95 protein-coding genes, 5 pseudogenes and 1 riboswitch (2 of these 101 cut by a window edge) are annotated in these 113,268 nt (G+C 63.0%); of the genes and pseudogenes, 44 read left to right on the forward strand and 56 right to left on the reverse strand.

The annotated features are described in order from the left end of the window. A pseudogene (gene folP, locus F3Y30_RS14915) lies at positions 1–593 on the reverse strand (dihydropteroate synthase); it reaches 276 nt to the left of the window's first position. A 170-nt stretch (positions 594–763) separates the two neighbouring features. Here folP and F3Y30_RS14920 point away from each other — a divergent pair. After that, on the forward strand, positions 764–1,381 hold the full coding sequence (locus F3Y30_RS14920; protein WP_203423443.1) for a DUF922 domain-containing protein: 618 nt from the start codon (positions 764–766) through the stop codon (positions 1,379–1,381). A gap of 449 nt (positions 1,382–1,830) precedes the next feature. Here F3Y30_RS14920 and F3Y30_RS14925 read toward each other — a convergent pair whose 3' ends face one another. The 3 genes from F3Y30_RS14925 to F3Y30_RS14935 all read right to left on the reverse strand — a co-directional run bounded on the left by F3Y30_RS14925 (position 1,831) and on the right by F3Y30_RS14935 (position 3,462). After that, positions 1,831–2,517, reverse strand: a complete 687-nt coding sequence (locus F3Y30_RS14925) for an NAD(P)/FAD-dependent oxidoreductase (RefSeq protein ID WP_203423444.1) — start codon at positions 2,515–2,517, stop codon at positions 1,831–1,833. Positions 2,518–2,540: 23 nt separating this feature from the next. Continuing rightward, complete coding sequence (locus tag F3Y30_RS14930; RefSeq protein ID WP_203423445.1) at positions 2,541–2,861, reverse strand: 2Fe-2S iron-sulfur cluster-binding protein; 321 nt, start codon at positions 2,859–2,861, stop codon at positions 2,541–2,543. 232 nt (positions 2,862–3,093) lie between these two features. After that, entirely contained in the window at positions 3,094–3,462 is a 369-nt protein-coding gene (locus F3Y30_RS14935; protein WP_203423446.1) for an Hpt domain-containing protein, read from the reverse strand. Positions 3,463–4,016: 554 nt separating this feature from the next. Between F3Y30_RS14935 and F3Y30_RS14940 the strand changes: the two genes are divergently transcribed. Further along, the gene (locus F3Y30_RS14940; RefSeq protein WP_203423447.1) at positions 4,017–10,160 is read left to right on the forward strand and encodes a kinesin; all 6,144 of its coding nucleotides are present in this window, start codon (positions 4,017–4,019) and stop codon (positions 10,158–10,160) included. 251 nt (positions 10,161–10,411) lie between these two features. On the opposite strand, the gene F3Y30_RS14945 is transcribed toward F3Y30_RS14940, so the two are convergent. The 4 genes from F3Y30_RS14945 to F3Y30_RS14960 form a co-directional block, all read right to left on the reverse strand. After that, positions 10,412–11,029 (reverse strand): ABC-type transport auxiliary lipoprotein family protein, encoded by a 618-nt coding sequence (locus F3Y30_RS14945; protein ID WP_203423448.1) that lies wholly within the window; start codon positions 11,027–11,029, stop codon positions 10,412–10,414. A gap of 229 nt (positions 11,030–11,258) precedes the next feature. Next, the gene (locus F3Y30_RS14950) at positions 11,259–12,629 is read right to left on the reverse strand and encodes an MlaD family protein (RefSeq protein WP_203423449.1); all 1,371 of its coding nucleotides are present in this window, start codon (positions 12,627–12,629) and stop codon (positions 11,259–11,261) included. A gap of 46 nt (positions 12,630–12,675) precedes the next feature. After that, positions 12,676–13,464 (reverse strand): ABC transporter ATP-binding protein, encoded by a 789-nt coding sequence (locus F3Y30_RS14955; protein WP_203423450.1) that lies wholly within the window; start codon positions 13,462–13,464, stop codon positions 12,676–12,678. A 14-nt stretch (positions 13,465–13,478) separates the two neighbouring features. Next, a complete protein-coding gene (locus F3Y30_RS14960) occupies positions 13,479–14,630 on the reverse strand; it encodes an MlaE family lipid ABC transporter permease subunit (RefSeq protein ID WP_203423451.1) in 1,152 nt (383 codons plus the stop codon). A 132-nt stretch (positions 14,631–14,762) separates the two neighbouring features. On the opposite strand from F3Y30_RS14960, the gene dgcA reads away from it, so the two are divergent. After that, positions 14,763–15,746, forward strand: a complete 984-nt coding sequence (dgcA, locus tag F3Y30_RS14965; protein WP_203423452.1) for an N-acetyl-D-Glu racemase DgcA — start codon at positions 14,763–14,765, stop codon at positions 15,744–15,746. On the opposite strand, the gene F3Y30_RS14970 is transcribed toward dgcA, so the two are convergent. Both F3Y30_RS14970 and F3Y30_RS14975 read right to left on the reverse strand, forming a co-directional pair. Further along, on the reverse strand, positions 15,698–16,918 hold the full coding sequence (locus tag F3Y30_RS14970; RefSeq protein WP_203423453.1) for an MFS transporter: 1,221 nt from the start codon (positions 16,916–16,918) through the stop codon (positions 15,698–15,700). The two genes, dgcA and F3Y30_RS14970, sit on opposite strands and share 49 nt — an antisense overlap. A 208-nt stretch (positions 16,919–17,126) precedes the next feature. Continuing rightward, positions 17,127–17,879, reverse strand: a pseudogene (locus F3Y30_RS14975) (UDP-2,3-diacylglucosamine diphosphatase); the annotation flags it as partial. A gap of 235 nt (positions 17,880–18,114) precedes the next feature. Between F3Y30_RS14975 and F3Y30_RS14980 the strand changes: the two are divergent. Beyond that, complete coding sequence (locus F3Y30_RS14980; protein WP_203423456.1) at positions 18,115–20,424, forward strand: NADP-dependent malic enzyme; 2,310 nt, start codon at positions 18,115–18,117, stop codon at positions 20,422–20,424. Positions 20,425–20,575: 151 nt separating this feature from the next. Here the strand turns inward: F3Y30_RS14980 and F3Y30_RS14985 are convergent, their stop codons facing one another. Continuing rightward, complete coding sequence (locus tag F3Y30_RS14985) at positions 20,576–21,631, reverse strand: phytanoyl-CoA dioxygenase family protein (protein ID WP_203423457.1); 1,056 nt, start codon at positions 21,629–21,631, stop codon at positions 20,576–20,578. Between the two features lie 308 nt (positions 21,632–21,939). Here F3Y30_RS14985 and F3Y30_RS14990 point away from each other — a divergent pair, with 308 nt between their 5' ends. Then, on the forward strand, positions 21,940–23,067 hold the full coding sequence (locus F3Y30_RS14990; protein ID WP_246752985.1) for a DUF2865 domain-containing protein: 1,128 nt from the start codon (positions 21,940–21,942) through the stop codon (positions 23,065–23,067). A 21-nt stretch (positions 23,068–23,088) separates the two neighbouring features. Here the strand turns inward: F3Y30_RS14990 and bluB are convergent, their stop codons facing one another. The 4 genes from bluB to F3Y30_RS15010 all read right to left on the reverse strand — a co-directional run bounded on the left by bluB (position 23,089) and on the right by F3Y30_RS15010 (position 28,402). After that, the gene (gene bluB, locus F3Y30_RS14995; protein ID WP_203423459.1) at positions 23,089–23,769 is read right to left on the reverse strand and encodes a 5,6-dimethylbenzimidazole synthase; all 681 of its coding nucleotides are present in this window, start codon (positions 23,767–23,769) and stop codon (positions 23,089–23,091) included. Between the two features lie 43 nt (positions 23,770–23,812). Then, positions 23,813–24,036, reverse strand: a riboswitch (cobalamin riboswitch). A gap of 168 nt (positions 24,037–24,204) precedes the next feature. Continuing rightward, complete coding sequence (locus tag F3Y30_RS15000; protein WP_203423462.1) at positions 24,205–25,707, reverse strand: diguanylate cyclase; 1,503 nt, start codon at positions 25,705–25,707, stop codon at positions 24,205–24,207. Between the two features lie 144 nt (positions 25,708–25,851). Beyond that, the gene (locus tag F3Y30_RS15005; RefSeq protein WP_203423463.1) at positions 25,852–26,679 is read right to left on the reverse strand and encodes a PD40 domain-containing protein; all 828 of its coding nucleotides are present in this window, start codon (positions 26,677–26,679) and stop codon (positions 25,852–25,854) included. A gap of 13 nt (positions 26,680–26,692) precedes the next feature. Continuing rightward, on the reverse strand, positions 26,693–28,402 hold the full coding sequence (locus F3Y30_RS15010) for an NAD+ synthase (protein ID WP_203423464.1): 1,710 nt from the start codon (positions 28,400–28,402) through the stop codon (positions 26,693–26,695). Between the two features lie 291 nt (positions 28,403–28,693). Between F3Y30_RS15010 and F3Y30_RS15015 the strand changes: the two genes are divergently transcribed. After that, a complete protein-coding gene (locus F3Y30_RS15015; RefSeq protein WP_246752986.1) occupies positions 28,694–30,598 on the forward strand; it encodes an LTA synthase family protein in 1,905 nt (634 codons plus the stop codon). Between the two features lie 116 nt (positions 30,599–30,714). Here the strand turns inward: F3Y30_RS15015 and F3Y30_RS15020 are convergent, their stop codons facing one another. The 5 genes from F3Y30_RS15020 to rpiA all read right to left on the reverse strand — a co-directional run bounded on the left by F3Y30_RS15020 (position 30,715) and on the right by rpiA (position 35,685). Continuing rightward, the gene (locus F3Y30_RS15020) at positions 30,715–31,116 is read right to left on the reverse strand and encodes a GFA family protein (RefSeq protein ID WP_203423466.1); all 402 of its coding nucleotides are present in this window, start codon (positions 31,114–31,116) and stop codon (positions 30,715–30,717) included. Between the two features lie 116 nt (positions 31,117–31,232). Continuing rightward, positions 31,233–32,606, reverse strand: a complete 1,374-nt coding sequence (locus tag F3Y30_RS15025; protein ID WP_203423468.1) for a 3-deoxy-7-phosphoheptulonate synthase class II — start codon at positions 32,604–32,606, stop codon at positions 31,233–31,235. Positions 32,607–32,896: 290 nt separating this feature from the next. Further along, entirely contained in the window at positions 32,897–34,285 is a 1,389-nt protein-coding gene (gene gor / locus F3Y30_RS15030) for a glutathione-disulfide reductase (RefSeq protein WP_203423469.1), read from the reverse strand. A gap of 147 nt (positions 34,286–34,432) precedes the next feature. Continuing rightward, entirely contained in the window at positions 34,433–34,969 is a 537-nt protein-coding gene (locus F3Y30_RS15035; RefSeq protein ID WP_203423470.1) for a DUF2059 domain-containing protein, read from the reverse strand. Then, positions 34,966–35,685 carry a ribose-5-phosphate isomerase RpiA gene (gene rpiA / locus F3Y30_RS15040; RefSeq protein WP_203423471.1) on the reverse strand — a complete coding sequence of 240 codons (720 nt, stop codon included), beginning with the start codon at positions 35,683–35,685 and terminating at the stop codon, positions 34,966–34,968. Before rpiA ends, F3Y30_RS15035 begins: the two co-directional genes overlap by 4 nt. A gap of 222 nt (positions 35,686–35,907) precedes the next feature. Between rpiA and F3Y30_RS15045 the strand changes: the two genes are divergently transcribed. After that, the gene (locus F3Y30_RS15045; RefSeq protein WP_203423473.1) at positions 35,908–36,600 is read left to right on the forward strand and encodes an HAD family hydrolase; all 693 of its coding nucleotides are present in this window, start codon (positions 35,908–35,910) and stop codon (positions 36,598–36,600) included. 43 nt (positions 36,601–36,643) lie between these two features. Here the strand turns inward: F3Y30_RS15045 and F3Y30_RS15050 are convergent, their stop codons facing one another. Continuing rightward, positions 36,644–38,536 carry a murein L,D-transpeptidase gene (locus tag F3Y30_RS15050; RefSeq protein ID WP_203423474.1) on the reverse strand — a complete coding sequence of 631 codons (1,893 nt, stop codon included), beginning with the start codon at positions 38,534–38,536 and terminating at the stop codon, positions 36,644–36,646. 579 nt (positions 38,537–39,115) lie between these two features. Here F3Y30_RS15050 and fumC point away from each other — a divergent pair. From fumC to F3Y30_RS15065, 3 genes are all read left to right on the forward strand, one after another. Further along, on the forward strand, positions 39,116–40,528 hold the full coding sequence (fumC, locus tag F3Y30_RS15055; RefSeq protein ID WP_246752754.1) for a class II fumarate hydratase: 1,413 nt from the start codon (positions 39,116–39,118) through the stop codon (positions 40,526–40,528). 162 nt (positions 40,529–40,690) lie between these two features. Next, complete coding sequence (locus tag F3Y30_RS15060) at positions 40,691–41,761, forward strand: GGDEF domain-containing protein (RefSeq protein WP_203423477.1); 1,071 nt, start codon at positions 40,691–40,693, stop codon at positions 41,759–41,761. A gap of 277 nt (positions 41,762–42,038) precedes the next feature. Further along, positions 42,039–42,686: a L,D-transpeptidase gene (locus F3Y30_RS15065; protein WP_203423478.1), complete on the forward strand. Its 648-nt coding sequence runs from the start codon at positions 42,039–42,041 to the stop codon at positions 42,684–42,686. Positions 42,687–42,786: 100 nt separating this feature from the next. Here F3Y30_RS15065 and F3Y30_RS15070 read toward each other — a convergent pair whose 3' ends face one another. From F3Y30_RS15070 to F3Y30_RS15080, 3 genes are all read right to left on the reverse strand, one after another. Further along, positions 42,787–43,395, reverse strand: a complete 609-nt coding sequence (locus tag F3Y30_RS15070) for a pyridoxamine 5'-phosphate oxidase family protein (RefSeq protein ID WP_203423480.1) — start codon at positions 43,393–43,395, stop codon at positions 42,787–42,789. Between the two features lie 357 nt (positions 43,396–43,752). Beyond that, positions 43,753–45,576, reverse strand: a complete 1,824-nt coding sequence (locus tag F3Y30_RS15075; RefSeq protein ID WP_203423481.1) for a monovalent cation:proton antiporter-2 (CPA2) family protein — start codon at positions 45,574–45,576, stop codon at positions 43,753–43,755. Between the two features lie 34 nt (positions 45,577–45,610). Further along, complete coding sequence (locus F3Y30_RS15080) at positions 45,611–45,985, reverse strand: DUF971 domain-containing protein (protein WP_203423482.1); 375 nt, start codon at positions 45,983–45,985, stop codon at positions 45,611–45,613. Between the two features lie 298 nt (positions 45,986–46,283). Between F3Y30_RS15080 and moaA the strand changes: the two genes are divergently transcribed. Further along, positions 46,284–47,270, forward strand: a complete 987-nt coding sequence (gene moaA / locus F3Y30_RS15085; RefSeq protein WP_246752987.1) for a GTP 3',8-cyclase MoaA — start codon at positions 46,284–46,286, stop codon at positions 47,268–47,270. 74 nt (positions 47,271–47,344) lie between these two features. Here moaA and F3Y30_RS15090 read toward each other — a convergent pair whose 3' ends face one another. Further along, positions 47,345–49,888, reverse strand: a complete 2,544-nt coding sequence (locus F3Y30_RS15090; protein WP_203423484.1) for a methyl-accepting chemotaxis protein — start codon at positions 49,886–49,888, stop codon at positions 47,345–47,347. A gap of 482 nt (positions 49,889–50,370) precedes the next feature. Between F3Y30_RS15090 and F3Y30_RS15095 the strand changes: the two genes are divergently transcribed. The 3 genes and pseudogenes from F3Y30_RS15095 (at position 50,371) to mobB (ending at position 52,548) form a co-directional block, all read left to right on the forward strand. Continuing rightward, on the forward strand, positions 50,371–51,276 hold the full coding sequence (locus F3Y30_RS15095; protein WP_203423485.1) for a DMT family transporter: 906 nt from the start codon (positions 50,371–50,373) through the stop codon (positions 51,274–51,276). An 89-nt stretch (positions 51,277–51,365) separates the two neighbouring features. After that, positions 51,366–52,018, forward strand: a pseudogene (gene mobA, locus F3Y30_RS15100) (molybdenum cofactor guanylyltransferase MobA). Continuing rightward, positions 52,015–52,548 (forward strand): molybdopterin-guanine dinucleotide biosynthesis protein B, encoded by a 534-nt coding sequence (gene mobB, locus F3Y30_RS15105; protein ID WP_203423486.1) that lies wholly within the window; start codon positions 52,015–52,017, stop codon positions 52,546–52,548. Before mobA ends, mobB begins: the two are co-directional and overlap by 4 nt. Positions 52,549–52,730: 182 nt before the next feature. On the opposite strand, the gene F3Y30_RS15110 is transcribed toward mobB, so the two are convergent. Beyond that, positions 52,731–54,713, reverse strand: coding sequence for an OmpA family protein (locus F3Y30_RS15110; RefSeq protein ID WP_203423487.1), 1,983 nt, complete (start codon positions 54,711–54,713; stop codon positions 52,731–52,733). A gap of 356 nt (positions 54,714–55,069) precedes the next feature. Between F3Y30_RS15110 and F3Y30_RS15115 the strand changes: the two genes are divergently transcribed. The 4 genes from F3Y30_RS15115 (at position 55,070) to F3Y30_RS15130 (ending at position 58,099) form a co-directional block, all read left to right on the forward strand. Next, entirely contained in the window at positions 55,070–55,858 is a 789-nt protein-coding gene (locus tag F3Y30_RS15115; RefSeq protein ID WP_203423488.1) for an ABC transporter substrate-binding protein, read from the forward strand. Between the two features lie 161 nt (positions 55,859–56,019). Continuing rightward, positions 56,020–56,823, forward strand: a complete 804-nt coding sequence (locus F3Y30_RS15120; protein WP_203423489.1) for an ABC transporter permease — start codon at positions 56,020–56,022, stop codon at positions 56,821–56,823. Continuing rightward, positions 56,820–57,650 (forward strand): ABC transporter permease, encoded by an 831-nt coding sequence (locus tag F3Y30_RS15125; protein ID WP_203423490.1) that lies wholly within the window; start codon positions 56,820–56,822, stop codon positions 57,648–57,650. The genes F3Y30_RS15120 and F3Y30_RS15125 overlap by 4 nt, the downstream gene beginning before the upstream one ends. Before the next feature lie 182 nt (positions 57,651–57,832). Beyond that, positions 57,833–58,099, forward strand: coding sequence for an usg protein (locus tag F3Y30_RS15130; RefSeq protein ID WP_203423491.1), 267 nt, complete (start codon positions 57,833–57,835; stop codon positions 58,097–58,099). A 10-nt stretch (positions 58,100–58,109) separates the two neighbouring features. Here the strand turns inward: F3Y30_RS15130 and F3Y30_RS15135 are convergent, their stop codons facing one another. Beyond that, complete coding sequence (locus tag F3Y30_RS15135; RefSeq protein WP_246752988.1) at positions 58,110–58,802, reverse strand: DUF2270 domain-containing protein; 693 nt, start codon at positions 58,800–58,802, stop codon at positions 58,110–58,112. 182 nt (positions 58,803–58,984) lie between these two features. Between F3Y30_RS15135 and F3Y30_RS15140 the strand changes: the two genes are divergently transcribed. Together F3Y30_RS15140 and F3Y30_RS15145 are read left to right on the forward strand one after the other, a co-directional pair. Continuing rightward, positions 58,985–59,797, forward strand: a complete 813-nt coding sequence (locus F3Y30_RS15140; RefSeq protein WP_203423493.1) for a methyltransferase — start codon at positions 58,985–58,987, stop codon at positions 59,795–59,797. A 183-nt stretch (positions 59,798–59,980) separates the two neighbouring features. Then, the gene (locus F3Y30_RS15145; RefSeq protein WP_203423495.1) at positions 59,981–61,780 is read left to right on the forward strand and encodes a hypothetical protein; all 1,800 of its coding nucleotides are present in this window, start codon (positions 59,981–59,983) and stop codon (positions 61,778–61,780) included. Here F3Y30_RS15145 and F3Y30_RS15150 read toward each other — a convergent pair. Genes F3Y30_RS15150 through F3Y30_RS15170 form a run of 5 tightly spaced genes read right to left on the reverse strand, consistent with a single transcriptional unit; the run spans position 61,761 to position 66,678 of the window. Beyond that, the gene (locus F3Y30_RS15150; protein ID WP_203423496.1) at positions 61,761–62,594 is read right to left on the reverse strand and encodes an ATP-binding cassette domain-containing protein; all 834 of its coding nucleotides are present in this window, start codon (positions 62,592–62,594) and stop codon (positions 61,761–61,763) included. The two genes, F3Y30_RS15145 and F3Y30_RS15150, sit on opposite strands and share 20 nt — an antisense overlap. 10 nt (positions 62,595–62,604) lie before the next feature. Further along, positions 62,605–63,438 carry an ABC transporter permease subunit gene (locus tag F3Y30_RS15155; RefSeq protein ID WP_203423498.1) on the reverse strand — a complete coding sequence of 278 codons (834 nt, stop codon included), beginning with the start codon at positions 63,436–63,438 and terminating at the stop codon, positions 62,605–62,607. A 57-nt stretch (positions 63,439–63,495) separates the two neighbouring features. Then, positions 63,496–64,671, reverse strand: a complete 1,176-nt coding sequence (gene ssuD / locus F3Y30_RS15160) for an FMNH2-dependent alkanesulfonate monooxygenase (RefSeq protein WP_203423499.1) — start codon at positions 64,669–64,671, stop codon at positions 63,496–63,498. A 25-nt stretch (positions 64,672–64,696) separates the two neighbouring features. Beyond that, a complete protein-coding gene (locus tag F3Y30_RS15165; protein ID WP_203423500.1) occupies positions 64,697–65,665 on the reverse strand; it encodes an aliphatic sulfonate ABC transporter substrate-binding protein in 969 nt (322 codons plus the stop codon). A gap of 38 nt (positions 65,666–65,703) precedes the next feature. Beyond that, positions 65,704–66,678, reverse strand: a complete 975-nt coding sequence (locus F3Y30_RS15170; protein WP_203423501.1) for an aliphatic sulfonate ABC transporter substrate-binding protein — start codon at positions 66,676–66,678, stop codon at positions 65,704–65,706. A gap of 567 nt (positions 66,679–67,245) precedes the next feature. Between F3Y30_RS15170 and F3Y30_RS15175 the strand changes: the two genes are divergently transcribed. Together F3Y30_RS15175 and F3Y30_RS15180 are read left to right on the forward strand one after the other, a co-directional pair. Continuing rightward, a complete protein-coding gene (locus F3Y30_RS15175) occupies positions 67,246–68,118 on the forward strand; it encodes an NAD(P)-dependent oxidoreductase (RefSeq protein WP_203423502.1) in 873 nt (290 codons plus the stop codon). After that, positions 68,115–68,816: a DNA alkylation repair protein gene (locus tag F3Y30_RS15180; RefSeq protein WP_203423503.1), complete on the forward strand. Its 702-nt coding sequence runs from the start codon at positions 68,115–68,117 to the stop codon at positions 68,814–68,816. Before F3Y30_RS15175 ends, F3Y30_RS15180 begins: the two co-directional genes overlap by 4 nt. A gap of 19 nt (positions 68,817–68,835) precedes the next feature. Here the strand turns inward: F3Y30_RS15180 and F3Y30_RS15185 are convergent, their stop codons facing one another. The 3 genes from F3Y30_RS15185 to F3Y30_RS26405 all read right to left on the reverse strand — a co-directional run bounded on the left by F3Y30_RS15185 (position 68,836) and on the right by F3Y30_RS26405 (position 70,615). Further along, positions 68,836–69,324 (reverse strand): Lrp/AsnC family transcriptional regulator, encoded by a 489-nt coding sequence (locus F3Y30_RS15185; RefSeq protein ID WP_203423504.1) that lies wholly within the window; start codon positions 69,322–69,324, stop codon positions 68,836–68,838. A 66-nt stretch (positions 69,325–69,390) separates the two neighbouring features. Continuing rightward, positions 69,391–70,038, reverse strand: coding sequence for a uracil-DNA glycosylase family protein (locus F3Y30_RS15190; RefSeq protein ID WP_246752755.1), 648 nt, complete (start codon positions 70,036–70,038; stop codon positions 69,391–69,393). Positions 70,039–70,045: 7 nt separating this feature from the next. Further along, positions 70,046–70,615, reverse strand: coding sequence for a thermonuclease family protein (locus F3Y30_RS26405; RefSeq protein WP_246752756.1), 570 nt, complete (start codon positions 70,613–70,615; stop codon positions 70,046–70,048). Positions 70,616–70,752: 137 nt separating this feature from the next. Between F3Y30_RS26405 and F3Y30_RS15195 the strand changes: the two genes are divergently transcribed. Further along, on the forward strand, positions 70,753–72,288 hold the full coding sequence (locus tag F3Y30_RS15195) for a HAMP domain-containing sensor histidine kinase (RefSeq protein WP_203426634.1): 1,536 nt from the start codon (positions 70,753–70,755) through the stop codon (positions 72,286–72,288). A 19-nt stretch (positions 72,289–72,307) separates the two neighbouring features. Here the strand turns inward: F3Y30_RS15195 and F3Y30_RS15200 are convergent, their stop codons facing one another. Both F3Y30_RS15200 and cobT read right to left on the reverse strand, forming a co-directional pair. Then, the gene (locus F3Y30_RS15200) at positions 72,308–72,691 is read right to left on the reverse strand and encodes a diacylglycerol kinase (protein WP_203423506.1); all 384 of its coding nucleotides are present in this window, start codon (positions 72,689–72,691) and stop codon (positions 72,308–72,310) included. 216 nt (positions 72,692–72,907) lie between these two features. Continuing rightward, a complete protein-coding gene (gene cobT, locus F3Y30_RS15205; RefSeq protein ID WP_203423507.1) occupies positions 72,908–73,927 on the reverse strand; it encodes a nicotinate-nucleotide--dimethylbenzimidazole phosphoribosyltransferase in 1,020 nt (339 codons plus the stop codon). Positions 73,928–74,092: 165 nt separating this feature from the next. Here cobT and F3Y30_RS15210 point away from each other — a divergent pair, with 165 nt between their 5' ends. The 6 genes from F3Y30_RS15210 (at position 74,093) to F3Y30_RS15235 (ending at position 77,514) form a co-directional block, all read left to right on the forward strand. Beyond that, positions 74,093–74,878: an adenosylcobinamide-GDP ribazoletransferase gene (locus F3Y30_RS15210; RefSeq protein ID WP_203423508.1), complete on the forward strand. Its 786-nt coding sequence runs from the start codon at positions 74,093–74,095 to the stop codon at positions 74,876–74,878. Between the two features lie 43 nt (positions 74,879–74,921). After that, a complete protein-coding gene (locus F3Y30_RS15215; protein ID WP_203423509.1) occupies positions 74,922–75,143 on the forward strand; it encodes a DUF1289 domain-containing protein in 222 nt (73 codons plus the stop codon). Then, a complete protein-coding gene (locus F3Y30_RS15220) occupies positions 75,140–75,841 on the forward strand; it encodes a TIGR02281 family clan AA aspartic protease (RefSeq protein ID WP_203423511.1) in 702 nt (233 codons plus the stop codon). The genes F3Y30_RS15215 and F3Y30_RS15220 overlap by 4 nt, the downstream gene beginning before the upstream one ends. Positions 75,842–76,061: 220 nt before the next feature. Then, on the forward strand, positions 76,062–76,766 hold the full coding sequence (locus tag F3Y30_RS15225) for an EF-hand domain-containing protein (protein ID WP_203423512.1): 705 nt from the start codon (positions 76,062–76,064) through the stop codon (positions 76,764–76,766). Positions 76,767–76,897: 131 nt separating this feature from the next. Then, a complete protein-coding gene (locus tag F3Y30_RS15230) occupies positions 76,898–77,176 on the forward strand; it encodes a ribbon-helix-helix protein, CopG family (RefSeq protein ID WP_203423514.1) in 279 nt (92 codons plus the stop codon). Continuing rightward, the gene (locus F3Y30_RS15235; RefSeq protein ID WP_203423516.1) at positions 77,176–77,514 is read left to right on the forward strand and encodes a type II toxin-antitoxin system RelE/ParE family toxin; all 339 of its coding nucleotides are present in this window, start codon (positions 77,176–77,178) and stop codon (positions 77,512–77,514) included. Before F3Y30_RS15230 ends, F3Y30_RS15235 begins: the two co-directional genes overlap by 1 nt. A gap of 63 nt (positions 77,515–77,577) precedes the next feature. On the opposite strand, the pseudogene F3Y30_RS15240 reads toward F3Y30_RS15235, so the two are convergent. Next, positions 77,578–78,440 (reverse strand): annotated as a pseudogene (locus tag F3Y30_RS15240) (DMT family transporter). Between the two features lie 114 nt (positions 78,441–78,554). On the opposite strand from F3Y30_RS15240, the pseudogene F3Y30_RS15245 reads away from it, so the two are divergent. Then, a pseudogene (locus F3Y30_RS15245) lies at positions 78,555–79,999 on the forward strand (PLP-dependent aminotransferase family protein). On the opposite strand, the gene F3Y30_RS15250 reads toward F3Y30_RS15245, so the two are convergent. The 6 genes from F3Y30_RS15250 to F3Y30_RS15275 all read right to left on the reverse strand — a co-directional run bounded on the left by F3Y30_RS15250 (position 79,989) and on the right by F3Y30_RS15275 (position 88,604). Continuing rightward, positions 79,989–80,750, reverse strand: coding sequence for an ABC transporter permease (locus F3Y30_RS15250; protein WP_203423518.1), 762 nt, complete (start codon positions 80,748–80,750; stop codon positions 79,989–79,991). The pseudogene F3Y30_RS15245 and the gene F3Y30_RS15250 sit on opposite strands and share 11 nt — an antisense overlap. Continuing rightward, on the reverse strand, positions 80,747–81,673 hold the full coding sequence (locus F3Y30_RS15255; protein ID WP_203423519.1) for an ABC transporter ATP-binding protein: 927 nt from the start codon (positions 81,671–81,673) through the stop codon (positions 80,747–80,749). The genes F3Y30_RS15250 and F3Y30_RS15255 overlap by 4 nt, the downstream gene beginning before the upstream one ends. A 142-nt stretch (positions 81,674–81,815) precedes the next feature. Further along, entirely contained in the window at positions 81,816–82,637 is an 822-nt protein-coding gene (locus F3Y30_RS15260) for a sulfite exporter TauE/SafE family protein (RefSeq protein WP_203423520.1), read from the reverse strand. Positions 82,638–83,020: 383 nt separating this feature from the next. After that, complete coding sequence (locus F3Y30_RS15265) at positions 83,021–84,289, reverse strand: extensin family protein (RefSeq protein ID WP_203423522.1); 1,269 nt, start codon at positions 84,287–84,289, stop codon at positions 83,021–83,023. A gap of 322 nt (positions 84,290–84,611) precedes the next feature. Continuing rightward, positions 84,612–86,426 carry a methyl-accepting chemotaxis protein gene (locus F3Y30_RS15270; RefSeq protein ID WP_203423523.1) on the reverse strand — a complete coding sequence of 605 codons (1,815 nt, stop codon included), beginning with the start codon at positions 86,424–86,426 and terminating at the stop codon, positions 84,612–84,614. A 315-nt stretch (positions 86,427–86,741) separates the two neighbouring features. Then, positions 86,742–88,604, reverse strand: coding sequence for an adenylate/guanylate cyclase domain-containing protein (locus F3Y30_RS15275; protein WP_203423524.1), 1,863 nt, complete (start codon positions 88,602–88,604; stop codon positions 86,742–86,744). A 300-nt stretch (positions 88,605–88,904) separates the two neighbouring features. Between F3Y30_RS15275 and F3Y30_RS15280 the strand changes: the two genes are divergently transcribed. Next, positions 88,905–89,291, forward strand: coding sequence for an acyl-CoA thioesterase (locus F3Y30_RS15280; protein ID WP_203423526.1), 387 nt, complete (start codon positions 88,905–88,907; stop codon positions 89,289–89,291). A gap of 11 nt (positions 89,292–89,302) precedes the next feature. Continuing rightward, positions 89,303–89,893, forward strand: coding sequence for a hypothetical protein (locus F3Y30_RS15285; RefSeq protein ID WP_203423528.1), 591 nt, complete (start codon positions 89,303–89,305; stop codon positions 89,891–89,893). Between the two features lie 37 nt (positions 89,894–89,930). On the opposite strand, the gene F3Y30_RS15290 is transcribed toward F3Y30_RS15285, so the two are convergent. Next, positions 89,931–90,284, reverse strand: coding sequence for a DMT family protein (locus F3Y30_RS15290; protein ID WP_203423530.1), 354 nt, complete (start codon positions 90,282–90,284; stop codon positions 89,931–89,933). A gap of 339 nt (positions 90,285–90,623) precedes the next feature. Between F3Y30_RS15290 and F3Y30_RS15295 the strand changes: the two genes are divergently transcribed. The 8 genes from F3Y30_RS15295 to F3Y30_RS15330 all read left to right on the forward strand — a co-directional run bounded on the left by F3Y30_RS15295 (position 90,624) and on the right by F3Y30_RS15330 (position 100,669). Beyond that, the gene (locus tag F3Y30_RS15295) at positions 90,624–90,956 is read left to right on the forward strand and encodes a hypothetical protein (protein ID WP_203423531.1); all 333 of its coding nucleotides are present in this window, start codon (positions 90,624–90,626) and stop codon (positions 90,954–90,956) included. 15 nt (positions 90,957–90,971) lie between these two features. Then, positions 90,972–93,413, forward strand: a complete 2,442-nt coding sequence (locus F3Y30_RS15300; protein WP_203423533.1) for a hypothetical protein — start codon at positions 90,972–90,974, stop codon at positions 93,411–93,413. Positions 93,414–93,477: 64 nt separating this feature from the next. Beyond that, positions 93,478–93,681: a hypothetical protein gene (locus F3Y30_RS15305; protein ID WP_203423534.1), complete on the forward strand. Its 204-nt coding sequence runs from the start codon at positions 93,478–93,480 to the stop codon at positions 93,679–93,681. 277 nt (positions 93,682–93,958) lie between these two features. Further along, positions 93,959–96,880, forward strand: a complete 2,922-nt coding sequence (gene uvrB / locus F3Y30_RS15310; protein WP_203423536.1) for an excinuclease ABC subunit UvrB — start codon at positions 93,959–93,961, stop codon at positions 96,878–96,880. Positions 96,881–97,070: 190 nt separating this feature from the next. Beyond that, positions 97,071–98,069 (forward strand): AAA family ATPase, encoded by a 999-nt coding sequence (locus F3Y30_RS15315; RefSeq protein WP_203423537.1) that lies wholly within the window; start codon positions 97,071–97,073, stop codon positions 98,067–98,069. Further along, positions 98,066–98,923 (forward strand): SIR2 family protein, encoded by an 858-nt coding sequence (locus F3Y30_RS15320; protein ID WP_203423539.1) that lies wholly within the window; start codon positions 98,066–98,068, stop codon positions 98,921–98,923. Before F3Y30_RS15315 ends, F3Y30_RS15320 begins: the two co-directional genes overlap by 4 nt. Positions 98,924–99,230: 307 nt before the next feature. Then, a complete protein-coding gene (locus F3Y30_RS15325) occupies positions 99,231–99,434 on the forward strand; it encodes a hypothetical protein (protein WP_203423542.1) in 204 nt (67 codons plus the stop codon). Positions 99,435–100,231: 797 nt separating this feature from the next. After that, the gene (locus F3Y30_RS15330) at positions 100,232–100,669 is read left to right on the forward strand and encodes a hypothetical protein (RefSeq protein WP_203423545.1); all 438 of its coding nucleotides are present in this window, start codon (positions 100,232–100,234) and stop codon (positions 100,667–100,669) included. A 22-nt stretch (positions 100,670–100,691) separates the two neighbouring features. On the opposite strand, the gene F3Y30_RS15335 is transcribed toward F3Y30_RS15330, so the two are convergent. The 3 genes from F3Y30_RS15335 to F3Y30_RS15345 form a co-directional block, all read right to left on the reverse strand. After that, a complete protein-coding gene (locus tag F3Y30_RS15335) occupies positions 100,692–101,063 on the reverse strand; it encodes a hypothetical protein (RefSeq protein ID WP_203423548.1) in 372 nt (123 codons plus the stop codon). A gap of 11 nt (positions 101,064–101,074) precedes the next feature. Then, on the reverse strand, positions 101,075–102,148 hold the full coding sequence (locus tag F3Y30_RS15340) for a hypothetical protein (RefSeq protein ID WP_203423550.1): 1,074 nt from the start codon (positions 102,146–102,148) through the stop codon (positions 101,075–101,077). 643 nt (positions 102,149–102,791) lie between these two features. Beyond that, positions 102,792–103,376: a hypothetical protein gene (locus F3Y30_RS15345; RefSeq protein ID WP_203423552.1), complete on the reverse strand. Its 585-nt coding sequence runs from the start codon at positions 103,374–103,376 to the stop codon at positions 102,792–102,794. A gap of 132 nt (positions 103,377–103,508) precedes the next feature. Here F3Y30_RS15345 and F3Y30_RS15350 point away from each other — a divergent pair, with 132 nt between their 5' ends. Next, positions 103,509–104,060, forward strand: a complete 552-nt coding sequence (locus F3Y30_RS15350) for an isochorismatase family protein (protein WP_203423554.1) — start codon at positions 103,509–103,511, stop codon at positions 104,058–104,060. Positions 104,061–104,069: 9 nt separating this feature from the next. On the opposite strand, the gene F3Y30_RS15355 is transcribed toward F3Y30_RS15350, so the two are convergent. Both F3Y30_RS15355 and dusA read right to left on the reverse strand, forming a co-directional pair. After that, on the reverse strand, positions 104,070–104,639 hold the full coding sequence (locus F3Y30_RS15355; protein WP_203426635.1) for a J domain-containing protein: 570 nt from the start codon (positions 104,637–104,639) through the stop codon (positions 104,070–104,072). A gap of 472 nt (positions 104,640–105,111) precedes the next feature. Continuing rightward, the gene (dusA, locus tag F3Y30_RS15360) at positions 105,112–106,245 is read right to left on the reverse strand and encodes a tRNA dihydrouridine(20/20a) synthase DusA (protein WP_203423556.1); all 1,134 of its coding nucleotides are present in this window, start codon (positions 106,243–106,245) and stop codon (positions 105,112–105,114) included. Positions 106,246–106,595: 350 nt separating this feature from the next. Here dusA and F3Y30_RS26620 point away from each other — a divergent pair, with 350 nt between their 5' ends. Beyond that, positions 106,596–106,724: a hypothetical protein gene (locus F3Y30_RS26620; protein ID WP_281435386.1), complete on the forward strand. Its 129-nt coding sequence runs from the start codon at positions 106,596–106,598 to the stop codon at positions 106,722–106,724. Positions 106,725–107,044: 320 nt separating this feature from the next. Continuing rightward, positions 107,045–107,575 carry a gamma carbonic anhydrase family protein gene (locus F3Y30_RS15365; protein ID WP_203423558.1) on the forward strand — a complete coding sequence of 177 codons (531 nt, stop codon included), beginning with the start codon at positions 107,045–107,047 and terminating at the stop codon, positions 107,573–107,575. A gap of 28 nt (positions 107,576–107,603) precedes the next feature. Here the strand turns inward: F3Y30_RS15365 and F3Y30_RS15370 are convergent, their stop codons facing one another. Genes F3Y30_RS15370 through F3Y30_RS15380 form a run of 3 tightly spaced genes read right to left on the reverse strand, consistent with a single transcriptional unit; the run spans position 107,604 to position 109,778 of the window. After that, positions 107,604–108,005: a Fur family transcriptional regulator gene (locus F3Y30_RS15370; RefSeq protein WP_281435464.1), complete on the reverse strand. Its 402-nt coding sequence runs from the start codon at positions 108,003–108,005 to the stop codon at positions 107,604–107,606. Then, on the reverse strand, positions 108,005–108,838 hold the full coding sequence (locus tag F3Y30_RS15375; protein ID WP_203423561.1) for a metal ABC transporter permease: 834 nt from the start codon (positions 108,836–108,838) through the stop codon (positions 108,005–108,007). Before F3Y30_RS15375 ends, F3Y30_RS15370 begins: the two co-directional genes overlap by 1 nt. Beyond that, a complete protein-coding gene (locus F3Y30_RS15380; RefSeq protein ID WP_203423563.1) occupies positions 108,831–109,778 on the reverse strand; it encodes a metal ABC transporter ATP-binding protein in 948 nt (315 codons plus the stop codon). The genes F3Y30_RS15375 and F3Y30_RS15380 overlap by 8 nt, the downstream gene beginning before the upstream one ends. A 101-nt stretch (positions 109,779–109,879) precedes the next feature. Between F3Y30_RS15380 and znuA the strand changes: the two genes are divergently transcribed. Next, a complete protein-coding gene (gene znuA, locus F3Y30_RS15385) occupies positions 109,880–110,866 on the forward strand; it encodes a zinc ABC transporter substrate-binding protein ZnuA (protein ID WP_203423564.1) in 987 nt (328 codons plus the stop codon). A 76-nt stretch (positions 110,867–110,942) separates the two neighbouring features. On the opposite strand, the gene F3Y30_RS15390 is transcribed toward znuA, so the two are convergent. The 3 genes from F3Y30_RS15390 to mgrA form a co-directional block, all read right to left on the reverse strand. Further along, positions 110,943–111,284: an RcnB family protein gene (locus tag F3Y30_RS15390; RefSeq protein ID WP_246752757.1), complete on the reverse strand. Its 342-nt coding sequence runs from the start codon at positions 111,282–111,284 to the stop codon at positions 110,943–110,945. Positions 111,285–111,400: 116 nt separating this feature from the next. Continuing rightward, positions 111,401–113,020, reverse strand: a complete 1,620-nt coding sequence (locus F3Y30_RS15395; protein WP_203423566.1) for a glycoside hydrolase family 43 protein — start codon at positions 113,018–113,020, stop codon at positions 111,401–111,403. A 90-nt stretch (positions 113,021–113,110) separates the two neighbouring features. Beyond that, positions 113,111–113,268, reverse strand: partial view of an L-glyceraldehyde 3-phosphate reductase gene (gene mgrA, locus F3Y30_RS15400; protein WP_203423568.1) — the final stretch only. Its footprint extends 874 nt past the window's final position; 158 of the gene's 1,032 nt are visible here — the last part of the coding sequence; the start codon falls outside the window, past its right edge; it ends in the stop codon at positions 113,111–113,113.

The following is a 113,268-nucleotide window of genomic DNA, read 5'->3' on the forward strand; positions in this document are numbered from 1 at the left end:
GGTGTTCTTGGCAAAGCCGAATCCCGGATCGAGAACGATCTTGTCCGCGGCGATCCCGGCATCGCGCGCAATCTCGAGCGAGCGCTCAAGAAAGGCGTACTGGTCCTCCACGACATCAGGAAGCTTCTCGCGATCCCTGCCCGTATGCATAATGCAGAGCCCGGCGCCGCTCGTGGCGGCAACGGTAGCCATTTCGAGATCGCGCTGCAGCCCGTAGACGTCGTTGACAATGTGCGCGCCGGCCTCGACCGCGAGCCGTGCCGTGGGCGCGCGATATGTATCGACCGAGATGATCACATCGCTCGCTTTGGCAATCGCCTCGATCACGGGCAGGATGCGATCCTGCTCCTCTTGCAGCGTGACCTGCGCGGCGCCCGGCCTGGTGGATTCCCCCCGATATCGATGATCTCGGCGCCGAGTTCGACGCATTTCAGCGCCTGTTTCACGGCCTGATCCGCACTCGCGTAGCGCCCGCCATCCGAGAAGGAATCCGGCGTCACGTTGACGATCGCCATGATCATTCCGCGCGGTCCGAGCTCCAGGCTGCGTCCGTGAGCAAGCGACCAACGGAAAGTTTCGAAGGGAGAAAACATGGGACCATCCGACGACTTCACGAACGAAGCCGGAAAATAGTGTTGCGCTTGACGTGGCTATGCCTCAAGCTTTGATCGAGTTCAACCTGTGCGACCGCGCAGGTCGAAAGAAGGCCAATATACCGCAGGCGAGTACGCCGGTACTCTCAAAAAGGAATAGAAAATCGCTGATGCAGGCGCACGCCAGTTTTGTTCGTACCATCGTGATCGCCGCCGCCCTCAGTCTTCCGGCATGGCCTTCCGCCGGTGAAACCATAACCTCCAAGAGCTTTTCCTACTTCGCCATCGGCGGCCGCACGGCCACGGAGCTCGATGAGGAATTGGCGATCCGCGGACCGACGATGAAGGGCGGCACGCGCCATCCGGGCGCGACCAAGATCAAGTGGGGCGGTTCCGTCACCTACGTAAAGCGCGGCAACAAGTGCGCGGTCGGCGAGGCCAAGGTCACGCTTTCCACCCGAATCATTCTGCCGCGCTGGAAGCACCGGCGCACGGCCACACCGTCTCTTGCCCTGATTTGGGACACCCTTTCTGCCGATATCAAGCGCCATGAGGAACGCCACGCGGAGATCGCCCGCAACCATGCCAAGGGCCTGGAAAAGACCCTGATGGCGCTGAGACCCGAGTCTGATTGCGAGCGCATGCAGGCTCGCGTCGACCGCGTCACGGCAGATGCAGTGGCAGCGCATGATCGTGATCAGGCCCGCTTCGACCTCGTGGAATCGCGCAACTTTAACGAACGGATGATCAGGCTTCTGTCTTACCGCCTGAAAAGCGGCCAGCAGTAGCCCGCCCCCGATACTCAGGCGTTGCGGCGAGTCGCGGCTGAGTCGGCGTGCCGTACGGTCTCGCCCAAAAGTTGAAATGGAATTTCCAGCAACGCGGTTCCGTTACGTTAGGTGCAGCTAGCTGATTCGGGGTATTGCAGAACAACCGCAACGCGCCTCAATGTATTTCCTTCAATCCAGTTAATATAAGCCTTGCGGGATGCCAAATCGGCCGCTTGGCCCCACTAAATCACTGGTGAATTCTAGCGATAGCGCGCGGGCGCAATTCAGACTATTTTTAGTGCAACACTGATTGATGAAGAGGGTGTAGTTGCCTCATCACAGGTCAATAGTACGATTTTTCAGGTTCTCCTGGCGCGTCTAAATTTGCAGCAGGTGTTCTCCTCCCTCTCCTGCTTGCGATGCGCCCTCCTGGCCTCGCTCGTCCAAGAGACAAGCGAGGCTTTTTTTTATTCTTTGATCACCGACTGATTCACGATCTTATTCTTCGTTACCGAAGATGAAGTCGTATAGTTGAGACCCGTTCTGCCGCCCGGCGTGCAAAGACGGCGGACCGCTTGCGTCATCAGCGCCGCCTCATGGAACGCGGAGAGGATGAGCCGCACCTTGCCGGGATAGAAGCAGGCATCCCCGATCGCGAAGATACCCGGTCTCGACGTCTCGAACCGTTCCGTATCCACCGACAGACCGCCGCTCTGGCGTTGAAGCGGCCACTCGCCCGCCGGCCCTGCAGTAAGACTCGGCTCCCCTCCGTCGGCGGGAACGAAGGTACCAAGTCCGGTCGCGATCACCACGACGCGCGAGGCGATCGTCGCACCGTCTCGCATGGTGGTGACAAAGCCCTCATCACCGCATGGATCGATCGAGGTGACTGTCTTCGAAAAGAGAAAGGCTGGATCGAACGGTGCCGCCTGTGCCAATAGGCGGGCAGTCAGCTCGAGACCGTCTACGGCGGGAAGTGCGGGGATGTCATAAATCGGCTTGTCCGGATAGAGAACGGCGCACTGCCCCCCTGCTCGATCGAGGCTGTCGATCAGCGTGCAGCGCAACCCGTAGAGACCAAGCTGAAAAACGGCAAAGAGGGCCGCGGGCCCCGCGCCGACGATGACGACGTCCGTGCGCGCCTCGGCTTTCATGCCGCGCGCCCCCTTTCCCGGTTTCAGGCCTGCCGCTCGGGCACGTGCACGACGAGCCCGTCGAGCGCGTCGGACATCTTGATTTGACAGGAAAGACGGGAGGTCGGGCGGACTTCGAAGGCGAAGTCCAGCATGTCCTCTTCCATGGCTTCCGGCGGGCCGACGGTTTCGCTCCAGGCGTCGTCGACATAGACATGACAGGTGGCACAGGCACAGGCCCCGCCACATTCCGCCTCGATACCGGGCACGGAGTTGCGCACGGCATTTTCCATGACCGTGGAGCCGTTTGCGACGTCCAGTTCGTGGGGCGTGCCGTCGAAGGCAACAATCGTAAGCTTTGTCATTTTGTGTCCCGCATCGCTTGGGGCGGCCTCGTGGAAAAAGGAAACCGCCGAAATCCCGGCGGTTTCTTCCAACAAATCCCGGATGCAGTCAACATGGCGCAACGCCGAGGGACGGGCGTGGCCGCGTACGCCACCGGCATTTCCGGCTGCGTCATGGCACGAGAGGCGTGAACGCATGCGTCAAAGCCCATGCGCCAGGCTCGGATAGCGCTCCCTGGGATCGCCGCCCCTTTTAGCGCGTCAGCTTCAATATGAAGTTTTCGGCCTCGACCACGGCTTCGATGATAGCCGCAACCGCGCTGGCGTTCGTGGCATCACCTTCGAGCACTTCGGCTGCATGGGCGACGCCGGTCGCGCCAACCGCCTGCGCGGCCCCCTTCAGCCGGTGGGCGACGGCGAGACGCCCCTGCGCATCGGCTTCGGCGATTTCCTTCATGCTCTGCCGGGCCTGGCGAGCGAAGATGTGGAGCACTTCCTGTTCGAGCGCCTTGTCGCCCATCGTCTGTCTGGCAAGTTGCACCAGGTCTATCGGACGCGTCTTGGAGGGGCAGACGCTGCCTGTATTGTCCGGCGCCTCGAAAGCGATACTGAGAGCTGCCATTGCCAAATTCCCTTTATACTCTAGTTTGTTAGTTGGCGGCGGCCGGCACGCGCCGATCCTCCGCTGATGCTTGCCATCTTGCTTCGTCCGCATGGCGCCCGTAAGGCAATCTTGGACGCAGACGACACGGACGACCTGAATCGGCACCCAGCCCGGCCGGATTTCGCAAACTATGGTTAACGACTGCTAAACCTCGTTGTTTTCTCGGTTTTCCATTATGATACAACGCTCCAAGCGCTTAAGTTTCTGTTAAGATTCAAGCGAAGGGAGATGGCAATCAATTGTGCGATACGGGCTAATGTGTCACTACGATACGGTTCGGATCTGTCTAGGCCCCAAAGGTCGGGACAGTCCTGGTGGATAACCGCTTTCTCGGGGTACCCGCCTTGCGGAATTGCGAATATCCAGCGAATTTGGAATGAAGAGTGGTAAAGGGTTTGGCAGGCCATGAGGGCTTGTCGTCTGACCCGTCACTACCGGGATCCCGGGCATTTCCCCGTGCTGGCGGCAGGGAAAAACCGGAACTCCCGCGGAATGTAGCGAGGCGTATCCGCATGGCGACGAACAAGACCAACGAGTCGATTGACGACAAGGCCTTCCAGGCGTTGGAGGAGGCCCTGAAGATCGACTTTGACGATCTCGTAGCGGAAACCCCGCCTTCTCCCAAGAAGGAAACCGCGGAAGCCCGTGTGCCCGAACCTGCGAACCGCGCAGCAAAGCCTGCACAGGAAAAGGTTTCGACGGCAAAGGCCGAACAGCCTGCGAAAGCGTTGAACCCCGAACCGGCCCCCAAGGCTCCGGTCTTCGCGCCCGCAAACGACGCTTCCCGCAAATCGCCGGCCGCGATTCTCAAGTCGCTGGACATGCGCTCCAACCGCGCTTCCATCCGGATGGCGATTCTCGTCTCGGTCCTTTGGGTGATCGGGGCGCTCGGCGTCGCCAACCTGCTTTATGCACCGCAGATCTGGCAGATCAACTCGGTCGCCGATCTCCTCGCCCTCCCCGGCGCCATCGGCATGATCGTCGCAACCGTGATGCCGATCATGCTCTTCTTCGCATTTGCGATCATGATCTCCCGCGCTCACGAATTGCGCAGCGCCGCCCGCTCGATGGCCGAAGTCGCCCTGCGCCTGTCGGATCCGGAAACCGTGGCCTCGGATCGCATCATGTCCGTCGGTCAGGCCGTACGCCGTGAAGTCTCGGCAATGAACGAGGGTATCGAGCGCACGATCGCAAGGGCGACCGAACTCGAGACGCTCGTCCACTCCGAAGTCAATGCGCTGGAACGCAGCTACGCCGACAACGAGATGCGCGTGCGCACCCTCGTTCAGGAACTCGGCGCCGAACGCGAGGCGATCGTCAGCCACTCCGAGCGCTTGCGCTCGTCGATCTCCGGCGCGCACGAGCATCTGAAGGACGAACTGTCCACGGCGCTTGAAAACATCACGCAGCGGATCGGCACCTCCGGCGAGGCGTTTGCCTCGATGATCGACACCCGTGCGGCCATGCTGATGGAAAAGTCCGACAGCGCGACCCAGACCATCGGCGCGATGCTCTCGGCCCGCACCGATACATTGCTGTCGACGCTCAGCTCCTCGGGCGTGGCGCTCACCAACGAATTCGATTCGCGCATCGAGCAGCTGGCCGAGTCGCTTGAGCGGCAGGGCCAGGTGCTGCTCCACCAGTTCGAGACCCGCGCGTCTTCGCTCGACGCGAACACGGAAAAACTCAACGCGGCACTCAACGAGCGGGCGCGCCAGCTCAATGAGACGCTGATCGCCCGCACCCGCGAAATCAACGAAAGCCTGACGATCGGGCAGCAGGCGGTGACGTCCGGCCTCGACGACGTCATCCAGTCGATGAACGCCACGCTCGACGACAAGGGCGCCCAGTTCCGCCAGAGCCTCAAGAACGCCGCCGACGACACGATCATGGATCTCGATCTGCGCTCCGGCTTCTTCGACGAGAAGATGCAGGCGACGGTGGGGCATATCGCCAGCGCCTTCGACAACCGCGTGGCCGATTTTGCCGCAGCCTTCGATTCGCGCGCCGGCTCGCTCGATTCCAAGCTCATGGAGAGCCTCGCCCGCATCAACGAAACCATCGCGGGCGGCTCCGATTCGCTCGAGGGCCTGCTTTCCAGCAGCATCGATCGCCTCGGCTCGACGCTGACCGATCAGTCCTTCGCACTGGCGACCGCACTTGCAACGGGCCAGGAAGTATTCGAGAGCGCTATCGGCGACCACGCTGACCGTATCGGCGCGGCCGTAAGCGGCGCACACGAGAAGATGGGCGCCGTGCTCACCGACCGCTCAACGATCCTCCTTTCGGGGCTCGCGGACGCGCAGGCACGGATCGAGAACGGCTTCGGCGCCCGTGCCGACACCCTTGCCGACGTCATCGCCGGCAGCGAGAAGCGTCTGAGCCAGGCGCTTGATTCGCGCGGCTCGACGCTTGCCTCCGATATCCAGGCCGCGCAGGAACGCATGGAAGAAGCGCTCGGCGCCCGCGCCGACGAGATCACGTCCTCCATTGCTGCAAGCCACAATCGAATCGACCACGCGCTGTCAGAACGCACCGCCGCGCTTTCCAGCATGCTGAACGAAAGCGGCGGAGCGCTCGAAACTGCCGTCACCGGGGCAGCAAATCGCGTCGAAAACGCACTTTCCGGCGCTGCCGGCCAGATCGATGATGTCCTTGCCGGCCGCACCTCTACCCTCTCCGGCGTACTGACCCGGACCACTGACACCATGCAGGCGGCAATCGACGCCGCGGCCTCGCGCGTCGAGACGGTTCTCTCCGAGGGCAGTCAGCAGATCGGTGGCGTCCTCTCGGGCCAGGCGAGCGAGTTCGCAAACGCCTTCTCCGGTCGCGCAGCCGAAATCGCCGAAACCCTTTCGGGCCGCGCCGCGGAACTCGCCGGCTCCCTCGTTTCAACTCACGAGCAGATCCGTGCCACGCTCGATGACCGCGTCAACGCGATCAACGTCGTGATCTCCGAAGGCCGCAACCAGCTCGCCGAAACGCTTAACGATCAGGTGACCGCGCTCGGGACCTCGATTGCCACCAGCACCGGCATGCTCGAAATGACGCTCGAGCAACACGAGGAGAACATCCGCCGCACCATCGACAACAGCGCGAGCGTTCTCGACGAGCGCGTTCGCGGCAGTGCCGGCGCCATCGCCACCCGCCTCGGTGAAACTTCACAGCAGATTTCGCAGGCGGCCGAAGCTTTCGGCAACCGCATGGAGTCCACCCTCGACAATGTCACGACCCGCTTCACAGACGTCGAAGGCCGCATGGAGAGCAATCTCGGTGCCCTCGAATCCCGTCTCCAGAGCAGCGTCGAAAGCGTTTCCGGCCTGGTCGACACGGTCGGCAACCGGATTTCGGACACGCTTGCGGGTCAGGTCAGCGATCTCGACCGGATCAGCTCCGAGGCTGCCGCTCGCATTTCCGAGACGCTTTCCGGCAGTTCTGCCGAACTCGACCGCGTCGCCTCCACCGTCACCACCCGCCTTGCTGAGAGCCTGACGGGCGGAACTGCGGAAATCGATCGTGTGAGCTCCACGGCCGCGGCCCGCATCACCGATGCCCTGTCCGGCACCTCCTCGGAACTCGACCGCCTCAGCACGACAGTTGCCTCGCGGATTTCCGAGAGCCTCGCCGGCGGAACTTCGGAACTCGACCGGGCGAGTGAAACTGCGGCAGCGCGGATCGCCGAGACGCTGGCCAATAGTTCCTCCGAATTCGATCGCGTGACGTCTACCGTCGCCAGCCGGATTACCGAGAGCCTCACTGCAGGGACGTCCGAGCTCGATCGCGTGACCTCTACCGTGGCCACCCGTATCGCCGATAGCCTCACCGCGGGGACGTCCGAGCTCGACCGCGCGAGTGCTGCGGCCTCTGCCCGGATCGGCGAGACGCTGTCCACCGGCGCTTCCGAGCTGGATCGCATCAGCACAGCCGCCGTTACGCGCGTCTCCGAAGGCATCTCCGGCCACGCCGAGGAACTGGAGCGCGTCGGTAACGAGATCTCCGGTCGCCTTGCCGGCGCCCTCTCCGGCCCGATCTCCGAGATCGACCGTATCGCCAGCGAGGCTTCCTTCCGACTTTCCGAGACTCTCGGCGAGAAGATTTCGGACATCGATCGCGTCAGCGACGAAGCCGCCAACCGCATCGGCGGGACGATCGACGAGCGCACCGGGCGCATCGAGGAACGCCTGTCCACCATGGACAAGGCCCTCACGATCGGCCTCGACAACGTCAACCGCACCATCGATGGCAAGGCCGCCGGACTTGCGCAGACCCTGCGCGAAGCCGTGACCAATGCGACCGAGGAGATGGATGCCCAGGCCGTTCGTTCGGCACAGTCCATCGCCAAGACCGGCGAAGAGTTCGTGACCCTTGGCAACTCGCTTCGCGGAGCCATGTCCAGGGCGGCCCAGGAAATGGGCGCCGAAGCATTGCGGGCCACCGAAACGATCGCAAAGAGCGGCGACGAGTTCGCAAGCGCTCTTGCCGCCCGCAGCGAAGCCTTCACGCGCTCTGTCGAGCAGAGCACGGTTGCCGCCGCAGAGCGTTTCGCCGAAACGGAGGGCCGCATCGAGAACCAGAGCAGCGCCATCCGCCAGGGCCTTTCGGACGTCGAGAAGGCACTCGAGGCACGCGGCGCCGCAATCCGCGCCACCCTCGACGACCGTACGCGCGAACTCAACTCCATGCTGGCCAGCCGCTCGGCGGAACTGTCCAAGCTCATCGAGGAACAGGCACGTCCCGTCATTGACCAGTACGCTGCGACCGGTCGCGAGGCCGCCGAGCGCCTGTCGGCTGTCGCGCAGGAAAGCGCAGATCGCCTGAAGGCGGAGAACGCGGCCCTCATCAATGCGATCAGCTCGCGCACAGCCGACACGCTGAGCGCCATCACGGCCCGCACGGAGGAAGCAGCCCAGACGCTGAACGCCGCCGAGAACAGCCTGCAGGGCAGCGTGCTCGCACTGATCGGCCGTCTCTCCCAGAGCAACGGCGCGATCTCGGAGCTGATCGAACAGGCGGGCACCACGCTCGCCCAGGTAGACGAACGCCTCGTCGGAACGTCCGAGCGCTTCTCGTCCTCCGCCGAACGGGCAGCAGACATGGTATCCACCACGACTCGCCTGCTCGAGGGCAAGGTCGACCGCCTCTCGAACATTTCGTCCGGCACCCTTTCGCAGATCGGTGGCATCGTGAGCCGCTTCGAGGATCATTCGAAGATCCTCGGTCAGGCATCTGACCTGCTGTCGGCCGCCCAGTCCAACCTCGTCACGACGCTCGAAGAGCGCCAGGATGCGCTGCGTGCCCTCTCCGTCGGTCTCGTTCAGCGGTCCGAGGAAATAGAGCAGACCATGCGTTCGCTCGAAGGCATGGTGGAAGGCGTCTTCTCGCGCGCCGAGGCTCGCTCGGGCGAGATCGCAAACAATCTGAAGACCGGCATCCAGGGCTCGTTCAGCGACGTTGGACGCATTCTCGGAGAAACGGAAAAGCGCGCAGAGAATGCCGCTATTTCGCTGCGCGAGACGCTCGCGCGGGCCGGTGAGGAAGCTGGCCGCTCCGTCGAGGGTGCCTTCTCGGGCGCCGAGGCACGCACCAAGGAAGTTGCCGAGCGTCTGCGCGGCAGCGTCAGCACGACGCTCGCGGACGTCGACCGCCTGCTCGGCGAATCCGGCAAGAAGTCGGATGCCGCCGCAGCCCAGATGCGCGAAGCACTGCGGGGCGCTGTCGAGGAAGCTATGGGCAAGTTCTCCGGCGCAACCGACGAAATCCGCCGCGCTGCCACGGAAATCCGCAAGGAACTGGATCAGACGCGCGGCGAGCTGAAGCGCGGCGCCTTCGACCTTCCCGAGGAAGCCAAGGAGAACGCCGCCCAGATGCGCCGGGCAGTCAGCGAGCAGATCAAGGCGCTGCAGGACCTGTCCGACATCATCGGCAAGTCTGCCAGCACGCTCGAAATCTCGCGGCCCGTCGCCCAGGCGCCAGTCGTCCAGACGCCTGTTGCCCAGCCCGCCGTGGTCGTTCAGGCGCCGCCCGCACAGGTCGTCCAGCAGCCGGCCGTCACCCAGCCGGTCCAGCAGCCCGCTCGCACCGAGCGGCGGGAGGAAACCCCTGCGCTCCGCGGAAGCCTCGGCATCGAGCGTGCAGCTCCCCAGGCGACGCGCAGCGAGCCCGCCCGTTCCCAGCCGGTGGCAAGCCAGAACGGCGAAGGCGGCTGGGTCCGCGATCTCCTGCGTGGGGCATCCCGCGAGGAATCCCAGTTCGGCACGCAGCAGCGCGGCGACAACCAGATGACCCGGGCAGCCGACACGCGCAATCCCCGGCACGTGGTCGAGTCCCTCAACTCGCTCTCGGTCGATATCGCCCGCGCCATAGACCATGACGCCTCGGTGGACCTCTGGCGCCGCTATCAGCGCGGCGAGCGCGACGTCTTCACGCGTCGCCTCTACACACTGAAGGGCCAGCAGACCTTCGACGAGATCAAGCGCAAGTACGATCGCGAGCAGGAGTTCCGCACGGCGGTCGATCGCTACATCAGCGATTTCGAGAAGCTTCTGGCCGACGTTGCCCGCAACGACCGTGACAAGACGCTGACCCAGACCTACCTGACCTCCGACACCGGCAAGGTCTACACCATGCTCGCTCACGCGGCTGGCCGTCTCAGCTGACGGACACCGCCCGAGAGATCGGGACATCGGAAACGCGATAGAATTGAGAAAAGGCCGCGCGAGCGGCCTTTTTCATGTCGCCGGTTTGCGTCTGGCGTCGTGGCTCCTCGGTGACGGACCGTCGCGATCAGCCGACTGCCGCCGCCGTGCCCGATCCCTATACGCGCGCGAAAAAGACACGGCATTTCATCGCCCTATGGCGAAGCGCTCGTGCAATGGTTGGAAAATGGGTAGAGCGGTCAGGAGCTACGTCAGATGGACGAAAGCGTCCAGGCGACGATTTCCGCGGTGGCCGAAGCCGACGCGGCGTCGAGTGCTGCGACGAAGTCGGGATTGGCGGCGCCCGAGACCGGAGCCGTTGTCCGGAACGACTTCTGAGCGCGGACCGTGCCGTTGCGATCGTTGAGGATCTTGGCATAGATCTCCACGACGGCCGTATCGGCGCCGGACGTCTGGATTTCGAAGGAGCGGATGTTGGTGACGACCTGGTAGTCGATCGCAAGCCCTTCGCCGGGCCTTCCGACCCCGCCGACGCGACCGGAATTCTCGAAGGCCTGAATCAGCTTCGCCTGGACGATTTTCGGCAGGCGGTCGCTCCACTGCGAATTCGCGAGGTTCTGTATCTCCGTGCTCGACGTCCTGACGACGACCTGCTGGCTGTCGAGCGCCTTGAGCGCGGACGGTTCCGGAACGAGGATCTGCCTGTTGCGGGCGGAAGGTCCTTCGACGAGCGGTACGGCAGACAGTCCGTAGGTATCGTTCTTTGCCTTCCCGCTGCCGCAGGCCGTAAGCGTCGCCGCCAGTACGGAAACCAGCGCCAATCTTGCCGCTGCTCCGCCAAGTGGGCGCCCCCTACCCGATACCCTCATCTGCACACGTACCTCTTAGCGCATTGCCGAGCGGCGAAGAGGTGACCGGCAGAAGAAACAACCATCAGTCGTTCCGGCTCTGCACACCAAGGTTGGATTCGCCGCGAATCCAAGCGTTAACAATGTCTAGCAGTCCCCCGGCTGGGTGTCACCGGCAGGCGCGCATACAAATTGGCCGTGTCGTTGCATGCGTTCGCGGGTGTGGAAGTCCCGCCACACCCGCCCGGGTTCAGCGGCGCGTGCGCCCGTCGAACTGCTTCACGGTTTCGCCGCCGAACAGCAGGCGCTGGGGATTGCGATTGAAGTCGGAGATCGTGCTGTCGAGGTTGTCCACGGTGCGGCGCGTATCGCTCACGAGCGTCTGTACGTCCCTGAGGCCGGTGCTGGTGAAGCGTTGCAGGTTGTCGGCAATCGGTCCGATACGGCCGTTCAGCGAATCGGCAACATTCCGGAAGGATTGCAGCGTTTCGCGCGCCTCGGCGAACAGCGATTGCGTGTTCCCCTCGCCCAGCACGCCGTCGAGCTTGGCGAGAATGCCGTCGACGCGCGTCGAAGCGGCATTGAGCTTGCCCGCCATCTCCCTGACGTCGGTGATCGTCTGGTCGATATCCTCCTGGCGCGAGCCGATCTTCTCGGCCACTCCGCTGAACGAAGCGATGGCCTTGCGTGCGTCGGCGCTCGCGGCGGAGACGTCGTTGACGACGTTTCCGACCTTTTGCGGATCGACGCTCAGAACAAGCTTGTCCAGCCGGTCGAGCGAGGCGGTTGCGTTCTGGCCGAGAACCCGGAACGTCTCGGCCGCATTTTTGAAGCTGTCGACCGTTGCCTTGATGTCCCCCGAAGCAGATGCGATGTCGGTCGTCACCTTGTCCACGTTGCTGACGACATGGTCGACCTTCTTGGGATCGACCGCCTTGATCAGTGCGTCGATGGACGCCATCGTCTCGTCGAGCCGACCTGACATGCCCTTGAAGGTCTCGGAAAGCCCGCCGATGCTCTGCAGGAAGGCGTCGATATTGTCCGAGTTGCGGGTGAGCGCGTCGGAGAAGCGTTCCGCATTGCGGATCGTGGTGGTCAGCGGGCCACGGGCGTCGGAAACGAACCCCTGGACATCCGCGATCGCCGAATCGGCGCGTTTCAGGATCTTGTCCGCCGTCGCCAGAAGGTTGGTGACGCTCGACTGCTCGGCCGTCAGGATCGCCGTGCCGTTGTTGTCGAGCGCGTCGCGCAGGATATTGGGATCGTTGACCGCACCACCGCCGAGCTCGATATAGGCGGCGCCTGTCAGGCCCTGCACCTCAAGCACGGCCTTGGTCGACTTCTTGACCGGCGCGGCCGTCTGAACCTCGGTCAGCGCAATGGAGAAGCGCGGATCGTCCGAATCGATTGCGAGGCTGCGCACCGTACCGACGGGAATGCCGTTGAACCGCACCGGTGAGCCGACGCTGAGGCCATTGGCGGACCCCGGAATGCGGATCGCCAGCGGCGCCATCTCGCCGCCCCGGCCGTATTGCGACATCCAGTAGACAAATCCGAAGGCCGCGGCCATGACGAGAACAGTGAATAAGCCGACGAGGGCGTAGTTGGCCTTAGTTTCCATGTATCATGCGTTCCCGTCTTTGGTTGGCATCCGTTCTGCGTCCTGACTACTCGTGCCGGGGAATGGAGCGGGCGCGCTTGCCCCTGAAGTATGATTTCACCCAGGGGTCGTCGCAACCGAGCATATCGTCGACCGTTCCCTCGACGAGCACCCGCTTCTGACCGAGCACCGCGATCCGGTCGCAGACCGAAAAGAGGCTGTCGAGGTCGTGGGTTACCATATACACGGTCAATCCGAGAGTGTCGCGCAGTTTGGCGATCAGGTCGTCGAATTCGGACGCCCCGATCGGGTCGAGCCCCGATGTCGGTTCGTCCAGGAAGACCAGGTCGGGATCGAGGGCGAGCGCGCGGGCAAGTGCCGCGCGCTTGATCATCCCGCCCGAAAGTTCGGAAGGAAACTTGGAGGCAGCTTCCGGGGCGAGGCCCACGAGTTCGATCTTCAGCCGCGCCAGTTCATCCATCATCGGCTGCGGCAGATCGAGATACTCCCGCATCGGCACCTGGATGTTCTCCAGAACCGTGAGTGACGAGAAGAGCGCCCCGTGCTGGAACAGAACCCCAAGCCGCATGTCGAGTGCGATGCGTTCCTCGTCGGTGGCCTTGTCGAAGTCGGCACCCAGGATATGGATCGATCCCCCGCGGCGCGGCAGAAGCCGGAGCACGGTGCGCATCAGCACGGACTTGCCCGCCCCCGATGCGCCGACGAAACCGAGGATCTCGCCCCGGTATATGTCGAGGTTCAGCCGGTCGAGCACGAGATTGTCACCGAAGCCCACCGTCAAATCCTTGACGGAGAGCACCACTTCCGGGGTCTTGAGCGAATGGGCGCTGTTCATCTCACACCTGCCGATCAGAAATCTATGGCGGCGTAGAAAACCGCGAAAAGGCCGTCGACCAGGATGACGACGAAGATCGACTTCACGACGGACGCCGTCACCCTCCGGCCGAGCGATTCGGCGCTTCCGCCGACCTTCAGCCCCTCCACCGATGCGACGATACCGATGATGAGGGCCATGAATGGCGCCTTGATCATACCGGAGACGATGGTGGACAGGTCGATCGCCTCCTTCAGCCGCGACAGGAACGTGTCATAGGTGACGCCGGAATAAAGGTCGGCGACGACGGCCGCGCCGAACAGCGCAGCGAAGTTTGCAATGATTGTCAGAAGCGGCAACGCCACGGTGAGCGCCACAAGCCGCGGAAAAACCAGCACGCCGATGGGGCTGAGGCCCATCACCTTCAGCGCGTCGACTTCCTCGCGCATCTTCATCGAGCCGATTTCGGCGGTGATCGCACTTCCTGAACGTCCAGCGATCATGATCGCGGTCAGGAGCACGCCGATTTCGCGAAGCTGCAGGATACCGACGAGATCGACCACGAAGACTTCCGCGCCGAAGTAGCGTAGCTGGAAGGCCCCCTGCTGGGCGATGATTGCACCGATGAGGAAGGACATCAGCGTGATGATCGGCACCGCCCGTACGCCCATATGGTCGATCTGGTGCACGACGGCAGCGGGCGAGAGGCCGCCCTTGCGTCCGAGCTTCAGTTGCGCTCCCCTGACTGCAGATCCGAGAATGAACAGGGCAGCGACGACATCGCTCCAGATCTCGGCCATCGTCTCGCCGATCGGCGCGAATATGCGCACGAACAGTCGCGTATCCTCCTCCTCGGCCTTGGGTTGCGGGAGTTGCTCCGGCAGTGCCGAGACGAGATCCGCATAGCGCGCGCCGTCGTCAGTCAGCTGGACCTCGATGCCCGCAGCCTGACGGTCGGACATCGCCTTGCGAATCAGCCATGCCCCCGCCGTGTCCAGCCCCTCGACTTCGCTGAGATCGATCTGCAGCCGCCCCCCGCGGTTGGACTTCTCGAGATCGGCAAGCCGTCTTTGCGCGGCCACGGCCGTCTGGTGCGTCCAGTCGCCGGACAGCCGCCAGACTTCGCCGTTGCCATCGGGTAGACTGTCGGTCCTGATTTGTGCGGGGGCGTCCGATGGCGGGTTCAAGTCTCTTGCATCTTCCGGTGCTTAGGGTCAGGAAATATGCGTCACTCATACCGGCTCGGTTGCAATCTGTCACCGACAGAACCTTCGTTCAGTGATGCCGGACGCCGAAATTCCATGCTACGGGAAACAGATATGTCACGCACCCTCACGACCACAAGCGAAAGCTTCCCGATCGCCGGTACATTCACCATTTCCCGCGGTGCCAAGACGACTGCGGAGGTCGTGACATGCCGGATCTCCGCAGGCGCCCATGTGGGTTGGGGCGAGTGCGTTCCCTATGGCCGCTATGGCGAAACGGTCGCTTCGGTGCTGGACCAGATAAGCGCTGTCGCCGCCGAGATCGAGGCAGGCGCAAACCGCGTGGATCTGCAGAGCCTGATTTCCGCCGGTGCCGCCCGAAATGCGCTCGACTGCGCCCTTTGGGACCTCGAGGCCAAGACTGCCGGCCGGCCGGTCTGGTCCATGATCGGCCGGGACGAGCCCTCGCCGCTCGTCACCGCCTATACCATCTCCCTCGGCGAACCGGACGTTATGGCGAAGGCTGCCGCCGAGCATGCCCATCGGCGCCTGCTGAAGGTCAAGTTGGGCACCAGCGACGACGTGAGCCGAATCCGTGCGGTGCGGGCCGCCGCCCCTCAGAGCGACATTATCGTCGATGCGAACGAAGGCTGGACTGCCGACTCTCTCGCCCGCCATTTCAACGCATGCGCCGAGGCAGGCATTGCGCTTGTCGAACAGCCGCTTCCGGCCGGCAAGGACGAAGCGCTTCGGCATATGGCCCGCCCTGTACCCGTTTGCGCAGACGAGAGCGTCCACCTGTCGGGCGATCTTGCAGCACTGTGCGACCGGTACGATGCGATCAACATAAAACTCGACAAGGCCGGAGGCCTCACCGAGGCCCTCGCCATGCGCGACACAGCCCGTGCGCTCGGGCTGAAGGTCATGGTCGGCTGCATGGTCGGCACGTCTCTCGGCATGGCGCCGGGCGTGCTTCTTGCCCAGGGCGCGGAATTCGTCGATCTCGACGGCCCGCTGCTCCTGGCGCGTGACCGCGTACCGGGTTTGCACTATGAAGCCTCGGAGGTCTTCCCGCCCGAAGGCAGGCTCTGGGGCTGACATTTTCGCGCCAGGAGCACGAAGGCGAAGCCGGTCGCGGCCACCACGGACATCAGGTAGAAGGCCTTCACGCCGTACCAGGCGTAGGCATAGCCGGAAACGAACGTCGCGATCGCCATGAATATGCCGTTGTAAAGAAAGTAGACCCCCTGGGCCGAGGCTTCCCGGTCCTCGGAAACCCTCTGCACGATGCGGTTCTGGACACCGATATGGATGCTCGCATAGGTAAAGGCGTGCAGACATTGCAGGGCGAAATAGCCTTCGAGGCCGACGTCCTGCGGGTAGAAGAGCCAGCGCGCAACGGCTACGGCGCAGCCGAAGATGATCATCGACCACAGGCTGAAGCGGCGCCTCAGCTGCACGGCGAATACGAAAACCAGCACTTCGGCGAAGACGCCCGCGCTCCACAGCAGGCCGATCTGCGTCCCGGTGAAGCCGAGCGTTTCCCAGTAGATCACTGAAAACGCGAAGAGCAGTGCGTGGCTGGCATTCACCAGCGCCGCCCCGACAAGCATGAACTGCACGTCCTTCTGGCGCAGTGAGCTCGCCGGGCCGACGGCGAGCGCCGAGATGGGCGACGGTCGGCGCGGCTTGCCGATTCGCGGCGCCATGAGCGCCACAAGCACCATCGAAACGAAACCGGTCGCCATCGACGGCAGAACCATCGCTCCACCGTACAGCCCCGAAAGCCATCCGCCGACCATCGTGGCGGCGATGAAGGCCAAAGACCCCCAGTATCGCATCTTCCCGTAGTCGAAGTTCCAGCGCCGCACGCCGCTGAGCGCAATCGCCTCGGTAATCGGCACGAACGGGGCATAGACAGCACCCTGCAGCGTGTAGATGAGAAGAACCGGCCAGAAGCTGTTGCTGAGGAACAGCGCGCAGGCGGTCATCAGCGACAATACCGCCGACCAGACCAGCACATGCGCGCGCTCGCCGATACGATCGGCAAGGACCCCGGCAAGCGGCGCCGTAAACACCCGGACGACCATCGGCACCGCGAGCACGATGCCGATCTGGAAGTCGTCAAACGCCAGTGAGGAGAGCCACAGGGGAAAAAACGGGAGGCCGATGCCATTGACCAGCATCGGCGCTGAGAAAACGAGCGCGATCCGCTCGGCGAAAAACCGCGGCGCGCCTGACGTTGGCGTCGTACCCTGCTGGGCGTTCATGTGAGGAACCTGAAGCGAGAGAGACTCTCGATCTACCACGACGAGGTACGTACGCCAATCCGTGAATGTGTATTGCTCATCATTGCTGTGATGCGACGCACAGACGCAAGGATCAGGCCGCTTCGGGCTGCCTTCCGGCGGGAAGGTCGATCCCGATCGGCAGGGTGACCTGTTCGGGGGCGGTCAGGCTGCCGGTCGCGCCGAAGTGTCGCCACGTCACGAGTTCCATGCGACCGTCGAAATTCTCGACGATCGCCGTGCAGCTTTCGACCCAGTCTCCGGTGTTGATGTAGCGGATCCCGTCAATGTCCTCGATGGTCGCGTGATGGATGTGCCCGCAGATCACCCCGTCGGCCGCATGCTTGCGCGCCTCTTCCGCCACGACCCGCTGGAATTCGCCGATGAAGTTCACGGCATGCTTCACCTGAAGCTTGGCCCAGGCCGAGAATGACCAGTACGGCAGGCCGATCCGCCGGCGCACCGCAGCAAGCGCGATGTTGATCGCCATGGCCGCGTCGTAGGCCCAGTCGCCGAGATAGGCGAGCATGCGGGCGTTGCGCACGACGACATCGAATTCGTCGCCGTGAAGGACGAGATATCGCCGCCCGTCGGCAGCCTCGTGCAGCATCTGCGGTACCACTTCGATGCCGCCGAAATGTGTTCCCGGAAAATCGCGGAGAAACTCGTCGTGATTGCCCGGAATATAGACGATGCGCGTCCCCTTGCGCGCCTTGCGCAGGAGCTTCTGGACGACGTCGTTGCAGCTCTGCGGCCAGTACCAGTTTCGCTTCAGCCGCCACCCGTCGATGATGTCCCCGACCAGCACGATCGTGGCGGCCTCATGGTGGCGGAGGAAGTCGAGGAGGAAATCGGCCTTTGCCGCCTTGGAACCCAGGTGGATGTCGGACAGGAAGAGGGTACGAACATGCCTGACATGCGGCTCTGCCTTGATGGGGGACATCCTTGATCTCTCCGGGTACTGACTTGGGCGTGAAAGCGCGCCGGCCCTTAGTCCGGGTAAAACCAGACTCGTGTATCAGGAAAATGACAGGCCCTCCGTGACCGGAGCGCCCGCTGATATTGTTTCTTGCAAGCCCGGTCATTTGAGGCTTTATGGCGTCAACGGGATTCACGGCACGCTGGAGACGGCTCCGGACATCTCGCGGCGAAGTGGCGCGGAACTGGAAGAGAGCACGATGACGACGGGTGACAAGACGAAGAAGCCAACACCGGCAAGCGGCGATATCGACCAGCAGGCACTGTTCTTTCACCGTCACCCGCGCCCCGGCAAGCTCGAGATCCAGCCGACCAAGCCTCTCGGCAACCAGCGCGACCTCGCACTCGCCTACTCTCCCGGCGTCGCCGCGCCCTGCCTGGCGATCCGCGACAACGCCGAGACGGCCGCGGAGTACACCGCGCGCGCCAACCTCGTCGCCGTCATTTCCAACGGAACCGCCGTTCTCGGTCTCGGCAACATCGGCCCGCTTGCTTCCAAGCCGGTCATGGAAGGCAAGGCGGTCCTGTTCAAGAAGTTTGCCGGCGTGGACGTCTTCGACATCGAGATCGACGCGCCAACCGTGGACGAGATGGTCAATGTCATCTCCGCGCTGGAGCCGACGTTCGGCGGCATAAACCTTGAGGACATCAAGGCACCCGAATGCTTTGACGTGGAACGTCGCCTGCGCGAGAAGATGGATATTCCGGTCTTCCACGACGACCAGCATGGAACGGCGATCATCGTCGCGGCCGCGATCCTCAACGGCCTCGAGCTCGCAGGCAAGGATATCGCCAAGGCGAAGATCGTGGCCTCCGGCGCGGGCGCTGCCGCGCTTGCCTGTCTGAACCTGCTTGTCACTCTCGGCGCGCAACTGGAAAACATCTGGGTCCACGACCTCGAGGGGCTCGTCTACAAGGGCCGCGAAGTCCTGATGGATCCCTGGAAGTCCGTCTATGCGCAGGAGAGCGACAAGCGCCAGCTTTCCGAGACGATCGACGGTGCGGACGTCTTCCTCGGCCTTTCCGCCGCAGGCGTGCTCAAGCCCGAGCTGCTGGCGCGCATGGCCGAAAAGCCGCTGATCATGGCGCTCGCCAATCCGACGCCGGAAATCATGCCCGAGGAAGCGCGTGCAGCCCGTCCCGATGCGATGATATGCACGGGACGCTCCGATTTCCCGAACCAGGTGAACAACGTTCTGTGCTTCCCCTACATCTTCCGCGGCGCGCTTGATTGCGGCGCCCGCACGATCAACGAGGAGATGAAGATGGCGGCGGTCAGGGCGATTGCCGCGCTTGCCCGCGAGGAGCCCTCCGACGTCGCCGCACGCGCCTATTCCGGTGATACGCCCGTCTTCGGCCCCGACTACCTGATCCCCTCGCCGTTCGACCAGCGGCTCATCCTGCGCATTGCGCCCGCGGTGGCGCGCGCAGCAGCTGAATCGGGCGTCGCTGCGCGTCCGATCACGGATTTCGATGCCTATATGGACCAGCTGAACCGCTTCGTGTTCCGCTCCGGCTTCATCATGAAGCCTATCTTCGCGGCAGCGAAGGCGGCGGAGAAGAAGCGAGTGATCTTCGCCGAGGGCGAGGACGAGCGCGTGCTTCGTGCCGCCCAGGTCCTTCTCGAAGAGGCGACCGCCAAGCCGATCCTCATCGGACGCCCCCAGATCATCGAGACGCGCCTCAGACGCTATGGCCTGCGCATTCGCCCGGGAACCGACTTCGAGGTCGTCAACCCGGAAGACGATCCGCGCTACCGCGACTATGTCGACGAGTACTTCGGCCTCGTCGGCCGCCTGGGAGTGATCCCGGAAGCCGCGCGCACGATCGTGCGTACGAACCAGACCGTCATCGGCGCGCTCGCGGTGCGACGCGGGGATGCGGACGCGCTGATCTGCGGCGTCGAGGGACGCTATAGCCGCCACCTTCGCGATGTCTCGCAGATCATCGGCAAGAAGGCGGGCGTTATCGACTTCTCCGGCCTCAGCCTCCTGATCTCCCAGCGCGGCGCGACCTTCTTCACCGATACCTACGTCACGTTCGACCCGTCGGCCGAGGAAGTCGCCGAGATGACCATAATGGCGGCGCAGGAAATCCGCCGCTTCGGGATCACGCCGCGTGCCGCTCTCGTCTCGCACTCGAACTTCGGCTCACGCGATTCCGTCAGCGCCTCGAAGATGCGCAGGGCTCTCGATATCCTCAGGGAAATGGCTCCGGAACTAGAGGTCGACGGCGAAATGCATGGTGATTCCGCCATCTCGGAGTCGCTTCGCCAGCGCGTCATGCCGAACAGCACCCTTTCAGGCGAGGCCAACCTGCTCGTCTTCCCGAACCTCGATGCCGCCAACATCACGCTGGGTGTCCTCAAGACGATGACCGACGGTCTGCACGTCGGGCCGATCCTGCTCGGCACCGCCATGCCGGCCCATATCCTGTCGCCATCTGTAACCTCGCGCGGCGTGGTCAACATGGCGGCACTTGCCGTGGTCGAGGCTTCGTTCCCCGCCTAGCGCGGGGCGCCGCCGACTGTGTCCGGTAAGTTCGCCAGAGCGCGACCGGGCACACCGGGTTTAGGCAGAGCGAATTTGCCGGTCTGCGGCATCAGAAAATGCAAAAGGCCGGACATCACCTGTCCGGCCTTTCGATTTTGGTGAGCAATCTTCAGAGGTTTCGGAGCCTGTCCGACCACTCTTCCGCCTTGCCGGCGCCGGCGGCCTTCCAGGGCGAACCCTTCAGCCCCAGCCTCTCGCGCAGTCCCATGGCGTTGATGATCAGGCGATTCATGCGCGTCCTGATGGCCGGAAGCGATGCAACATGCATTCCGGTGAACGGCAGGAAGGGATTGCGGCGAAGCGATCCATAGATCTCGATCCGCGTCGTGGTCTTGTAGCTCGGGCAACGGGCATGGAAACCGTGCGTGTCGGCGACGATCAGCGTGTTCGCCTTCACCACCATCCTAACCGGCTGGCCGTAGCCGAGTGCGCCCAGCTCGTCGGGCATGATCCGCAACGAACCGCGCGCCGAATACTTGTTTTCGATCGTATCCGAATTCTCGCTGATACGCCGCTCCCAGGCCATCCGCTGATCGGTGACCTTGTGCGAACCGGGCACATACGAAAACGGGCCGTCCTCGTCGCCAACATCCTTCAGAAACAGCCATGCCTTGGCGGTCGGCTGGAACGTGTCGCTGTGCAGCGCGGTTTGCGGGTCGACGCCCGAGTGCGTGACCGCCGACGGCAGGGCCATCACCACCTGGACAACAAGCAGCGGTTCGCCGGCATGCGAGGAAACGTAGCGCAGCAGGTTCTTGATCCGCGGATCGTTGCGGGCCGCCTTGAAGCCCGGCCGGCTTTCCAGATCCGCGTCGTCGATCAGAGCGCGCCGCGTTACCGTCGAGCCCTGCAACATGTCGAAGCGGTCGAAATCGCTCGTATCGAGTTCCTTCTGGACCTGCGCGAAAACCTCCGGCGACAGAAAGTTCTCGATTTTGACGAAGCCATTCTCTTCGTATTGCCGGCGGTGGTCGGCCGATACACTCCCTGCCAGCGACTTGCGGCGCCAGTCCGCCATCTTCATCGCGATCGAGACGCGCTTTTCGTGCAGTCCCATGCGGTTCAGCCGCTTGCTGCCGATGATGGGATTGTCGGCGAAGGATTTGGCGCCCGATGCAAGCTGCAGCGCGTAGAGCGGGCTCATGAGGACGGAAGAAATTCGCATGCCTACCTGCCAATGGTTCAAATGAATGCCGCGCCACTTCGGGGCGCCTTCTGCCGGATGACGAGGCATCTCGGGCTCGACATTCCTGCTACACTACAGCCCGAAAGAGATCAATTCTGCGGCCATCCATCAACATGAATTGTCAACTCCAGTTTTTCCATTCCTCGATCTCCGCGTTGTTCGTTAATCACAAAATCGGGAGCATATTGCTCTTCACCGCCAAGATCTTATGATCGTCGCCACACGCGGTGGATTGCAGCTTGGGGCCGTCGGACAATCGAAAATCACCGGGATACTTAGCCGTGAACATGCGCTATCGCTTGCTGGTCGTTGTCGCGATGGGTCTGCCGCTTTGCCTTTCTGCCGGCACCGCGGCTGCGTCCCCCGTCTGCGATCGGCTGCTCGCGCACCTCTCGGCTGTTCCGGAAGCCGTTCCCGCCAGTGATGACGTCCGCAGCTATGCCGGTGCCGTTGCCCGCCAGAACATCGAGCTCAGGAAGGTGAAGAGCGACATGCGTCGCCTCGGCTGCAGTTCGGATAGCGTGGCGGTTTACGGCGGTGAGAACGCCGATCAGTGCGATGCGCTGGTCTCGACCGTCGAAAGGATGGAGCGCAACCTCCAGATCCTGGACAAGAAGCGCCGCGAGTATGCGATTTCGGGTGGCACCCAGAATGTGCGCAGGCGGCTTCTCGCGGCACTCGATTCCAACGGCTGCAATGACGCCGGCCGGGATTTCATGCCGACAGCGGCCACGGATGACTTCGGCGATACGGATCCGGAACTCACGCTTTCGATGCCGATGGACGACTCCCTCCCCACGGAGGACATGCCTGAGGGCGCGGCCTTCCCGGGATTGCGGCATTTCGGCGATCCGTCGGTCGAAGGCGGGCTGCGCACTGTCTGTGTCAGGACCTGCGACGGCGGTTTCTTCCCGATTTCCACCGGCGCCTCACCGCTCGATTTCCGTCGCGACCAGAGGGTCTGCGCGATGATGTGCCCCGAAACCGAGACGGAACTCTACTACCACGCGCTTTCCTCACCGGAATCAGGGGATATGGTTTCGACGGTGACCGGCAAGCCCTACTCGACGCTTCCTGCGGCCTTCGCCTACCGGACGCGGGATCTGTCCAAGCCCGGGTCCTGCGGCTGCGACCTGTCTGCCTACTATCGCAAGGTCCTCCAGCAGGAAAACGCCCTTGCCGGCAGGAACCAGGACCAGGCGACAGCCACGGGTCATCTCGTGGAAGAGGGAACGGGGTCCGTCACCACCATCCGCTCGAAACCCGTGCCGAAGCCCGCCGAGGCCAAGAAGGAAATCATCGAGCGCCCCTATGATCCCGCGTCGCGAAAGGTAAGGACCGTCGGTCCGACCTTCCTCCCCGAAAACGAATCGGCCATCGACCTCAGGAATCCCGCCGAGCCGGGCGTACACTGATCTTCCGCAGCGCCGGACGCTCTACCCCTGCCAGCGATCCTCGTAGATGAGTTCATCGAGTTGCAGGCGCTGGCGCCAGCCCTTCACCGCAAGCTCCGGCTCCCGGTAGAGCTCGTTCACATACCCGACGCAAAGCCAGGCGACGATCTCGACGTGCGGCGGGATGCCGAGGAGCGAGCGGATGTCGGCGTCGTTGAAGATACTGACCCATCCGACCCCGATCCCTTCCACACGGGCCGCGAGCCACAGGTTCTGCACCGCACACACGGTGGAATAGACGTCCATGCGCGGATTGTGGGTGCGGCCGAGGATGACCTTGCCGCCGCGCGTCGTATCGCAGGTGACGCAGATGCTGAGCGGTGCTTTCAGGATACCCTCGAGCTTCAATGCCCGATAGCGGTCGCGCTGCTTGCCGGTGAACATCGCGGCCGCCTCGGCGTTGGCGCGCTCGAAGGCGCGGTGGGCCTCGGCAAGCACGTCGCGGCTGCGAACGACAATGAAGTTCCACGGCTGCATGAAGCCCACCGACGGCGCGCTGTGGGCAGCGCCAAGCAGGCGGCGCAAGAGGTCGTCAGGCAGCGGATCGGGCAGGAACTGGTCGCGCACGTCCCGCCGCGTTTCGATCGCGCGATAGACGGCACTTCTGTCGGCAGCCGAAAAGGCTCCCGCACGGACCATCTGGTCCTCCGGATGAGGTCGCATCGTCTTCTCCCCAACAATGCACGACCTCCCACCGTCCGCGTGGGTTCGGTCCATATTGTCCGGCCGGTCTTCTGGCTTCGGATCGACCGACTGAACCTGCCTTCCCGGTCAAAAGACCAGTGGCGTGCCATGAAGGAGCAAGTCCCTTCATGCGGTACAGCCGTCCCCGTCACAGCGCTGGGCGCGCTCCGGACCTGGCACCGAAGCACCGCACCGGATTCCCGATTCTCCCGCCTTTCGGCAGGCACCTGACGGCGGAATATCTACACGGGTCCAATTCCGGCTCAAGCCTCGGAAGCGGCGTCCGGATGTCGTTTCGGCGGGTAAGAAGCGACAATCCGGACGCCGCAGGCGTCGGTTCGTGAGTGTCTCTCGAAAGTCGACACCTGCTTCGGGAGAAGACCCGCGGCAAATCGGGAGAATCGCAACGCGCTTTCAGGCGGCTCTTGCGCTCTTGGCCGCAGCCTGCTCGGCCGCCCCTGCAAGGATCGCCCGATTGCGGCCCGCATTCTTGGCCGCATAGAGCGCAGCATCGGCCGTCACCGCGATTTCGTGGGCGCTCTGCCCGTGCGCCGGATAGCAGGCAATCCCGGCACTACTTCCGACACACAGCATCTGCCCCTCGAAGGCGACCGGCACCTGTGCGTCGCGCACGAGCCCCTCGGCGATTGCCAGCAGCGTCTCGCGCCCGATGTCCCCAGGCAACCACACGGCAAACTCATCGCCGCCAAGGCGCGCGACCGTTCCCATCATTCCGATGCGCTCGCGGAAACGCGCCGAGACCGTCCGCAGCACCTCATCGCCGGCCGCATGGCCGTGGCGGTCGTTGACGGCCTTGAACATGTCGAGGTCCATGGCGAAGATCGCAAAGGGCTTGCCCGGCGTGGTACCGAGCGCCTTCCTGATGGTCTTGTCGAACCCCGCACGGTTCTGGAGCCCCGTCAGTGGGTCGTGGACCGCCAGGTACGAATGGCGCGCCTCGCTTTCCTGCAGCGCCTTCACGAGCTTGGAGAATCCGTGGGCGATGAACGTCATGACAGCGATGAAGGCAAGGACAAGGACGCCGATCAGCGGGGTCGCCAGGCCCCACACATGCGTGCCGGGCCGTGTGGGCCGCCACGAGGCGACCATGGGGTTGTAGTCGTCCCCGCCGACGGCCGTAAGCAACAGTTCGGGGTCGGGATCAACGATCGCGGAGAAGCCCAGTTCGGAGAGCCCGAGCCTGGTCGAGGCGCTTTCGAGCATTTCTCCCGAAATCGGCTTCACGGTCACCATCAGCACGGGTTCGTTCCTGACCGCCGGAATGATCAGCGACCGCGGCACCACTGCCTGCACCACGACGATGCTCATGGCGCCGTCGATCATCCTCAGCCCCGCAACGTGAATGTTGGGAAGGGCCGGCGACAGGAAATTGTGGTGGCTTGCGTCCCGTGCGATCTGCCAGCCGCTTTCGCTGGGGATGAGCGCGGCATAGTAGGCGCTTGTGGCGCGGGCGGTCAGGTCGCTGACCCATTGCAGCAGGTTGCGCGCCTTGCTGTTTCGCTCGACGATGCCCTGATGCATCGACAGGACCGTCTCGCCGTCCGACCGCACGAAAACCATCCACGAGAACCCGAAGTCGGCCCACAGCCAGTCGCGCATGTGGGTGCGGATGAAGTCGTCGGTGAAATAGCCCTTCGACAGTTCCTCGTAGCTCCTGTCCCAGAAGGACATGGAACTCTGATAGAGCACGACCTGCTCCATCTGGTGGCTGAACTCGTTCCTGACGAGCCTCTTCTCGATGTCCCCGGTGAACTGGTTCGTCTTGCGCACGGCATAGTCGAGCACGATGAAGTTCGCGAAGGCGAAAAGCACGACGATGAAGACCGCCGCCATTCCGATAATTCCCTTCATCCTGCCGCTCTGGGCAAGTGCAGCCTTCCCGGTAACCTCGACCATGAAAAACCCCGGTCTCTGCGCGGCGCCGCACCACGCATTCTTCATTCCCAGGGGTATGGAGGGAAAGGCGGGAAAATTCGCTTAAATTCGTTGGTGAGCAAAGACTTAAATTCAGCACCGCTTTTTGAGGCTAGCGCGAATCCTTCAAGCCGGGCGGGCGTAGCGCACGTAGGCGAACGCAGTACCGTCCGGTGACCAGTTCGGCACGTTCACGCTCCCCTGCCCGCCGAAGAGCTCGAACAGGATGCGCGCGTCGTTGCCGTCGGGATCCATCAGGCGGAGCCGCACATCAAGGTCGCGGGGATGATCGAACACGTCACCGTCATACGACAGAACCAGCAGATGCCTGCCGTCGGGCGAAGGATGCGGGAACCAGTCCCCGTAGAGACTGTCGGTGATCCGCGTCACGTCCGATCCGTCCGGGCGGACCCGGAAAATCTGCATGCGCCCGGTGCGGCTCGAATTGAAATAGATCCAGGAACCATCGGCCGACCAGTCGGGACCGTCGTTCCGGCCCTCCCCGTTCGTCATCCGGCGCTCTTCGCCGCCATCGGCAGGGATCGTGTAGATATCGAAGACGTCGTTTCGGATGCCGCAATAGGCGAGCGTCGATCCGTCCGGCGACCAGCCGTGCCAGTAGGAGGGAAGATTTCGGGTGACGAGCCGCGGCGCTCCGCCTTCGGCCCGCAAAACGTAGATGGCGGCCTTGCCGAATTCCGTCTTGTCGGTGATCGCAAGCAGCCCGCCGTCCGGCGACAGACCATGGTCGTTGTTGCAGGTAACGGCAAAGCCGGTGTCGATCCGCTCGAGCTCGCCCCCGGAGACGGGAATGCGGTAGAGAAGGCCATCGCCGTTGACGATCAGGAACTGCCCGTCCCGCGAATAGTTGGGCGCCTCGACCAGCCTGTCCGTCTGCAGCACCACGCGGCTGCTGCCCGTTGTGAGCGAATAGATCTCGACCGAGCTGCGCATGCCACCCCGCCTTCTACCGGTCGCGGAACCGGTTGGTGATCGGATAGCGCCGGTCGCGCCCGAAGTTCTTCTTGGTTATCTTCACCCCCGGCGCCGACTGGCGGCGCTTGTACTCGGCGATGTAGAGCAGGTGCTCGATCCGGTGAACCGTCGCCACGTCATGACCGCGCGCGACAATCTCCTCCGTTCCCATCTCCAGCTCGACCAGGCATTCGAGAATATCGTCGAGCGCGGGGTAAGGCGGCAGCGAATCCTGGTCCGTCTGGTTGGGCCGCAGTTCGGCGGACGGCGCCTTGTCGATGATGTTGACCGGGATCACCTCTCCCGATGGTCCAAGCGCGCCCGCCGGCACATTGGCGTTGCGCCAGCGCGAGAGCGCGTAGACCTGCATCTTGTAGAGGTCCTTGATCGGATTGAAGCCTCCGTTCATGTCGCCGTAGAGGGTGGCATAACCGACCGACATCTCCGACTTGTTGCCTGTCGTCACGACCATGGAGCCGAACTTGTTGGAGATCGCCATCAGGATCGTGCCGCGCGTACGGCTCTGGAGGTTCTCCTCGGTGATACCCTCCTCCGTGCCCTCGAACATTTCCGACAGCGCGGTCATGAAGCCGCGCACCGGATCTTCGATGGGAACGATATCGTAGTGGCAGCCTAGCGCCTTCGCGCAGGCCGCCGCATCGGTCAGCGAATCCTGCGACGTGTACCGGTAGGGCAGCATGACGCACCGGACTCGCTCCTCGCCCAGCGCGTCGACCGCGATTGCCGCGCAGAGCGCCGAATCGATGCCGCCGGAAAGGCCGAGAACGACGTTGCGGAAGCTGTTCTTGTTCACGTAGTCCCGGAAGCCGAGAAGGCATGCGCGGTAGTCCGCTTCCTCCCTCTCCGGAATGAGCGACATCGGCCCGTCGATGCAACGCCAGCCCTCGCCGTCTCCATCCTGTGTCCCCGTGCCGTTCCGGCCGTTCTTCTTCCAGGTGGTGACTGAAACCGCCTCTTCAAACTGGCTCATCTGGAAGGCGAGCGATTTGTCCGCATTGATGGCAAAACTCGCCCCGTCGAACACGAGTTCATCCTGTCCGCCGAGCTGGTTGGCATAAAGAAGCGGAAGACCGGTCTCGATCACCTGCTTGAGTGCCATCTGGTGGCGCACGTCCACCTTCCCGCGATAGTAGGGCGAGCCGTTCGGCGAAAGCAGGATTTCCGCCCCGCTTTCGGCGAGCGTCTCGCAGACGCCGAGATCACCCCAGATATCCTCGCAGATCGGGATTCCGAGCCGGATGCCGCGGAAATTGACCGGACCCGGCATCGCGCCCTGGTCGAACACCCTCTTTTCGTCGAACTCGCCATAGTTCGGCAGGTCCACCTTGTCACGCACGGCCTGGATGGCGCCGCCGTCGAGGACGGCGACCGCGTTATAGCGACCCGTCTCGTCCTGGCGGGGAAAACCGATGATGACACCGGGACCGCCGTCGGCGGTGTCTTGCGCCAGTGCTTCCACAGCGCGCCGGCACGCCTTCAGGAAGGCTGGTTTCAGCACCAGATCCTCGGGAGGATAGCCGGAGATGAAGAGTTCGGTCAGAAGCAGCAGATCGGCGCCCTGGCGGGCAGCGTCTGCCCTCGCCTCGCGCGCCTTGGCAAGATTGCCCGTGACGTCGCCGACGGTAGGATTGAGCTGCGCGACGGCAATTCTCAGAGTGGTCGTGTCGTGTCTGTCGCTCATCTCGGCAGCCTGTTTCCTTCGAATGCACCAGGTCATGCCGCCTCGCTGCACGAGGCGGGGCTTTCGCAAGCTGTTTAGAGCATGCCGGACGATTTTGGAAACAAAAGCTTATCGCATGTCGGCCGGTTCGCTGCCTGCACACGATTGAGAGCCTCAGGCTCCCGGAACAATGCTGTTGAACCGGCGTTGTGGGCAGCGTTCATCCCCTGTTCAACATGACGTCGATATGACAGGTGTGCGAAACTTTTATGAAATGTGGAGATGGCCTTGGTCCTCTTTAATTCCGCTGCCGTGGTGGCACCTGCAGACGACACACTTGTCGTCTCTTCCGGTCTTTCGGGCCGCTATACACGAGCACTGGCCATCCTCCGGTCCGTCGCCGCGACGTCGCTTCTCGCGATCCTGACAGTCGTCGCAGTTGAACTGATCACACGGGAATCCTTCGAGCAGACATTCGGCTTCTTTACGAGTGTTTCCCGCCCGGCATGGACGACCTGCACCCTGTTTCTGCTTGTCTACCTGACCGTCGACGCCCTCATCGGCCGCAAGCACAAGGCCGTTCTCATCGTTGCGCCGCTCACGCTTCTGACAGCCTTCATCTCCCAGCAGAAGCAGATCTACCTGACTGACCCCCTCTATCCGACCGACGTCTTCTTCGGCCGCCAGATCCTCGAACTCATGCCCGTGCTGGTCAAGGATCGCCCCTGGACCGCCGTGTTGCTCGCCGTTGGCGTCATCGTCGCCGTGTGTGCGTTGATTGGGGTGTGGGTCTATGCATGGCGCAGTTTCCCGCGCCTGACGCTGAAGGCGCGTGCTGCGCGCCTCGCCATCGCCCTTCCGCTGCTTGCCGGATTCGGCTCGATCATGGACTACAACCAGTTCTCCACGATCAGGGACCGGCTGCAGGTCATCCCGATCATGTGGGACCAGACGGAGAACTACCTGCACAACGGCTTCGTCATGGCCTTCCTGATCAACCTGCCGATGGCCAACATCCATGCGCCCGCAGGCTACATGACGGATGCAATCGACCGCATCGGCTCCGATCCCCTGCCGGCCGGCACGTCCCACCGCACCAAGCCGGATGTGATCGTGCTCATGAGCGAGTCGCTCTGGGATCCGACGAAGCTGACCAACCTGAAGCTCAATCCCGACCCGATGCCGGTAATCCGCTCCAACCAGTCCGGCTCGGTCTTCTCGCCGGAATTCGGCGGCCTGACCGCAAACATCGAGTTCGAGGCGCTTACCGGCTTCTCCAACGCCTTCCTGCCGACCGGCAGCATTCCCTACCAGCAGTACGTCCGCAATCCGATCCCCTCGCTTGCCACCTTCTTCCGTGGCGAAGGCTATACCTCGCGTGCCATCCATCCTTTCCAGGGCTGGTTCTGGAACCGCACCGCCGTCTACAAGGCATTCGGCTTCGAGACGTTCAAGGCGGAGCCGGACATGCCGGTCATGCCGAAGCGCGGCATCTTCACCGCGGACGAGGCGCTCACCAAGGAGATCATCCGCGAGGCCGACCAGCAGGAGAATCCCTTCTTCTTCTTTACCGTGACGCTGCAGGGCCACGGCCCCTATGAAGCGAACCGCTACGCGAAGAACACGATCGGCATCGACGGCAACCTGCCCTTTGCGGATCGCCAGGTGCTCTCAACCTATGCCCAGGGTGTCAAGGAAGCCGACGACAGCCTGAAGATGCTGATGGACTGGGCAAGCCAGCGCGACCGCGAGACGATCATCGTGATCTTCGGCGACCACCTGCCGCCGCTCAACACCGTCTACACCTCGACCGGCTACATGAACGACATCACCGCGTCGCGCAAAGGCACGACCGAGCAGATGAAGAAGGAGCACGAAACCCCGCTGATGATCTGGTCCAACAAGACCGGCGCAGTGAAGGACATCGGCACCATCAGCCCGGCCTTCCTCTCCTATCATATCCTGAAGGCCTCGGGCTTCGAGCACCCCTACTACACCGGCTTCCTCGGCCGGGTGCATGAGCGCTACGACGTCATCGACCGCTACATGCTGGTCGATGCGAAGGGCAAGGGCCGCCCCGACTGGGCACGCAAGAAGAACATCGATCCCGTGATCCGCGACTACCGGTTCCTGCAGCACGACATCATGTTCGGGAAGCAGTACGGTCTGGAACGCTTCTTCCAGTCCCATGCCGACCTGCTGGCCGCCGGTTCCTGACCGGCCCACCAAGGGCTCGCATACGATCATTCACAAGGGCTTCGCGGATAGCGAGGCCCTTTTGCTTTCAGGCTACCGCGCTTCCTTGCATGTCCGGCGCACGTGGCCGGGCCCAGTCAGCGATAGTTTCCCTCGTACTGGGGTAGCCCGTCGTCGAGATCGTAGTAGTCGCCCTTGTCGGCGCAGTAGATATGGAGGCTGATCTCGAAACCGGTCGGCTTGTCGAAAGCGCCAGCCATGATCGAGGTGGTGTCGCTGCCATCGCCCTTCCAGAACAGGGCTGACCCACAGGTCTTGCAGAAGCCCCGCGCCGCCATCTCGCTTGCCCGGTACCATGTCACGTTGTCGCTTCCCTCCACCTCCAGGTGGTCGTCCCGGGCGTTGGTCGCCGCATAGAAGTGACCGGTCTGCCGCCGGCACTGGCTGCAATGGCAAGCGATGACCTCGCGCAATGGCCCGCGCGTGCGAAAACGGACAGCACCGCAAAGGCAGTGACCGGTGTGGAGGACTTCTTCCATCACAATCTCCAGACATAGAAAAACCGGGCCAGCTTCGGCAGCCGGCCCGGTTCTGTCAATTTCAGAATGTGCAACCTCACGATCAGCGCTGCTGAACGGATGAGGGTGATCCGCGATCAGCCGTTGACGACCAGCCGCTTCTCGTCACGTCCGCCCTTCATCCGCTCGGCGAGCAGGAAGGCAAGCTCGAGCGCCTGGTCGGCGTTGAGCCGCGGATCGCAGTGCGTGTGGTACCGGTCGGCGAGATCGTCGCCGGACAGTGCCCGCGCACCGCCCGTGCACTCTGTCACGTCGTTGCCGGTCATCTCGATATGGATGCCGCCCGGATGCGTGCCCTCGGCGCGGTGGATCTGGAAGAAGCTTTCGACTTCCGACAGGATCCGCTCGAAGGGGCGGGTCTTGTAGTTGTTGAGCGTGATCGTGTTGCCGTGCATCGGATCGCAGGACCAGACGACCTTCTTGCCTTCACGCTCGACGGCACGGATCAGCCGCGGCAGGTTTTCGGCAACCTTGTCGTGGCCGAAGCGGCAGATCAGCGTCAGGCGTCCGGCCTCGTTCTGCGGATTGAGCAAGTCGATCAGTTCGAGCAGGCCGTCGCCGGTCAGCGAAGGACCGCACTTGAGGCCGATCGGGTTCTTGATGCCGCGGCAGTACTCGATGTGCGCATGATCGGCCTGGCGCGTGCGGTCGCCGATCCAGATCATGTGACCGGAGGTGGCGTACCAGTCGCCGGACGTCGAATCCACGCGCGTCAGCGCCTGCTCGTAGCCGAGCAGCAGCGCCTCGTGGCTGGTGAAGAAATCCGTCTCGCGCAGGCTCGGATGGTTTTCCGAGCTGATGCCGATGGCCTTCATGAAGTCCATCGTCTCGGAAATCCGGTCGGCAAGCTTGCGGTAGCGCTCGGCCTGCGGGGAATCCTTGACGAAGCCGAGCATCCACTGGTGCACGTTCTCGAGGTTGGCATAGCCACCCATCGCGAAGGCGCGCAGCAGGTTCAGCGTCGCGGCCGACTGGCGATAGGCCATGATCTGCCGTTCCGGATTGGGAATCCGGGACTCCTCGTTGAACTCGATGCCGTTGATGATGTCGCCGCGGTAGGAAGGCAGCGTCACGTCACCCTGCTTCTCCACGTTGGAGGAGCGCGGCTTGGCGAACTGGCCCGCGATGCGGCCGACCTTGACGACCGGCTGCTGGGCGCCGAACGTCAGCACGACCGCCATCTGCAGGAAGGCACGGAAGAAGTCACGGATCGTATCCGCACCGTGCTCGGCAAAGCTCTCTGCGCAATCACCGCCCTGAAGAAGGAATCCCTTGCCTTCCGACACGCTGGCAAGCGCGCTCTTCAGCCGCCGTGCCTCGCCGGCGAAGACGAGCGGAGGAAATTTCGCAAGACGCTCTTCCGTCTGGGAAAGCGCTTCCTGATCCGGGTAGTCCGGAACCTGCTGGATCGGCTTCTGCCTCCAGCTGCTTGGAGTCCAATTCTGTGCCATCGTACTCACCTGTCGTCCTGCACCCGAATGATGTCGGATGCCCCGTCGTTCTTGTGGTTGCGGGCTTATAAACCGTTAGATGGGTCTTGCATAGCCGCTCTTCCAGCTTCCCGAGAGAACGTTTTTATCGAGCCCCGGGCACTCCCGGCAGGAACGTTCGAACGCGCTGACAAGCACGAACAAGTGATCAGGATAGCAGCCTGGTGTCACAGCTCCCTCAGATCCAACCTGAGGAAACCCTCGCAGCACAATGGAAAACGCTCAAAATCCGCGGACGCGCCGCGCGACTTCTATATGCGCTCGCCGTTTTTGATCCGGTAGCTCGGCTGGTACATGGTCACCAGCTCCTCGGCGGCCGTTGGGTGAACGGCCATCGTGCGGTCGAAATCATCCTTGGTGCTTCCGGCCTTCAGCGAAATGCCGAGAAGCTGCGCCATCTCGCCGGCATCGTGTCCCAGCACGTGGGCACCGACGACCTTTCGGTCCGCGGCGTTGACGACGAGTTTCATGATCATCCTCTCCGCCCGTCCGGAAAGCGTGGCCTTCATCGGTCGGAACTCGGCGCGGTAGACCTCCAGTTCCTCGAAGCGCTTTGCGGCCGCCTCCTCGGTCATGCCAACAGTGCCGATTTCGGGCTGCGAGAACACCGCGGTCGCGATGAGGTCGTGATCCGGGGAGACCGTGCGCCCCTTGTATTCGGTTTCGATGAAGCACATCGCTTCATGGATGGCGACGGGAGTAAGCTGGACGCGATCGGTCACGTCGCCGAGCGCAAAGATGCCAGGCACGTTGGTGCGGGAGTATTCGTCCACGATGATCGCGCCCTTTTCGTCGATGGCGACGCCCGCGGCCTCCAGTCCCAGTCCGGTCGTGTTCGGGACGCGGCCGAGCGCCAGCATCACCTGATCCACAAGGATTGTGCCATGGCTGCGCGTGGAGACCTCCCGACGCCCATCCTCGGCTTGTTTCACCGACTGCATCAGGTCTTCGCAAAGAATCCGGATGCCCTTCGCTTCCATCGCTGCGTGAAGGCCGCGCCTTAGGTCGTTGTCGAAGCGCGACAGGATCTCCTTGCCGCGATAGATCAAGGTGGTCTCGACACCGAGCCCGTGGAAAATGTTGGCGAACTCGACCGCAATATAGCCGCCGCCGGCGATCAGGATCGACTTCGGAAGCTCGGGAAGGTCGAAGGCTTCGTTCGAGGTGATGCAGAGGTCACGTCCGGGAAGGTCTGAATGCGGCGTCGGATGCCCGCCGACGGCAATCACGATGCGCTCCGCGGTCACGACCTTGTCCGTTGCCGTCAGGCGGATCGAATTCGGGCCCACCAGCACGGCGCGGGTCGAAAGCAGTTCGACGCCGGCGTTCTCGAGACCCTTGCGGTAGAGACCTTCCAGCCGGGTGATCTCTTTCTCCTTGGCCTCGACGAGGCTGCGCCAGTCGAATCGGGTCTCGCCGACATGCCAGCCGAAGCCCGCGGCGTCCTCGAAATGCTCGTGGAACTGCGACGCGTAGACATAGAGCTTCTTCGGGACGCATCCCCGGATCACGCAGGTACCGCCGTAACGGAACTCCTCCGCGATTGCGACGCGCTTTCCAAGCGAAGATGCAAGCCGTGCGCTTCGCACGCCTCCTGAACCGCCGCCGATCACGAAGAGATCGTAGTCAAACTGCGGCATGAGAGTATCTCCAGGCTTTGCTGTCATTGCACGGGAATGGTTTTGCGGATTCCTTACGGGATTCATCCCGATATGGGAACACTATCCCCAAAATTCGAGAGCCCGGAACGTGTCCGGGCTCAAGGCATTGCATCGATAAGGAATATCTTACTGCTGGGTCGCGGCTGGCTGCGCGCCGCCTTCAGCCTTGATCTGTTCCTGGAGCTTCTTGTCGCTCTCGACGGCCAGATCGCGCGAGATCCCGGCGCCCCAGATATCGGCGGCCTTGATCAGCTCGCGGGCGGCGATCGGGCCGTCCTTCAGGAGCTTCTTGCCGGCCGGCGAATTGTAGAATTCGGCAATCGCCTTCAGCTCGTCCGTGGTGAACGTCTTGGCATAGATGTTCGCTGCTTCGCGCTCCAGGTCGGCACGGCGCGGGGCCAGAGCCAGCGCCTGGCCGTCGACGATCGAGGCAATCGCGCTCTCGTAGTTCGGCGACGACTGGATGAGCGTCCCCTTCAGTCGCTCGGCGACCGAGGGCAGGATGTTGTCGAAGTTGGCGGTGACGCCGAGCGCGTCGATCGTCGCGCGGGCGGCCTTAACCTGTTCCTCGCTGACTTCCTGCGCCTGGGCGGCGCCCAGAAGCGCTGCCGTCACGACGAGGCTCGAAGCGATGGTCCGGCCGAAACCAGTAAACTTGATCATGAGGTCGATGCTCCTGTCTGTTTTTTCGACTTAAGCGTTCGCGCACCCGCCGGACCGGCAATGATGGCGAGCGACGCCAGATTGATGAAAAGCCCGTGCTCCACGACTCCGGGTATATAGTTCAAGGCGTTGGCGAGCGCATCTGCATCAGGAATGCGGCCAAAAGATGCATCGAGAATGTAATGCCCGCCATCCGTCATGAAGGCGCCGTCGCCCGAATTGCGCACCGCGATTTCGCCGCTGAGACCAAGCCGCGATGCGACCTTTTCCACGGCGATGCGGGTGGCGACGAGACCGAATGGATTGACCTCGATCGGCAGCTTGAAAGCACCCAGCGTTTCGACGACCTTGGTCTCGTCGGCAATGACGATCATCGTCTTCGACGCTGCCGCGACGATCTTTTCGCGAAGCAGCGCGCCGCCGCCGCCCTTGATCAGGCGAAGCTCGCCGTCGACCTCGTCCGCCCCGTCAATGGTCAGATCCAGCTCCGGCAGCTCGTCCAGCGACTTCAGGGGAACGCCGAGTTCGACGCACAGCCTCGCCGTCCTCTCGGAGGTCGGCACGCCTTGAACCCTTAGGCCGGCTGCCACTTTCTCCGCCAGGAGCCGAACGAACTCCTCGGCCGTGGAACCGGTCCCGATCCCCAGCCGCATACCGTCATCGACATGGGCGAGAGCCGCTTCGGCGGCCTTTATCTTCATTTCGCGGGCGTCCATGCGCCACCAGCTCCCCGATATGTCCTCGTCAGCGCATAGCCGCACTTGACGATTTTCCTCGAAAATTCCGGTGAGACACTTACACGCCATCCCGCGCAAACGAAAGTCCAAATCGCCGTTCCACGGCTTTTGCACCGGGCCGTTTTCCCGCCGCGCGATTGCAATTCGGGAGCGCTTCCCTTACGTGGTTAACAAAGCCGTCCCCACTACAAGAGGTTTCGCGTGTCAGCTCCACTCGTCGTATTCGATCTCGATGGTACCCTTGTCGACACCGCACCGGATCTCGTTGCCAGCCTCAACCACACTATCGGCCTCGATGGCCTGGAGCCGGTGGGCTACTCGGATCTGACCTATCTGGTAGGCCATGGCGGCCAGGTGATGATCGAGCGGGCCTTCCTGCTGCGCGGGCGCAAACTCTCTCCCGAGGACCTGAAGCGGATGCTCGCGACCTTTGTCGAGCACTACGCAGCCGGAATGCCGGGCGCATCCGTCCCCTACCCGGGCCTGACAGCAGCCATGGACCGGCTCGCCTCGGCGGGCTACGCGCTCGCCGTCTGCACCAACAAGATGGAAATGCTCGCCAAGCGCCTGATCGATGGCCTTGGCCTGAGGGACCGCTTCGCGGCGATCACCGGCGGCGACACATTTACTGTCAGAAAGCCTGACGCCGCCCACCTTCTCGAGACAGTCCGGCTGGCAGGCGGCAATCCCGAGCGCACCGTCATGGTCGGCGACAGCCTCAACGATGTTCTGGTAGCGCGCAATGCCGGTGTCCCGTCGATCGGGGTTCCCTTCGGCTACTCGGATGTCGCGATCGAGACCCTGGGCCCGACCCAGGTGATCACGCATTTCGACCAGCTGACCCCCGCTCTCGTCGAGCAACTGCTTGCGAAGACGCCGGCTGCGGTAAAATGAAAAGGCGGCTTGCGCCGCCTTCTTCGTTCTCTGAGCCTTCAGGTCAACCCTGCGCGTGCCGCGCCGAGCGCGTGGCGTCGAATGCCTTGCGCATGTAGTCGTCGCGTCCGTAGACGTCGTCGAAGTACTCCACCACTCCGTCCTTGTTCGGCCAGGCCGTGAAGTAGGAGATGTAGATCGGGATCCGCTGCGGCACGGAAACGCCCTTGTTGCGGCCCTGCGCAATCTCTGCGTTCACCTTGTCGATGCTCGTTCCGAGCACGGCGGCCGCCATGCGCTTGGGATCGCTGAGCCGCACGCAACCGTGGCTGAGCGCCCGCATGTCGCGCTTGAAGAAGCTCTTGGACGGCGTGTCGTGCATGTAGATCGCGTGGCTGTTCGGGAACAGGATCTTCAGTTCGCCCAGCGCATTATCGTCGCTTGGCGGCTGGCGCACGACGACCGATTTCGTCGAGCCGTACCAGTTGACCGCGGACGAGGAGACCGTTCTTCCGCCGATTTCGACCTCATAGCCCATCCGGTCGAGATAGGACGGATCGGACCTGAGCTTCGGCAGCATCTCGTTGATGATGATCGACTGCGGCACGCCCCAGTAGGGATTGAACTCGACGGTCTGGATCTCGTCCTGGAAGAAGTAGGTCTGGTTCGACTTCGAGCCGACCACGACCGGCATCGAGAACTTCTCCTCGCCGTTGTCGTGGTAGTAGACCGTGTAGGCAGGCTGGTTGATGAACACATGGCGGCTGCCGAGATCAGCAGGCAGCCAGCGCGCCTGTTCCATCGCGATCTCGACCTTCGCGATCTTCGCCTCGGTGCTGTCGCCCCCGGTCAGGAGACGGATGGAGGCCTTGCCGACGATACCGTCAGGCTTCAGCCCGTGCTCCTTTTGGAACGCCTCCACCAGCGAGACCAGCTCCGGCGTGTAGTCCGGCGTCCCCTGGTAGGCGGCGATCGTTGCCGAATGCTCTGCCTTCAACGTTTCGGAGCCATGCTTGAGGATGCCCTTGACGACATTGGCAAGCTCTGGATTGCTCTGGCCGGGCTTCAGCAGCGTGCCTTCGGGTATCACGATCCTTTCGGACTCTCCGGCCTCGGCCCGCAACTTCTGCAACTCGGCCTGCAGCGCCTGGAACTGGCTGCTCGATGGCGAGCGGCTCTTCAGATAGGCCGCGACATCATTGCTCCTCGACGAATTGTCGAGCACTGCACCCAGGTTGACTTTCTTGCGCGCGAAATCGTGGTAGCCCGAGATCCGGTTCGGATCGATCCGGCCGCGCACGGCGTCCTGCACATAGGTGGCAACGGCTGCCGAGAGACGGATTTCGAAGGTCGCGAGCGCCTTGTAGCGCGAAGCCATGTCCGCGGGGTCATAACTGTCAGATGGCAGTTCGACCGCATAGTCCGCCGGATCCAGTCCGACCGAAGCGGCATCCGCCAGCACGCCGATCGCTGCGCGCGCGCGTTCCGTCAGGCCGCTTTCAGTGACCCAGATCAGCCGTGGATTGCGCCCGTAGTAGTCCTGTACGGCCTTTGCCGCGTCGGTTGGCGCGCTCACGTTCGCCTCGACGAAGTGGGTGCGTATTTCCGTCTCCGGGCTTTCGGCGATCGAAGTCTGCCCAACGCTGGCGATGGCTCCCGTCACGACCGGATCGGCCAGGCCGCCCAGTGCGATGAGCTTCAGCGCGTCCGCCTTGTACGTGTAGTAGCGAGGGCCCGTCACCTTCGGCAACGGCTTCGATTCCGCCTGTTCGGAGGGGAACATTGCACCACCCCTGACACCCGGCATCGTTTCTGCCGGCGGCAGCTGCTTCTTCTTGCCGCCGCGCAAGAGGTCCATCAGGGTGAAACCGGCCGCCTCGGCCGGCTTGGCGTTCAGGGTGGCCATGGCGCAAGAGACCACCAGTGCGGTCATCGCCGCAGTTCTAATAAATTTCATAATGCAATCCCATTCCGCCGCACAGCCGCAGGGCTTGCGGCTCTCTGGTCGCGCCTGCACCAGCAGGCCGGTAAGTTATAAGAAAGGATGGTGAATGAAAAGGAAACGCCATGCCCCCGACCTCACCGACCCGCGTCAAAATTGCGTGAACCGCACCCTACTCACTGATACGGTTGGGAGGCGCTAAAAATTTGAAATTGCGCGGTGAATTTCGCGCGGCGCGGTTGCAGCCCAGGCTGAGGCCGCGGTAGCCCAGCAAAATTTGCCACCTGGTGTGTTGTAAAAACGACAGCCCAGGCGCGTGCCGACGGTCTGGATTTGAGGCACGCGCCGGAGGGATTCGCACGGCCGGCGAAGGTGCGGGAACGGGCGCGCGATACCGCCCGGCGTGATACGTCCGCCATGGCGGGCTAATCGATTTTAGGCGGAAGTCTATAGCCTCCCGCCACTTCCGCACTTTACAAGCGGGCGCCAGTTGGGCCACAGAAAGGCCCGGTTTCAGGCGCGCGGCGCATTCTCATTGTGCACCGGACGCCGGCCGCTCCGTCTCCATGCGACCGGTGCGGCACAAGCTATCGCATGGGCAAAGCGGGAAAGCACATGACATCTACGCGCACGGAAACAGATACCTTCGGCCCCATCGAGGTGGATAACAGCCGCTACTGGGGCGCCCAGGCACAGCGTTCTCTCGGCAATTTCAAGATCGGTTGGGAAAAGCAGCCGCTGTCGGTCGTCCGCGCACTCGGCATCGTCAAGCAGGCCGCCGCCCGTGCCAATATGGCACTCGGCCGCCTCGATCCGAAAGTCGGCGAGACGATCGTCGCAGCCGCCCAGGAAGTGATCGACGGCAAGCTCGACGAACACTTTCCGCTCGTCGTCTGGCAGACGGGCTCCGGCACCCAGTCCAACATGAACGCCAACGAGGTCATCTCCAACCGGGCGATTGAAATGCTCGGCGGCGTGATGGGCTCCAAGAAGCCCGTGCATCCGAACGATCACGTCAACATGAGCCAGTCGTCGAACGACACCTATCCGACGGCCATGCATATCGCCTGCGCCGAGCGGATCGTCCATCACCTGCTGCCCTCGCTGAAGCACCTGCATGCAGCCCTCGAGGTGAAGGTCAAGGAGTTCGACCACATCATCAAGATCGGCCGCACGCACACCCAGGATGCGACCCCGCTGACGCTCGGACAGGAGTTCTCGGGCTATTCCGCGCAGCTCGCCTCGTCCATCAAGCGCATCGAGATGACGCTGCCCGGCCTCTGCGAACTCGCCCAGGGCGGCACCGCCGTCGGTACCGGCCTCAATGCGCCGGTCGGCTTTGCCGAGAAGGTAGCCGAGGAAATCTCGAACATCACCGGCATGGAATTCAAGACCGCGCCGAACAAGTTCGAGGCACTCGCAGCCCACGATTCCATGGTCTTCGCGCACGGCGCGATCAACTCGGCGGCAGCAGCCCTCTTCAAGATCGCAAACGACATACGCCTCCTCGGCTCGGGCCCCCGCTCCGGCCTCGGCGAGCTGTCGCTCCCCGAGAACGAGCCCGGCTCGTCGATCATGCCCGGCAAGGTCAATCCGACCCAGTGCGAGGCGCTGACGCAGGTCTGCATCCAGGTGTTCGGCAACAACACCTCCCTCACCTTCGCCGGCAGCCAGGGTCATTTCGAGCTCAACGTCTACAATCCGCTGATGGCCTACAACTTCCTTCAGTCGGTCCAGCTGCTTGCCGACGCTAGCGTCTCGTTCACGGACAATTGCGTGGTTGGCATCGAAGCCCGCGAGGACAACATCAAGGCCGCTCTCGAGCGCTCGCTGATGCTCGTCACCGCTTTGGCTCCGAAGATCGGCTACGACAACGCTGCCAAGATCGCCAAGACCGCGCACAAGAACGGCACCACGTTGCGCGAGGAGGCAGTGGGTGGCGGCTACGTGACGAACGAGGAGTTCGACGAAGTGGTCCGCCCCGAGAAGATGATCATGCCCGGCTGACGCGGCACTCATACTCTCCTTTTGAAAAGATGCCGCAAAACGTCTGTTTTTGCGGCATTTTTAATTTCCGGAGGACGTTTTCCGACGATGTGTTAATTCTTCCCAAATCTTTTGCCGATAATTTTAGCCAAGGGGAACAAGCGTTCGGATCAGGAGCGACGGATGAACACGGCTGGTGCGCAGAGGGTGCAGGTACCCGATATCGCGGCACAGGTGAGCTACGCGATGCGCATTATGGGTGTCTCCCCCATCCCGCGGAACTACGAGCTCTTCTACGAAGCCTATATCGGCTCCAACCCCAAACTTACCCGTGAACTCGCCGCGCTCGGCAGCAAGGCCTCCCAGGAGGAGCTCGACGCGATCGGCAGCCAGTATTTCGGCCACCACCACCGCACCCAGGCCATCGATGGCGCGCATTCGAAACTTGTGACGCAGCTGGATGGCCTGCTTCGCATCCTGCGACAGGAGCAGACCTCGCTCGAGAGCTACAACAGGCTGCTCGGAGAGACTTTCGCCCGGATCAGCAACAAGCACGCATCGAGCTCGGAGATCATCCAGAGTGCAATCGGCATCCTGACCGAAGCCACCGGCGACACCATCAGCCAGGGCAAGGAGATGGTCGAGAACGTCGTCCAGAAATCGATCGAGATGGACGTGGTCCGGCGTGAGCTGGACGAATACAAACGCATCGCCAACACGGACTCGCTCACCCAGCTGTCCAACCGTCGCGCCTTCGACGACAAGCTCTCCACCGTCTACAGCGACACGATGGGGCGGAACCTCACGGCGCTCGTGCTGGCCGATATCGACCATTTCAAGAAGATCAACGACACCTACGGCCATCCGGTCGGCGACAAGATCCTCGCCTCCGTCGGCAGCGTCATCCGCTCGAACGTGCGCAAGGACATTTTCCTCGCCCGCACGGGTGGCGAGGAGTTCGCGCTCCTCATCGAGGGCAACACGGTCGAAGAGGCCATCATGATCTGCGAGAGGGTCCGGGTCGCCCTCGAGCACACGCCGTTCAAGAACTCCAAGACCGGCGTCAACTATGGCCCGGTCACGATTTCACTTGGCCTGTGCATGGCTTCCGAAGCCGATGGCCCCGGCGAGCTCTACAGCAAGGCGGATATTGCGCTGTACTGCGCGAAGAATGGAGGGCGCAACCGCACGGTGCCCTTCGAGGAAGGCATGAAGAAGGATATCAGCAAGAACTGGCTGATCTATCGCAGATAGCCTCTCCACAACTTAACTCTCTCCCCACCCCCACCACAGCATGAACATGGACGTCGCTTCGCGGCGCCGTCCTTCCGGCACCGCAGGCTTGTTCCCGACGGAACAGCGTTGCGGTTCGCCGTCTTCTACAACCCTTCCATGCAGACGGACACAGCGCCGCAGAACTCAGCCCGGCCCAGAACATCCGGGACGTCCGCGTGAACGCGCCTCGTCCGAAGAAAATCAAACGAACCGGGCCCCGCCACAAGCCGGCGCCCGACAAACGGGGAGACCGAAAATGAAGAAGCTCGTTGCCGCCGTCGTCGCAACGCTCGTTCTGACTACCGGCATTGCACAAGCAGGCCAGAAGCAGCCGCAGGTCGACAACATCACCGTCGCCTCGGTGTCGTCGAGCACGTCGAAGACGGGCTGGCTGCAGGTCCTGTCCGAAGGAAAGCCTGCGAAGCGCGGCAAGAAATCCGTCAGCACCGCGCCGATCGCCCGCGAACTTGTCGCATTCAAGGAGCGCGTCGCGCCGGGCACCATCATCGTCGTGAACTCGGAGCGCCGTCTTTACCACGTACTCGGCAACGGCATCGCCATGAAATACGCCGTCAGCGTCGGCCGCGAGGGCTTCATCTGGACCGGGTCCAACACGGTCAGCCGCAAGGCTGAGTGGCCGACCTGGAACCCGCCGGAGGAAATGCGCGCTCGCGAAGCCAAGAAGGGGCATAACCTGCCGGTGACCATGAAGGGCGGCATCGACAATCCTCTTGGATCCCGCGCCATGTACCTCGGCTCAACCATCTACCGCATCCACGGCACCAACCAGCCTTCATCGCTCGGCAAGGCCATGTCGTCCGGCTGCATCCGCATGGCCAACGAGGATGTCGAGCACCTCTATGCCCAGGTTACGGTCGGCACGAAAGTCATCGTGCGGGACTGACCCGATCTCCCGAGGACGGCGATCACGCTCCGGCTTCGCCGTCCCTTCCAATCGGTCCTGGAAATACAAGTCGCGCCCGGCACTCGCCGGGCGCCGTCGTTTACCACATCGTCTTGGCGGCCCGGCCCGGCCATTCGCGGTCGTAGGCCTCTCCGTCGAAACCGGCCTTTGCCGAAGCGAGCATCTGGCCGACGGTCGGCAGGCAATCCGTATTCCTGAATTTTTCCGGATTCCACAGATCCGCACGCAGCACGGCGCGGGCGCACTGCGAGTAGACCTCCTCGATCGTGATGACGACCACCGACCGCGGGTGCCGGCCATCCATCTCGAAACGCTTCGTCAGTGCCTCGTCTATGCGGACCACCGCCTTCCCGTTGATCCGCATGGTCGTGTTGGATCCCGGGATGAGGAACATGAGCCCTACTCGCGGATCGCGAACGATGTTGCTAAGCGAATCGACGCGGTTGTTGCCGCGCCAGTCGGGCAGCATGAGCGTGCGGTCGTCCTCGATGTGGATCACCCGATCCGCATCGCCCCGCGGCGAGCAGTCGAGGCCCTCCGGTCCGACCGTCGCCAGCGCCATGAACGGCGAGGCCTCGATCATCGCCCGGTACTCCGGAAGAAGGGTGTTCGTGACCTTGACGAGCGAGGCTTCGCCGGGCTCCCCATAGAGCGCATTCAGCTGTTCGACGGACGTGATGACGGTCATGTTGTTCTCCGGAGGGTGATTGCAGCTAGAGCGCGTTGCGGCTAGTCAGCCTTATTCTGCTAGATGAATTTGTGCCAAAAGCCGACGAGAATGGCGCAAATTCATCCGGCTTGAAGGGTTGGTCGAAACCGGGCGCCCGCGGCGTCGAAGGGTTTGGCCGTAGCTAGGGCTACGACCTTCTCCCCTCTTCAGGCGGATCATCCCGGTTTGGACCAGCAGAATCAGGCTGATTAACCGCAACGCGCTCTAGGCCGATGCGCATCGCATCGTTGCATGACAGCCGCGTGACGAAAAGTACACGGTCGTGCCTGCGCCGCCGTCGCTACAGTTCCTGCTTCCTTGCCGCTGGCGCGGGGATCATTCCGCCTCCGCCTCGTCGGCGTGATCGCGCTCCTCCTCTTCGGCGCGCTTGCGGCCGGTCCTGGCGGCCACGATGTCGGCCGGCTGGGCGATGCCCCGGATAAGCTGGCGCCCTGCATAGATACCGCCGACGATCTCCAGCGCGAACCGTTCGTCGTCCAGGTCGCGGAACTCCTCCACCACGCGGGCTGCCGTTTCGAGATCCTCGCCGAGGAAATGCAGGGCCCTTTCCCCGAACGTCAGGGCCGATTCGAAGGTTTCACGGATCTGGTAGTCGACCCCCGTCTTGAGAAGGTCGATGGCGTGACCGCGGTCAAAGGCCCGGGCGAGTACCGGAACGAGCGGGAATTCGTGCTTGACGATTTCGGCGATCTTGATCGCCGCAGGCCGGTCGTCGATGCAGATGAGAATCGCCTTGGCGGTCGCCGCCCCCGCGGCATGCAGGATCTCGATGCGCGAACCATCGCCGTAGTAGACCTTGAAGCCGAACTCGGATGCATCGCGCACGAACTCCGCGTCCCTGTCGATAAGCGAGAGCGTATAGCCGCGCGCAAGCAGCGGCTGGCTGACGATCTGGCCGAAACGTCCGAAGCCGATCATCAGCACCGTGCCCTCGACGTTCTCCGGCAACTCCAGGTCGTCGACTTCCGGCACCTTCTTCGAGGCGAAGCGAGAATGCAGGAAGGTCGCAACCGGCGTCAGGATCATCGAGATGATGATGGTTGCAGTCAGTATGGCGTTGGTTTCTGCCTCGATCAGACCTGCAGAGACGGCAGCGGCATAGAGCACGAAGGCGAACTCGCCGCCCTGCGCCATCAGCACCGCCCGCTCGAGGCTCTCGTTGTGGCAGGTGCCGAGCAGGCGGGCGACGCCGTAGATAAGCGCGCCCTTCACGCACATGTACGTGACGACGCTGATGGCGACGAGGTGCCAGTTCTCGGCGATGACGGCGAGGTCGAGCGCCATGCCCGCGCCAAGGAAGAAAAGCCCGAGCAATATGCCGCGGAACGGCTCGATATCGGCCTCGAGCTGATGGCGGAAGGAAGATTCAGAGAGGAGGACGCCGGCGAGAAAGGCGCCCATCGCCATCGAGAGGCCGCTCATCTCCATGGCGAGCGCCGCCCCCAGGACGACCAGCAGCGCCGCAGCCGTCATCACTTCACGCGCATTCGACCGGGCGAGAATGAGAAACAGCGGGTTGAGCAGGTAGCGCCCCGCGACGATGAGCGCGCCGAGCGCCGCGATCGCGATGCCCACCGAAGCCCAGCGGTCGGCAACGGTCGTTTCGGCTCCGCCTGTGCCGAGCAGCGCGACGATCGCGAGCAACGGCACGATCGCGAGATCCTCGAAGAGCAGGATCGCGATGATGCGTTGCCCCTTCAGTGTCGAGATATCGCCTCGCTCCTCCAGCATCTGCATCACGATCGCAGTCGAGGTGAGCACGAAGCCGGTCCCGGCGACAAAGGAGGGAACCAACGGAAAGCCGAAAGCGACGCCGACCGCCGTCAGCCCGGCAATACAGGCAAGAACCTGCGTCGCGCCCACGCCGAAGATATCCTTCCGCATGCTCCACAGCTTGGTGGGCTGCATCTCCAGCCCGATGATGAACAGGAACATCACCACGCCGAGTTCGGCCACGTGGAGGATCGCCTTCGGGTCGGTGAAGAAGCCGAGCCCGAACGGCCCGATCGCAAGCCCCGCGGCGATGTAGCCGAGCACCGAGCCGAGGCCCGCCCGCTTGAAGAGGGGCACGGCGACGACACCGGCCGTCAGCAGCACGACCACCTGGGTCAGATCATGTGCGTTCTCTTCGAGAGCCAAGGGTCGTCCTCCGGTTCGCGCTGATCATTCGGATTTAGCGAGGTTTTTCCGACTTGTCGCGGCTCATGCCCTTCTCTGCAAGCTCCGCCTCGTATTTCGCGAAGAGTTCACTGCCCTTTTCCCCGAGTTCCTTCAGGTAGGTCCAGGTGTAGATGCCGGTATCGTGAAAATCGTCGAAACCAATTCTGACCGCATAGTTGCCCGTCGGCGTCATGGAGATGATGGCGACGTTACGTTTCCCCGGGACGGTTACCGCCTGTCCGGGCCCGTGCCCCTGCACTTCCGCAGACGGCGAGAGCACCCGCAGAAGCTCGGCGGACAGGTCGTAGCGCTTGCCGTCGTTGAAGGTCACCGAAAGCCGCTGGCGGTCCTTTGATACCCGAAGTTCCGTGGGCCAGGCGTCGGTCATGATCCAATCTCCTTGCTTTGCAGCCGTTTGCACTGCATCGCGCTACGACTACTCCATAAGTCCCGAAACGGGAACGCCTTTTGCACGCCCTCCCCGGACGAAGCGGCCGGATGGCGGAGAGCCTTTTCCATTGATCGTCAGAGGGCATGCGCAGGTGCGGATTTGGTGCGATAATGGCGCCATGGCCTTGACGTCGCGTGACTTGCATCCGACATTCCGGGCCAGTGGAGATTATTACGTGAACACGCGCCCCGGTCCGACATCTGACGCTCAGGCACTCACCGCCTCCGATCACCCCATGATCGATCCTTTCGGTCGTGCGGTCACCTATCTGCGCGTCTCCGTCACGGACCGCTGCGACTTCCGCTGCACCTATTGCATGGCCGAGAACATGACCTTCCTGCCGAAGAAGGACCTGTTGACGCTGGAAGAGCTCGATCGGCTCTGTTCCGCCTTCATTGCCAAGGGTGTCCGTAAGCTTCGGTTGACGGGCGGCGAACCTCTTGTGCGCAAGAACATCATGTTCCTCGTGCGCGCCCTCGGCCGCCACGTCGAGGCCGGGCGGCTGGACGAGCTGACGCTGACGACGAATGGCTCGCAGCTCGCCAAACACGCCGCCGAGCTTGCGGACTGCGGTGTCCGGCGCATCAACGTCTCGCTCGACACCCTCGACCCCGACAAGTTCCGCACCATCACAAGGTGGGGCGACATCGGCAAGGTGATGGAGGGCATCGATGCCGCCCAGGCCGCGGGCATCAAGGTCAAGCTGAATGCCGTGGCGCTCAAGGACTTCAACGATCACGAAGTTCCGGAGATGATCCGCTGGGCGCATGGTCGCGGCATGGACCTGACCCTCATCGAGACCATGCCCATGGGCGAGATCGAGGAAGATCGCACCGACCGCTACATGCCGCTCTCGGAAATGCGAGAGCGTCTCTCCTCTGAATTCACGCTCGTGGACAACGCCTACCGCACCGGTGGCCCGGCCCGTTATGTCACGGTTGCCGAAACGGGCGGCAGGCTCGGCTTCATCACGCCGATGACGCATAATTTCTGCGAGAGCTGCAATCGCGTCCGCCTCACCTGCACCGGCACGCTCTACATGTGCCTCGGCCAGGAGGACGCCGCCGATCTCCGGGCGCCTCTGCGCGCCTCCGACGACGACGCGCTTCTTTCGCGTGCCATCGACGAAGCGATCACCCGCAAGCCCAAGGGGCACGATTTCATCATCGGCCGCAACAACCGGCCCGCCGTCTCACGTCACATGAGCGTAACCGGCGGCTGACCGGTCGCACCAGGAGATAATGAAAACGGCCGGGAAACCCGGCCGTTTCTGTCTGGTAGCTTCAGGCTTACGGTTCAGGCCGCGTAGTTGCGACCCGACCCTTGGTCGGCGGACCGCGCAAACTCGCGGGTCTTGAAGTGGTCGATCTTCTGGTTGAGGACACCGACCCGGTGGCGAAGGCCGTGGATCTCGGCTGTGTTCTCCTCGACCATCGTCGCGTTCTTCTGCGTGATCAGCTCGACCTCGTTCACGGCCCTGTTGACCTCGTTCAATCCCTCGTACTGCGCGACCGCGGAGGCCTCGATCGTGCTCACCAGCTGGTGGATCGAGGAAATGTGGCTGTTGATCACCGTCAGGGCCTCGCCCGTCTCGGTCACCAGCGAAACGCCGTTGCGTACCTGGCTGGAACTGTCCGAGATCAGCCCCTTGATCTCGCGGGCGGCGCCCGCGCATCGCTGGGCAAGCTCGCGCACTTCCTGTGCCACCACTGCGAAGCCGCGGCCGGCCTCCCCTGCGCGCGCCGCCTCGACACCGGCGTTGAGGGCGAGAAGGTTCGTCTGGAAGGCGATCTCGTCGATGACACCGATGATGGTGTTGATCTTCTCCGACGAACGGTTGATCGCCGCCATTGCGTCCACAGCCTTTGCAACCACCTGCTCCGAGCGCTGGGCGTAGCTGTGAGCCTCTTCGACGGAAACCGCCGTCTTCTGGGCGTTCTCCGACGTCGAACGGACGATGTCGGTCAGCTGGCGGAGTGCCCGCGAACTTTCCTCGAGCGCCGAGGCCTGCTGCTCGGTGCGCTGGGCGAGATCGTCGGCCGATGCGGCGAGATTGCCGGCCCCGCCGCTGATTTCGAGCGTGGTCGCGCGGACGTCGGAAAGGGTCGCCCGGAGAGCCTCGACGGCGTTGTTGTAGGTCCGCGCCATCACCACGTACTCGGCGGCAAGCGCTTCCGTCATGCTTTCCTCGAGGTCACCCTCGGCAAGTTTGCCGAGCACGCCCGACAGCGCGTTGAGCGCCTCCATCTGTTCGGCCTCGATGCGGGCCTGTTCGGCCGCCCGACGCTCCTGCTCCTCGGCCGACAGCATGCGTTGCGCCTCGGCCTCCCGTTCGAGCCGCACGTTCTCGACCGCCGCATCGCGGAAGACCGCCACCGATCGGACCATGTCTCCGATCTCGTCCCCGCGGTTGCGTCCCTCGATCACGATGTCGAGCTCGCCGCCGGCGAGCCTGGACATGGTTTCCGTGATCCGCTTCAGCGGAGCCCTCAGCGTTTCCACCAGCATGAGACCGCCGATGATCGCGAGGATCGTTCCGGCGACCATCGCGATGATCGATACGTCGGCGGAGCGCTGGCTGTCCTTCTTGCCGGCTTCCTGTGCGCTGCTGACGAAGCGTTCAAGCGTCTGGCTGGCGTCGGTAACATACGAACGTGCCTCCGCCGTGCTTGCCTGCCACTTCGTGCTGACCGACAGGAGATCCTGCGTTTCCTTCTCGATGGCAGCCAGCGACGGCGAAAGCGTCGTCGAAAGGTCCCGGAGCGCTGCATTTTTCGCGCCGAGCTTCGAGAGTTCGGCTGAGCTCGCGGCGACCGCCTTCAGGTCCGAAAGCACCAGGTCACGGCTCTCCGGATCAAGTTTGCGGTGCAGCTCGCTGATGTGGAGCCGGGCGTTGTCGATCTCATTGAAGGTGTCGCCCATCAATGCAATCAGGTTCTTCAGAAGCGCAATCTCGCCGTCCATGACGACGAACCGCTTGGCGGCGGTGTCGGAGTTCTTGCCTGCTTCCTTCAGGAAGTCGGCCTCGTATTTCGCGAGCTTGCTCAGAACCGGCATGAACTGGCTCTTCTTGGTTTCCAGGTCGTCGTTGCTGGCGACGATCGCCTCCACCTTGGCGATCTCGGCTTTCAGTCCCTCGAACTGCTGGCGCGTCTTCTCGGAGGCAATGGCATCCGATTGCGCAAGCTGCTTCAGAAGATGGGGAAGATAGGTTTCCGTCGCCTTGATCTTGTCCTCTGGCTTGACGGCAAGTGCCACCGGCTTGCGGAACTTGCCGATGCGCTCGGCGAGCCCCTGGTAGGCCGCGGCATCGAAGAGCAGTGTCTTGGCGAATTGTTCCTTCTCGCCCGATTCAGAGCGGATGACGCCGATCTGCTTTTCTGCAAACTCGCCGTCGGCCGCCATCTGGGCCAGCGCCTGCTCGAGCGAGGCCGTCACCTGGTCGCGCTCGGCGTTGATCGCCCAGAGCGTATCGACCTGGCCCCGCATCGTCTCCGAGAGCAGCACCACGGGCGCGATCTTGTCCTTGTCGGCCTGATCCCCCAGAAGGCCGTTGAGCGTTGCGATCCCCGCCGCTTGCTCGTCGATATGCATCGTCAGGGCCGCGCGCCGCGAATTGTCGGGCGCGTCGATGAAGTCCTGCAGGCTCGTCCTCAGGCGCTGGAAATCGGAGAGGCTGTTGATCGTTTCGCGGGTGACGGTCATGTGACCGTTAAGCGTTCTGGCGGTGAAGTATCCGACAAGCCCGATGCCGGCGATCAGCACGACGAGCGGAATGACGAAGAGCAGCACCTTGGTGACGATACGTCGGCGCTGCAGTAGGCGGTCGATGAAAGACATGAAGTTCCCCGGCGTCCATATGTGACGTCATACCCGAGGTGGCGCGATGCAAACGCAGGAATGCCGCGAAGGGCCGTGGTTGGTCCTTTCGCGGGCAAGCGGTTCGCTCGGCGGCTGTCTTCTAGCGGACAGGGCTCTGCCACCCTCGCCTCATGCGAGAGATCATTGGGGTAACGTTACGATAGGCAGCGAAACTTAAGGAATGCTCAAGAGAACGCGGCAGCAAATCGCACTCCGCGCGCCGCAAGCCCTGTGAACCGGGGCCTCCGCTCACCACCTACCCCGGCGTGACACGCCGGAGGAGGTCGCCGGTTTCGGGTCAACGCCCTTTGCGAAAACGGGGAGCCAAGGCATGGACGGCGAGCATCCGGGATCGCGACGTCCATTGCACAGATCGCCCTTTATTCCAGCGGCAGTCATTCCAATTGCGGACCTGCCGCTCTAAACCGGAAGGGTCGAGGGGAATCACGAGAATTCGCGGAATGGATGCCACGGGGAATTTCAGGGGCGCGCTCTACATGGCGATCGCCATGGCCGCCTTTACTTGCAACGACGCACTGGTCAAGTCTCTGGCAAGCGAACTGAACACAGGCCAGATCATGTTCGTGCGAGGGCTGGTGACCACGCTCCTCGTCGCGGCAATCGCCTGGCGGACGCGCGCCATCGGCTCGCTAGGCGTCATGCTGCAGCCGGCGGTCGCCCTGCGGATGGCCGCCGAGATCGGAGCCTCTGTCACCTATATTTCCGCCCTCGGCGCAATGCCCATCGCCAACACCTCGGCGATCCTGCAGGCCCTGCCGCTGGCCGTCACGCTCGGGGCCGCCCTGTTTCTCTCCGAACCCGTCGGCTGGCGCCGATGGCTTGCGATCCTTGCCGGGTTCGTCGGGGTCATGATCGTGATCCGGCCGGGCCCGGAGGGCTTTTCGACCGCCGCGGGCTACGTCGTCGCCTCCGTCGTCTGTGCCGCCATCCGTGACCTGTGCACGCGCCGTATCGACCTCGCCGTTCCCGCCCTCACCATCACGGCAACCACTGCCGCCTCGATCACGGTCGTCGGTGGGCTGCTGATCGTTCCGATGGGTGGCTGGCAGCCGATGGGAGGCTCCCTGATAGTCCAGATCGTTCTTGCCAGTTCGCTCCTTCTCGTCGGCTACCAATGCATCGTGCTGGCCATGCGCACGGGCGAAATCTCCTTCGTCGCCCCCTTCCGCTACACAGGACTGATCTGGGCGATCGCCATCGGCATCTTCGTCTTCGGCGATATTCCCGATGCCTGGATGTGCCTGGGTATTGCCATTATCGTCGGTTCCGGCCTCTATGCATTCTACCGCGAAAGCAACCGCAAGGGTCCCGCCTATGCTAAGGAATCGGTTGCGGAAACGCCCTGAGAAGGGGAAGCTGGAAGCGGACAGTTCCGATCGCCTTGCATCCGTCGCGGATGCCCCGCGATATCGCTGTCCACGAGAAGGAATGGCAGATGTCTCAAGACGTGTCCGACCCGCGGCAGTGCAAGATCCCAGGCGTCGTTCTGGCAGGCGGAATGTCCTCGCGCATGGGACAGGACAAGGCGCGCATCCGGCTCGGCGGCATGAGCCTTCTCGATCGTGCCGTCAGGCGGCTTTCGCCGCAGGTCTCCACCGTTTCGATCAATGCGAACGGGCCGATCCTGATCGACCACGCAGATAATATGCCGGTCTTCGCCGATGCCGGTCCCTCGCGCGTGGGGCCGCTCGGCGGTATCCTCGCCGCGCTCGAGCGGACCCGCAGCGCGGACGCGACCGCGACGCATGTTGCGACCGTTCCGACCGACAGCCCCTTTTTCCCACCGATCTCGTCAGGCGGCTGCATGGCGCGATCGATGATGCCGATAGAATTGTCGTCGCCCGCTCGCAGGCGGGCATGCATCCGGTCTTCGCGCTCTGGCCCGTCGCCCTGGCCGGTGACCTGAAGAGCTGGCTCGATGGCGGCGGTGCCCTGCGCGTGCGCAGCTTCCTCGAGCGGCACCAGGCCCGCGAGGTACTGTTTGCCCCGCTCGATACGCCGCGCGGCCCCTTCGATCCCTTCTTCAACATCAACACGCCCGATGATCTCGACGAAGCCGAGAACTGGTTGTGGACCCTGGAAAGATGACCACAGCACCCGCACCATCAAGGATTTTCGGCATCGCCGGCTGGAAGAACTCCGGAAAGACCGGACTGGCCGTCCGGCTGGTCACCGAACTGACCGCTCGTGGCTACCGCGTGTCCACGATCAAGCACGCCCATCACGATTTCGATATCGACAAGGTCGGAGCCGACAGCTTTCGCCACCGGCAGGCGGGCGCCCATGAGGTCACCATCGTCTCCGGCACGCGTTTCGCCATCATGCACGAGCTGCGCGGCGACCCGGAGCCGACGCTCGCCGAAATCCTCGCCCGCCTTGCTCCTTGCGATCTGGTCCTCATCGAGGGCTACAAGTTCGAGCCCGTCCCGAAGATCGAGGCACGACGGACCGAGGCGGCCAACCGCACGCCGCTTGCTCCACTGGACCCCCACATCGCCGCCATTGCGGCCGACCACCAGGTGGAGGACACAACCCTGCCGGTCTTCGATCTCGACGATACGGACGCCATCGCGGACTTCATCGAAAAAACGGTCGGACTTGAGCGCCCCCGCCCCTGATCGGACCAGCCCAGAATTTGCCAGTCGGCCTATCGCCACTACGCTCGGACGAATGCGCCTCACGCAACATCCCTGCGTCTGCCCCACTGCCGCGGCGAGCGGGACGCGAATTTCCGCAGCCCCAAAACAGAAAAGGCCGCCCGGCATGTCCGGGCGGCCCTTTCTCGTACTTGTGATGCTTCTTACTCGGCCGAAGCGACCGGCTTCACCAGCGGCGTGACACGGCGGATCGTCACGCGGCGGTTGAGCTGCTCCGGACCATCGGTCTCGACCTTCAGGAAGCGCTCGCCGTACCCCTGGGTCGCGAGGTTCTCCGGCTGAATGCCGTAGACGTCCGTCAGGACGTTTGCCACGGCTTCCGCGCGCTCGTCCGAGAGCACGAGGTTCGACTCGTCCGATCCGACGGCATCCGTATGCCCTTCGACCAGGAAGGTCTCGCTCGGATCCTTTTCGAGGATCTCGTTGATCGCATCTGCGACCCTGCGCAGCGACGACGCCTGCGACATCGAGATCTCCGCGCTGCCGGTCGCAAAGGTGATCGTATCGAGATCGATGCGGCGCACCTTGTCGCGAATACGGGCCGAGTACTTCACTTCGTCCAGCGAATAGACCCTTTCGACCGGCTCGACCGGCGGGGCGTCGAGGAAGGCCTCGTAGTCGCGGTTCACATCCGTCGACGTGTCGATGATGTAATCCTCGACGGGGACGCTGAGACGCATCGGCGGCAGGTAGAGGCCCGGATCGCGGAACGGCGGGCGGCTCTCCATGCGATCGATCTCCGGCGCATAGAACATAACGAATTCCTGGCCGTAGTTGTTGATCCTCGAGCGCTGGATGATGTCGCCGTAGCGGTCGCGGATCGTCACGATCCGCTCCCCGTTCGGACGCTCGATCACCTCGCGGACCCGACCGTATTCCAGGCCTTCGTAGTAGACGTGCTGGGAGTTGCGGGCGAGACGAACGCGATCGTCCGAGCGAACGATGACGCGGTTGTCGACGTAGTACACCGTGCGATTGTCGTAGCGGCGTTCGACGCGCATGCCCTCGCGGTCATTGTACTCGGGGCGACGGTCGAAACGGCGGCCCTTTTCACGCTCGGCCGATTCGATCTTCACCGGACGACGGCGATTTCCGTCGCGGTCCACCTGCGAGTCTGCATCCGATTTCGGCACCCGAACCTTCACGTTCTGGCGTTCCTCTGCCCGCTTCTTGCGCTGCTCTGCACGGGAAAGCCCCTTCTGGCGGTCGGCATCCTTGTCGCTGTCGAGCACGGCCGCGCCGCCCTCGATCGGCAGATCGACCGTCTCGGTCGTGCGGGACGGATCGCGCGCGATTTTCTCACGCTCGGGATCCTTCTTGCGCCGCGGACGCTCGCCCGCTGCATCCTGCTTGTCAGACTGCTGGCGCTCGGCGTCCTGCTTCTTGCGGCGGTCGCTCTGCTGCTCTTCTTCCTGGCGGCGCTCTTCGGCCTGCTGGGCCTTCCTGCGCTCTTCCTGACGGGTTTTCCAGGTTTCCTGATTCTGTTCTTCCTGCTGGCGCTCGGCTTCCCTGCTACGCTCCTCGCGCTGCTTCTGGCGGTCGCTCTTCTGCTCTTCCTGCTGGCGCTGCTCGGACTTGCTGCGCTCTTCACGCTGCTTCTGGCGTTCGCCCTGCTGCTGCTCTTCCTGCCGCTGCTGCTTGCGTTCCTGCTGCTGCTGTTCCTCGGCCTGCTGGGACTTTTTGCGGCGCTCTTCCTGCTGCTGCTTGGAGCGCTCGCTCTGCCTCTGCTCTTCCTGCTGGCGCTGCTCGCGCTGCTTCTGGCGTTCGCCCTGCTGCTCCTTCTGCTGCTGGCGCTCTTCCTGCTGCTGCTTCTTGCGGCGTTCTTCCTGCTGCGTCTTCCAGGTGCCCTGATTCTGCTCCTGCTGCTGGGATTCCTTGCGGCGCTCCTCGCGCTGCTTCTGGCGCTCGCCCTGTTGTTCCTTCTGCTGCTGGCGCTCCTGGTTCTGCTGGCGGCGCAGCTTGCGCAACTCCTCCGGCGACATGTCCGGATCGGCCTGGACAGTGATCACCTGCGACGCGACTGCGGGATCCATCGTCACATGCATGGTAGCGGCCTGACTCGGCTGCCACACCAGCGAGACGAGCGGCAGCGCCACCGTGGCCAGGAGTTTCGTTCGATTACCCATGTCTCTTCCCTCGTGTTCCATCGATTCCGTGTTTCGGCGAAGCCTTGACCAGCCGTTCGGGGCCTTTTTGTGTTCGCCGTCACGCACGTACGAACGCTTCGCCGGCCTTTGTCGAAGCAGTATCCATTTCTGCCTTAACTCATGATGAACGAAGCGTTTTCGTTGGGTTCAGGTCGCCATGGCACGAAATGCGCTGCTGCGCAGGATGTTCCTCACATCAACCCGCCGCCATGGATTAGCAGTTGATTTTTTTAGTGGAAGCGGACGAATATCGCGGCAAGTGGACGGGGTCGTCCACTGTCACCCGGCCGCCCGATACAAGAACAAGCCGGGCGCGGCCAACAGAGAGGATCATTATGCAAATTTCAAAACGTCTTGCCGTTCTGGCGTCCGCCGCCGTGTTCAGCCTTTTTGCTGGCGTGGCGATGGCAGATGGCGAGAAACTGGTCATCGGCACCGAGGGCGCCTACCCGCCCTTCAACAATCTCGAGGCGGATGGAACGCTCACTGGCTTCGACGTCGATATCGCCAAGGCCCTGTGCGAAGAGATGAAGGTCGAATGCACCTTCGTGACGCAGGACTGGGACGGCATCATCCCGGCTCTGATCGCCAAGAAGTTCGACGCGATCGTCGCCTCCATGTCGATCACCGCAGAGCGCAAGGAGAAGGTCGACTTCTCCAAGAAGTACTACAACACGCCCCCGGCGATCGTCGTTCCCAAGGATTCGGAAATCACCGAGGCGACGGCCGCGGCACTTGCCGGCAAGTTGCTGGGCGCGCAGTCGTCCACCACCCATTCGAACTATGCCGAAGCCCACATGAAGGACTCGGAGCTCAAGCTCTACCCGACCTCCGACGAGTACAAGCTCGACATCGCCAACGGCCGCATCGATGCCGTCATCGATGACGTCGTGGTCCTCTCCGAATGGCTGAAGTCGGACGACGGCACGTGCTGCAAGCTTCTCGGCACCCTGCCCGTCGATCCCGTCATCAACGGTGAAGGCGCAGGCATCGCGGTGCGCAAGGGCGAGACCGCGCTGGCCGACAGGTTCAGCGCCGCGATCGCCGCGATCCGTGCAAACGGCAAGTACCAGGAAATCAACGCCAAGTATTTCCCCTTCGACGTCTATGGCGATTCCGACTAAGGGCAGTATCCCCTCCTCATTCGCGGATTTTATCATCCCATGAGGATAATGAACGGACGGGAGGGCTTGCTCTCCCGTTCTTTTTGTCTGAGAACATCACAAGAGCGGCGCGCAAAAGTGCCGAGCAATAACAAGCGCGAAGCGCAGGGGGTTCAATTGGCATGAGCGGATTGATTGCCGCCATCGTGGATGCCGTTTCCGCCTTTCTGGGGATGGTCGATCCTTTCTGCGGGCCTATCGGTCTGCTCCGGATATTCGCTGGAGAGACGCTGCTTGCCTGCGGCGACGCGGGCTGGGGAGACGAGATTGCGCTGGGCTTCCTCGTCACGGCGACGCTTGCAATCGCAACCCTTCCCGTCGGCCTGTTCTTCGGCTTCTTCATCGCGCTCGCCAAGCAGTCCGAGGAAAAGTCCCTTCGGCTTGCGGCCAATGTCTACACCACCATCTTCCGTGGCCTGCCCGAACTCTTGACCCTCTTCATCGTCTATTACGGGCTCCAGATCGTCGTTCAGAACTTTCTCACCGCAATCGGCTACGAGCAGGCGATCGAAATCAACGCCTTCTTCGCGGGCATGATCGCGCTCGGTGTCGTCTTCTCGGCCTACTGCTCCGAGGTGCTGCTGTCCGCATTCAAGGCGATTTCGCGCGGCCAGTACGAGGCCGGCTATGCACTCGGCCTGCACCATGGCCGCACCATGCGGCTCATCATCCTGCCGCAACTGGTACGCGTCGCGCTGCCGGGGCTCGGGAACCTGTGGATGGCCCTCCTCAAGGATACCGCGCTCGTCTCCGTCATCGGGCTGCCGGACATCCTGCGCCAGACCGGCGTCGCCGCCCGCGTGACCAAGGAGGCCTTCCTCTTCTACGGGCTTGCCTGTGTGCTCTTCCTGGTCCTCGCCTTCCTGTCCTCGCTCGTGTTCTCGAGCATCGAGGGTTGGGCCAAGCGTTCGGAGGCCGGCCGATGACGCACGTGACAACCCTGATCCCGCCGCAGGCGCCGCCGCCCGCCCCGCCCCCGCGCTATACGGTCTCCCGCTTCGTGGGCACGGTCGCCATGGGTGTGTGGCTGGCCCTCGCCATCGGCATCTTCCTCACCGTCGTTGACGGCTGGGATCCGGAAAAGTTCGCCAAGTACGGGCCGAGCTACCTCTCCGGCCTCGGTGTCACGCTGTCCCTCGTCTTCCTGTCGATCGTGCTTGGCGGCATTCTTTCCCTGCCGCTCGCCTTCGCGCGGATGTCGAAGAACAAGGTCCTGTCCTGGATCGCCTACATCTATGTCTATTTCTTCCGCGGCACGCCGCTCCTGACCCAGCTCTTCCTCGTCTATTACGGCCTCGGAAGTTTCTCCGCGGAACTGAAGGCTGCGGGGCTGTGGTGGTTCTTCCGGGACGCCTGGAACTGTGCCCTGCTCACCTTCACGCTCAACACCGCCGCCTACCAGGCGGAGATCCTCAGGGGCGCCATCGAAAGCGTGCCGCGCGGCCAGCGCGAAGGTGCCTCCGCCCTCGGCCTGCCCTCCAGGATCGCCTTCTTCAAGGTGATCCTTCCCCAGGCGATGATCGTCGCGCTGAGGCCCTACGGCAACGAGATCATCCTGATGATAAAGGGGTCCGCCATCGTGGCGATCGTCACCGTCTTCGACCTGATGGGCGAGACCCGGCGCGCCTTCTCGCGCACCTTCGACTACCAGACCTACCTCTGGGCGGCGCTGATCTATCTGGTCATCGTGGAGCTCTTGAGAAACCTGTGGGCGGTTCTCGATGCAAGGCTGACGCGCCATCTCAAGCGCTGAAGGCGCGGTCGTACCGACGCGGTCGCCAACAGGCGTCCGCTCTGGCAGCACTCACCGGACACTGCTGCTAAGCATCTGTATTTTCAGAATTATCTGTTTTGATCGATAAAAATCAAGGATTGATTTACCGATCAGGTGCTCCAATCATAGGGACCATCATTCACCTGGAAATGAGGTCTCGAATGACGACAGACATGGAAATGCAACTCAAGGGTTACGGGATCACGACCGCGCAGATCCTCTACCGGATGCCCGACCATCCCGCGTTTCTCCAAACCTACATCTGGCAGCAATACGATCTCGCTCCGGAGTTTCCGGAAATGCGCAGCTTCCTGAAGTTCTGGCAGGAGAAGCTGGACGGTCCCCTTCATTCGGTGCGCTACATTCATCGCAAGCTGATCTCTGCCACGGAGTGGCGCGCGCTGAAGGGTGAGTTCATCATCAACTGAGCCGCCTGCATCAGACGTGGACGTCGCCCTCGTCGCCATCCTTCTCAGACCGCCCGACGACGAGCGCGCCATACAGGATGAGAACATAGGCGATCGCGACCGCGCCGATCACCACGCCCCCGTTGATCGGCCCGAGCGTGGCATTTGCGAGCACGCGCTCGATGGAAAGTCCCGCCTCGTCGTTCTGGCCACCCGATTGCATCGTCGAAGAGGAGATCTTGAGCGCCCAGGCGAGAAGCAGGATCAGGTACATCCAGCCGTAGTTGCGTCTCAGCCGGCGACAGGCCGCCGCGCGATAGCTGATATGGAAGGCGGGCCGCCTGAGGCTGGCTGCAATCGTGTTCGCCCATTCCGGATTGACCACGCCGCCGGGACCGAAGAATTCCGCGAAATAGTTGCGCTCCATCTGCCGGACCCGCATGCGGTAGACGTCGAAGAAGCGGTAGCGCCGCGCCTCGATCAACAGCAGCAGGGTGACGAGCAGCATGGCGAAGAGAAGCACGCCGTGGTGAGAATTGGGCGTCGACAGCGAAACGGATAGGAGCGCCGCCACGACGGTGATCGCCCAGTTGCTGGTGCGGTCGATCCGGTCGCGCCACCCGGCCATGCGCGCGAGCTCCCCGCGATAGTAATGCACCATCGCGTTCATTGCCTCGATCGGGCTTGCCGGCAATGCGGGTCCCGATCGCCCGCTCTTATCCATTGCGGATGGGAAGGCAGATATTTCTCCCGACATCGGCGTTTCTCCGGACTTTTTTCTTGTTTTTGCGGCCCTGATGATGCGCCCGTTCTCAAAATTGATAAACTGCAAAAGTGATCGGAAGCGCTCCCCTGGCGTGGCTGCGCCATTGCCAAAGGGTCGGCAGGGACCTATGAAGGCGCCCCATGAAGAAGATCGACGAAGAAGCGCTTGCGCGGGCCTACAATCGCGCGCTGTCCCTGGAGAAGTCCGGGCATTTCGACGCCGCGGCCGATGCCTATGCGGAGGTGCTGGCGCTCGATCCAGAGGACCACGGCGGCGCTGCGGTGCGGCTGGCCTCCATGGGCCGGGGCGACACACCTGAAAAGGCACCCGACGCTTACGTCACGACGCTCTTCGACCAGCACGCCGAAGTGTTCGACGATGTGCTGGTGGACCAGCTCGGCTACTGCGTGCCGCTCTTGGTGCGCCAGCGCCTGCAGGCACTCGAGCTCGGTCCCTTCAAGCGTGTCCTCGATCTCGGATGCGGCACGGGCCTGACGGGCGGCGCACTCAGGGACATGGCCGAGGACTTCACCGGCGTCGATCTCTCGGAGAACATGGTCGAGATAGCCCACGAGAAGGACCTCTACGAGACCCTCTACGTCGCCGAAGCCGTAGACTTTCTCGACGACAACGAGGACGAGCCTTTCGACCTCGTCACCGCGACCGACGTCCTGCCCTACATGGGCGCACTGGAACCGCTGTTCTTCGGCGCCGTGGACAACATGGAGCCGGGCGGATTCCTCGTCTTCTCGTCCGAGACGCTCCCCGACGAAACTTTCGCCGGCCGCAATTTCATGGTCGGCCCGCACCAGCGCTTCGCCCATTCCGAAGCCTATGTGCGTGACAGGCTTGCCGCCACGGGCTTCGAGATTCTCGACTTCTCGGAGATTACGGTGCGCATGGAAGAAGGCGAACCGATCGCCGGCCACCTCGTGGTCGCCCGGCTGAAGTGACCTTGCCTCCCGCCGCCTTCCCGGCGGCGGCCGTTCCCTCCTGACTTTCCATGCTGCGGAAACGTTGCATCCGATCCTATACCTATGCGTGTATTATTGAAATTAATCACGCGTGACGTGCAGATTCATCTTGAAGCAACCATAAGATGGCGTATGCTTTTCGGTTAAACCGGAGGGCGAAGAATGGAACATCTTCACGCCGTATGGGAGGAGCGCGGACTTCTGGGGCTGATGGACCTGGTTCTCCAGCAGTTTGCTGATGCCGACAAGATCGCCCTCGCGATAGCCCTTCTGACCCCCCTGCTCCTCTTGTACGGCCGCCGCGAAACGCGGCACCGCCGGCTTCACCGACTGAAACATCTGATGGTGTCCTATCCGACGATCTACAAGCGATCGAGAAGTTCTGACAGAGACACGAACCCGTCGTTCGAACTGGTGAAGGCGAAATACATCGCGGATCTTCCGCTCGAACTCGAGCCTGAAGATCATGCATTCCTTCGCGAACCCAGACAGGTGGTGGACAGGGCGATCAGTGTTTCACAGACCTTCCGGGCCCTTGTCGAACCGCGATTGCTGGTAGCATCAATCGGCTTCGTCATTGCTACCTACTACGGCTTCAAGAACCTGGACATCATTCTCGCCTCGGGAATATCGCTCCCTGAAGCCACAGCCATTGAACCGAAGTCCCCGGTCAGTTTCGACCAGATCCAGTTGATCGGTGCGCTGGCCTTCGCCGGCGCCTATGTCGTTGCGCTCAGGACATTCATCGGCGGGCTCGCCGTCTTCGATCTGTCTGCCTTCATGTTCCTGCGCCAGACGACCGAGATGATCGCCTCTGTCCTTTTTGCGATCTTTCTCTTCAGGGCATTCCCGGACCCCTGGACGCAGATCACCAATGTGGTGGCGGGCGGCAAGCCATCTTCGACGGTACAGGCCGCGGAGGTCAGCTGGGTGTGGCTGGTGCTGGCGCCCGTATTCGGATTGCTGCCGCAGAGCGCCACCAAGTTCGTTCTGGTGCGCCTGCAGTCGCTCATTGCCTGGGTGAAGATGGACGATGATCGCTTTACTTCCGTGACGCGCGTGGTCACGCTCGACGTCATTGACGGCATCGACTATGGCACGCGCTTCCGCCTGGAGGAGGCCGGCATATTCGACGTCCAGAATCTCGCCACCTACAATCCCATCCTTCTCCACGTGGAGACGCCCTATCTGATCTACGAAACGATCGACTGGGTGGCCCAGGCCCAGCTTTGCCACATGATCGGCATCGAGAAGTTCCTGTTCCTGCGCCACTACAACATCCGAACGATCTTCGACCTGGAGCGCGCAATTGACTACCAGAGCCGGAGAGCCAGGGACAAGTGCGGCCCCAAGGTGGACGGACCTGATGAATTCGACCTGATCTATGCCGCCATCCTCTTCGCGCCCACCGGTTTCCTCGTCGAGGTAGCCCGTCTCGGCAACCTCAAGCCTTTCACCATTACCGACAAGGTCGCGTCGCCCGCGACTGTCGAGGAGTATTGCAAATGGGCGCTCCAGCTGATCACGACCGATATGACGAAAACCAAGGAATGCGTCGAACACATGATGGGGTGGCTTGCCGACGATCTACACGTCCGGCGACTGCGGGCGATCTGGCAGGAGATCTCGGACGATTTGGGCGAGCGCACCACCCGGCTTGACAACGACAAGGACGAGCCCAACGCCCACTGCCGGGAAAGATGTTGCAAGAAGCAGGAAGAGATCAATGGCGCCTGTCCGGAAACAGGCGACGAACAGCAACAGGTCGTTGGGAACGGCAAGGAAGATGAGGCTGGGAAGCTCCCCGCCTCCACCGAGACGGAGGAAGCTGGGAAAACGGGCGCGGAGAATGCAGGCGAAAGCGGTCAGGAGGCAACCGGCGCGGCCGCCGAGGCTGCGGCTGCTGAGCAACCCACTGCCTCCGAACCCGTGCCCGGGACCGTCACCCCTGCCCGAGAATAGCCTCTAGCAACTGACCTTCGAGTTCGGCGAGCTGCGGATTGCCGTGGGCGCGTGGGTGCGGGTGGCTGACGGTCAGGTCGAGCGCGACGCGTCCCTCCTGGAGCACGATCACGCGGTCTGCCAGGTTGACGGCCTCGCTGACGTCGTGGGTGACGAGGACCGCGGTGAAACCGAGCTCCCGCCACACGCGGCTCAAGAGCTTCTGCATGGTGATGCGGGTCAGCGCGTCGAGCGCCCCCAGCGGTTCGTCGAGGACGAGCAGGCCGGGCTTGCTGACAAGGGCTCGGGCAAGCGCCACGCGCTGTCTCTGTCCGCCCGAAAGTTTTGACGGCCACTGGTCCGCCTTGTCCGAAAGCTGCACCTCGCGCAACGCCTGTTGCGCCTCGCGCCGTGCGGTGGTCAGGTCCACGCCTTCGCCGAGACCGACTTCGACATTGGCCTCGACCGTCGCCCAGGGAAGCAGCCGCGGTTCCTGGAACACGATGCGCGCATTCGGCGCCACGTCCTCGCCGTCCTCGTCCGTGAACGCGACGGTGCCGGCCGTTTGCTGGTCCAGCCCGACCAGCGTGCGCAGCAGGGTGCTCTTGCCGCAGCCGCTCTTGCCGACGATGGCGATGAACTGTCCCGCCGGAACGTCGAGGTCGATGCCGCGCAGCACGTGGTTGTCGCCGAATGTCTTCTCCACGCCCCGCAGGCGGAGCGAAACGGGGCCGGCATGCGTCTTCTCCGTCGGCTGGGCATCGCCGCCCGCGCCTTCGGCGAATTCCCTGAGGCGGGCATGTTCGACTTCGATGAAAAGGTGAGACTGGTCCATCTGCCTGTCCTTATCTCTGGTAGACCGGGTTCCAGGCGAGTGCCCGGCGTTCCAGTGCCTTCGCGATCACGTCGGCGAGCTTGCCGAGCGCGGCGTAGATCAGGAGTGCCAGCACCACGACGTCGGTCATCATGAATTCGCGGGCATTGTTGGCCATGTGGCCGATGCCGGACGAAGCGGCAATCGATTCCGAAACGATGAGCGTCAGCCACATGATCCCGAGCGCATAGCGCAGTCCCACGAAGATCGACGGCAAGGCGCCGGGCAGGATGATCTTGCGAAACAGCGTCCACCCGCTCATCCCGTAGACCCGCCCCATCTCGAGAAGGTCGCGGTCGACGTTCCGAACTCCGTGGAAGGTGTTGAGGTAGATCGGGAACAGGACACCGAGCGAGGTCAGGAACAGCTTCGATTCCTCTCCGATCCCGAACCACAGGATGACAAGCGGGATCATCGCGAGATGCGGGATGGTGCGCAGCATTTGCAGCGTCGTGTCCGTCAGCTCTTCGGAAAGCCTGGAAACCCCGTTGGCGATCCCGAGCAGGAAGCCGATCGTTCCGCCGACCAGAAGCCCGGCCACCGCACGCGCGCCGCTGACGAGCACATTGTGAGCCAGTGCACCGGAGAGCGTCTGGTCGATGAAGGCGAGAAACACATCCGCCGGAGAAGGCATGATCCGCCCCGAGATGAACCCCAGGGAGGAAGCCACCTGCCAGAGCGCGATGCCGCCGACAGGGATCAGGTAAGGCAGCAGGGCCCGCCGGCCGGGCAAGGACAGGATCGGTCCTGTTTTCTCCGTTTTCGGCCTGGCCGCAGCGCGACCCTGCGAGACGACGATCGACATGGCGGGTTCCCCTTTCGGTGTTTGACAGGTTGCGAGCGCGACGGCGATGTCCGCCGCCTAGGACGCGGAAACCGCGCGGAAGCCTCCGGAATGCCCGCCACCCGCGAAAACGCGGGAATCGGCGAACTCGCTGCGTTCGTTGTCGTTGCCCGACGCCCCGGCAAGGCCGAGCTTCGGGAAGAGGAGTTCCGCCACCCTGTATGCCTCCTCGAGATGCGGGTAGCCCGAGCCAATCACGGTGTCGATGCCGATCTCCTGGTACTCACGCAGCCGCGCGGCAACCGTCTCCGGCGAGCCGACGAGGGCGGTCCCGGCGCCGGCGCGCACCAGCCCCACGCCCGCCCAGAGGTTGGGTGAAACTTCGAGCTTGTCGCGGCTTCCGTTGTGCAGCTGCGTCATCCGGCGCTGACCGACGGAGTCGGATTCGCGCGCGAAACGGGATTGGGTCTCGCGGATGGTCTCGTCGGAAAGCTTGGAAATGAGCTTGTCCGCTGCAGCCCATGCCTCGTCGTCGGTCTCGCGAACGATGAAGTGGAGACGAATGCCGAAGCTCACCTCCCTCCCCTTGCGGGCTGCCGCCGCGCGCACGGCCTCGACCTTTTCCTTCACCTGTTCGGGCGGCTCGCCCCAGGTCAGATACTTGTCCACGCGTCCTGCCGCGAATTCGATGCCGGCCTCGGAGGATCCTCCGAAATAGAGCGGCATGCGCGGCGCCTGTACCGGCGGGAAGCCGAGACGCGCGCCCTTGGCGCGGATGTGCTTGCCGTCGAGATCAGCCTCACCGGTGGCAAGGAGCTTCTCCCAGACGGTGAAGAACTCCTCTGCATGCTCGTAGCGTTCGTCATGGCTGACGAAGATACCGTCGCCTGCAAGCTCGCTCGGGCTTCCGCCGACCACGATGTTCATGAGCACGCGACCGTTCGACACCCGGTCGAGGGCCGTCGCAAGGCGCGCGTAGTAGGCGGGCGATGCCGTTCCGGGCCGGATGGCGACGAGGAACTTCAGTTTCTCGGTATGGGCGGCAAGCGAGGCCGCAGTCACGAACGACTCCTCGCAGGCAACGCCGGTCGGCAGCAGGACGCCCTGGTAGCCGAGCCGATCGACCGCACTTGCGATCTCGCGGAGATAACGATGATCGGGTGCGCGGGTGAGCTCGTTCGAGCCGAGGTAGGTTCCATCCCCGGCAGTCGGTATGAACCAGAGAAAGTCGATCGGCTTGTCGGTTTTTGTCATATGTCGTTCCTTCCGGAAAATGAGGTCAGCTCGCCTTCGGCCGCCAGACGATGTCGGAAATGGTGAGCTTCTTGGGCAGGATCTTGAGATCGAAGAATTCGTCCGCGAGCGCCTGCTGGTAGGCGAGCGCCTCGTCGGTGATGGGGAAGACCCGGCCGAGATCGCTGCCCTTGCGCGTCAGCACTGTCCGGGTCACCTCGAGCGGCACGCCGGTGATCTCGGAAAGGGCCGGTACGGTCTCGTCGAGGTGCGCCTGGGCCCAGACGCCGACCTTCTTCAGCTCGTCGATCACGTCGGTGATGACCTCGGGGTTGGCGGCGGTGAAGTCGCCATTGCCGAAATAGAAGCTCCAGCTGTCGACAATGCCGTCCGCCGTCGTCAGCACGCGGCTCGCAGGGTCGGCTTCAGCCACGGCGAAATAGGGATCCCAGATCGCCCAGGCGTCGATGCTTCCGGTCTTGAAGGCGGCTGCCGCGTCCGGCGGCGCAAGATCGATCGCCTCGACGTCGTCGGTGGTCAGGCCTGCCTTGCGCAGCGCCTTCACCGTGAAATTGTGGGCGCTCGAGCCGCGCTTGAAGGCGACACGCTTTCCCTTGAGGTCCTCCAGCGACTGGAGCGGCGAGTCCTTGTGGACGAGGATCGCCGATCCGGTCGAAGGTCCGCGGTAGCTGCCCACATAGAGCAGGTTCCCGCCGGCCGCCTGCGCGAAGAGCGGAGGCACGTCCCCCGTGGGGCCGAAGTCGAGCGACCCCGCGCCGAGCGCCTCCAGCAGCGGTGGCCCGGAGGTGAATTCGGCCCAAGTCACGGATACGCCGCGCGGCGCCAGCCGTTTTTCCAGCGCCCCGGTGCGCTTGGCGAGCGCCAACACGCCGTTCTTCTGCCATCCGATGCGAAGCACGGTCGCCGCTTGCGCCCGCGCGGGACGCAAGCCGGGAAGAGCGAGCGCACCTGCGGCCGCGCCGATGAGACCAAGTGTCTGTCTGCGGGTAATCATGCCCTTGCCCTTTCGTGTGGGAGGATCCTTGGAAAGCGTCAGCTCGCCTTGGGGTGCCAGACGATGTCGGAGATGGTGAGCTTCTTCGGCAGCACGCCGAAGGCGAAGAAGTCATCGGCGAGCGCCTGCTGGTAGGCGACCGCCGCCTCCGGCACGGGACCGACGCTGCCGAGATCGGCTCCTGCGCGCGTGAGCGTCACTTTGGTGATGGCCTCGGGAACGCCTGTGATGGCGGCGAGCGCCTTGGTGGTGTCGTCGAGGTTCGCCTGCGCGGCAGCGCCGACCTTGGCGAGCTCGTCCAGGATTTCGCTCACGACCTCGGGATGCGCGGCGGTGAATTCGCCGTTGCCGAGGAAGTAGCCCCAGGCCTCTACGATCCCTTCGGATGTGGTCAGCAGCCGCGCTTCTGCGTCCGCCTCGCCGATCGCGAAATACGGGTCCCAGATCACCCAGGCGTCAATGCTGCCATTCTTGAAGGCGGCCAGTGCATCCGGTGGCGGCAGGTCCACTTCCTGGATATCGCTCGGCTGCAGGCCGGCCTTTGCGAGCGCCTTGAAGGCGAAATTGTGCGCACTTGATCCGCGCTTGTAGGCAAGCTTCACGCCCTTCAGATCCTCGAGCGACTGGATCTTGGAGTCCTTCTTGACGAGGATGCCGTGGAAGGCGGCCGGGGGCCGGTAGGTCCCGACGTAAAGCAGATTGCCGCCGGCAGCCTGGGCGAAGAGCGGGGGCACGTCGCCGGTCGGGCCGAAGTCGAGAGCGCCCGCGCCGAGAGCTTCGAGCAGCGGTGGCCCGGACGTGAATTCCGACCATGCGATGGAGATGCCGCGGTCGGCGAAGCGTTTCTCGAGAACGCCCTGCTGCTTGGCGAGCGCCAGCACGCCGAACTTCTGCCAACCGATGCGGATCGTCGTGGGGTCGGCGGCAGCGGCAAGGCGTGCACCCGGACCGGTCAGGGCGGCGGCGGCTGCCGAAGCACCGATGAGCGAAAGTGTCTGTCTTCTCGAGAGCATGGTCGTGTCCCCTTTTCTGTTTTCTGTAGTGCGGCCTGCTTCATACAGCGGCTATGGGTCGATACTGTCATTATACATGAATTTAATCGACAATATAGATTGTATGGTTTCCGACCCAATTGAAAATCCATTTCAAAAGACACCATCTTCCGGAAACAGAATTCCATTCCTGTCAAAGCCCAACAGGAAGCATCGCCCGAAGAGAGGTCCGGGTGAGCGACGGGACCACCGTCAGCGGGGTCTTCGGACCGCACGACCTTCCATTTCATCTTGCACGAAGCGACCCGGTGCCCGCTTCGGCGATGCGTATTGTCGAAGCAGTCCGGCGCCATGACACGGCACCCGCATTCGGGTTGCCGGTCGGAAGGCCCATGAGGAAGAGACAGTCGGCGTCACCGCCATCGTCGCGGAACCTGTGCCTTCGCCCCACGCCACATCAGCCGTCGTCGGGAAGCTGGCAGTCGCAAAGGATGGTGGCGTGCGACCTGAGCCCCACCCCGGCTTTTCCCTTCCACCCCGCAGGTGTTTTCGATAAACCTCGGCGGATACAGCATCAGGAGACGAAGCATGGCAAAAGTTGCGTTCATCGGCCTCGGTGTCATGGGCTATCCCATGGCCGGTCACCTCAAGGTGAAGGGTGGGCATGACGTCACGGTCTACAACCGTACCTCCGCCAGGGCGGAGAGGTGGGTTGAAACGTTCGGCGGCAAGGCCGCGGCAACGCCCGCCGAAGCGGCAGAAGATGCCGAGTTCGTCTTTACCTGCGTCGGCAACGACGACGACCTGCGCTCGGTCACAACAGGCGCTGGCGGCGTGCTCGAAGGCATGAAGCCCGGCGCGATCCTGATTGACAATACGACCGCCTCGGCAGAGGTCGCACGTGAACTCGCCGACGCGGCCAGGGCCAAGGGCTGCCGCTTCGTCGACGCGCCCGTCTCGGGCGGCCAGGCAGGTGCGGAAAACGGTGTGCTGACCGTGATGTGCGGCGGCGACCCCGATGTCTTCGAACAGGCAAGGCCCATAATCGACGCCTACGCCCGCATGGTCGGGCTCATGGGGCCGGTCGGCAGCGGCCAGCTCACCAAGATGGTCAACCAGATCTGCATCGCCGGCCTCGTGCAGGGGCTCGCCGAAGGCATCCACTTCGGCAAGAAGGCTGGCCTCGACATCGAGAAGGTCATCGAGGTCATCTCCAAGGGCGCCGCCGGTTCCTGGCAAATGGAGAACCGTCACAAGACGATGAACGCCGGCAAGTATGATTTTGGCTTCGCCATCGACTGGATGCGCAAGGACCTGGACATCGTTCTCTCCGAGGCCCGCCGCAACGGCGCGAAATTGCCGGTGACGGCGCTCGTCGACCAGTTCTACGGCGACGTGCAGGACATGGGCGGCAATCGCTGGGATACGTCCTCGCTTCTCGCCAGGCTCGAGCGCAAATGATTGGCCCCTCCTCCGCCGCGGAAGAGATCGTTGCACATCTCAAAGGCCTGCGCTCGGAGGAGAACATCGCCGGCATGGCCCGCTTCGGCATTGTCACGGACGATGCCGTCGGCCTTTCCAATCCCGACCTGCAGAAGATCGCGCGCCTCGTTAAGAAGGACCAGCAGCGGGCGGAAGTCCTCTGGAGGGGTGGTCTTCGCGAGGCACGCATGCTCGCGCTCTACACGGCCGAGCCTCAGCGGCTGACCGCCGACCTTGCGCGCCTCTGGGCTGCGGATTTCAATTCCTGGGAAATCGTCGACACGGCGGCCGATCTCTTCGTCGAGGCGCGCCTGGAAGGAGTACTCGTGCGGGAGTTCGCCGCTGACGAGCGCGAGTTTGTCCGCCGTACGGCGTTCGCGATGATCGCCGGTGCGGCCGTTCATCTCAAGAAGGAGCCGGACGAAACCTTCCTCGCCTGGCTGCCCCTGATCGAGCAACATGCCGGCGACGAACGCAACTTCGTGCGCAAGGCGGTCAACTGGGCGCTGCGCAACATCGGCAAGCGCAATCAGCGCTGCCATGCGGCCGCCCTCGCTCTTGCCGAGCGGCTCGCGGCCGGTTCCCGCAGCAGCGAACGCTGGATCGGCAAGGATGCCGTGCGGGAACTTCAGTCGGAAAAGGTTCGCGAGCGGCTCGAAAGCCGCGCGTCGCGGTGAGACGAGCGCCGTCGGCCGCTCAGTCGTCGCTACTCTTCTGGTTTTCGACGATCATGTAGTCGAGCGGCAGTTCCGTCGTGTACTTGATCTGCTCCATCGCGAACGAGGAGGAAACGTCGCGGATCTCGATGCGGGCGATCATCCGCTTGTAGAAGGCGTCGTAGGCAGCGATGTCGGGAACCACCACGCGCAGCAGATAGTCGATGTCGCCGCTCATGCGGTAGAACTCGACCACTTCAGGAAATTCGACCACGACCTCGGAGAAGCGCTTCAGCCATTCGGTCGAATGCGAACTGGTGCGGATGGAAACGAAGACAGTGACCTTCGTATTGATCTTGACCGGATCGAGAAGAGCCACGCGGCGGCGGATGACGCCTTCCTCTTCCATCTTCTGGATGCGCCGCCAGCACGGCGTGGTCGATAGTCCCACCTTCTTGGCGAGATCTGCCACGGCAAGTGTTGAATCCTCCTGCAGCAGGCGCAGGATTTTGCGGTCCAGACGATCCATAAACTCCCCCTTGGAAACGAATTTTCTTTCTATACCTATATTTGGCAGAGATGGAAGAAAGATATTTCAAGTCACAAGACTTTTCACACGTCTCTGCAATTCAGGCAGCAACTCCTGCGAAAACCATGGATTGCGCTTCAGCCAGCCGGTGTTGCGCCAGCTCGGATGCGGCAGCGGCAGGACGGCAGGCCTTTCGTTCCTGTCGAGGTGGCGGCGCCACTCCCTCACGGTCTCCGTCATACTCGCGCTACGCCGAGAACCGAGATGCCAGGCCTGCGCATACTGGCCGATGGCGAGAACGAGCTCGATCTGCGGCATTGCCTCCAGTACTCTTGCCCGCCAGTGCGGGGCGCACTCCCGCCTTGGCGGCAGGTCGCTCCCCTTCGCGTCGTAGCCCGGAAAGCAGAAGCCCATGGGGATGATGGCGAACTTCGTGCGGTCGTAGAAATCATCGCGCCCGACGTCGAGCCATGCGCGCAGCCGGTCGCCCGAGGCATCGTTGAACGGCAGGCTCGTCTCGTGAACCCGCAGTCCCGGCGCCTGTCCGGCGATCAGCACCCGCGCTGTCGCCGAAAGCACGGCGACCGGGTTCGGTTCGTGCGGAAGCCGCTTCACCAGTCCTCCCGCCGGCTTGTCCCGGCAGATGCGACAGAGCGCGATCGCAGCGCCGAGGCTCTCGATCTGCCGCACCCTGTCCGCAAGGTCTTCGTTCATAGCCCCATCACTCGATCCCGACGACTCCGAGAATGAAACCCAGCCAGCCGCGCTGCGTAATATGAGGATCCTCCTGCGGGCGTCCGTGAAGCTGCCGCCAGGCCTGCGGCTGTTCGAACGTCCCGCTCCAAAGTCCGCGGTGCTCCGCGCGGGCCACGTCCTCCTCCGCTCCATAGTCCCCATAGGAAACGGCGAGCCCCTCGCGCACCATGATCGCGCCGATGTCGCCTTCGCCGGAGGAGCAGGCCCCGAGCGTTCGCCCGTAGCGGTCGGTCCCGCGGGTCTCGCAGGATACCGTGCCGGTTCGCAGCAACTCCGCGAGCCGGGCACGCGCCGAAAGCCCGCACTTCCATTCGCCGTCGCCGCGCGTGCAGATCTGCGCCAGCTCGGGCGCATCGAATCCGGTCAGCCGGATGCGCACGCCGTTCAGCGTGAGCGTGTCGCCATCGGCCGCGCGCGCGGTGCCGGTCACCGACACGGCCTCCTCGCCTCCGACCCGCATGACGATCAAAAGGACGAGACCCAAGATCGCGCCGGCCGTGACTATGTCGCGCCCCCTGCTCCATGCTTTCCCCACGCCCTGCCCTCACCTTGTCCCATCGAACCAAACTGACGAGAAAGCATTGAATGGTTCGTAAATCACTAATGCGCGGCAGCATCTTCTTAAGGTTTCGCCTCTAGACTTCAACGGATTTCACAACACCCGTGCTTGAGATGACGACCGGCGCCAGCACATCGACCGACAAGATTATCGTCGACAAATCGCGCAGCCATCGCAACAAGGCTGTGTCAAAGACCGTGCGCGCCACTCGCGAACGCCTGCAGATCGCAACGGGCGTCCCCACCGGCTTCGAACGCGAAATGCTGCTCCTGCATATTGCCTCGGCTCTCAACAGCGCCATGGCCATGCCTGTGCTGATCGTGCTCGTTACGGGGATCGGCATCTACCTGTCCAAGGAAGCCTCGCTGATCGGATGGGCGATCCTTGCGCTCAGCCTGCACGCACTCGGGCTCATTGTCGTGCGCTGGGCGCGCAACAGGCATATCACCGTCGCCAACACGAGGCGCTGGCAGCGGCGCCTTCTGCTTGTCCAGCTGTTGATGGGGCTTGCCTGGACGGTGTTTGCCTTCCAGCCCTGCGGTGAGTGTGGCGGTTCCTCCTTCGAATTCTACAAGGGCGCGAGCCTCCTCGTTGCGCTGGCGGTCACGGCCATGGGCACGCTGATGCTGCGCAAGGCCGTGATGTATGCCTTCGTGCCGACCGTGGTGGCGCTTGCCATCGCCGCGATCCGCACGCCGGACCCCGTTCTCATCGGCATGACGGCGATCCTGTCGGCGGCACTCGTCTTCATCGTCTTCATCACACACCGCCTGCGCCAGACGAGCGCCCAGCTCCTGTCCTCTCAGTCGGAGAAGGATGATCTCATTGCCGAGCTCGAGGTCGCGAAATCCATGTCCGACGAGGCACGGCGCCGCGCCGAGGAGGCCAACCTCGCCAAGTCCCGCTTCCTCGCTTCGATGTCGCACGAACTGCGCACGCCGCTCAACGCCATCCTCGGCTTCTCGGAAGTCATGTCGACGGAAGTCATGGGCCCGTTGAACAATGCGATCTACAAGGAATACACCTCCGACATCCACCGCTCGGGCCAGCACCTGCTGAACCTCATCAACGAGATCCTCGATCTGTCGCGGATCGAGGCGGGCAAATACGATCTCTCCGAGGAAGCCGTCCACCTGGTCGAGATCACCGAGGACTGCATCGGCATGGTGCAGCTTCGCGCCCGCGCCAAGAAGATCACCATCTCGGAACAGTTCGAAAGCGAGATGCCCGCGCTCTGGGCCGACGAGAAGTCGATGCGCCAGGTCATCCTCAACCTCCTCTCCAATGCCGTGAAGTTCACGCCACAGGGCGGCGAGATCCACGTGAAGTCAGGCTGGACGGCAGGCGGCGGTCAGTATGTGTCGATCAAGGACAACGGCCCCGGCATCCCCGAGGAGGAAATCCCGATCGTGCTCTCCGCCTTCGGCCAGGGTTCGATAGCCATCAAGAGTGCGGAACAGGGAACGGGGCTTGGCCTGCCCATCGTCCAGGCCATTCTCGCCAAGCACAACGGCGAGTTCATCCTGCGCTCGAAGCTGCGCGAGGGAACCGAGGCGATCGCAATTCTCCCCGCCAAGCGCGTGCTTCAGAGCCTGCCCGCTGTTGAGGAGATCCAGGCGATCGCACCCCGCCGCCGGAGCTTCGCCTGACGTCGGGCGCCGCCGGCACTCACAGGAAGTGCGAGAAGAACACCACGTAGAGCGCGTATCCCGCGTTGGCGACGATGAGGCAGAAGCAGGCGAAGGAACCGAGATCCTTGGCGTTCTTGCCCATCTCGGAGATCTCCGGTGAAACCCGGTCGACGATTTCCTCGATCGCCGTGTTGATGGCTTCGAAGGCCATCATCAGCAGGAACAGGATCGCCATCGCGACGTACTGGAAGAAGGTTGCACCCGAGATCGCGAACGCGACCATCGCGACTGCGAACGCCAGCACCTCGTGGCGGAACGCCGCCTCGCCGAGCAGACGCCGGGCTCCGCCATAGGAGTATGTCGCGGCTGCATAGAGATGGCGCAGCCCCTTGTGCTTCTTGATCGGCCCTTGTTTGTCCATTCGCTTCCCGTCACGCCATTGTGGCTTACAAGCCGCCTCGGCATGGCCCGAATGCGTCGGGCGCCGGTTCGCGGAACATCGTGCACAGCGACCGCGCGAAGGCGCCCGGTGCTGCTGCGCCGCCATCCGGCGGCAGCGGCCATCAGATATTGCAGATGATGGACCGGAGCAAGGGGGCGAAAGCGCGCGGGGCGCGCGATGCTCCGGTCGCGAGCCTTACGCTTCCCGGTTGCTGACGCCCGCCTGGCCGAAGGTCGCCATGCCCGAATGGCAGGCGGCCGCAGCCTTGACGATGCCGGCGGCAAGCGCCGCGCCGGTTCCCTCGCCGAGCCGCATGCCGAGCGCCAGGAGCGGGGTCTTCCCGAGCTTCTCGATCGACTTCAGATGCCCCGGCTCGCCCGAGACGTGCCCGATCAGGCAGTGATCGAGGGCGGACGGATTGGCGGCGCGAAGGATCGCGCCCGCAGCTGTCGCCACGTAGCCGTCGATGATCACGGGGATCTTCTGCATGCGCGCGGCAAGGATGGCGCCGGCCATCGCGGCGATCTCGCGCCCGCCGAGGCGGCGTAATACCTCGAGAGGATCGCCGAGGTGATCGCGATGCAGTGCCACGGCCTTCTCGACTGCGGCGATCTTGCGGCGCAGCACCTCGCCCTCGGATCCCGTGCCCGGCCCCACCCATTCGGCGGCCGTGCCGCCATAGAGCGCGAGGTTGATCGCCGCTGCGATCGTCGTGTTGCCGATCCCCATCTCGCCGATGCACAGGAGGTCGGTGCCGCCGGCAACCGCCTCCATGCCGAAGGCCATTGTCGCCGCGCAGTCCCGCTCGGACAGCGCCGGCTCTTCCGTGATGTCGGCGGTCGGATAGTCGAGCGCCAGGTCGAAGACCTTGAGGCCAAGGTCGTGCGTCACGCAGATCTGGTTGATCGCCGCACCGCCGGCGGCGAAGTTCTCGACCATCTGCGCCGTGACCGAGGACGGGAACGGCGTGATGCCCTGTTTCGTGACGCCGTGGTTGCCGGCGAAGATCGCCACGAGCGGCCGCGTCACCGCCGGAGCCCTGCCCGTCCAGGCCGCGAGCCAGAACGCGATTTCCTCGAGCCTTCCGAGGGCACCCGCGGGCTTCGTCAGCTGCGCGTCTCGTTCGCGCGCCGCCACGAGCGCCGCCGAATCCGGCCCCGGCAGATTGCGCAGCAATTCACGAAAGTCATCGAATGGCAGGCCGCTCGCACTCATCTTGGGGAATTCCTTGTTTTCGGCTTTCAAAAGCAGTCGTCGGTGCCTTCTAATAGAGACCGGAGATGAGTCCGACAACCGCATTTGCGCCGGTCGGTGTCCTCTCCCTGCCATCGCTCGCCCGCGTGACCAGACGACACGCCGGCTCATTCCGGGGGAACCGTCATGACCATGCGCGACTTCATCGACGATACCGCCCGGTCCGTCGCATTCCTCTCCCGCATTCCGATGCCGGAGAAGTATTTCGAGGGCTATGACGGATCGCTCGCCCGCGCCGTCCGCGCCTTTCCCGTTGCCGGCGTCCTTATCGTCTTTCCCGCAGCCCTTTGCCTCGCTCTCGTCCTCGCCCTCGGACTGGATTCCCTTGCGGCGGCGTTCGTGGCGCTCGCCCTGCAGACGCTTCTGACCGGCGCCCTCCACGAGGACGGGCTCTGCGACAGCGCCGACGGAATCGGCGGCGGTCGCGATCGTGAGCGCGCACTCGCCATCATGAAGGATAGCCGCGTGGGCTCCTTCGGCGCCGTCGCGCTCGTGATGTCCTTCGGCCTTCGCGCCTCCGCGCTCGCAGCCGTCCTGCCCGCCTTGTCGTCGATCGCCGCCGCCATGGTCCTCATCGCCGTCGGAGCGATAAGCCGCGCCGCCATGGTCTGGCACTGGTCATCCCTGCCGCCGGCGCGCCCCGATGGCCTCGCCGCCTCGGCCGGCCAGCCGGAGAGCAGCGCCGCCACCTTCGCGTTGGTCAGTGGCGCGATCCTTGCCGTCCTACTCCTTCTCTTCTCCGACACCGGTGTAATTGCCGTACTCTTGCTCCTCACCTTCGTTGCAGGCGCCGTTCTCGTGTTCAGCCGGGTCGCGCTCCGCAAGATCGGCGGCCACACCGGAGACACGATCGGCGCCACCCAGCAGTTCGCCGAGATCGCGGCGTTTCTCGCCCTTGCGCTGGCCCTGTGAGAGCACGATATATTTTGCCACCGGAAACCACATCGGACCGTCCATGGAATCGCCTTGCATCCTCGTCTGCTCGATAGACGACAACACCGGCTACTGTTTCGGCTGCGGACGCACGCGCGAGGAAATCGGCGCATGGACTCTCTATACATCAGAGGAGCGCCGCTCGATCATGGCCTCGCTGCCCGCCCGCCTCGACACGGTCGAGCGCAGGCCGCGCCGTGAAACCCGTCGTGCCCGCATGGCCCGGGAGCGAGGCGAGATATGAAGCGGCTTCTTCTCCTCCTGGCAATCCTCGCCGTGGGGCTCGTCGTGCTCCTCGTCAATCACGGCAGCGGCGAGACGCTCGGCCTCGTGAACGACGATTTCGCGCGCCTCGTCATGCTGGCAAGCTTTGGCACCTTGCTCGCCACCGGCATTCTGGCGAGCCGCCGCAACATCGGCCAGTCTCTGCGCTACGGGGCCATGTGGCTGCTCATCCTCCTGGCACTGGCCGCCGCCTATATCTATCGCTACGACCTGCAGACCGTCGCGAGCCGCATGACCGCCGGCCTCGTCCCCGGATATGCGGTCCAAAGCACCTCCGCCGACGGCACGAGGATCCTCGTCATACACAAGGCCGAAGGCGGACATTTCGAGACCACGGTCGGCGTGAATGGCCAGAGCATCCCCATGGTTGTCGATACCGGCGCGAGCGCCGTGGTGCTGTCCTACGAGGATGCGCTCGAAGTCGGCCTCGATCCGGAGCGCCTGACATTCTCGCTGGCGGTATCGACCGCGAATGGCCGCGCCAATGCCGCGCCCGTCGTCCTCGACGAGGTCGCTATCGGCGCGATCGTGCGCCGCAACGTCCGGGCCATGGTCACCGAGAGGGGCCGGCTGGACCAGAGCCTGCTGGGCATGACCTTCCTCGAAACGCTGGGCTCGGTGGAAATCAGCCGGGACGAACTTCGCCTGCGGGATTGATGCGGGATGCACACCCGCCGGCGTTTACATTCATTCACGATCAGACTCATTCAGACACGGAAGTCGAAACAAGGACAAATTGGTTAACCAAAATATAACTCCTTGTCATTCAATAGTAATTTTGACGAATCCTGCGAACAGCCCTACCCATTGCACATCGCATCCTCCTGTTTGGCTTAGTGGATGGGACTTAACGCAAGGCGCCACGCCAGGAGGGTTCATGACCAGCATCAGTTCGACTTCCACCAGTACTTACCAATACCAGTCCGTATTTTCCCGCTCTGACAAGAATGGCGACGGCAAGGTCACGTCCGAGGAGTTCGTCGCCGCGCGTCCGAGTGACGTCAGCGAGAGCCAGGCCAGCAGCCTCTATTCGAAGATCGCCGGCGACTCGTCCGATGGGCTGACCGAAGACCAGCTGAACGAAGGGCTGGAGGCGGAACGCAAGACCGCCGAGGAGAAGTTCGGCGGCGAGATGATGGCGATGATGCTGTCCATGCAGCAGGGAACCGATACCGGGGTCAGCGATCAGCCACCGTCTTCCGAGGATCTGTTCTCGTCCATCGATGCCGATGGCGACGGCACGATCACAAGGGCGGAGTTCGTGAACGCACGTCCCGAGAACGTCAGCGAGGAAGACGCAACCTCGCTCTTCGACAGCCTGGACAGCGAGGGCACGGGCAGCCTGACCGAGGAACAGTTCGTGGAAGGCCTGGAAGCGAACCGGCCGGCCGGCCCGCCCCCGGGCGGTGCACCGCCGTCCGAGGAGAGCTCCGAGGATGAGACCGAAAGCGCGATCGAGGCCGCATCGCTGGCAGCGACAACGGCCAGCGAGATCCTTGAGAAGCTTCAGGCCGCCATCGCCGCCTACCAGGAATCCCTCTCGAGCGTGGAGGCCGATCTGACGGAATCGCTCTCGGTCTGAACACGCCGATGAGCGCGCGTCCTGCGGCGCAAAGAGGAGCGCTGCAGGACGCACCTTCCTGCCTCTGTCCGGGCGTTGACATCCACAACCCGTGGGTTACCGTGTAATACGCCGAACGACAGAGGGATCCGATGGCAGAGAACGACAAGTCTCAGATATCCCTGCGCCTTCCCACGAAGGTGATAGCCCAGTTCGACCAGATCGCCCAGGTCCTCGAGCGCGACCGGACATGGGTCATGCTCCGCGCGATGAAGCAGTATCTGGAGCAGGAAGGGGCCGAACTTCTGCAGGACGCCCAGGGGCTTTCCGAGCTTGATCGGGGCGAAGCCGCCGATTTCGACGAGATGCTGGACAAGGCGTCGTCCATCATCGATGCCGCCGCGTCCCGCAATGCGAGCCGGGATCGCTGATGGCCCTGAAGCACCTTTCCAAGAGCGCCGAGAGATGGTTTCTCCAGGGCGTCGCGTCCGTCGCCGAAAAGGATCCTCATGCGGCCCGCCAGTTGGTGGCGCATATGCAGAGGCTGCGCGATGTCCTGTCCACCGAACGGGGTGTCCTGCCCGGCACGCGCAAGGTCACCATCCCCCCGCTGGTCTTCACGATCCGCGCCCGCAATGGCGTGGTGGAAATAGCCGCCATCCGCCAGGCAAGACCGAAGAGCACCGGCGAGCTGACCGATCTCGTGCGCGCATCCGAAACGATGACATCGGGCGGCCGCACCTTCTTCGGCCGTAAACTCGACGTGTAATCACCGGATGCGCGGCTGCCACACGTGACGCTCGACGCTGGCGGCAATTCGAGCGCCCGTCGCTCAGCGGGCGAATTGCTTCGCACCGGCCACGCACAGGATGACGGCCACGGTTACCGCCAGCATCGCTCCCGTCACATGCTCCCCGAGGAACGTCGCGGCAAGCGCAAGACCGAAGAAGGGTTGCAGCAATTGCAGCTGCCCCACCGAGGCGATGCCGCCCTGTGCCAGGCCGCGATACCAGAACACGAACCCGATCAGCATGCTGAACAGCGAGACATAGGCGAGCCCCGTCCATGCCGGCGCGCCCACCCCTCGAAGGAGGACGGCAGCAGCAGGAGTGCGAGTGGAGCCATGACTGGGAGAGAGAGCACGAGCGCGTAGCAGATCACCTGCAATCCGCCGAGGCTTCGTGAAAGCTTCGCCCCTTCCGCATAACCGAGCCCGCACACGATCACGGCGGCCAGCATCAGCGCATCACCGAGGGGCGATGCGGACATGCCCTGGAAGAGCGCGAAGCCCGCGACGAGCGCACTGCCGAGACCCGAGAAGAGCCAGAAGGCCGGACGCGGCCTCTCGCCGCCCCGCAGCACGCCGAAGATCGCCGTCGCCAGCGGCAGCAGGCCGATGAAGACGATGGAGTGCGCCGAGGTGACGTGCCTGAGCGCGAGCGCCGTCAGAAGCGGGAAGCCGACGACCACGCCGAGCGCTACGATCGCGAGCGGACGGATCACCGCGCGGGAAGGACGCTTCTCCCCGAACGCCAGCAGCACCATGAGCGCGAGCAGGCCCGCGATCGCCGCCCGCGCCGCCGTCAGGAAGACGGGATCGAACTGCATCACCGCCACGCGGGTTGCGGGCAGCGATCCGCTGAAGATCAGCACTCCGACAAATCCGTTAATCCAGCCGCTCGCCGTCCTGTCCATCGCATGCTCCTGAGATTTTCGGGAGTTTTATCGGATGAACCCCTCGCAGTTCCAGGCACGGAAGTGTACAGTCGAACGAAACTGTTATGAAACAAAAACCAGTACGGATCGGATATGGATCACCCTGCAGGCAGGACCGGGGGCACCCGCGTGGCCGCAGTCATGACGGCGATACGCCAGCGGATCGCGGGCCGCAATCTGACGCCGGGCGACAAGCTGCCCTCCGTCCGTGCTCTTGCAGGCGCGATGCAGGTGTCGACCTCGACGGTGGTCGAGGCCTACGAGCGCCTGGTGGCCGATGGCGCCATCCAGTCCCGACCCGGCTCAGGCTTCTATGTTGCCGGCCAGCTCGCCCCCTCTCCCTTGCCGAGGTCGGACCGAAGCTTGATCGCGCCATCGATCCGTTCTGGATCTCCCGTCAGTCGCTCGAAAGCGACGACAACGCCCTCAAGCCGGGCTGCGGCTGGCTGCCCCCGTCCTGGCTGCCCGAAGCCGCGATGCGGCGCGCGCTTCGCACGCTGGCGCGGACGGACAGTTCCACCCTCGCCGACTATGGCACTCCGCTCGGGCTGCCTGCGCTGCGCCACCTCATCGCACGGCGAAGCGGAGATCGCGGCATCGAGGTTTCCGCCGACCAGATCGTGCTCACCGAGTCCGGCACCCAGGCGATCGACCTACTGTGTCGCTTCCTGATCGAGCCGGGCGATACGGTGCTGGTGGACGATCCCTGCTACTTCAACTTCCAGGCCCTGCTGCGCGCCCACAGGGCGACGGTCGTCGGCGTACCCTATACGCCCGTCGGCCCGGATCTCGACCGTTTCGCCGAGGTCCTCCGCGAACATCGTCCGCGCCTCTACATCACCAACTCCGCGATCCACAACCCGACCGGCGCCGTCCTCTCCCCCGTCGTCGCCCACCGCATCCTCAAGCTCGCCGAACAGTTCTCCCTGACGATCGTCGAGGACGACATCTTCGCCGATTTCGAACACACGCCCTCTCCGAGGCTCGCCGCATTCGACGGCCTTGATCGCGTGATCCATATCGGCAGTTTCTCCAAGACTTTGTCGGCCTCGGTGCGCTGCGGCTTCATAGCCGCCAGAACCGACTGGATAGACGGTTTGGTCGATCTGAAGATCGCCACATCCTTCGGCGGCGGAAGGCTCGCGGCCGAGGTGGTGCTGGGTGCCCTCAGGGACGGCAGCTATCGCAAGCACATGGAGGGGCTTCGCCTGAAGCTTTCCCGCGCCATGACGGAGGTCGGAACGCGGCTGAAGGCCATCGGGATTGAGCCATGGCTGGAACCGCAGTCCGGCATGTTCCTCTGGTGTCGCCTTCCTGATGGCATCGACGCCGCCGACATTGCCCGCCAGGCACTCGCGGAGGGCATCGTGCTCGCACCTGGCAATGCCTTCAGCGTCTCGCAAACGGCCGGAAACTACCTGCGCTTCAATGTCGCCCAGTCGCTGGACGACCGGCTGTTCGATTTCCTGCGTCAGGCGATCGCGCGGGCAGGCTCCAGCGTCGGCGCCACGGGGCGTCCCGCGATCCTCAGTTCTTGAGCTTGTAGCCCGTCTTGAAGATCCAGGCCGTCACCGCGAGGCAGGCCAGCAGGAACGCCACCACCATGGCAAGGCTGATCGCCGGGTTGACATCGGCTATCTCGAAGAAGCTCCAGCGGAAGCCGGACACGAGGTAGAGCACCGGATTGAAATGGCTGACGGTCTGCCAGAAGGGCGGAAGCATGTTGACCGAGTAGAAGCTGCCGCCGAGAAAGACGAGCGGCGGGACAACCAGCATCGGGATCAGGTTGAGCTGCTCGAAATCCTTGGCCCATATGCCGATCATGAAGCCGAACAGGCTGAACGTCACCGCCGTCAGCACGAAGAAGAGGATCATCATCAGCGGATGCGCGATGGTGATGTCGACGAAAAGCGACGCGGTGGCGAGAATGATCGTGCCGACGATCAGCCCCTTTGTCGCGGCCGCCCCCACATAGCCGATGACGATCTCGATCATCGAGATCGGCGCCGAGAGGATCTCGTAGATCGTCCCGGTGAACTTCGGGAAATAGATGCCGAAGGAACCGTTGCCTATGCACTGGTTGAGAAGCGTCAGCATGATCAGTCCCGGCGCTATGAAGGCGCCGTAGGGCACGCCCTCGACCTCCTGCACGCGCGAGCCGATCGCCGCGCCGAAGACGATGAAATAGAGCGAGGTGGAGATAACAGGCGATACGACGCTCTGCAGCAGCGTGCGCCGTGTCCGTGCCATCTCGAATGCATAGATCGAGCGGATTGCCTCGATGTTCATCGCTTCTCCCCCACGAGTTCGACGAAGATGTCCTCGAGTGAGCTCTGGTCCGTCGCCACGTCTTTGACACTGAGGCTTGCCGCAGAAAGCGAGCCCAGCAGTTCCGCAATCCCCGCGCGCTCGCCGGTCGGGTCGTAGTCGTAGACGAGGCGGCGCCCGTCGTCCGAGATCGAAAGCCCGTAGGGATCGAGCGCCACGGGAATGCCCACCACCGGCTCCGAAAGTTCGATCGTCAGCCGCTTGCGCCCGAGCTTGTGCATCAGCGCCGACTTGTCGTCGATCAGCAGCAACTGTCCCTTGTTGATCACGCCGACGCGGTCGGCGATCTCCTCGGCCTCTTCTATGTAGTGCGTCGTCAGGATGATCGTGACGCCGGAGGCGCGCAGGCGCTCGACGAGCGCCCACATGTCCTTGCGCAGGCTCACGTCGACGCCTGCCGTCGGCTCGTCGAGGAAGAGCACTCTCGGCTCGTAGGAGAGCGCCTTGGCGATCAGGACCCGCCGTCGCATGCCGCCCGAAAGCTGGCGCAGCATCGTGTCACGCTTGTCCCAGAGTGACAGGTCTTTCAGGATCCTGTCGATCAGCGCCGGATTGGCCGCCTTGCCATGGAGGCCGCGCGAGAATGCGACCGTGTTGCGGACCGTCTCGAAAGCGTCGAGCGTCAGCTCCTGCGGCACGAGCCCGATGATCTCGCGGGTCTTGCGAAAGTCCTTCACCACGTCGTGGCCCGCGACCGTCACGCTGCCGCTGGTGGCGTTGACGATGCCGCAGATGATCGAGATCATCGTCGTCTTGCCGGCGCCGTTCGGTCCGAGCAGCGCGAGGATCTCGCCCTCCTCTATGTCGAGGCTCACGCCTTTCAGCGCCTCGAAGCCGCCGGCATAGCTTTTTCGAAGATCGCGAATGGAGACGATAGGCGCCATGAAACGGTCCGCTGCGGAGGGAATCTGTTGAAGGGACCACCTATATGGCGCGTTTTGCCGAATTTTTCACCCCGCCCGGTAAAAATCTCGTCGGAGCGCAACCCTGCCGTCGGGAGATCACGGACTGCGCCGGCCCGCCCCCTCACCCGAAGATGCTGTAGAGGAATCGTGCCGAGACGAAGATCAGGAACACGCCGAAGCCGATCTCGAGCTGGCGCTTGGTCATCGCATGCGCAATCCGCACGCCGTATGGGGTCACGAACCAGGTCACGGGAATGATGAGAAGCACGGCGATCCAGTTGATGAAACCGGTCGAGAACGGCGGCAGGCCCGCTTCTCCCCAGCCTGCAAAGGCATAGCCGAAAAGGCCGGGGATGGAGATGAGCACGCCCACGCCCGCCGAGGTTGCCACCGCCTGGTGCATCGGCCGGCCGAAGAGCGACATGAAGGTATTGTTGAGCACGCCGCCGCCGATGCCCATCAACCCCGAGAGCACGCCGATCAGAACGCCCACCAGCCATTTCCAGGGATTGCGCGGCAGGTCCTCGGCGATGTGCCAGCCGGGCCTGTTGAACAGCATGCGCAACGCCACGGCAAAGGCGATCACCGCGAAGATCAACCGGAGCTCCCGGCTGGAGGCGGACGCAGCGATCACGGAGGCGAGGATGGCGCCGAGCGGAACCGCCACGATCCAGCCCCTCAGAAGCGTCATGTCGACGGCCGCCCGTTTGCGATGGGCAAGGAAGGAGCGCAGCGACGTCGGCACGATGATGGCGAGGGAGGAACCGACCGAGAGGTGCATCCGCACCGCCTCTGGCACGTCGAGGTAGCCGAACACCTGGTAGAAGATCGGCACGAGGATCGCCCCGCCGCCAATTCCGAAGATGCCCGCCAGCAGCCCCGAGACGACGCCTGCGGCAAGGAGGGCGAAAGTGAAAACGGCAAGATCGATGACGGGCGGCATGCGGTCTCCTGGCAGGCGGCGGCCGAATCGGCATGCAACCGGAAGGATCGGTTTTCCCCTTCAACTGTCATGAAACCGTGATGCTTTTCAATCAATCTCTCCGCGAGGCGAGGAGAATGCCGCCGCCGCCCTGCCCCACCCAGGCGTCTCCTCATCCGCGGATACGCGGATATCGCCTCTGCTTCGCCAATGTCCGGGCGAAGGCTGACGGATGATCCGTCCACCGCACGCTTCCCGCCCCGGGAAGCTGTCGCATGCCCTCCACGCCCCAGTGGAGGGTTCAGAGAATGCCTATTGAGTGAATACGCGCGGCAACATACCCCTTCGCCGCAAACACCTCGACCGGCCTCGCGCCGGTCTTTTTTTGGCGACCGGCCGCTGCCCTACAGCGAGCAGTGCCTGCGACCGGACTTGCGCGACCGGAGGTCGAAGTGGAAGTGGTCGCCGTGATAGCGGTCGCCGGGACCGAGCACGGTGTTGAAGTATTTGCAGCTGTCGCTGCGCACCGCCTTCAGCAGCCCCTTCTCGCGGAAGGCGAAGAAGCTCTTCTTGCGCACGTCGATTTCCTTGCCGGTCTTCAGCGTGATGCTGCCGAGGTCGATCGCGTTGCCGCGCGCATGCTCCGACATCGGATTGCCGGGCTGGGAATTCATCGTCCGGCACGAATAGGACGACATCTGGTGGATCGACTTGATGCCGGAGAGGTAGCGCATCCGCGCGGCCGGCACGAGTTCGTTCCTGACCCACTGCGCGAACGCTTCGGTGATCTGGCAGTTGACCGTTGCCGCCGGCTTGATCTGGATCCCGCCGGAAAGCCCCGAGACCTCGATCGGATGGTCGATCCCGCAGGAACGTCCCTTCGAGATCGGCGGGACGTCGCGGAACTGAACGCCGAGCCGCTGCAGCCGCTGGCGGCAGGATTTCTCTGATGCCGACATGCCCCCCATGGTTTCGGGTACCGACATGGGGTTGCTGAGCCGTGGCAGGAAGGCGACCTGCTGCTCCTGCGCGGGTGCGGCCATGCTGCCCTTGCGCGGCACGACGATGCGGCCGGCATCCTCGCCGGAAAGCCCCATCTCCTCGCCGGCTTCGGGCATGGGAACGCTCACGGGTTCTCCCACCTGCTGCGGGTTGTCTGTCCCGATCCCGTCCACCGTGACCGCCGTCGCATTGCCCTCGGCAATCTCCTCCGCCTGTGCCTGCGCCAGCCCCTGGACCGGCTCGACGCCGAGCGCCGCGTCCATGTTGACGCCGTTTTCCGGAATTTCGAGGCTGCCTGCATCCATCGAAGCCTGCTGCGTGCGCCCCAGCGCCTCGTCGCTGTCGATCCGCGGCAGCTGTCCGCCACCTGCCGACGCCTGCGCACCCGCATTCCCGATCGGCTGCATGCCGTCATCTGAAGGCATTTCTGCCAGGCCGGACGTTCCGAGGGAACCGGCGTTCCGCCGCGCGGAGGCAACGGGCGTCCCGGCGCTCGGATAGGCCGACGCATCGTTCGACATCTGCACCTGAGCGGCGGGCGTAATCGCGTTCACGGTGTTCTGCCCGTCGATCTCGTCGGGCGGCACCAGTCCGCCGGCGGTGCAGGCGGCGAGCATCGTCGCGCTCATGAAAAGCCCGATCGGCCTGCGAAGGGAAGTAACTAACGCCATACCAACCGTCCCTTTCGCTCCGCGACCATCCGTGCCGTGTACCCCATTGCGGGATTGCGCGGCCTTGTCCTCCGCGATGGTGAAGCCGCGATGTGTCCGCTTCGGGTCCGCACGCGCCGGGCGCGTGGTCGCAAGGCTACGCGCTTGCAAGACAATGAAAATTTACCGCAACAGGGTAAATGAAGGGTTTCGCCGCGATCCCCGCTTTCGGGGCTGCAGCCAATTCCTGATGCCGTGGCGCGCCGTCCCGCCTTCTTCCTGCCAACAAAAAACCCGGCGCTGGCGGCGCCGGGTGAGGCAGGAATATCCGGCGATTATGGTGTCATGCCGCGCGGCGCATGGAGCTCTGGCTTCGCGTCCGGTTCAGCCGGAAGTTCTGCAGGAGCGTCTTGAGCTGGTTGCTTTCCTGGGTCAGCGTCTGTCCGGCGGCGTTGGTCTCTTCCACCATGGCCGCGTTCTGCTGCGTCATCTGGTCCATCTGGTTGACGGCGGTGTTGATCTCCTGCAGGCCGACCGCCTGTTCGCGGGCCGCCGTGGCGATCGAGTTCACCTGGTCGTTCACCTTGTTGACCAGCACCTCGATCTCGCTCAGCGCATCGCCCGTCGAACGCACGAGCGACACGCCGGTGTTCACCTCGATCGCCGAGTTGCTGATCAGCCCCTTGATCTCCTTGGCTGCGTTGGCTGAACGCTGGGCGAGCTCGCGGACTTCCTGTGCGACCACCGCGAAGCCGCGACCCGCCTCGCCCGCACGGGCGGCCTCCACGCCCGCGTTGAGGGCGAGCAGGTTGGTCTGGAAGGCGATTTCGTCGATCACCCCGATGATCTGGCTGATGCGGTTCGATGCCTCCTCGATCCGGCTCATCGCCGAAACCGCGTCGCGCACGATCGCGCCGGACTTGCCCGCGCTGTCCTTGGTCACCGCGACCATGCGGCTCGCCTCGGCGGCGCGCTCGGAGGCGCTGCGCACGGTGGCCGTGATCTCGTCCAGCGCCGCCGCCGTCTCCTCCAGGGAGGCCGCCTGCTGCTCAGTGCGGTGCGAGAGGTTGTTCGCGGCCTCGGCAATGCCGCCGGCGCTGCCGTGCACGATCTCGGTCGAATGCGCGATCGCGTCGATGACGCTGCTCAACGATGCGACTGCGCGATTGAAGTCGTCGCGAAGCTTGGCATATTCAGGCGCGATCGTGTCGATCGAAGCCGTAAGATCCCCGCCGGCAAGGCGCTCCAGCGCTTCGCCGATGGTGTGCATGGCATTCGCCTGGCTGTCGCTGACGGCCTGCTGGCGGCGCTCGCCATCGAGCCGCTGCGCATCGAGCCGGGCCTGCTGCTCGCCCTCGCGCAGCCTTAGTGCAGTGCGCTCGCGCACCGAGTCCTTCAACACGGACACGACCTGTGCCATCTCGCCGATCTCGTCGCGGCGGTCGGTCTCCGGTACCTCTCCCGAGACGTCTTCCTCCGAGATCGCCCGCATGGTGTTCTTCAGGCGGTTGATCGGCAGCACCACGCTGCGCACGATGGCATAGGCGAGCAGGATGATGGCGACGGCGCCGATGGCGAGGATCAGCCCGGCCTGGATCGCATTCGCACGGAAGAGCGCTGACAGATCGTCCGCATAGACGCCGGTGCCCACGACCCAGCCCCAGGGAGCGAACCCGGCCACGTGCGAGTATTTCAGCACCGGCTCCTCGAAGCCCGGCTTCGGCCAGTAGTAGTCGACGAAGCCGTTGCCTTCGGCCTTCGCCACGCGGGCGAATTCCTGGAAGATGTGCTTGCCGGTCGGGTCTTTCATGCCCGACTGGTCCTTGCCGTCCATCTCGGGCTTCAGCGGATGCATGATCACGCGGGCGTCGAAGTCGTTGATCCAGAAATAGCCGTTACCCTCGTAGCGCAGGGCGCGAACGGCATTCATCGCGCGGGCCTGGGCCTCTTCGCGGGTGAGTTCCCCCTTCGCCTCGAGGCCTTGGTAGTAGGCGAACATGGCGACGAGGTTTTCGTCCATCGCCCGAAGCTTGGCCTTGCGTTCGGCCACCATCGCATCCTGGTGTTGATAGAGCGAGAAGGCGAGCGCACCGGCGAACACCGCCAGCGCAAGCCCAACGAGCAGATAAAGACGGGTCGAGATTCTCAGACTTTTCACAACGAACTCCAGCACAGCTGGGCGGGCGCCCACTCAACTGACGATCGTCAGGAAATTCCGTTAAATTCCACTAAATTTGCATCTATTAAAATTGCAGACGGCGGCCGCTCGGCGAAAATATTCGGCGTTGTGGAGCAAGTGCCACAAGAGATGCCGATGAAGGCTGAAACTATCTCCCGGGAGTGACGGCAAGATGGACGAACAGCGGCTCGAAATCGTCCGCCTCGAAAGTCGGAAATCGGCATTCGGAAAGGTGATGGGGCTGCGCTAGGCTTGAGGCATTCTCACAACACGCCCCTTGCGGCCTCTCCGCGGTCATTGCGTGTCGGCCGTCGACCCGCCCAGCAAGCCGGCCTTGCTTGCTCCGTCACGAAATGTGGTGAGCGCCTCGTCTGACGTTACGGGCCAGTTTTGGATGTAGGCTTCGACCGAGAAGTTCGGAAACTCGCTGCGGATGCGCCCGACCAGTGCCGTTGATTGATCCGTTCGCCCGAGCCTCGCGTTCGCCATCGCCCGGATCATCAGTGACTCGCCATGGACCGGAGCCTTCATGGCGGCGTTGATGGCGTCCTGGTCGTGTCCTGCGACATATTCAGCGACGGCCAAGGCCGCATGGTACCAGGATGGTGCGCTCGGGTTAAGGCGCAGGGCGTGCTTCGCCAGTTCCACGGACCGAACAGGGTCCCCGACCACCAGTGGGAGGTTGTATGCGATAAGCGCCAGGTTGTCCGCATCATTTGGAGCCAGATCGATGGCCCGCTCGAAGTCGTCTTGGGCGCCTGTCATGTCGCCATCCGCTGCTCGGAGCGTAGCGCGTTGTCCGAGGGCTACCCAATCGTTTGGGTCCAGTTGAAGAGCACGCAGTGTGTCCTGGCGAAACATCCCCATGGCCCCTTTCACGTCGTCGGTGAACCCGAGTGTTCCGGCCATCGAGTACGCAATCCCGAGTTCGCTCCAGGCCCGCGCAAACTCAGGATCGATTTTCACTGCTTTTTCCAGATAGTCGATGCTCGCAAATACGCCTTCCTTGGTGCCGAGTTGGAGGCTGTCGGTGCCGAGCAGATAGAGATCGTACGCATCAAGGCTTGCAGGCGGTTTCCGTCGGGCGATCTCCCTGTCGCTTTTGGCGATTTCACCGGTCCGTGGTGACGCCAGGCTGCCCACGACCCTGGCGGTGATCTCATCCTGAACCGCGAACAGGTCGCTACTCGAACGGTCATATCGCTCTGCCCACACGTGCGACCCGGTGGCAGCGTCGATCAGTTGAGTGGTGACCCGGAGATCGTCGCCACGATTCTGTACGCTGCCCTCGAGGACATAGCGAACACCGAGCTCGCGTCCGATTTTCCTCACGTCCCCCTCATCCTCGTACCCGAAGCTGGATTGTCGCGCGGTCACGAAGATTTCTGGATGTCTCGCCAGATCGGTAATGATGTCCTCGCTCAGGCCGGTCGCGAACCTCCCCCAACGCGCGTCGCCGTCGAGTGCATCGAACCGAAGGACGGCGATCGTGCGTTTCGCGTTTGGCTGATCATCGGAAGACCAAAGCCACCAGCCAAGGCCCAGCAATGAGAAGAGCGCCACAAAAGCCGCCGCTCCCCAACCGGCATGCCCGAGGTGCGGCCGCAGTCGCAAACGCCACGGTGGTCCCGAGCCTGGAAGGCGCAATCGGTATGTTCGGACCGGTCGTGCGATGTTCTTGACTTGCTGGGCCCCGACGTAGTCGATCGGAAACTCCAGCTTACCCTGCAACTGGTCATAGGCCGTACCGGAAACCAGTATTCCTCCGGGTTCGCAGAGCTGTTCCAGGCGAGCCGCGACGTTGACCCCGTCGCCGAAAAGGTCGTCGCCCTCGGCGACCACATCTCCGAGATTGATCCCGATGCGAAGGACCACTTGCCGATCTGCGGGAACCTCGAGCTGCTGCGCCGCGAGAGCTGCTTGGACATCCACCGCGCAAGCCACGGCTTGGACCACCGAGGCAAACTCGATGATGGCGCCATCCCCCATAAGCTTGACGATATGGCCACCATGCTTTGAGAGAAGCGGATCGAACACTTCGCTGCGAAGCGAGCGCAACGCAGCCAATGTGGCCGCCTCGTCGGCTTCCATCAAACGCGAATACCCTACAATGTCGGCGGCCAATATCGCCACCAGACGGCGCGCCCGTTCTTCCATGTGGCACCCCCGTCGGCTCCGTGTGGGCGGGCCGATAGGCCATATTCTACGCCGCTCAGGTCTTGCAGACGAGTGTCTGGTTGCCGATGTGCCGCCCGACCGCGCATCCGTGGCCCCTCACCTGGCCAAAAGAGAGAGCGGTCGGAAAGATGGCCGCGTAGGAGGCCCCCGGAATACGCTATCCCCGGAAGAGGCAGGCTGCCCGGGCGGGGCTAAGGATTTTGTGGAGCGCGGGATCGTCTTCTTCTCCTCGTCCGGATCCGCTAAAGAGGATTCTGACGCAGCACGGAGTAACATGCGATGCCCGATTCCACCCGTCCCGTCGGCGAACTGACGCTGAGAACCCTCGCCATGCCGGCCGATGCCAATGCGGCCGGCGACATCTTCGGCGGCTGGGTCATGTCGCAGATGGACCTCGCCTCCGGTATCCGCGCGGCCGAGCGCGCCGGCGGACGTGTCGTTACGGCGGGCGTCAAGGAAATGGCCTTCAAGCTGCCAGTGAAGATCGGCGACACGCTCAGCGTCTACACGCACATAGACAGGGTCGGCCGCACCTCGATCACGCTCCTCGTCGAAGCCTGGGTCCAACGCTATCTCACCGGAAAGCCCGAAAAGGTAACAGCCGCGACTTTCGTGATGGTCGCCCTCGACAAGGAAGGTCACCCAACCCCCGTCCCGGCGGACTGAACGGAGGACGAATGGAGCCCCACGCACCGGATCCCGCCCTCTTCGGCCATATCCGTGTTGTCATCGGCATGGTGATCAGCCTCAGCATGGCGCGCCTGCTGACGGGGCTTGCCACCTTCGTCCAGCATCCGGGAAAGGACAGGCCCTACTGGATCCACCTCGCCTGGGTGCTGTCCATGTTCCTGTTCATCCTGCATTTCTGGTGGTGGGAGTATCGGCTGCCGACGCTGACGGTCATCGGCTTCGGCGTCTACCTCTTCCTCATCTGCTATTGCTGCCTGTTCTTTTTTCTCTGCGTGCTGCTATTTCCTGCCTCGATCGAGGAATACGGCAGCTACGAGCAGTATTTCATGTCCAGGCGGAAATGGTTCTTCCTGTTGCTCGCCCTCACCTATGCGGTCGATCTGCTGGATACGGCGCTCAAGGGCACCGCCTATTTCGGATCCTTCGGATATGAGTATCCGGCCCGCAACCTCGCCTACATCGTCCTCGCATGTATCGCCGCATGGACCGCCAATCGCCGGTTCCACGCGGCCTTCGTCACGCTGGGCCTGATACATCAGGTGAGCTGGATCTTCAGGGCCTTCGACATCCTCGATTGACCCTCGCGCGGCCGTTTGACGGCAGTGGGCGCGATCCTCAGGCCTTGAACACGAACGCGGCACCGGCCGCGATCAGCGCGAAGCCGATGAGGTGGTTCCAGGTCAGGCTTTCTTTGAGCCAGAACACCGAGAAGCCTGCGAAGACCAGCAGCGTGATGACCTCCTGGATGGTCTTCAGCTGGGCCGCCGAATAGAACTCGTGGCCGATCCGGTTGGCCGGCACGGCGAGGCAATACTCGAAGAAGGCGATGCCCCAGCTCGCCAGTACCACCACGTAGAGCGGCGCCGACTTGAATTTCAGATGCCCGTACCAGGCGAAGGTCATGAAGATGTTGGACAGGCACAGCATGATGATGGGCCTGATTGCGGCGGAGCTGAGGCTGGAAAGCATGGCGAATCCTTGGTGCGGGAAGATTTTTCCGGCTAGGCGAGTTCTCGCGATGCGTCAAGCAGGGTGATATGGCAATTTCCGGGCGCAGCCCTCTCGCCGCCGAGACGCGCCGCATCGCCGTCGGAGGCGTTTCGCATCGCGCAGACGGCAATACTCTTGATTGACTTCATTTTTTTCGGCAATGTGCTGTAAGTATTGTCGAGAGACCAGGTTTTTATCGACTCTGTTCGACCCTCCGCGGCGCATTGAAGCAACAGCTGCCAGTTGGTCTCATCTCCATTTGAAGAGTTGCAGTTCTTAGCAGACGCGAAGTTGACAGACCGGACAGGGAGCTTGTCAATGCGGCAGTCGGTAAAGATGCTTGCACGTGTTGCCCGCGCCGCTGCGGTGTCGGGCGCAGTGTTCCTGTATGTGGCGGGCGCCCAGGCTCAATCCTGCGCGGACGGCAGTGCCGGAGCGCCTGTCAATCAGCCGTCCACGACCTGCGGCAGCGGTCTCGCGCGCTTCCTTCAATGTTCCAACGGCCCGGACGTTTTCGTCTCCTGCGTCGCCAGCAACAAGAAAACGAATAGAACAGTGGAGACCCCCGTCAACAAGAAGAGCGGTTCGACCGAAACGAAGGGTGGTGCCGGTGGAAAGACCCCGCCGGCGCGCACCGAAGGGAATCCCTGAGGGGAGCGCTCAATCATGGCGGAAGTTCTGCATCCCACACCCGCCCCCGAAGAGCCACCCGCGCAACGCTCGGGCCTTATGGCAGGATTGCGGAAGTTTCTCGGCTTCGGCGCGCTTGGCATCGGGGCGCTGGTTCTCTTTTACCTCTTCTATGTCTTCGGACTCCCGGATTTTCAGTTCTGGAAAGCCCCGGGACAGATCTATGTCGAGAGCCCCGAGGTCTACACGCGTGAGCGTCTGGTCAACGACCGCTACCTGCAGGCGGCCTGGCTGAACAGGAAGCTGCAGGACCTCGACGGAGCGACCTTCGGCGCAGACATCGCCAGGTCGTCGCTCTCGATTTCGGCGGGAAGCGAAACGCAGGAAGCGGCGGCGGCGCCCGTGGCGAAGACCGCAACGGCCGCCAGCGCCGGGAAGCCCGCGACTGCGGCTGGCGCCGGGAGCACCGCCGCCCAACAGGGCGGAGAGTCCGCGCAACCGCAAAGGACCGACTTCCCCTACGACATCGACTACGATCTGCGGGCGGCGATGCGCGACAAGATCCGCCAGGACATCATCGAGAACATGCTCGATGACCGCCACGATCTGACCGGCAACTCGCTGGTCGCGCTGAAGTTCGACACCACCGTCCTCAAACGGTCAGGGGCCCGTTACAACGCCAAGGTCACCGTCAAGGTGACAGCGGAGAAGATGCTGCCCGCCACGGAAAACGAAACGTCGTCGGTGGAGTCCAAGTTCATCAACGCCTACTACCTGACGCCCGCCAATCTCCTCGAGGACGAGACGCACAGCCTGCATCGCTCCTACATCCAGTATGGCCGCTGGCTGGCCAATCTCGAATACAGGCTGAACGTTCAGCTCGTGCGCGCCTGCCAGCGAAAGCTGGACGAAGCCGGCATCCGGATGCCCGTCGAAGGCGTGAGCTTCAGCGAGGGCGGTGTGCGCGAAATGTTCCGGGAGAGCCTCTACAAGGTTCTCTCCGTCCACAGCGACTTCGATTTTCCCGAGACGATCCAGGGCTTCGTGCCGCTTCCGGAGCCGTGGTCCGGGGTGCTCGTTCTCCAGTACAAGAACGCAATGGCGGCGGAGGGGCTCTGCTCCGAGGTCAAGCTCACCGTCTTCCCCGTCGATGCCTCGATCTACACGCTCGAGTCGGACGACCCGGCGGAACTCGACGAGGTCTTCAGCCGCATCGCGCTGCCGACGTCGAAATTCGCGCCGATCACCCGCGACGACGTCAGGCACCGCATCTACTTCACCCCGCGGCGGATCACCTCTTCGACCGCCCTGCCCCTTCCGGGATCGGTCTACGGCCTGTCGCCGGAGTTCTACGACCTGTTCGACAAGAAGGACGCCCGGGACATCTTCTCCCTGACGCCGGCCGAGCCGTTGTGCATCCCACCGATCGCCGCGCCGACCGGCAACCGCGATCTCGAGGAGCGAGCCGCCATGCCGGTCCAGTTGGGAAGGGAATGCAAGCCCGACGACTTCTTCCCGAAAAAAGGAAACCTGACGTCCATCTATTTTCCGGCCGGATACTTCAGTTTCCTGAAGCGGGTGGAGAAGTCCGACTCCTATCTCTATTCGCTCATCCCCAACGGTTCATCGACCGCGCGCATCCTGTCGAAGTCCGCAAGTCTGAGGCTCAACATCCAGACACCCGATCCCGGCGGGGCCGCCGGCCTTTCCGGCCTTCTCGGTCATGAGACGCAGGAACAGGTCTTCGACACGGAGCCGGAGATCGTCACCTTCGGAACGGGCGGCGGGAGCGATGCGATCGAGTTCGGCTGGATTTCCGCCGGCAAGCCCGCCCACGCAAGGCCCGAAGGCTTTTCCCAGACGGCCCTTCTGTCCGTGCCCGCTTGGGCCGACGAGATCGTCGCGGAAGTCACGCCGAGCTGGATCGACGAGAGCGGCGAGGAAGCCTTCTCGCTGCCTTCCAAGAAATACCCGATTCCCGTGCCGCCCGACTACGAGATCTTCGATGCGTTTCTCGCCGACGGCGAGGTCTACAGGCGGCCGAACATCGACGAGCAGCTTTTCGACAGGAACGTCGTCCTGCACACGGGCCGCAAGGGCTCCGTGATCATTCCGGGCATCCGGCTCTGGCGAAGCACCGTCGTCACTCTCGGCAGCCAGAAGGCCGACGAGATCTTCGTGCTTCCGGACATGAAGGGCGTGATCGCCACCTTCAACATCATCGAGAGCAATTACGACGAGCAGAGCGCCTGCAAGGACGTCCCCGTCGGAAGCTCGGCTCCCCAGGTCGCCGCCACGGAACCCGTCGGGCCGACGCTCAGGCGGTGCAGCTACAAGCTGCCGCTCCGGGTCTGGACCAGCGAGGGCATGGACGCGATCGACGATGCCGTCACCATCGTCGACCAGCCGGCAGTCGAGATCAGGCAGGCGGAATCGCCGCCTTCCACGGTGCAGGCCGAAGTCGCAACGCCGAAATGACGCGACGTCCGGATCTCCCGGGCGCATGCTTATGGAAACAACGCAAACGGATGAGAGGAACGCCATGAACCTGAAAGCATCCACAGCCCTCGTTCTGGCGACGCTGATCGTCAGCGCCGCCCAGCATTCACAGGCGATCGTCGGACGCGAAATGGCGCAGGCCCTGGGGTATCATTGCTCCACTCAGCAGGGCGTGTGCCAGATACCGCCGGCCATCCTCGGCTCGATCTGCTCCTGCGGAGACGCCCAGGGCGTCGTGGTCCCGTGACCGGCGACGGCACGGACGGGCTCAGCCCGTCTGTGAGCGGAGGCCTCCCGGAGGTCGGGGGAGCGCGCAGCCCGGCTCCCCGGCCCGCGCCCTGATCGCGCGCCACCGCCGGGCCCGGTCCTCGTGAGCCTCTGGTCCCGGATCCCGCATGCCGAACGTGCCCGGCCGCGTCCGCCCCTGTTCCGGTGCCGGGAGAACCGCGCGCGGCGTGCAATCCGTTTCCCTTTTGTACTCTTTGCCTCTTTCCTTTCGTCCTGACTCTCTCCATATTCCCGCCATGGCCAGATCACCGAAAAAACCGTCGCCCTCGAGCCCAGGCTTCGAGGAAGCCCCGCAAGCGTCCTTTGAAGGCGCTCCCCTCTCCGGCAGCGTGTCCGACTGGGTGAAGCAGCTTGAAGCCGAGGCGGAGGCCTCCTCCATCGAGACGCAGCGCCAGATCGCCTCCAAGGCCGGAAAGCACCGCAAGAAGGTCGAGATATCGGCCTCCAAGACATCCCGGGGCGTCTCGATCGGCGGTTCGACGGACCCGAAGACGCGCACCGCGGCCGGTCTCAACCCCGTCGCCGGTCTCGACGTCTCGCTGGAGGAGGCCGACAAGCTCACGTCCGGATCCGGCGTCACCGCGACGGTCGAGGCCCTGTCGAAGCTGATCGAGTCCGGCAACCCGCTTTTCAAGGACGGCAAGCTCTGGACGCCGCACCGCCCTGCCCGGCCGGAAAAGTCGGAAGGCGGCGTGCCGATACGCATGATGAGCGAATACCAGCCGGCCGGCGACCAGCCGACCGCCATCAAGGACCTCGTCGAGGGCCTGGACAATGGCGAGCGCTCGCAGGTCCTCCTCGGCGTCACCGGCTCGGGCAAGACCTTCACCATGGCCAAGGTGATCGAGGCGACGCAGCGCCCCGCCGTCATCCTCGCGCCGAACAAGACGCTCGCCGCCCAGCTCTATTCGGAGTTCAGGAACTTCTTCCCGGAAAACGCGGTCGAGTACTTCGTCTCCTACTACGACTACTACCAGCCCGAGGCCTACGTTCCGCGCTCCGACACCTACATCGAGAAGGAATCCTCGATCAACGAGCAGATCGACCGCATGCGCCACTCGGCGACCCGCTCGCTGCTCGAACGCGACGACTGCATCATCGTCGCCTCCGTCTCCTGCATCTACGGTATCGGTTCGGTCGAGACCTACACCGCCATGACCTTCCAGATGCAGGTCGGCGACCGGCTCGACCAGCGCCAGCTGCTGGCCGACCTCGTGGCCCAGCAATACAAGCGCCGCGACATGGATTTCCAGCGCGGCTCGTTCCGGGTGCGCGGCGACACCATCGAGATCTTCCCGGCCCACCTTGAGGATGCCGCCTGGCGCATCTCGATGTTCGGCGACGAGATCGACGCGATCACCGAGTTCGACCCCTTGACCGGCCAGAAGACCGGCGACCTGAAGTCGGTGAAGATCTACGCCAATTCGCACTACGTCACCCCGCGCCCGACGCTCAACGGCGCCATCAAGTCGATCCGCGAGGAACTCAAGCTGCGGCTCGCGGAGCTGGAGAAGGCCGGCCGCCTGCTGGAGGCGCAGCGCCTGGAGCAGCGCACCCGCTACGACCTGGAAATGCTGGAGGCCACCGGCTCCTGCCAGGGCATCGAGAACTATTCGCGCTACCTGACGGGCCGCAGGCCCGGCGAGCCGCCGCCGACCCTCTTCGAATACATCCCGGACAACGCGCTGATCTTCATCGACGAGAGCCACGTCACCATCCCGCAGATCGGCGGCATGTACCGTGGCGACTTCCGCCGCAAGGCGACGCTCGCCGAATACGGCTTCCGCCTGCCCTCCTGCATGGACAACCGGCCACTCCGCTTCGAGGAATGGGACGCCATGCGCCCCGATACCATCGCCGTGTCCGCGACGCCGGGCGGCTGGGAGATGGAGCAGTCCGGCGGCGTCTTCGCCGAGCAGGTCATCCGCCCGACCGGCCTGATCGACCCGCCCGTCGAGGTCCGCTCGGCAAAAACCCAGGTGGACGACGTCCTCGGCGAAATCCGCGAGACCGCCGCCGCCGGCTACCGTACCCTCGTCACCGTGCTCACCAAGCGCATGGCCGAGGACCTGACCGAATACCTGCACGAGCAGGGTGTTCGCGTGCGCTACATGCACTCCGACATCGACACGCTGGAGCGCATCGAGATCATCCGCGATCTGCGCCTCGGCGCCTTCGACGTGCTGGTCGGCATCAACCTCCTGCGCGAAGGCCTCGACATTCCCGAATGCGGCTTCGTCGCCATCCTCGACGCCGACAAGGAAGGCTTCCTGCGCTCGGAAACGTCCCTCATCCAGACCATCGGCCGCGCGGCGCGAAACGTCGATGGCAAGGTCATCCTCTATGCCGACCAGATCACCGGGTCCATGCAGCGCGCCATGGACGAGACCGGCCGCCGCCGTGAGAAACAGGTGGCCTACAACGAGGCGAACGGCATCACTCCGGAATCGGTGAAGGCGAAGATCTCCGACATCCTCGACAGCGTCTACGAGCGCGACCACGTTCGCGCCGACATATCAGGCGTCGGCGGCAAGGGATTTGCCGAGGCCGGCCACCTTGTCGGCAACAACCTCAAGGCTCACCTCGAGGCGCTGGAGAAGCAGATGCGCGACGCCGCCGCCGACCTCGACTTCGAGAAGGCCGCCCGCATCCGCGACGAGATCAAGCGCCTCAAGGCGGCCGAACTCGCCACGATGGACGACCCCATGGCACGGCAAGAGGCGCGGAGTGCCGAAGGCACGACGGGGAGCAAGGCCGATGCGGCGCGCAATGCCGAAGGCGGCGACAAGGCCCCGTCAGGTTCCCTGTTCCAGAAACCCTCCCTCGACGACATGGGTCCCGGCACAGACACGGAAGTCCCATCAGGGAAGTCGCTGTTCCGCAGGAATTCCCTCGACGAAATGACCGTCGGGCGGACCGAGAAACCGGTGACCGGACACATCCCTCAGAAGCCGGATGCGGACACCAGAGCGCAGCGCAGCGGACAAGCGTCCGCCGCCGATCGTTCGGCGTCCCCGGGCAGCGCCGACAGCGTGAGCGAAAAGAATGACCCCCGCCCGCTCGTCCGCGGCAAGATCGGCGCCGGTTCCTACGAGGACCCGGGCGAACAGAAGCGCAAGGGCCGGACGAAGGGCAAGACGGGACGGCCGGGGCGGTGAGCGGTGTTGCTTTCTTGCTACCTCAACTTTCGTCATACGAGTCTTTCATGATTCGCCTATAAGATAAAATTGGGTACGATCACGATCGAAACCATGGCTATTCCGGATGATCTCCAAACCAATGAATATTGAGAACATCTCGGTATTATACAGCAGATAGTATCAGCCAATTTCGAAGGGCTAAAAATAAATGAAATCCATCGCTTTCTTCAATAACAAAGGCGGAGTGGGGAAAACTACACTTTTGTGCAATGTCGCCGCATACCTAGGAAATAATCTGAATAAAAAAGTACTGGTAATAGATGCGGATCCACAATGTAACGCCACTCAACTAATGCTTAGCGATGAGGAAATTCTAAATATTTATGAGGATAGAAATAGTTACACTATACACAACATTATTCATCCACTTTCACTAGGTAAGGGTTATAACGAACAACTGAAACCAATCTCCGTCCCATCGTATGCAGTTGACCTAATTTGCGGAGATCCAAGACTCTCATTGAAAGAGGATCTTCTGTCAAAGGATTGGCAGGATTCGATTTCTGGTAGCATTCGAGGCCTTAGAACATCGTTTTTATTCCAAGATGTTCTCGAACGCTGCGGCGACTACGACTATGTCCTATTTGATGTTGGCCCCTCCCTCGGCTCAATCAATCGGGCGGTCCTATTAGCTAGTGACTATTTCATAAGCCCCATGTCCATCGACATATTTAGTCTGCGAGCAATCGAGAACATTTCGATTGCAATAAATGAGTGGAGGAAGCGCTTAGAAATTGGAATTTCTCAAGTGGACAAAGAAGAGCTTGATGAACTTCCAAAGAAATTGAACTTCAATTTGCAATTTCTTGGATATGTTGCGCAACAATACACACAGAAGACCGTCGATGGAGAATCTAGAGTAGTTCATTCTTACGAGAGAATAATGAAACAGATTCCCAAAGTGGTATCTAAGAATTTTGTTGAAAAACTATCCGCAAAGAAAACAGATATAGAATATCGACTAGGAACAATACCGAATCTGCACAGTCTAGTCCCCATGTCACAAACAGCACGGAAACCCATTTTTCTACTCAAGTCGAAGGATGGCGTCAGGGGAGCGCATTTTAGTAAGGTTGAAGACGCCAAGAATTTGTTTGATGGCATTGCTAGCAAAATCGAAGCCAACGCCCGAGTTCTGAACGCATGATCAAGTGGAATCCATCACTCATTGACCGGATCGCTCGCCGCTCGGTTGTTATCCTTATTGGCTCCGGAGTGTCAGCGAATTCTACTGACAATAATGGCTACAGGCCACCCACATGGCACACCTTCCTTCAAGCAGCAAAAGCGGGTTTAGATACCGCTCCGACCCACCTGACAAAAGCAATCAATCAGTACCGCTACTTGGAGGCCTGCGAATATCTCAAGAAAATTTACGATGACCAATGGATAGATTTGGTAAAAAACGACTTTCAACGACCAAATTATAAACCGGCAGATATTCACCAACTAATCTTTGATTTAGACAGTAGAATCGTTTGCTCTGTGAATTTTGATAGAATTTACGACACGTTTGCCATCACCAAGAGTCAAGGGACTTACATTGTAAAGAATTACTGGGACGACGATATTGGCGCAGTAACAAGCGGACCAGAAAGATATCTACTAAAGCTTCATGGATCGATAGACAGCCCAGATAAATTGATATTTTCGACTAGCGACTACGCTGGAGCGAGAAATAAATATTCAGCATTTTACGGAATTCTTGATGCGTTAATTGCCACTCATTCGTTTTTAATACTTGGGTGCGGCATGAACGACCCAGACGTCCAGCTCTTGTTTGAGAACTATCGATATCGGTATAACTTAAGAAATCATTTCATGTGTGTTCCTAAACCGATCAACGAAATGCAAATTTCACTAATGAAGGAAACCCGGGGCATTAACATTATTCCGTATAGCTCAGCTGATGGACACATAGAGCTAACAGAGTCGTTGAGGGCCCTGGTCAGCCTAGTTAGTGATCGACGCAATGAAATTGCAGATGACCAATCGTGGTAAAAGAATGTAACTTATAAGTGCCAATACGTTCATGCATTAACCTACCACTACACACAATTCTGCTCCAGCCCGACGAATGAACCGAGCACGCCGAAAGGCTCGGAGGCCTTCCAGATTGTGAAGGGTCAAATGTACTTATTTCGCAGGCGAATACGCCGAAACAGCATAGAGCAACAGGCCCAGCTTGCGGCTTCTGTTTGCGGCGCTTTTGGTGTGGGAAGATGGCAGCACGCCTAAACGCCCCGCCCTCAACCTTCCAGCAACGAATCCATGATACCTCGCCCCAACGGCATGAAAGGAGTGATGCATGGCAATGATCGGTTTCAAGTCCACCCACAACCAGGACGTCTACGTCAATACCGATCAGGTGCTCTACATCTCGACCTTCGAGGAAGGCGTCACCATCATCGCCTTGGCGATCACCAGCGCCGGCGGCAAGCCGTTCGCGCTCTATGTGCGCGGCAGCGTCGAGCTCGTCCGCCAGCGGCTTGAAGGCAGCCCGGCGCGCTAAGGCATCTCTCCCGGAAGGGGTCTCTGGCCCCGTGACGGACACATGCGCAAAAGACAGGACACTCCGAAGCACGGATGGAAAATCCGGAGAGCTGCGATACGCCACGACGCCGTTCCGGCGGAAGTGTGGGGCTGTCCTGCGTCCGCGCTTGCGCGGCGGCGGTAAGGATCACGCCGCGATGCCTGGAAGAGCGAAAACCCAGGGTCCGGCGAATGTCACTTCCCGGGAAAAGGACCCGGACACGGGCGAAAGGCGCGGATTTTCAATCCGCCTCTCCTGATATTCTGGTCGCGGTAGCGCCCGTAAGCCACTGAATTCGCTTATCCGTCATCCGCCGCAATGAAAAAACGTCGGCCCGCCTCATCCCCGCCTGGCACCCCTTGCCTACAATGCTGTCCATTCCGTCACGGATACACCGCGAGGCGTCGCGGCGAGACGGGATCGGCGCCGGCCGAGCGGGAACGACGCATGCTCTCTCGTCCGGGGTTCGCAGAAAATGGTCCTCCTCCGGAGACACGGGTCGCCAGCGTGACCCACTTTCGCTCCGGACGTGCCTGTGGTGCACACATCCCCGTCCGAGCCCGGCAACGGCCATGGGCGGCAGCAGAGGGACCGCAGTTGCGGGCACAAACCGCCGAACGGGGCGCCGCAAGGTGCCGTAATTGAATTTTCAGATGTGGCAGCTTCCGGCGCCCCGTCCGAGTCCTCGTCGCAGCCCGGCTGGCAATCGCCAGCGCGGGGCCGCGCGCCGTGGCGAAAGGCGCGTCGTTTCCCTGACCGCGCGAAAGGAGAGCATCATGCACACCGTATTGCTCAGTATGGCCGACAAGCAGATACCTCCCGAATTCCGCCCCCATGTCATGGCCGCCGTCGCAAACGCGCTCTGGCTGCCGCTCTCCTGCTGCCCGCACCGTGATTGCCGGCGCGCCCGCCGATGCCTTGTGGCGGAGCGCCCGATGCGGCTTGAGCGCGCGCCCTGCCACGAGATGCTGGTGGACGAGCCGCGCGCGGCCTATGACGACCTTCTGCAGGCCGTCGAAAGGGCGATCGGTATTCTCGCGAGCGACTTCCCCGTCGTCTTTCCCGCGTTCGATTCCGAGAAGCGCCGGACGGAGGAAGCGGTACTGGCGATTGCCGCCTGGTTGATGCTGGCCGATGGCGACTGGGGGCCGCAGGTGCGCCGCGTGATGAAGCGGTGGAAGCGGACGTGCGCCGCCACGCCGAGCATCGTGTAGCACATGAGGCCGACCGCGGATCTCAATGGTCCGCCGGCACGAGATGGTTTATGCAGATCGGCTCCTTCGGTTCCATGATGTCCGGACCGGCGGGGCGGAAATGACGGTCGAGCAGACACACGACGATATCGACCGTCTCGGATTCACTGCCGCCCCGAGTGATCTCGTCTTGGTGCTCGAAGTAGTAGTCCATGACGGCCGCGGCAATGCCCTCGTCGTCTTTGCTCGCAGCCTCCGTGAGGACGTCCGCTTCTCGAAGCCCTGAGATCAGGTATGCCTTGGCATCCGGCGGCAGGGCCTTGACCGCACCCGCCGGCCCGCCGGCCAGGGCCGCGCTGGCGTGAAACGCGACGAGGATCGCAACGGCCGTGCGAAGAGTACGAGTATGGCGCATGGCTTTCTCCCTCAGGGTCTCTGCTCCGCCGCGGCGAACTGCCGGGCTCTTTCGATCCAGGGATCTCCCGGCGGATACAGCGCCGCCGTGTCCCGGATGAAATCGAGGACGGAGCGGCCAATGGCAGACGCCTCCTCCCCCGGACCGCGGCGCTGCATTTCGCTGAGCCTGCCGAGGATGAGAAATTGCGCGCCCGTACGGTTGTAGGAGTTGATTTCAAAGGCCCGCTCGAAGCGTTGAAGGCCGGATTGCCCCATTTTTTCCTCGGTCACGCCGAGGAGGATCAGGCTGTCGACGAGGATGCTGCTGGGCAGGTCCGGCCGCTCCACGATCCCGAGCAAGGCGGTTCGCGCACCCTGCCAGTCGCCGCGGAGGTAGCGCAGCAGTGCCTGGCAGAATTGGTTCGCCTGGATGTTCTCGCGGTCGAAGTCGGTCAGGTGGATCCAGCCCGAAAGCCCGTTTTTGTCCAGCCGGATCCGTATGCTGTCCCGCAGGATGGTACCGAAGGTGAAGGTTCCGTCGACATGTCCGACGACTTCACCGCCTTTGGCGCTACCGTAGAGCGGCATGCCATCCGGGCTGCTGAACTTCTGCACGAGATCATCAGACACCCGGAAGGGTTCGAAATCGTAGAAGTGCCCCGGCAGGCCGAGCCCGATCTCGATGCGCGCGCCATCGCTGAGATTGCGCGCCACCCGCCAGAACTCCGGGCGTACGCTTCGCCGCTCGGCCAGTCGCGTGACTGCAAGGTAGGACTGCACGACGTAACCGGTGCCGTAGGGCGTGACGCTGCCCCAGATCACCACGTCGGCCCGCGTCGAGGGCCGCATCGCCCGTGCAGTCGCCGACTCGTAGCTGCCGCCCTCGAGCGGGTCTGCCCCGTAGAGAACCCACACCCCCTTTTCGCCCGGGCGGTCGAAGGCCTTGATGAGCTCGAAATAGAGCGTGGTCATCATGCTGTCGCCAACGCTGCCCGGACCCGCGAACTGGCCGACCAGGACGCGCAGAGGCTCGCACCGTGCGCCGCTCCAGGACAGCAGCAGGGCAAGAACCGCGAGTATAGGCGCACGCAGGGCGTTTCGCATCTAGGGGCCCTCGTCCCGAGGCCGGAAACGACATCGGCCTGGATCGCCTGAAGCGCCGGTGCCATCGGTCCGTTGGACCTTCGGGCAATGTCGTCAAGCAGGCCCTTCGCTGTCTTCAGCAAGGCGGAAATGTAGTCCGGGCTCAATCCTCGGCGCTTGGCATCCTTGGCCAGGCAATAGAGGATCATCAGCGTGTGGCTGTCCCGGTTGTTGGCGAACTCCTGCGGACCGATAAGCGCCTCTATCGTGACGACCTGCGGATTGCCGTTCGGGATCTCGCCCGCAAGCGTGAACCGGCTGAACGCGGTGAACTCGGGCCCGCTGCCGGGGAAGATCGTTCCCTGCAACACGCTGACGATGTCGCCGTGGTTGTCGATCCAGCGGATCGCCTGGTTCGGATTGGCCAGCGTATCCGCGCCGTAGGCGGTGATCTTGAAGCTGGAGAGATGGCTCCCGTCGGCGGGCATGGGTGCCGTACCATCGAAGACCTGGGCCGCAAGATTGGCCACGCGCTGGTCGAGAACCCCGCGCAGGATATCGAATTGCGTCCTGTCGCCGCGATAGTCGAACAACGCAATCTCGGCGGCGCCGAGCCTGGCCGGTCCCGTGGCGGTTGCGATCCCGGCGAGGATGAATAGGAATGTCAACGCTCTGGACATGGACACTCCCGCACGATCGGAATGGTCTCTCCCGAGAAATTCCTCCAGGTCGCGGTCAGCCTGTATTTGCAGGCTTTCACCTTGCTGCCCATCGGCAGGAAGAACCACGCCGAGCCCTGGTAATGGGCGTGATAGACGATCGTCTGCGCCGCGTCTCCCGGATTGATCGCCCTGACCGGCCCTGCCTCGGGACGGGTCTCATAGTCCACCTTTTGCGGCTGGCCGTCACTCAGGAGTTCAAAGGCATGGCCGACCACCATTGCCGGACGCTTGCCGGAATTGATGAACACCGCCTCGATCCTGTCGCGCGTGCACTGGGCCAGTTCCATTTCGATCCTCCCTGCATTGCCCACAGTCACCAGCGCCAGCATCGATCCCGCGATGGTCACGAGCGGCAGGAGCGCCGCGGGCGCCGCAAGAAGGGAGATCCAGGTGGTTACGCCGTGCATCCAGTTCTGGTGGGAGCCGCAATGCGTGCACTTCTTCGCGCCGAGTGCGATTGCTTCGCGACAAACGACGCAAGGCTGTGTGGGTCGCGCTCCGATTTTCGGATTGCTGCGCAGCGTCATGACACACCCCGGAAACACCGGGAATCATCGGCTCATCCTGGCCGAAGTCAAGACCGTTGCCCGGCACCTGCGCGCAGCCCGGCATGCCATTATGACCTTGCCATCGCGGTCCTATGCGCTAGGTCTCAACTCATGACAAACCCCGACACGTTTCCGCCCGCTCCCGTCGTCGTGATAGACCTGCAGACAGGGATGTTCGATGGTGTTGCCGAGCCTCCCCTGCATGGAGCAGACGCACTTGTCGCCCGCGCCCGAGCGGTCATCGAATGGGCGCGGCTTTCTGGCCGCGAGGTTGCTTTCATCCGTCATGACGGGCCGCAGGGCGATCCGCTGGAGCCGGGTGCCCCCGGTTGGTCCCTATGGCCGGCGCTCGGCCAGCGGGACGACGAGCCTGTCTTTTCGAAGTCCGAGGGGAACGCCTTCAGCAATCCAGCCTTTGCTGCCTGGGTGGCGGATCAGGGCGCTCGGGAGATTGTGCTCCTCGGTGCGCAGACAGATTTCTGCGTGGCAGCGACGGTCCGCGGCGCGATCGATGCCGGCCTTGGCGTAACGGTGGTGTCGGACACCCACAGCACAGTAGATGGTCCCGGCGAAGGCGCTGCAACGGTCATCGACCGGCACAATGCGGCCTTCGCCGCCGCCGGGGCCAAGCTGCTCACCGCCCGCGCGCTGACGGAAGGCTGATCCTTGCGCCTATTCCGCCGCCTCGCTCTTCGAAATCTGGGCTTCCAGCTCGTAGGAGTAGCCTTCCAGCATCGTGTAGGCCTGCTCGATCGCCTCGATCTGGGTCTCGGCGTTGCGGATCGCCTCGGCGATGGAGTGGCTGCGGGCGCGCAGCATCGAGCCGAGGACATCCGTCCCCGGCCGCCGGCCGAGCCGGTCCATGTGCTGGCGCACGCGTGCACGATGGCGCTCCAGCTCGAGAATGTGGACGCGGCTGCGCACGATGTCGTCGGTGAGCTTGCGGCGCATCGCCGCGACGGGATCGAAGCTGCCGGGCTCGCGTTCGTCGAGAATGAAGTCGTTGACCAGCGGCTCCAGCATCATCAGCCCCTGCAGGTCGCGCGGATCGGCGAGCTGCGGATCGTAGCCGGTGTCGTCGTAGACGCGGCGGCGCACCGGATCTTTCAGGAGATCGTAGGCGGTCTGCAGCCTCGCGAACTGTTCCGCGTCGCCGCCCGAATCGGGATGAGCACCCTTCACCGCCTTGCGGTAGGCCGTCTTGACGGCCTGGTCATCGGCATCGCGGTCAACTCCGAGCATTGCATAGGGATCGATCACGCAGCCACCTGTTCTTCTCGCATTCCAACACCTGTCCCGCCCCCCGAAGTAAAGGCTTGCCGGGCTGTCATCAACCCCGAAGCACCGGGCGGCGGCGCCATGTTCGACCGCAGAGGGGACGAAATTGTGGACGGAATTCGACTGTCCACGCTTTCCCCGCGCCCCAGGCCGCAACTGACGCCCGGACTGTCTCATGCGAACCAGCGCCGCAACGCTGCCATTCGCCCGGTTCGCGCTGCTCCTCCATGCATTTTCCCCGCCGGTTCCGTGGCGACTACAATGTTCCGCATCCGAACAAGCACAGGGTAAGTATCCTGCAACGAGGTCCAACCGGCACATGAGAACGACGAAGACGCGGAAGAGGATGAAGCAAGCAGGCCTAAACGTGCTTCAGGAGCGACCACGGTGCTTTTTGAGAGCGTAACCCCTTCCCCGGAAGGAGCTTGCCCGCGCCCTACTCTGCCGCCTGTCTTGCCGTTCCGGCTTCCTGGATTGCCGCGAAGGCATTGGCGATCACTTCGCTGCCGGCGCCCGGCCGCGTCGCCTCTGAGGAAAGGATCTGCCGGTAGCGCCTTGCCCCGGGATATCCCTGGAACAGGCCGACCATGTGGCGCGTGACATGATTGAGCCGGCCTCCGCCCGCCATCACGCGTTCTGCATAGGCCATCATAGCGTCGCGCACCCCGTCCCAGTGGGCAGGATCCCTCGACCCGCTGGAAACGCCCGCGACGCCATCTTCCTGTTCGGTGCGGCTGCCATGGACCGGAATCGGGAAGAGCGCATCGACGCCGGTCAGCATGCCGCTGTCGTGATAGGCCGCACGACCGAGCATGACGCCGTCGAGCGAAGGGCCCGCGTTCGAAAGGTCGTGCGACACCTGCCCGACGGCAGGTTCCGCAGATACGGCACCCCGATTCATTTCCTCAAGCGCCTGACTCAACGCATGAAGTCCACCATTCAAACCAATGAAGAGATTCGCGTTTTCCGCCTTGAGCCGGCGCACGAGATCATAGTCGAGCGGAGGAATGTCGCGGTTTTCCTTGGGGCTCAGACCCTGGAGCCAAGCCTTTCGCGCATGAACCCAGACCGCATCCACGCCGGCGGCCCGAACGCGGGAGACGAGATCCCGCAACGCCACCTCGGGGTCCTGGTCATCGACGCCGATGCGGCACTTCACCGTGACGGGGATCTTCACCGCCGCCTTCATCGCCGACACGCAATCGGCAACCAGCTGCGGCTCGCGCATAAGGCACGCTCCAAAAGTGCCGGACTGCACCCTGTCGGACGGGCAGCCGACGTTCATGTTGATCTCGTCGTATCCGAACGCCTCGCCGATCCGCGCCGCCTCCGCAAGCTTCTGCGGGTCGTTTCCGCCGAGCTGCAGCGCAACAGGATGCTCGACATCGTCGAAACCAAGCAGCTTCTCGCGGTTGCCACGCAGGATAGCGTCCGCGACGATCATTTCGGTATAGAGCAACGCACTGCGCGAAAGCTGGCGCGCGAAGAAGCGAAAGTGCCGATCCGACCAGTCGATCATCGGCGCCGTGGCGAAGATCTTCGTCCCGGTACTCAGAGCTTCTTTATACATTTCAGCCACTTGTTCATTCTTCAACGTGTTCGATTTGCTACCCGCTCCGCTCCTTTGGGCCTGTTCCAGCTGTTCTTTTGCCACAAGGAGCAGACCACAAGGGCCGGATAGAAAGGGAACGATATCTGAGCCGAGGCGGCGCGGTGGATCAAAGGCTTATACTGCACGGATCCGCATAAGGCGATACGGCGCGACAATTCATAGCAAAGCACTTCTGAATTGAAGGTTGGGAGAGAAAGTTCAGGCGACGGACAGCGAACCGTTCACCCCGAAGATGGCCACCATAATCGCAGTGTTGTGACTGGCGATACCTCAGCCCTCAGCGTTAGGCTTTCCTAACGGAGGGAATCATGAAGCGCACAATCGAGTTGATCGTGTTGGGCGGGCTCCTGGCCTTCATCGTTGCCATGGTTGCTCCAAACGCCCAGACACCCGAGGAAGTAAACAGGATGTCGGTCGACTGGCCTGTCAGCGAGTAAGCTTATTGATGTCGGTCAGAGCATCGCATCGGCCCTCTCCGCATCCTCGGGCGTCTTCAGCGAATTCTTCGCTGAACTGAAAATTCCCTGTTGTGTTGTTCAGGGGATAATCGATGAAAAAGGCCTTCGTCCCCTTCTGAAGAGCACCAGGTTGTCGTCTCAAGGATCGCAAGTCGCCTCTGGAAAAATCATGTAGTCGGAGGCAGTGTCCGGATGGCCATCTCACAGGCTTCACTTGATTGCGGGAGATACTATAAGTGGCATGTGAAAGCCGGCCGCGTGGGCGGATGGCAGCGTTGCGCCAACGACAGGACCCGACCATGCCGCTCTATGCACTCGACGATCTCTCTCCGACCCTTCCCGCCGACGACCGGTACTGGATCGCCCCGGACGCGGCCGTCATCGGGCAGGTGATCATCGGCGAGGATGTCGGTATCTGGTTCGGCGCCGCCCTGCGCGGCGACAATGAGCCGATCCGTCTCGGTGCCCGCACGAACATCCAGGAAGGTGTCGTCATTCACACGGACCCCGGAAAGCCGGTGACGATCGGCGAAGGGTGCACGATCGGCCACAGCGCCATCATCCACGGCTGCACCATAGGCGACAACTCGCTGATCGGCATGGGCGCGACAGTTCTGAACGGCGCGGTCATCGGCAGGAACTGCCTCGTGGGTGCGAATGCGCTGGTGACGGAAGGCAGGGAGTTTCCCGACAATTCCCTGATTGTCGGATCGCCAGCGAAGGCAATTCGCGTCCTCGATGACGAAGCGGTCGAACGCCTCAGGGCTTCGGCCGAGAATTACGTCAGGAACTGGAAGCGCTTCAAGACCGGGCTGAAGCGCCTGGACTGAGCGCAAGCGGCACAGCCTGACCCACGCCTCACGCGCAGCCGCTGCAGTGTCCGCGGATCTCGATTGTCGTCTTGCCGCTCAGGAAGTTGCTGTCGCGTGCGAAGTTCTTGAGCCGTTCCTCGATCACCGGATCATGGAACTCGGTCACCTTGCCGCAAGTCTCGCAGATCGTGAAGGCGGTCAGTCCATGACCGTGCGAGCAGCAGCCCTCGTGCTGGTGGGCACAGGCGACAAAGGCGTTGATGCTCTCGAGCCGGTGCACAAGCCCGAGGTCGACCAGCTTGTCGAGCGCCCGGTAGACCTGCAAGGGTGCCCGCATGCCGTCGTCGCGCAATTTATCGAGAATCGTATAGGCGCTGAGCGGCGCTTCCGCGTGGGAAAGGACGCCCAGCACCAGACCCTGGTTCTTTGTGAGTTGCTGTTCCGCAATCATCGGGACGCCCCTCCTGCCCGGCCGTCGATGGTCAAGTGGGCACTCCGGCGCCCCCACGGCAAGAGGCTAAGCATGAACAGCCCGAGCGCCGCAACGACGATCGACGGACCGGAAGGCGTATCGAAGTGGAGCGAGCCGAACAGACCGCCCACCACCGCCAGAATGCCGAGCAGGGACGCAAGTATCGCCATGACCTCCGGGCTCGACGAGAAACGCCGCGCCGTCGCGGCAGGGATGATCAGCAGCGATGTGATCAGGAGGATGCCGACGATCTTCATGGCGATCGCGATGACAAGTGCCATGAGCAGCATGAACCAGAGGCGTGCCCTCTCCGGCTGCAGGCCCTCGGCCTCGGCGAGCTCTGGATTCACCGTCGAGGCCAGCAGAGGCCTCCAGAGATACACGATAGCGAACAGCACGAGAATCCCGCCGCCCCAGACGAGGTCCACGTCGGCTTCGCTTACGGCAAGGATATCACCGAACAGGAACCCGACCAGGTCGATCCGCACCCAGGTCATGAAGGAGACCATGACAAGGCCGATCGCAAGCGTCGCATGAGAGAGAATGCCGAGTAGAGCGTCCGTCGAAAGCGAGCCCCGCTTCTGGAGCAGGAGCAGCAGCAGCGAAACGACCGCCGCGACCACGAAGACGCTGATCATAAGGTTGAAATCAAGCAGGAGGGACAGCGCCACGCCGAGAAGTGCCGAATGGGCCATCGTGTCGCCGAAGTACGCCATGCGCCGCCAGACGACGAAGCAGCCGAGCGGCCCAGTCGTGAGTGCCAGCCCCGTGCCGGCGAGCAGCGCCCGAATGAAGAAGTCGTCAAGCATCGCGCTGCCCTTCCAGATTTTCCCCGCCCTTTTGACCTGCAGTGGAATGATCGTGCCCGCAACCGCAGTCAGGACCATGTGTATGGACGATTCGCATGGGCCCGGCACGGGTAACGCCGCCATCGGCAGCGGCGTGATGGTGGCCGTCGTCCGGATGGCAATGATCCGTCACCGAACCGTCGGCATGCAGGACGCGGCCATCCGGAAGGTGGGTGTGGTCGTGATGGTGGCTGTAAAGGGCAAGCGTCTGCGCGGCTCGGGTGCCGAAGAGCCGAAGATATTCCGGGCTCTGGCTGACGGCCGCCGGTGTTCCCCGACAACATACATGGCCGTTCAGGCAAACCACGGTATCGGTCTCGGCCATGACCACATGCAGGTCGTGCGATATCAGCAGTATTCCGCAACCCGTGGTGTTCCGGATGGTCTTGATGAGATCGTAAAGCGCGATCTCCCCGGAAAAATCGACACCCTGGACAGGTTCGTCGAGGACGAGGAGGTCCGGATTACGGGCTATGGCACGGGCCAGGAGCGCGCGCTGGAACTCTCCGCCCGACAAATGCTGGACTTCCGCCCGCGCCAGATGCCGAATGCCGACGGCTTCGAGAGCGGCGTCCACCTCACGCCCCTTGAGCGGCCCCGTCAACGTCATCAACCGGTCGACTGAAAGCGGCAGCGTCCAGTCGACTGCAAGCTTCTGGGGAACGTAGCCGACCTTCAGGCCGGGTTTGCGTACCACGATCCCTTCGTCCGGCTTCGTCACGCCGATCGCCGTCTTGGCAGTCGTCGATTTGCCCGAACCATTCGGGCCTATGAGCGTCACGATCTCGCCGGGCGCGATGGAGAAGTCCACGCCACGCACCAGCCATCGCCCTTGCCGGTGTACGCCGACACCGGAGAGCGACACGAGGGGTGGCGGACCGTTGGGATTGGATTGCAGCATCAGATTTTTCCGAGACGACGATTGCCCCTTGCTATGACATACGTTACAGCATAACACAACATATGTAATAACATTACACTACATCCAAAAGGGATTGACCCATGAAGACTATTGCCCGCCTTTTCCTCTCGGCTGCCACGCTTTTCGCAGCCGCCGGCAGCGTACAGGCGCAATCTCCTAGCGTCGTTGCCTCCATCAAACCGGTGCATTCACTGGTCGCCGCAATCATGCAGGGCGTCGGCGAACCAGCCCTCATCGTCGATGGAGCCGCCTCGCCCCACACCTACAGCATGAAGCCCTCCAAGGCCGCCCTGCTGCAGGACGCGAACATGGTCTTCTGGGTCGGCCCAGGGCTCGAGGCGTTTCTCGGCAAGCCTCTGCAATCGCTCGGAGCATCGGCAGTTGTCGTGGAACTCGAAGACGCGCCAGGTCTCGAAAAGCTGAAATTCCGCGAAGGCGGTGCCTTTGAGGCCCACGACCACGGCGATCACGAGGCGCAGGAGGCCCATCACGAAGAAGGCGAGCATGCGCATGAACAGGAGGACGGGCACGATCACGACCATGGCGGGTTCGACATGCATCTGTGGCTGGACCCGGCCAATGCCAAGGCGATGGCTGCGGAGATCGAGAGAAAGCTGAGCGCGGCGGACGCCGCCAACGCCGCGACCTACAAGGCTAACCTGGCCACGCTTGATGCGAAGCTGGACGCGCTGGATGCGGAGATTGCCGAGACGGTCGCCCCGATAAAGGAGAAGCCCTTTATCGTCTTCCACGATGCCTATCAGTATTTCGAGCACCGCTACGGCTTGCGCGTGGCCGGCTCGATTACCGTCAGCCCCGAAACGATGCCGGGCGCCGAACGCATCTCCGAGATCCACAAGAAGATCGGGGATCTGGGCGCCACCTGCGTCTTCGCAGAACCGCAGTTCGAGCCCAAGCTGGTCAACGTGGTCATCGAGGGGACCCCTGCGCGATCCGGAACGCTCGATCCGGAAGCCGCGACTCTGACCGAGGGACCGGAACTCTATTTCGATCTGATGAAGGGGCTCGCGGGATCGCTCAAGGAGTGCCTTGCGACAGAAGGCTGATTGGCGGGGCAATGGCGGCGAAACGCTGCCATTGCCCAGTTAGAGCGGGCGGACCTGTTCCGCCCGGCGAGGTAGATCAGCGGACGGCCGTAAGACCGACGATGAGGCCGGTCGCAAAATTGACCAGCAGGAACTGGTCGTCAACCTTGACCCAGCGCTGGTCGTGACGCGGCTTGGCCAGCCGGTAGCGCTTGTAGTCACGCTGGTCGACGTAGTGGCGGCGCTCGTTGGACGTGATCTTCTGGCCGCGGTCCCAACGCTTCTTCTTGATCACCACCTTCTGGCCCGGAGCCGTCTTGACGGTCTTCTCGATCGTGACATGGCCACCATGCCTATCGCCGTTCCGGTCGTTGGCCTCAGCCACGGGTGCGCTCAGGACGCCGGCGGCTACCAGTGCTGCGAGGAACGTTTTCATCATCCATTCTCCATTCGTTTTCGGACGCCCGAGGAATAGGCCCGCGAAACTGAACGGAAAATGAATTTTATATTACCTTTTCGTAACCTTTACCGAAGCTTAAAATGATATTCTAATGTTCAATATTCATCCTGCGCAACATATGTGAACCAGTCGAAATCCGCAGGTCTTGCGCGTCCGGACGTATCGAAGGCGAACATTCCGACGAAGGCTCCGGTGAAGGAACCATGCTCGCCGCGCCCGCCCTCGTCGGAGACAACGCCCGCATCGAGGGCAGGTCCGATGGCGGCCCAGCGATCATCGCCGCTGTGGCGCCAGAAGAACTGGAGAGTGTTTCCGTCGACCGCGGCACGAAGCTCGATCGGCCCCTCTCCGACCGGGACACCGCTTTCCGCCGGAAAGGTCAGCCGGCTGTCCGGATAGTCGCCTGCGCAGGAAAAGATCGTCACGACCGTGCCAAGCCTTTCGTGCAGCGTGACAGCCACCGCATGGAACTTGTGGCGGTTGTAGTAGTGGGCCAGCCCGGCAGCCTGCTGATAGGTGTCCGGGGCGAATTCGACGACCGTCTCTGCGCGAAATGCATGATGCTCCTGGCGCCTGGCCACCAGCGACTGCTCGAACCAGCTGCCGATGCTCTCGCGGCCGAAGAGGCGCAGATGGCCCGGCCGCTCGGCAAGAGAGAACAGCCGCTCCGGCTTTGGCGTGCGCAGCCACTGGAAATCGACCGGCAGCTCTGCCTGCTCAAAATCGTACTGTTGCCCGGAGTGCTGCACCGCCAGACTGGCCCCAAAGGGCGCGCTCACTTCAAGCGCGGGCACGGGCGTTCCGTGCTCCAGATAGAGCCAGCCGTCGTCGCGCCAGACGCATTTCTGCAGCGCCGTCTCGCGGCCGAGCGTGCATCGTCTCTTCGGCGGCAGCGGCCTGCCGCACAGGTGCGTATGATAGGCCTGTCCGTCCGGCGTCTCCACGTACTGGCCGTGCCCCGCCCGCTGGAGAGGTGCATCGGGATAATCCCTGGCGGTGATCAGATGCGTGTCCGGATGCGTCTCGTAGGGACCGTCGATCGTCCGGGAGCGCGCCATCGTCACGGCATGGTCATAGCCGGTCCCACCCTCGGCGGTCGTCAGATAGTACCAGCCGTTCCGCTTGAACAGATGCGGCCCCTCTACGAGGCCGAGCTGGCTGCCGGCGAAAATGTTGCGAACCGGCCCGACGAGGGATCTGGCGGCAGGGTCCCACTCCTGCAGCAGGATGCCGTCGAAGGCCGGCGATTTCGGCGCACCACCGTAGCTTTCGGTGCGGTGGTTCCACTGCATGTTGAGGAACCACTTGCGGCCGTCGTCGTCATGGAACAGTGAGGGATCGAACCCCGACGAGTTCACATAGGCGGGATCGGACCAGTCGCCCTCCACGGAGGGTGCGGTCACGATGTAGTTGTGCGCGTCCTTGAAATTGCCGTCGAAGCGTTTGACGTCGGTGAAGACGAGCCAGAACAGGCCGTCTGCATGGGAAAGGCACGGCGCCCACACGCCGCAGCTATCCGGATTGCCGCGCATGTCGAGTTGGCTCGCCCGCTCCAGCGGACGGCGGACCAATCGCCAGTTCACGAGGTCCCGGGAGTGATGGATCTGGACACCAGGATACCACTCGAAGGTGGACGTGGCGATATAGTAGTCATCGCCGACCCTGCAGATGGACGGGTCCGGATTGAAGCCCTTGAGGATGGGGTTACGGATCAATGCAATTCCTCCCATGTCGACAATCGATTTGCCGTACGTACATCAAGTGCCTCCCGAAAAACGCCCGGGCCGAAACCCGGGCGTTTTGCGTCACTTGAGTTCGGCAGACTTGGTCCAAAGGTTGATGTCGGCCTCGCGGGCATAGAGATCGATTTCCGCGATCTCCTCCGCCGTGAAGTCCGGCCTTTCGAGTGCGGCGACGCAATCGATGATCTGCTGAGACCGGCTTGCGCCGATCAGTGCCGACG

Source organism: Sinorhizobium sp. BG8, from assembly GCF_016864555.1.
In the GTDB taxonomy this organism is placed as follows: domain Bacteria; phylum Pseudomonadota; class Alphaproteobacteria; order Rhizobiales; family Rhizobiaceae; genus BG8.

Excerpts from the sequence above, each read along its gene's own strand:
- F3Y30_RS15225 (WP_203423512.1), top strand. The coding sequence starts at position 76,062 with ATGACCAGCATCAGTTCGACTTCCACCAGTACTTACCAATACCAGTCC.
- F3Y30_RS15255 (WP_203423519.1), bottom strand. The coding sequence starts at position 81,673 with ATGGCGCCTATCGTCTCCATTCGCGATCTTCGAAAAAGCTATGCCGGC.
- F3Y30_RS15060 (WP_203423477.1), top strand. The coding sequence starts at position 40,691 with ATGAACACGGCTGGTGCGCAGAGGGTGCAGGTACCCGATATCGCGGCA.
- F3Y30_RS14930 (WP_203423445.1), bottom strand. The coding sequence starts at position 2,861 with ATGACAAAGCTTACGATTGTTGCCTTCGACGGCACGCCCCACGAACTG.
- F3Y30_RS15145 (WP_203423495.1), top strand. The coding sequence starts at position 59,981 with ATGGAACATCTTCACGCCGTATGGGAGGAGCGCGGACTTCTGGGGCTG.
- F3Y30_RS15050 (WP_203423474.1), bottom strand. The coding sequence starts at position 38,536 with ATGAAATTTATTAGAACTGCGGCGATGACCGCACTGGTGGTCTCTTGC.
- F3Y30_RS15330 (WP_203423545.1), top strand. The coding sequence starts at position 100,232 with ATGCACACCGTATTGCTCAGTATGGCCGACAAGCAGATACCTCCCGAA.
- cobT (WP_203423507.1), bottom strand. The coding sequence starts at position 73,927 with ATGAGTGCGAGCGGCCTGCCATTCGATGACTTTCGTGAATTGCTGCGC.
- F3Y30_RS15340 (WP_203423550.1), bottom strand. The coding sequence starts at position 102,148 with ATGCGAAACGCCCTGCGTGCGCCTATACTCGCGGTTCTTGCCCTGCTG.
- F3Y30_RS15110 (WP_203423487.1), bottom strand. The coding sequence starts at position 54,713 with ATGGGTAATCGAACGAAACTCCTGGCCACGGTGGCGCTGCCGCTCGTC.
- F3Y30_RS15235 (WP_203423516.1), top strand. The coding sequence starts at position 77,176 with ATGGCCCTGAAGCACCTTTCCAAGAGCGCCGAGAGATGGTTTCTCCAG.
- F3Y30_RS15195 (WP_203426634.1), top strand. The coding sequence starts at position 70,753 with ATGACGACCGGCGCCAGCACATCGACCGACAAGATTATCGTCGACAAA.
- dgcA (WP_203423452.1), top strand. The coding sequence starts at position 14,763 with ATGTCACGCACCCTCACGACCACAAGCGAAAGCTTCCCGATCGCCGGT.
- F3Y30_RS14990 (WP_246752985.1), top strand. The coding sequence starts at position 21,940 with ATGCGCTATCGCTTGCTGGTCGTTGTCGCGATGGGTCTGCCGCTTTGC.
- F3Y30_RS15275 (WP_203423524.1), bottom strand. The coding sequence starts at position 88,604 with ATGGAAGAACGGGCGCGCCGTCTGGTGGCGATATTGGCCGCCGACATT.
- F3Y30_RS14985 (WP_203423457.1), bottom strand. The coding sequence starts at position 21,631 with ATGCGAATTTCTTCCGTCCTCATGAGCCCGCTCTACGCGCTGCAGCTT.
- F3Y30_RS15290 (WP_203423530.1), bottom strand. The coding sequence starts at position 90,284 with ATGCTTTCCAGCCTCAGCTCCGCCGCAATCAGGCCCATCATCATGCTG.
- fumC (WP_246752754.1), top strand. The coding sequence starts at position 39,116 with ATGGGCAAAGCGGGAAAGCACATGACATCTACGCGCACGGAAACAGAT.
- F3Y30_RS15065 (WP_203423478.1), top strand. The coding sequence starts at position 42,039 with ATGAAGAAGCTCGTTGCCGCCGTCGTCGCAACGCTCGTTCTGACTACC.
- F3Y30_RS15345 (WP_203423552.1), bottom strand. The coding sequence starts at position 103,376 with ATGACGCTGCGCAGCAATCCGAAAATCGGAGCGCGACCCACACAGCCT.
- F3Y30_RS15010 (WP_203423464.1), bottom strand. The coding sequence starts at position 28,402 with ATGAGCGACAGACACGACACGACCACTCTGAGAATTGCCGTCGCGCAG.
- F3Y30_RS14970 (WP_203423453.1), bottom strand. The coding sequence starts at position 16,918 with ATGAACGCCCAGCAGGGTACGACGCCAACGTCAGGCGCGCCGCGGTTT.
- F3Y30_RS15305 (WP_203423534.1), top strand. The coding sequence starts at position 93,478 with ATGAACCTGAAAGCATCCACAGCCCTCGTTCTGGCGACGCTGATCGTC.
- F3Y30_RS15390 (WP_246752757.1), bottom strand. The coding sequence starts at position 111,284 with ATGATGAAAACGTTCCTCGCAGCACTGGTAGCCGCCGGCGTCCTGAGC.
- F3Y30_RS15120 (WP_203423489.1), top strand. The coding sequence starts at position 56,020 with ATGAGCGGATTGATTGCCGCCATCGTGGATGCCGTTTCCGCCTTTCTG.
- F3Y30_RS15190 (WP_246752755.1), bottom strand. The coding sequence starts at position 70,038 with ATGAACGAAGACCTTGCGGACAGGGTGCGGCAGATCGAGAGCCTCGGC.
- znuA (WP_203423564.1), top strand. The coding sequence starts at position 109,880 with ATGAAGACTATTGCCCGCCTTTTCCTCTCGGCTGCCACGCTTTTCGCA.
- F3Y30_RS14945 (WP_203423448.1), bottom strand. The coding sequence starts at position 11,029 with ATGAGGGTATCGGGTAGGGGGCGCCCACTTGGCGGAGCAGCGGCAAGA.
- F3Y30_RS15125 (WP_203423490.1), top strand. The coding sequence starts at position 56,820 with ATGACGCACGTGACAACCCTGATCCCGCCGCAGGCGCCGCCGCCCGCC.
- F3Y30_RS15215 (WP_203423509.1), top strand. The coding sequence starts at position 74,922 with ATGGAATCGCCTTGCATCCTCGTCTGCTCGATAGACGACAACACCGGC.
- F3Y30_RS15250 (WP_203423518.1), bottom strand. The coding sequence starts at position 80,750 with ATGAACATCGAGGCAATCCGCTCGATCTATGCATTCGAGATGGCACGG.
- dusA (WP_203423556.1), bottom strand. The coding sequence starts at position 106,245 with ATGTATAAAGAAGCTCTGAGTACCGGGACGAAGATCTTCGCCACGGCG.
- rpiA (WP_203423471.1), bottom strand. The coding sequence starts at position 35,685 with ATGGACGCCCGCGAAATGAAGATAAAGGCCGCCGAAGCGGCTCTCGCC.
- F3Y30_RS15135 (WP_246752988.1), bottom strand. The coding sequence starts at position 58,802 with ATGGATAAGAGCGGGCGATCGGGACCCGCATTGCCGGCAAGCCCGATC.
- moaA (WP_246752987.1), top strand. The coding sequence starts at position 46,284 with ATGATCGATCCTTTCGGTCGTGCGGTCACCTATCTGCGCGTCTCCGTC.
- F3Y30_RS26620 (WP_281435386.1), top strand. The coding sequence starts at position 106,596 with ATGAAGCGCACAATCGAGTTGATCGTGTTGGGCGGGCTCCTGGCCTTC.
- F3Y30_RS15000 (WP_203423462.1), bottom strand. The coding sequence starts at position 25,707 with ATGGTCGAGGTTACCGGGAAGGCTGCACTTGCCCAGAGCGGCAGGATG.
- uvrB (WP_203423536.1), top strand. The coding sequence starts at position 93,959 with ATGGCCAGATCACCGAAAAAACCGTCGCCCTCGAGCCCAGGCTTCGAG.
- F3Y30_RS15230 (WP_203423514.1), top strand. The coding sequence starts at position 76,898 with ATGGCAGAGAACGACAAGTCTCAGATATCCCTGCGCCTTCCCACGAAG.
- F3Y30_RS14950 (WP_203423449.1), bottom strand. The coding sequence starts at position 12,629 with ATGGAAACTAAGGCCAACTACGCCCTCGTCGGCTTATTCACTGTTCTC.
- F3Y30_RS15335 (WP_203423548.1), bottom strand. The coding sequence starts at position 101,063 with ATGCGCCATACTCGTACTCTTCGCACGGCCGTTGCGATCCTCGTCGCG.
- F3Y30_RS15325 (WP_203423542.1), top strand. The coding sequence starts at position 99,231 with ATGGCAATGATCGGTTTCAAGTCCACCCACAACCAGGACGTCTACGTC.
- F3Y30_RS15005 (WP_203423463.1), bottom strand. The coding sequence starts at position 26,679 with ATGCGCAGCTCGGTCGAGATCTATTCGCTCACAACGGGCAGCAGCCGC.
- F3Y30_RS15185 (WP_203423504.1), bottom strand. The coding sequence starts at position 69,324 with ATGGATCGTCTGGACCGCAAAATCCTGCGCCTGCTGCAGGAGGATTCA.
- mobB (WP_203423486.1), top strand. The coding sequence starts at position 52,015 with ATGACCACAGCACCCGCACCATCAAGGATTTTCGGCATCGCCGGCTGG.
- F3Y30_RS15355 (WP_203426635.1), bottom strand. The coding sequence starts at position 104,639 with ATGCTCGGAGTTGACCGCGATGCCGATGACCAGGCCGTCAAGACGGCC.
- F3Y30_RS14955 (WP_203423450.1), bottom strand. The coding sequence starts at position 13,464 with ATGAACAGCGCCCATTCGCTCAAGACCCCGGAAGTGGTGCTCTCCGTC.
- F3Y30_RS15220 (WP_203423511.1), top strand. The coding sequence starts at position 75,140 with ATGAAGCGGCTTCTTCTCCTCCTGGCAATCCTCGCCGTGGGGCTCGTC.
- F3Y30_RS15320 (WP_203423539.1), top strand. The coding sequence starts at position 98,066 with ATGATCAAGTGGAATCCATCACTCATTGACCGGATCGCTCGCCGCTCG.
- F3Y30_RS15070 (WP_203423480.1), bottom strand. The coding sequence starts at position 43,395 with ATGACCGTCATCACGTCCGTCGAACAGCTGAATGCGCTCTATGGGGAG.
- F3Y30_RS15200 (WP_203423506.1), bottom strand. The coding sequence starts at position 72,691 with ATGGACAAACAAGGGCCGATCAAGAAGCACAAGGGGCTGCGCCATCTC.
- F3Y30_RS15150 (WP_203423496.1), bottom strand. The coding sequence starts at position 62,594 with ATGGACCAGTCTCACCTTTTCATCGAAGTCGAACATGCCCGCCTCAGG.
- F3Y30_RS15090 (WP_203423484.1), bottom strand. The coding sequence starts at position 49,888 with ATGTCTTTCATCGACCGCCTACTGCAGCGCCGACGTATCGTCACCAAG.
- F3Y30_RS15375 (WP_203423561.1), bottom strand. The coding sequence starts at position 108,838 with ATGCTTGACGACTTCTTCATTCGGGCGCTGCTCGCCGGCACGGGGCTG.
- F3Y30_RS14935 (WP_203423446.1), bottom strand. The coding sequence starts at position 3,462 with ATGGCAGCTCTCAGTATCGCTTTCGAGGCGCCGGACAATACAGGCAGC.
- F3Y30_RS15080 (WP_203423482.1), bottom strand. The coding sequence starts at position 45,985 with ATGACCGACGCCTGGCCCACGGAACTTCGGGTATCAAAGGACCGCCAG.
- F3Y30_RS14980 (WP_203423456.1), top strand. The coding sequence starts at position 18,115 with ATGACGACGGGTGACAAGACGAAGAAGCCAACACCGGCAAGCGGCGAT.
- F3Y30_RS15265 (WP_203423522.1), bottom strand. The coding sequence starts at position 84,289 with ATGGCGTTAGTTACTTCCCTTCGCAGGCCGATCGGGCTTTTCATGAGC.
- F3Y30_RS15380 (WP_203423563.1), bottom strand. The coding sequence starts at position 109,778 with ATGCTGCAATCCAATCCCAACGGTCCGCCACCCCTCGTGTCGCTCTCC.
- F3Y30_RS14940 (WP_203423447.1), top strand. The coding sequence starts at position 4,017 with ATGGCGACGAACAAGACCAACGAGTCGATTGACGACAAGGCCTTCCAG.
- F3Y30_RS15260 (WP_203423520.1), bottom strand. The coding sequence starts at position 82,637 with ATGCCGCCCGTCATCGATCTTGCCGTTTTCACTTTCGCCCTCCTTGCC.
- F3Y30_RS15020 (WP_203423466.1), bottom strand. The coding sequence starts at position 31,116 with ATGGAAGAAGTCCTCCACACCGGTCACTGCCTTTGCGGTGCTGTCCGT.
- F3Y30_RS14920 (WP_203423443.1), top strand. The coding sequence starts at position 764 with ATGCAGGCGCACGCCAGTTTTGTTCGTACCATCGTGATCGCCGCCGCC.
- F3Y30_RS15165 (WP_203423500.1), bottom strand. The coding sequence starts at position 65,665 with ATGATTACCCGCAGACAGACACTTGGTCTCATCGGCGCGGCCGCAGGT.
- gor (WP_203423469.1), bottom strand. The coding sequence starts at position 34,285 with ATGCCGCAGTTTGACTACGATCTCTTCGTGATCGGCGGCGGTTCAGGA.
- F3Y30_RS15095 (WP_203423485.1), top strand. The coding sequence starts at position 50,371 with ATGGATGCCACGGGGAATTTCAGGGGCGCGCTCTACATGGCGATCGCC.
- F3Y30_RS15175 (WP_203423502.1), top strand. The coding sequence starts at position 67,246 with ATGGCAAAAGTTGCGTTCATCGGCCTCGGTGTCATGGGCTATCCCATG.
- bluB (WP_203423459.1), bottom strand. The coding sequence starts at position 23,769 with ATGCGACCTCATCCGGAGGACCAGATGGTCCGTGCGGGAGCCTTTTCG.
- F3Y30_RS15130 (WP_203423491.1), top strand. The coding sequence starts at position 57,833 with ATGACGACAGACATGGAAATGCAACTCAAGGGTTACGGGATCACGACC.
- F3Y30_RS15115 (WP_203423488.1), top strand. The coding sequence starts at position 55,070 with ATGCAAATTTCAAAACGTCTTGCCGTTCTGGCGTCCGCCGCCGTGTTC.
- F3Y30_RS15315 (WP_203423537.1), top strand. The coding sequence starts at position 97,071 with ATGAAATCCATCGCTTTCTTCAATAACAAAGGCGGAGTGGGGAAAACT.
- F3Y30_RS15300 (WP_203423533.1), top strand. The coding sequence starts at position 90,972 with ATGGCGGAAGTTCTGCATCCCACACCCGCCCCCGAAGAGCCACCCGCG.
- F3Y30_RS15035 (WP_203423470.1), bottom strand. The coding sequence starts at position 34,969 with ATGATCAAGTTTACTGGTTTCGGCCGGACCATCGCTTCGAGCCTCGTC.
- F3Y30_RS15180 (WP_203423503.1), top strand. The coding sequence starts at position 68,115 with ATGATTGGCCCCTCCTCCGCCGCGGAAGAGATCGTTGCACATCTCAAA.
- F3Y30_RS15295 (WP_203423531.1), top strand. The coding sequence starts at position 90,624 with ATGCGGCAGTCGGTAAAGATGCTTGCACGTGTTGCCCGCGCCGCTGCG.
- F3Y30_RS15365 (WP_203423558.1), top strand. The coding sequence starts at position 107,045 with ATGCCGCTCTATGCACTCGACGATCTCTCTCCGACCCTTCCCGCCGAC.
- F3Y30_RS15210 (WP_203423508.1), top strand. The coding sequence starts at position 74,093 with ATGACCATGCGCGACTTCATCGACGATACCGCCCGGTCCGTCGCATTC.
- F3Y30_RS15170 (WP_203423501.1), bottom strand. The coding sequence starts at position 66,678 with ATGCTCTCGAGAAGACAGACACTTTCGCTCATCGGTGCTTCGGCAGCC.
- F3Y30_RS15285 (WP_203423528.1), top strand. The coding sequence starts at position 89,303 with ATGGAGCCCCACGCACCGGATCCCGCCCTCTTCGGCCATATCCGTGTT.
- F3Y30_RS15280 (WP_203423526.1), top strand. The coding sequence starts at position 88,905 with ATGCCCGATTCCACCCGTCCCGTCGGCGAACTGACGCTGAGAACCCTC.
- ssuD (WP_203423499.1), bottom strand. The coding sequence starts at position 64,671 with ATGACAAAAACCGACAAGCCGATCGACTTTCTCTGGTTCATACCGACT.
- F3Y30_RS15025 (WP_203423468.1), bottom strand. The coding sequence starts at position 32,606 with ATGGCACAGAATTGGACTCCAAGCAGCTGGAGGCAGAAGCCGATCCAG.
- F3Y30_RS15140 (WP_203423493.1), top strand. The coding sequence starts at position 58,985 with ATGAAGAAGATCGACGAAGAAGCGCTTGCGCGGGCCTACAATCGCGCG.
- F3Y30_RS15155 (WP_203423498.1), bottom strand. The coding sequence starts at position 63,438 with ATGTCGATCGTCGTCTCGCAGGGTCGCGCTGCGGCCAGGCCGAAAACG.
- F3Y30_RS14925 (WP_203423444.1), bottom strand. The coding sequence starts at position 2,517 with ATGAAAGCCGAGGCGCGCACGGACGTCGTCATCGTCGGCGCGGGGCCC.
- F3Y30_RS15350 (WP_203423554.1), top strand. The coding sequence starts at position 103,509 with ATGACAAACCCCGACACGTTTCCGCCCGCTCCCGTCGTCGTGATAGAC.